At 71.8% G+C, this 108,463-nt stretch carries 115 protein-coding genes and 1 tRNA gene (2 of these 116 cut by a window edge); 59 read left to right on the forward strand and 57 right to left on the reverse strand.

What is annotated here, in order from left to right:
- Window positions 1–472 carry the final stretch of an SbcC/MukB-like Walker B domain-containing protein gene (locus BM419_RS03295; protein WP_091924944.1) on the forward strand. Its footprint begins 2,966 nt before the window's first position, so only the last 472 of its 3,438 coding nucleotides appear in the window; its start codon lies beyond the left edge, outside the window; its stop codon occupies window positions 470–472.
- Between the two features lie 70 nt (window positions 473–542).
- Here the strand turns inward: BM419_RS03295 and BM419_RS03300 are convergent, their stop codons facing one another.
- Complete coding sequence (locus BM419_RS03300; protein WP_042674010.1) at window positions 543–758, reverse strand: hypothetical protein; 216 nt, start codon at window positions 756–758, stop codon at window positions 543–545.
- A gap of 413 nt (window positions 759–1,171) precedes the next feature.
- On the opposite strand from BM419_RS03300, the gene BM419_RS03305 reads away from it, so the two are divergent.
- Genes BM419_RS03305 through BM419_RS03315 form a run of 3 tightly spaced genes read left to right on the forward strand, consistent with a single transcriptional unit; the run spans window position 1,172 to window position 3,312 of the window.
- Complete coding sequence (locus BM419_RS03305) at window positions 1,172–2,302, forward strand: S1C family serine protease (protein ID WP_026605342.1); 1,131 nt, start codon at window positions 1,172–1,174, stop codon at window positions 2,300–2,302.
- A complete protein-coding gene (locus tag BM419_RS03310; protein WP_020095812.1) occupies window positions 2,299–2,547 on the forward strand; it encodes a hypothetical protein in 249 nt (82 codons plus the stop codon). Before BM419_RS03305 ends, BM419_RS03310 begins: the two co-directional genes overlap by 4 nt.
- A gap of 3 nt (window positions 2,548–2,550) precedes the next feature.
- Window positions 2,551–3,312, forward strand: coding sequence for a J domain-containing protein (locus BM419_RS03315; protein WP_091924947.1), 762 nt, complete (start codon window positions 2,551–2,553; stop codon window positions 3,310–3,312).
- Window positions 3,313–3,450: 138 nt separating this feature from the next.
- Here the strand turns inward: BM419_RS03315 and BM419_RS03320 are convergent, their stop codons facing one another.
- A complete protein-coding gene (locus tag BM419_RS03320; protein WP_091924950.1) occupies window positions 3,451–4,920 on the reverse strand; it encodes a D-alanyl-D-alanine carboxypeptidase in 1,470 nt (489 codons plus the stop codon).
- Between the two features lie 338 nt (window positions 4,921–5,258).
- Here BM419_RS03320 and BM419_RS03325 point away from each other — a divergent pair, with 338 nt between their 5' ends.
- The 5 genes from BM419_RS03325 to BM419_RS03345 all read left to right on the forward strand — a co-directional run bounded on the left by BM419_RS03325 (window position 5,259) and on the right by BM419_RS03345 (window position 10,461).
- A complete protein-coding gene (locus BM419_RS03325) occupies window positions 5,259–5,603 on the forward strand; it encodes a phasin family protein (protein ID WP_091924953.1) in 345 nt (114 codons plus the stop codon).
- Window positions 5,604–5,808: 205 nt separating this feature from the next.
- A complete protein-coding gene (clpS, locus tag BM419_RS03330) occupies window positions 5,809–6,195 on the forward strand; it encodes an ATP-dependent Clp protease adapter ClpS (protein WP_026605344.1) in 387 nt (128 codons plus the stop codon).
- A gap of 38 nt (window positions 6,196–6,233) precedes the next feature.
- Window positions 6,234–8,720, forward strand: coding sequence for an ATP-dependent Clp protease ATP-binding subunit ClpA (gene clpA / locus BM419_RS03335; RefSeq protein ID WP_026605345.1), 2,487 nt, complete (start codon window positions 6,234–6,236; stop codon window positions 8,718–8,720).
- A gap of 92 nt (window positions 8,721–8,812) precedes the next feature.
- Window positions 8,813–9,097, forward strand: a complete 285-nt coding sequence (locus BM419_RS03340; RefSeq protein WP_020095819.1) for a hypothetical protein — start codon at window positions 8,813–8,815, stop codon at window positions 9,095–9,097.
- A 65-nt stretch (window positions 9,098–9,162) separates the two neighbouring features.
- On the forward strand, window positions 9,163–10,461 hold the full coding sequence (locus BM419_RS03345; protein WP_091924956.1) for a flavin monoamine oxidase family protein: 1,299 nt from the start codon (window positions 9,163–9,165) through the stop codon (window positions 10,459–10,461).
- Window positions 10,462–10,522: 61 nt separating this feature from the next.
- On the opposite strand, the gene BM419_RS03350 is transcribed toward BM419_RS03345, so the two are convergent.
- Genes BM419_RS03350 through egtB form a run of 3 tightly spaced genes read right to left on the reverse strand, consistent with a single transcriptional unit; the run spans window position 10,523 to window position 13,876 of the window.
- Window positions 10,523–11,587 (reverse strand): adenylate/guanylate cyclase domain-containing protein, encoded by a 1,065-nt coding sequence (locus tag BM419_RS03350; protein ID WP_056525392.1) that lies wholly within the window; start codon window positions 11,585–11,587, stop codon window positions 10,523–10,525.
- A gap of 27 nt (window positions 11,588–11,614) precedes the next feature.
- The gene (gene egtD / locus BM419_RS03355) at window positions 11,615–12,589 is read right to left on the reverse strand and encodes an L-histidine N(alpha)-methyltransferase (RefSeq protein ID WP_056525389.1); all 975 of its coding nucleotides are present in this window, start codon (window positions 12,587–12,589) and stop codon (window positions 11,615–11,617) included.
- Window positions 12,590–12,607: 18 nt separating this feature from the next.
- A complete protein-coding gene (gene egtB / locus BM419_RS03360; protein WP_056525387.1) occupies window positions 12,608–13,876 on the reverse strand; it encodes an ergothioneine biosynthesis protein EgtB in 1,269 nt (422 codons plus the stop codon).
- A gap of 294 nt (window positions 13,877–14,170) precedes the next feature.
- On the opposite strand from egtB, the gene murI reads away from it, so the two are divergent.
- A complete protein-coding gene (murI, locus tag BM419_RS03365) occupies window positions 14,171–15,046 on the forward strand; it encodes a glutamate racemase (RefSeq protein ID WP_042674021.1) in 876 nt (291 codons plus the stop codon).
- A 131-nt stretch (window positions 15,047–15,177) separates the two neighbouring features.
- Here murI and BM419_RS03370 read toward each other — a convergent pair whose 3' ends face one another.
- Together BM419_RS03370 and BM419_RS03375 are read right to left on the reverse strand one after the other, a co-directional pair.
- A complete protein-coding gene (locus BM419_RS03370; RefSeq protein WP_056525384.1) occupies window positions 15,178–15,375 on the reverse strand; it encodes a hypothetical protein in 198 nt (65 codons plus the stop codon).
- 425 nt (window positions 15,376–15,800) lie between these two features.
- Window positions 15,801–16,013 carry a hypothetical protein gene (locus BM419_RS03375; protein ID WP_020095827.1) on the reverse strand — a complete coding sequence of 71 codons (213 nt, stop codon included), beginning with the start codon at window positions 16,011–16,013 and terminating at the stop codon, window positions 15,801–15,803.
- A 243-nt stretch (window positions 16,014–16,256) separates the two neighbouring features.
- On the opposite strand from BM419_RS03375, the gene BM419_RS03380 reads away from it, so the two are divergent.
- The 4 genes from BM419_RS03380 (at window position 16,257) to BM419_RS03395 (ending at window position 18,613) form a co-directional block, all read left to right on the forward strand.
- Window positions 16,257–16,469 carry a hypothetical protein gene (locus BM419_RS03380; RefSeq protein WP_056525381.1) on the forward strand — a complete coding sequence of 71 codons (213 nt, stop codon included), beginning with the start codon at window positions 16,257–16,259 and terminating at the stop codon, window positions 16,467–16,469.
- 106 nt (window positions 16,470–16,575) lie between these two features.
- Window positions 16,576–16,833, forward strand: coding sequence for a hypothetical protein (locus BM419_RS03385; RefSeq protein ID WP_042673854.1), 258 nt, complete (start codon window positions 16,576–16,578; stop codon window positions 16,831–16,833).
- A 136-nt stretch (window positions 16,834–16,969) separates the two neighbouring features.
- Window positions 16,970–17,611 carry a DUF47 domain-containing protein gene (locus BM419_RS03390; RefSeq protein WP_042673855.1) on the forward strand — a complete coding sequence of 214 codons (642 nt, stop codon included), beginning with the start codon at window positions 16,970–16,972 and terminating at the stop codon, window positions 17,609–17,611.
- A 15-nt stretch (window positions 17,612–17,626) separates the two neighbouring features.
- Complete coding sequence (locus tag BM419_RS03395) at window positions 17,627–18,613, forward strand: inorganic phosphate transporter (protein WP_091924959.1); 987 nt, start codon at window positions 17,627–17,629, stop codon at window positions 18,611–18,613.
- A 30-nt stretch (window positions 18,614–18,643) separates the two neighbouring features.
- Here the strand turns inward: BM419_RS03395 and BM419_RS03400 are convergent, their stop codons facing one another.
- The 4 genes from BM419_RS03400 to BM419_RS03415 form a co-directional block, all read right to left on the reverse strand.
- The gene (locus BM419_RS03400; RefSeq protein WP_056525375.1) at window positions 18,644–18,997 is read right to left on the reverse strand and encodes a GCG_CRPN prefix-to-repeats domain-containing protein; all 354 of its coding nucleotides are present in this window, start codon (window positions 18,995–18,997) and stop codon (window positions 18,644–18,646) included.
- 84 nt (window positions 18,998–19,081) lie between these two features.
- A complete protein-coding gene (locus tag BM419_RS03405) occupies window positions 19,082–19,345 on the reverse strand; it encodes a GCG_CRPN prefix-to-repeats domain-containing protein (RefSeq protein ID WP_042673859.1) in 264 nt (87 codons plus the stop codon).
- Window positions 19,346–19,526: 181 nt separating this feature from the next.
- Window positions 19,527–20,900: a sensor histidine kinase gene (locus BM419_RS03410; protein WP_056525369.1), complete on the reverse strand. Its 1,374-nt coding sequence runs from the start codon at window positions 20,898–20,900 to the stop codon at window positions 19,527–19,529.
- Window positions 20,900–21,634 carry a response regulator gene (locus BM419_RS03415; RefSeq protein WP_056525365.1) on the reverse strand — a complete coding sequence of 245 codons (735 nt, stop codon included), beginning with the start codon at window positions 21,632–21,634 and terminating at the stop codon, window positions 20,900–20,902. Before BM419_RS03415 ends, BM419_RS03410 begins: the two co-directional genes overlap by 1 nt.
- A 151-nt stretch (window positions 21,635–21,785) precedes the next feature.
- Here BM419_RS03415 and BM419_RS03420 point away from each other — a divergent pair, with 151 nt between their 5' ends.
- Complete coding sequence (locus tag BM419_RS03420; protein WP_091924962.1) at window positions 21,786–22,865, forward strand: tartrate dehydrogenase; 1,080 nt, start codon at window positions 21,786–21,788, stop codon at window positions 22,863–22,865.
- 25 nt (window positions 22,866–22,890) lie between these two features.
- On the opposite strand, the gene BM419_RS03425 is transcribed toward BM419_RS03420, so the two are convergent.
- Window positions 22,891–23,946: a zinc ribbon domain-containing protein gene (locus tag BM419_RS03425; protein WP_056525360.1), complete on the reverse strand. Its 1,056-nt coding sequence runs from the start codon at window positions 23,944–23,946 to the stop codon at window positions 22,891–22,893.
- Window positions 23,947–24,157: 211 nt separating this feature from the next.
- Here BM419_RS03425 and BM419_RS03430 point away from each other — a divergent pair, with 211 nt between their 5' ends.
- The 4 genes from BM419_RS03430 (at window position 24,158) to BM419_RS33175 (ending at window position 25,556) form a co-directional block, all read left to right on the forward strand.
- Entirely contained in the window at window positions 24,158–24,619 is a 462-nt protein-coding gene (locus tag BM419_RS03430; RefSeq protein WP_020095838.1) for a cupredoxin domain-containing protein, read from the forward strand.
- A gap of 22 nt (window positions 24,620–24,641) precedes the next feature.
- Window positions 24,642–25,043: a thiol-disulfide oxidoreductase DCC family protein gene (locus tag BM419_RS03435; RefSeq protein WP_056525358.1), complete on the forward strand. Its 402-nt coding sequence runs from the start codon at window positions 24,642–24,644 to the stop codon at window positions 25,041–25,043.
- A gap of 4 nt (window positions 25,044–25,047) precedes the next feature.
- Window positions 25,048–25,263, forward strand: a complete 216-nt coding sequence (locus BM419_RS03440) for a hypothetical protein (RefSeq protein WP_012317770.1) — start codon at window positions 25,048–25,050, stop codon at window positions 25,261–25,263.
- 158 nt (window positions 25,264–25,421) lie between these two features.
- On the forward strand, window positions 25,422–25,556 hold the full coding sequence (locus tag BM419_RS33175; protein WP_280141570.1) for a hypothetical protein: 135 nt from the start codon (window positions 25,422–25,424) through the stop codon (window positions 25,554–25,556).
- Between the two features lie 491 nt (window positions 25,557–26,047).
- On the opposite strand, the gene BM419_RS03445 is transcribed toward BM419_RS33175, so the two are convergent.
- Together BM419_RS03445 and leuC are read right to left on the reverse strand one after the other, a co-directional pair.
- Window positions 26,048–26,132: transfer RNA gene (locus BM419_RS03445), tRNA-Leu, on the reverse strand.
- A 67-nt stretch (window positions 26,133–26,199) separates the two neighbouring features.
- A complete protein-coding gene (gene leuC, locus BM419_RS03450; RefSeq protein ID WP_042673866.1) occupies window positions 26,200–27,612 on the reverse strand; it encodes a 3-isopropylmalate dehydratase large subunit in 1,413 nt (470 codons plus the stop codon).
- A gap of 244 nt (window positions 27,613–27,856) precedes the next feature.
- On the opposite strand from leuC, the gene BM419_RS03455 reads away from it, so the two are divergent.
- On the forward strand, window positions 27,857–28,822 hold the full coding sequence (locus tag BM419_RS03455; protein WP_056525355.1) for a 2-hydroxyacid dehydrogenase: 966 nt from the start codon (window positions 27,857–27,859) through the stop codon (window positions 28,820–28,822).
- Window positions 28,819–29,730: an AprI/Inh family metalloprotease inhibitor gene (locus tag BM419_RS03460; protein ID WP_056525352.1), complete on the forward strand. Its 912-nt coding sequence runs from the start codon at window positions 28,819–28,821 to the stop codon at window positions 29,728–29,730. Before BM419_RS03455 ends, BM419_RS03460 begins: the two co-directional genes overlap by 4 nt.
- A gap of 42 nt (window positions 29,731–29,772) precedes the next feature.
- On the opposite strand, the gene BM419_RS03465 is transcribed toward BM419_RS03460, so the two are convergent.
- The 4 genes from BM419_RS03465 to BM419_RS03480 form a co-directional block, all read right to left on the reverse strand.
- Window positions 29,773–30,387 carry a cytochrome b gene (locus BM419_RS03465; protein WP_056525349.1) on the reverse strand — a complete coding sequence of 205 codons (615 nt, stop codon included), beginning with the start codon at window positions 30,385–30,387 and terminating at the stop codon, window positions 29,773–29,775.
- Window positions 30,388–30,454: 67 nt separating this feature from the next.
- Window positions 30,455–31,021 (reverse strand): NAD(P)H-dependent oxidoreductase, encoded by a 567-nt coding sequence (locus tag BM419_RS03470; protein ID WP_056525347.1) that lies wholly within the window; start codon window positions 31,019–31,021, stop codon window positions 30,455–30,457.
- A 184-nt stretch (window positions 31,022–31,205) separates the two neighbouring features.
- Complete coding sequence (locus BM419_RS03475) at window positions 31,206–31,865, reverse strand: class I SAM-dependent methyltransferase (RefSeq protein WP_056525344.1); 660 nt, start codon at window positions 31,863–31,865, stop codon at window positions 31,206–31,208.
- A gap of 2 nt (window positions 31,866–31,867) precedes the next feature.
- Window positions 31,868–33,031, reverse strand: coding sequence for a glycosyltransferase (locus BM419_RS03480; RefSeq protein WP_056525341.1), 1,164 nt, complete (start codon window positions 33,029–33,031; stop codon window positions 31,868–31,870).
- 137 nt (window positions 33,032–33,168) lie between these two features.
- On the opposite strand from BM419_RS03480, the gene BM419_RS03485 reads away from it, so the two are divergent.
- Complete coding sequence (locus BM419_RS03485; RefSeq protein ID WP_056525338.1) at window positions 33,169–34,380, forward strand: DNA topoisomerase IB; 1,212 nt, start codon at window positions 33,169–33,171, stop codon at window positions 34,378–34,380.
- A 35-nt stretch (window positions 34,381–34,415) separates the two neighbouring features.
- Here BM419_RS03485 and BM419_RS03490 read toward each other — a convergent pair whose 3' ends face one another.
- Window positions 34,416–35,102, reverse strand: a complete 687-nt coding sequence (locus BM419_RS03490) for a LuxR C-terminal-related transcriptional regulator (protein ID WP_020095849.1) — start codon at window positions 35,100–35,102, stop codon at window positions 34,416–34,418.
- Between the two features lie 212 nt (window positions 35,103–35,314).
- Complete coding sequence (locus tag BM419_RS03495; protein WP_056525335.1) at window positions 35,315–36,211, reverse strand: GGDEF domain-containing protein; 897 nt, start codon at window positions 36,209–36,211, stop codon at window positions 35,315–35,317.
- A gap of 74 nt (window positions 36,212–36,285) precedes the next feature.
- On the opposite strand from BM419_RS03495, the gene BM419_RS03500 reads away from it, so the two are divergent.
- A complete protein-coding gene (locus BM419_RS03500) occupies window positions 36,286–36,642 on the forward strand; it encodes a hypothetical protein (RefSeq protein WP_056525330.1) in 357 nt (118 codons plus the stop codon).
- Here BM419_RS03500 and BM419_RS03505 read toward each other — a convergent pair.
- Entirely contained in the window at window positions 36,614–37,003 is a 390-nt protein-coding gene (locus BM419_RS03505) for a hypothetical protein (RefSeq protein WP_056525327.1), read from the reverse strand. The two genes, BM419_RS03500 and BM419_RS03505, sit on opposite strands and share 29 nt — an antisense overlap.
- A 149-nt stretch (window positions 37,004–37,152) precedes the next feature.
- Window positions 37,153–37,383: a hypothetical protein gene (locus BM419_RS03510; protein WP_026605348.1), complete on the reverse strand. Its 231-nt coding sequence runs from the start codon at window positions 37,381–37,383 to the stop codon at window positions 37,153–37,155.
- Between the two features lie 306 nt (window positions 37,384–37,689).
- Here BM419_RS03510 and ruvB point away from each other — a divergent pair, with 306 nt between their 5' ends.
- The 3 genes from ruvB to ybgC all read left to right on the forward strand — a co-directional run bounded on the left by ruvB (window position 37,690) and on the right by ybgC (window position 40,381).
- The gene (gene ruvB, locus BM419_RS03515; RefSeq protein ID WP_091924965.1) at window positions 37,690–38,745 is read left to right on the forward strand and encodes a Holliday junction branch migration DNA helicase RuvB; all 1,056 of its coding nucleotides are present in this window, start codon (window positions 37,690–37,692) and stop codon (window positions 38,743–38,745) included.
- Between the two features lie 367 nt (window positions 38,746–39,112).
- The gene (locus tag BM419_RS03520; protein WP_042669273.1) at window positions 39,113–39,838 is read left to right on the forward strand and encodes a DUF4142 domain-containing protein; all 726 of its coding nucleotides are present in this window, start codon (window positions 39,113–39,115) and stop codon (window positions 39,836–39,838) included.
- 90 nt (window positions 39,839–39,928) lie between these two features.
- The gene (gene ybgC, locus BM419_RS03525) at window positions 39,929–40,381 is read left to right on the forward strand and encodes a tol-pal system-associated acyl-CoA thioesterase (protein WP_056525319.1); all 453 of its coding nucleotides are present in this window, start codon (window positions 39,929–39,931) and stop codon (window positions 40,379–40,381) included.
- A 3-nt stretch (window positions 40,382–40,384) separates the two neighbouring features.
- Here ybgC and BM419_RS03530 read toward each other — a convergent pair whose 3' ends face one another.
- Window positions 40,385–41,173: an HpcH/HpaI aldolase family protein gene (locus BM419_RS03530; protein WP_056525316.1), complete on the reverse strand. Its 789-nt coding sequence runs from the start codon at window positions 41,171–41,173 to the stop codon at window positions 40,385–40,387.
- A 308-nt stretch (window positions 41,174–41,481) separates the two neighbouring features.
- On the opposite strand from BM419_RS03530, the gene tolQ reads away from it, so the two are divergent.
- The 4 genes from tolQ to tolB all read left to right on the forward strand — a co-directional run bounded on the left by tolQ (window position 41,482) and on the right by tolB (window position 45,414).
- Window positions 41,482–42,198, forward strand: coding sequence for a protein TolQ (tolQ, locus tag BM419_RS03535; protein WP_012317751.1), 717 nt, complete (start codon window positions 41,482–41,484; stop codon window positions 42,196–42,198).
- Window positions 42,199–42,225: 27 nt separating this feature from the next.
- Window positions 42,226–42,672: an ExbD/TolR family protein gene (locus BM419_RS03540; protein ID WP_056525315.1), complete on the forward strand. Its 447-nt coding sequence runs from the start codon at window positions 42,226–42,228 to the stop codon at window positions 42,670–42,672.
- Between the two features lie 9 nt (window positions 42,673–42,681).
- Window positions 42,682–44,010, forward strand: coding sequence for a cell envelope integrity protein TolA (tolA, locus tag BM419_RS03545; RefSeq protein ID WP_056525312.1), 1,329 nt, complete (start codon window positions 42,682–42,684; stop codon window positions 44,008–44,010).
- Window positions 44,011–44,076: 66 nt separating this feature from the next.
- Window positions 44,077–45,414 (forward strand): Tol-Pal system beta propeller repeat protein TolB, encoded by a 1,338-nt coding sequence (tolB, locus tag BM419_RS03550; RefSeq protein ID WP_091924967.1) that lies wholly within the window; start codon window positions 44,077–44,079, stop codon window positions 45,412–45,414.
- 221 nt (window positions 45,415–45,635) lie between these two features.
- On the opposite strand, the gene BM419_RS03555 is transcribed toward tolB, so the two are convergent.
- The 7 genes from BM419_RS03555 to secA form a co-directional block, all read right to left on the reverse strand.
- The gene (locus tag BM419_RS03555; protein WP_091924970.1) at window positions 45,636–46,868 is read right to left on the reverse strand and encodes an MFS transporter; all 1,233 of its coding nucleotides are present in this window, start codon (window positions 46,866–46,868) and stop codon (window positions 45,636–45,638) included.
- Window positions 46,869–46,905: 37 nt separating this feature from the next.
- Complete coding sequence (locus BM419_RS03560; RefSeq protein ID WP_091924973.1) at window positions 46,906–49,509, reverse strand: sensor histidine kinase; 2,604 nt, start codon at window positions 49,507–49,509, stop codon at window positions 46,906–46,908.
- A gap of 371 nt (window positions 49,510–49,880) precedes the next feature.
- Window positions 49,881–51,281 carry an adenosylhomocysteinase gene (ahcY, locus tag BM419_RS03565; RefSeq protein WP_056525300.1) on the reverse strand — a complete coding sequence of 467 codons (1,401 nt, stop codon included), beginning with the start codon at window positions 51,279–51,281 and terminating at the stop codon, window positions 49,881–49,883.
- Between the two features lie 158 nt (window positions 51,282–51,439).
- The gene (locus BM419_RS03570; RefSeq protein WP_056525297.1) at window positions 51,440–51,844 is read right to left on the reverse strand and encodes a hypothetical protein; all 405 of its coding nucleotides are present in this window, start codon (window positions 51,842–51,844) and stop codon (window positions 51,440–51,442) included.
- Between the two features lie 307 nt (window positions 51,845–52,151).
- Complete coding sequence (locus tag BM419_RS03575) at window positions 52,152–54,095, reverse strand: potassium transporter Kup (protein ID WP_091924976.1); 1,944 nt, start codon at window positions 54,093–54,095, stop codon at window positions 52,152–52,154.
- Window positions 54,096–54,209: 114 nt separating this feature from the next.
- Window positions 54,210–54,881: a dethiobiotin synthase gene (gene bioD / locus BM419_RS03580; protein WP_042673817.1), complete on the reverse strand. Its 672-nt coding sequence runs from the start codon at window positions 54,879–54,881 to the stop codon at window positions 54,210–54,212.
- Between the two features lie 7 nt (window positions 54,882–54,888).
- Window positions 54,889–57,780 carry a preprotein translocase subunit SecA gene (gene secA, locus BM419_RS03585; RefSeq protein WP_091925011.1) on the reverse strand — a complete coding sequence of 964 codons (2,892 nt, stop codon included), beginning with the start codon at window positions 57,778–57,780 and terminating at the stop codon, window positions 54,889–54,891.
- A gap of 261 nt (window positions 57,781–58,041) precedes the next feature.
- On the opposite strand from secA, the gene BM419_RS03590 reads away from it, so the two are divergent.
- Entirely contained in the window at window positions 58,042–58,977 is a 936-nt protein-coding gene (locus tag BM419_RS03590) for a peptidylprolyl isomerase (protein ID WP_056525292.1), read from the forward strand.
- Window positions 58,978–59,023: 46 nt separating this feature from the next.
- Here the strand turns inward: BM419_RS03590 and BM419_RS32260 are convergent, their stop codons facing one another.
- Together BM419_RS32260 and hemH are read right to left on the reverse strand one after the other, a co-directional pair.
- Entirely contained in the window at window positions 59,024–59,182 is a 159-nt protein-coding gene (locus BM419_RS32260; protein WP_020093373.1) for a hypothetical protein, read from the reverse strand.
- A 93-nt stretch (window positions 59,183–59,275) separates the two neighbouring features.
- Window positions 59,276–60,358 carry a ferrochelatase gene (hemH, locus tag BM419_RS03595; protein WP_042673806.1) on the reverse strand — a complete coding sequence of 361 codons (1,083 nt, stop codon included), beginning with the start codon at window positions 60,356–60,358 and terminating at the stop codon, window positions 59,276–59,278.
- Window positions 60,359–60,650: 292 nt separating this feature from the next.
- Here hemH and BM419_RS03600 point away from each other — a divergent pair, with 292 nt between their 5' ends.
- Complete coding sequence (locus BM419_RS03600) at window positions 60,651–61,340, forward strand: uracil-DNA glycosylase (protein WP_056525289.1); 690 nt, start codon at window positions 60,651–60,653, stop codon at window positions 61,338–61,340.
- 25 nt (window positions 61,341–61,365) lie between these two features.
- On the opposite strand, the gene BM419_RS03605 is transcribed toward BM419_RS03600, so the two are convergent.
- Complete coding sequence (locus tag BM419_RS03605; RefSeq protein ID WP_020093376.1) at window positions 61,366–61,779, reverse strand: hypothetical protein; 414 nt, start codon at window positions 61,777–61,779, stop codon at window positions 61,366–61,368.
- Between the two features lie 285 nt (window positions 61,780–62,064).
- Between BM419_RS03605 and BM419_RS03610 the strand changes: the two genes are divergently transcribed.
- The 4 genes from BM419_RS03610 (at window position 62,065) to BM419_RS03625 (ending at window position 65,429) form a co-directional block, all read left to right on the forward strand.
- Window positions 62,065–62,535 carry a hypothetical protein gene (locus tag BM419_RS03610; protein WP_056525286.1) on the forward strand — a complete coding sequence of 157 codons (471 nt, stop codon included), beginning with the start codon at window positions 62,065–62,067 and terminating at the stop codon, window positions 62,533–62,535.
- A gap of 118 nt (window positions 62,536–62,653) precedes the next feature.
- A complete protein-coding gene (locus BM419_RS03615) occupies window positions 62,654–63,466 on the forward strand; it encodes an enoyl-CoA hydratase (protein ID WP_020093378.1) in 813 nt (270 codons plus the stop codon).
- A gap of 140 nt (window positions 63,467–63,606) precedes the next feature.
- Window positions 63,607–63,927 (forward strand): hypothetical protein, encoded by a 321-nt coding sequence (locus BM419_RS03620; protein WP_020093379.1) that lies wholly within the window; start codon window positions 63,607–63,609, stop codon window positions 63,925–63,927.
- A gap of 65 nt (window positions 63,928–63,992) precedes the next feature.
- On the forward strand, window positions 63,993–65,429 hold the full coding sequence (locus BM419_RS03625; RefSeq protein WP_056525280.1) for a phospholipase D-like domain-containing protein: 1,437 nt from the start codon (window positions 63,993–63,995) through the stop codon (window positions 65,427–65,429).
- On the opposite strand, the gene BM419_RS03630 is transcribed toward BM419_RS03625, so the two are convergent.
- Window positions 65,347–66,132, reverse strand: coding sequence for an endonuclease/exonuclease/phosphatase family protein (locus tag BM419_RS03630; protein WP_175556264.1), 786 nt, complete (start codon window positions 66,130–66,132; stop codon window positions 65,347–65,349). The genes BM419_RS03625 and BM419_RS03630 overlap by 83 nt on opposite strands.
- A 263-nt stretch (window positions 66,133–66,395) precedes the next feature.
- Between BM419_RS03630 and BM419_RS03635 the strand changes: the two genes are divergently transcribed.
- Together BM419_RS03635 and BM419_RS03640 are read left to right on the forward strand one after the other, a co-directional pair.
- Window positions 66,396–67,634, forward strand: coding sequence for a metallophosphoesterase family protein (locus BM419_RS03635; protein WP_056525277.1), 1,239 nt, complete (start codon window positions 66,396–66,398; stop codon window positions 67,632–67,634).
- A 22-nt stretch (window positions 67,635–67,656) separates the two neighbouring features.
- Window positions 67,657–71,133 (forward strand): ATP-binding protein, encoded by a 3,477-nt coding sequence (locus BM419_RS03640; protein ID WP_056525274.1) that lies wholly within the window; start codon window positions 67,657–67,659, stop codon window positions 71,131–71,133.
- 47 nt (window positions 71,134–71,180) lie between these two features.
- Here BM419_RS03640 and BM419_RS03645 read toward each other — a convergent pair whose 3' ends face one another.
- The 5 genes from BM419_RS03645 to BM419_RS03665 all read right to left on the reverse strand — a co-directional run bounded on the left by BM419_RS03645 (window position 71,181) and on the right by BM419_RS03665 (window position 75,700).
- A complete protein-coding gene (locus BM419_RS03645) occupies window positions 71,181–72,680 on the reverse strand; it encodes a carboxypeptidase M32 (RefSeq protein WP_056525271.1) in 1,500 nt (499 codons plus the stop codon).
- Between the two features lie 44 nt (window positions 72,681–72,724).
- On the reverse strand, window positions 72,725–74,527 hold the full coding sequence (locus BM419_RS03650; RefSeq protein ID WP_056525268.1) for an ATP-binding cassette domain-containing protein: 1,803 nt from the start codon (window positions 74,525–74,527) through the stop codon (window positions 72,725–72,727).
- A 66-nt stretch (window positions 74,528–74,593) separates the two neighbouring features.
- Window positions 74,594–74,830 carry a hypothetical protein gene (locus BM419_RS03655; RefSeq protein ID WP_026604965.1) on the reverse strand — a complete coding sequence of 79 codons (237 nt, stop codon included), beginning with the start codon at window positions 74,828–74,830 and terminating at the stop codon, window positions 74,594–74,596.
- Window positions 74,831–74,910: 80 nt separating this feature from the next.
- Complete coding sequence (locus BM419_RS03660; RefSeq protein ID WP_020093387.1) at window positions 74,911–75,225, reverse strand: polyhydroxyalkanoic acid system family protein; 315 nt, start codon at window positions 75,223–75,225, stop codon at window positions 74,911–74,913.
- Between the two features lie 124 nt (window positions 75,226–75,349).
- Window positions 75,350–75,700: a septal ring lytic transglycosylase RlpA family protein gene (locus BM419_RS03665; RefSeq protein ID WP_020093388.1), complete on the reverse strand. Its 351-nt coding sequence runs from the start codon at window positions 75,698–75,700 to the stop codon at window positions 75,350–75,352.
- A gap of 586 nt (window positions 75,701–76,286) precedes the next feature.
- On the opposite strand from BM419_RS03665, the gene BM419_RS03670 reads away from it, so the two are divergent.
- Window positions 76,287–77,477, forward strand: a complete 1,191-nt coding sequence (locus BM419_RS03670) for a site-specific DNA-methyltransferase (RefSeq protein ID WP_280141568.1) — start codon at window positions 76,287–76,289, stop codon at window positions 77,475–77,477.
- A 105-nt stretch (window positions 77,478–77,582) separates the two neighbouring features.
- Here BM419_RS03670 and mutY read toward each other — a convergent pair whose 3' ends face one another.
- Entirely contained in the window at window positions 77,583–78,926 is a 1,344-nt protein-coding gene (mutY, locus tag BM419_RS03675; RefSeq protein WP_091925013.1) for an A/G-specific adenine glycosylase, read from the reverse strand.
- Window positions 78,927–79,059: 133 nt separating this feature from the next.
- Between mutY and BM419_RS03680 the strand changes: the two genes are divergently transcribed.
- From BM419_RS03680 to BM419_RS03715, 8 genes are all read left to right on the forward strand, one after another.
- Window positions 79,060–79,542: a DUF721 domain-containing protein gene (locus BM419_RS03680; protein WP_056525262.1), complete on the forward strand. Its 483-nt coding sequence runs from the start codon at window positions 79,060–79,062 to the stop codon at window positions 79,540–79,542.
- 89 nt (window positions 79,543–79,631) lie between these two features.
- The gene (locus BM419_RS03685; protein ID WP_020093392.1) at window positions 79,632–80,276 is read left to right on the forward strand and encodes a DsbA family protein; all 645 of its coding nucleotides are present in this window, start codon (window positions 79,632–79,634) and stop codon (window positions 80,274–80,276) included.
- 191 nt (window positions 80,277–80,467) lie between these two features.
- The gene (locus tag BM419_RS03690; protein WP_056525259.1) at window positions 80,468–80,842 is read left to right on the forward strand and encodes an AtpZ/AtpI family protein; all 375 of its coding nucleotides are present in this window, start codon (window positions 80,468–80,470) and stop codon (window positions 80,840–80,842) included.
- Window positions 80,843–80,916: 74 nt separating this feature from the next.
- Window positions 80,917–81,672, forward strand: a complete 756-nt coding sequence (locus tag BM419_RS03695; protein WP_020093394.1) for a F0F1 ATP synthase subunit A — start codon at window positions 80,917–80,919, stop codon at window positions 81,670–81,672.
- A gap of 66 nt (window positions 81,673–81,738) precedes the next feature.
- Window positions 81,739–81,966, forward strand: a complete 228-nt coding sequence (locus tag BM419_RS03700; RefSeq protein ID WP_007566773.1) for a F0F1 ATP synthase subunit C — start codon at window positions 81,739–81,741, stop codon at window positions 81,964–81,966.
- Window positions 81,967–82,110: 144 nt separating this feature from the next.
- Window positions 82,111–82,689: a F0F1 ATP synthase subunit B family protein gene (locus BM419_RS03705; protein ID WP_020093395.1), complete on the forward strand. Its 579-nt coding sequence runs from the start codon at window positions 82,111–82,113 to the stop codon at window positions 82,687–82,689.
- Window positions 82,690–82,704: 15 nt separating this feature from the next.
- On the forward strand, window positions 82,705–83,190 hold the full coding sequence (locus tag BM419_RS03710) for a F0F1 ATP synthase subunit B family protein (protein WP_170855147.1): 486 nt from the start codon (window positions 82,705–82,707) through the stop codon (window positions 83,188–83,190).
- A gap of 171 nt (window positions 83,191–83,361) precedes the next feature.
- Window positions 83,362–84,642 carry an NAD(P)/FAD-dependent oxidoreductase gene (locus BM419_RS03715; protein ID WP_056525256.1) on the forward strand — a complete coding sequence of 427 codons (1,281 nt, stop codon included), beginning with the start codon at window positions 83,362–83,364 and terminating at the stop codon, window positions 84,640–84,642.
- Between the two features lie 79 nt (window positions 84,643–84,721).
- Here BM419_RS03715 and BM419_RS03720 read toward each other — a convergent pair whose 3' ends face one another.
- Both BM419_RS03720 and BM419_RS03725 read right to left on the reverse strand, forming a co-directional pair.
- Window positions 84,722–85,591, reverse strand: coding sequence for a formate/nitrite transporter family protein (locus tag BM419_RS03720; protein ID WP_056525253.1), 870 nt, complete (start codon window positions 85,589–85,591; stop codon window positions 84,722–84,724).
- A 43-nt stretch (window positions 85,592–85,634) separates the two neighbouring features.
- Window positions 85,635–86,375 carry a competence/damage-inducible protein A gene (locus BM419_RS03725; RefSeq protein WP_056525250.1) on the reverse strand — a complete coding sequence of 247 codons (741 nt, stop codon included), beginning with the start codon at window positions 86,373–86,375 and terminating at the stop codon, window positions 85,635–85,637.
- A gap of 77 nt (window positions 86,376–86,452) precedes the next feature.
- Here BM419_RS03725 and sfsA point away from each other — a divergent pair, with 77 nt between their 5' ends.
- Window positions 86,453–87,166: a DNA/RNA nuclease SfsA gene (gene sfsA, locus BM419_RS03730; RefSeq protein ID WP_091924979.1), complete on the forward strand. Its 714-nt coding sequence runs from the start codon at window positions 86,453–86,455 to the stop codon at window positions 87,164–87,166.
- Here sfsA and BM419_RS03735 read toward each other — a convergent pair.
- Window positions 87,153–87,995 (reverse strand): FkbM family methyltransferase, encoded by an 843-nt coding sequence (locus BM419_RS03735; RefSeq protein WP_020093401.1) that lies wholly within the window; start codon window positions 87,993–87,995, stop codon window positions 87,153–87,155. The two genes, sfsA and BM419_RS03735, sit on opposite strands and share 14 nt — an antisense overlap.
- A 116-nt stretch (window positions 87,996–88,111) precedes the next feature.
- Here BM419_RS03735 and BM419_RS03740 point away from each other — a divergent pair, with 116 nt between their 5' ends.
- Complete coding sequence (locus BM419_RS03740) at window positions 88,112–88,876, forward strand: alpha/beta fold hydrolase (protein ID WP_056525246.1); 765 nt, start codon at window positions 88,112–88,114, stop codon at window positions 88,874–88,876.
- Between the two features lie 4 nt (window positions 88,877–88,880).
- Here BM419_RS03740 and BM419_RS03745 read toward each other — a convergent pair whose 3' ends face one another.
- From BM419_RS03745 to BM419_RS03800, 12 genes are all read right to left on the reverse strand, one after another.
- A complete protein-coding gene (locus BM419_RS03745) occupies window positions 88,881–89,642 on the reverse strand; it encodes an ABC transporter permease (RefSeq protein WP_042673785.1) in 762 nt (253 codons plus the stop codon).
- A 14-nt stretch (window positions 89,643–89,656) separates the two neighbouring features.
- The gene (locus BM419_RS03750) at window positions 89,657–90,592 is read right to left on the reverse strand and encodes an ABC transporter ATP-binding protein (protein WP_042673784.1); all 936 of its coding nucleotides are present in this window, start codon (window positions 90,590–90,592) and stop codon (window positions 89,657–89,659) included.
- Window positions 90,593–90,763: 171 nt separating this feature from the next.
- Window positions 90,764–91,015, reverse strand: a complete 252-nt coding sequence (locus tag BM419_RS03755; RefSeq protein ID WP_020093405.1) for a hypothetical protein — start codon at window positions 91,013–91,015, stop codon at window positions 90,764–90,766.
- A 273-nt stretch (window positions 91,016–91,288) separates the two neighbouring features.
- Window positions 91,289–91,615 carry a hypothetical protein gene (locus tag BM419_RS03760; protein WP_091924981.1) on the reverse strand — a complete coding sequence of 109 codons (327 nt, stop codon included), beginning with the start codon at window positions 91,613–91,615 and terminating at the stop codon, window positions 91,289–91,291.
- A 300-nt stretch (window positions 91,616–91,915) separates the two neighbouring features.
- A complete protein-coding gene (locus tag BM419_RS03765) occupies window positions 91,916–92,233 on the reverse strand; it encodes a hypothetical protein (protein WP_234081021.1) in 318 nt (105 codons plus the stop codon).
- Between the two features lie 261 nt (window positions 92,234–92,494).
- The gene (locus BM419_RS03770; RefSeq protein ID WP_020093409.1) at window positions 92,495–92,878 is read right to left on the reverse strand and encodes an SUF system Fe-S cluster assembly protein; all 384 of its coding nucleotides are present in this window, start codon (window positions 92,876–92,878) and stop codon (window positions 92,495–92,497) included.
- A gap of 50 nt (window positions 92,879–92,928) precedes the next feature.
- Entirely contained in the window at window positions 92,929–94,173 is a 1,245-nt protein-coding gene (locus BM419_RS03775; RefSeq protein ID WP_020093410.1) for a cysteine desulfurase, read from the reverse strand.
- 203 nt (window positions 94,174–94,376) lie between these two features.
- Window positions 94,377–95,699, reverse strand: coding sequence for a SufB/SufD family protein (locus BM419_RS03780; protein ID WP_020093411.1), 1,323 nt, complete (start codon window positions 95,697–95,699; stop codon window positions 94,377–94,379).
- Between the two features lie 3 nt (window positions 95,700–95,702).
- The gene (sufC, locus tag BM419_RS03785) at window positions 95,703–96,455 is read right to left on the reverse strand and encodes a Fe-S cluster assembly ATPase SufC (protein ID WP_020093412.1); all 753 of its coding nucleotides are present in this window, start codon (window positions 96,453–96,455) and stop codon (window positions 95,703–95,705) included.
- Between the two features lie 15 nt (window positions 96,456–96,470).
- Complete coding sequence (locus tag BM419_RS03790) at window positions 96,471–96,710, reverse strand: hypothetical protein (RefSeq protein ID WP_020093413.1); 240 nt, start codon at window positions 96,708–96,710, stop codon at window positions 96,471–96,473.
- Window positions 96,711–96,735: 25 nt separating this feature from the next.
- Complete coding sequence (gene sufB / locus BM419_RS03795; RefSeq protein ID WP_026604969.1) at window positions 96,736–98,205, reverse strand: Fe-S cluster assembly protein SufB; 1,470 nt, start codon at window positions 98,203–98,205, stop codon at window positions 96,736–96,738.
- A 68-nt stretch (window positions 98,206–98,273) separates the two neighbouring features.
- Window positions 98,274–99,443 carry a cysteine desulfurase family protein gene (locus BM419_RS03800; protein ID WP_020093415.1) on the reverse strand — a complete coding sequence of 390 codons (1,170 nt, stop codon included), beginning with the start codon at window positions 99,441–99,443 and terminating at the stop codon, window positions 98,274–98,276.
- 273 nt (window positions 99,444–99,716) lie between these two features.
- Between BM419_RS03800 and BM419_RS03805 the strand changes: the two genes are divergently transcribed.
- The 3 genes from BM419_RS03805 (at window position 99,717) to BM419_RS03815 (ending at window position 102,193) form a co-directional block, all read left to right on the forward strand.
- Window positions 99,717–100,373, forward strand: a complete 657-nt coding sequence (locus BM419_RS03805) for an alpha/beta hydrolase (protein ID WP_010686946.1) — start codon at window positions 99,717–99,719, stop codon at window positions 100,371–100,373.
- 85 nt (window positions 100,374–100,458) lie between these two features.
- Entirely contained in the window at window positions 100,459–100,845 is a 387-nt protein-coding gene (locus BM419_RS03810; protein ID WP_026604970.1) for a response regulator, read from the forward strand.
- 58 nt (window positions 100,846–100,903) lie between these two features.
- Window positions 100,904–102,193 carry an O-acetylhomoserine aminocarboxypropyltransferase/cysteine synthase family protein gene (locus tag BM419_RS03815; protein ID WP_020093417.1) on the forward strand — a complete coding sequence of 430 codons (1,290 nt, stop codon included), beginning with the start codon at window positions 100,904–100,906 and terminating at the stop codon, window positions 102,191–102,193.
- A 129-nt stretch (window positions 102,194–102,322) separates the two neighbouring features.
- Here BM419_RS03815 and BM419_RS03820 read toward each other — a convergent pair whose 3' ends face one another.
- Window positions 102,323–103,492 (reverse strand): acetyl-CoA acetyltransferase, encoded by a 1,170-nt coding sequence (locus BM419_RS03820; RefSeq protein ID WP_020093418.1) that lies wholly within the window; start codon window positions 103,490–103,492, stop codon window positions 102,323–102,325.
- 198 nt (window positions 103,493–103,690) lie between these two features.
- Window positions 103,691–104,260 carry an NUDIX domain-containing protein gene (locus BM419_RS03825; RefSeq protein ID WP_020093419.1) on the reverse strand — a complete coding sequence of 190 codons (570 nt, stop codon included), beginning with the start codon at window positions 104,258–104,260 and terminating at the stop codon, window positions 103,691–103,693.
- A gap of 129 nt (window positions 104,261–104,389) precedes the next feature.
- Between BM419_RS03825 and BM419_RS03830 the strand changes: the two genes are divergently transcribed.
- The 7 genes in view from BM419_RS03830 to BM419_RS03860 are tightly spaced (each overlapping or abutting the next) and all read left to right on the forward strand, a layout consistent with a single transcriptional unit that may run on beyond the window.
- Window positions 104,390–104,893, forward strand: coding sequence for a hypothetical protein (locus tag BM419_RS03830; protein ID WP_020093420.1), 504 nt, complete (start codon window positions 104,390–104,392; stop codon window positions 104,891–104,893).
- Window positions 104,890–105,141, forward strand: coding sequence for a monovalent cation/H+ antiporter complex subunit F (locus BM419_RS03835; protein WP_020093421.1), 252 nt, complete (start codon window positions 104,890–104,892; stop codon window positions 105,139–105,141). Before BM419_RS03830 ends, BM419_RS03835 begins: the two co-directional genes overlap by 4 nt.
- Window positions 105,138–105,422: a monovalent cation/H(+) antiporter subunit G gene (locus BM419_RS03840; RefSeq protein ID WP_020093422.1), complete on the forward strand. Its 285-nt coding sequence runs from the start codon at window positions 105,138–105,140 to the stop codon at window positions 105,420–105,422. Before BM419_RS03835 ends, BM419_RS03840 begins: the two co-directional genes overlap by 4 nt.
- Window positions 105,419–105,670, forward strand: a complete 252-nt coding sequence (locus BM419_RS03845) for a Na(+)/H(+) antiporter subunit B (RefSeq protein WP_020093423.1) — start codon at window positions 105,419–105,421, stop codon at window positions 105,668–105,670. Before BM419_RS03840 ends, BM419_RS03845 begins: the two co-directional genes overlap by 4 nt.
- A complete protein-coding gene (locus BM419_RS03850) occupies window positions 105,667–106,443 on the forward strand; it encodes an MnhB domain-containing protein (RefSeq protein WP_020093424.1) in 777 nt (258 codons plus the stop codon). The genes BM419_RS03845 and BM419_RS03850 overlap by 4 nt, the downstream gene beginning before the upstream one ends.
- A complete protein-coding gene (locus tag BM419_RS03855; protein ID WP_020093425.1) occupies window positions 106,440–106,859 on the forward strand; it encodes a sodium:proton antiporter in 420 nt (139 codons plus the stop codon). Before BM419_RS03850 ends, BM419_RS03855 begins: the two co-directional genes overlap by 4 nt.
- Window positions 106,856–108,463, forward strand: the 5' portion of a protein-coding gene (locus BM419_RS03860) for a complex I subunit 5 family protein (protein ID WP_020093426.1). The gene runs 147 nt beyond the window's last position; the window shows 1,608 of its 1,755 coding nt (coding positions 1–1,608); its start codon is at window positions 106,856–106,858; its stop codon lies off the right edge, out of view. Before BM419_RS03855 ends, BM419_RS03860 begins: the two co-directional genes overlap by 4 nt.

Raw genomic sequence — 108,463 nt, forward strand, 5'->3', positions numbered from 1 at the left:
CTACTTCGTCTACGAGATCGGCATGCGCGACCGGGCGGGCAACCGCACCACGATGTCGGCCCGGGCGCTGCGCGGCTCCGGCGGCGAGGCGCAGGCGCCGTTCTACGTGGCGATCGCCGCGTCGCTCGCCAGCGCCTACTACCCGGGCGACCGGCCGGGCGACGAGAATCCGGGGCTCGGCCTGTGCCTGCTCGACGAGGCGTTCTCGAAGCTCGACGTGCGCAACAGCCAGGCGCTGGTCGATCTCTACCGCGCCTGGGGGCTGCAGCTGCTGATCGCCGCCCCCGAGGACAAGCGCACGACGCTGACCGAGGTGATGGACACGATCGTGACGGTCTACAAGAGCCCGGATCTGACCTCGGTCCGGATCGAGGCCGAGCACCCGCTCGAGGCGGCCCGCCGGGCGCTGCACGCGATCAACCCCGACCAGGTCGGGATCGAGGGCTTCCGCCAGTCGGACGCCGCGGAGTGAGCCGGCGGGGTACCGGGGCGGGGCTGCGCGCCGCCGTCCCCGGTATCCCCGTTCTCCGGGTGATCGATCGTCAGTTCAGGTAGGTGCGGATCCAGTTCGGCGAGAGGATCTCGCCCTCTTCGGTGATGATCCAGGGTTGCTTGGCCGGGTCGGCCAGGGCGCCGGCCGCGGCGGCGATCGCCTCCCGCAGGGTCCGGTAGCGCTCGGGCTGCGCGAGCGGGGCGCTCGCCGGGGCCGTGCGCCAGATCGTCAGATCCGCGGGCCGTTCCAGAGCTTCGGTTTCCATGGGTACTCGTCCTTCCGAACCGTTTTGGACCGTTCAGATCGCCGCCGCCGGGCTCTGCCGAGGGGCTGCGGCGATCGATGGTCTGAGCGTCAATGCAAGCATCTCTGCGGCAGCTTTGCGATCAATTCGGGCGGTTCTCGAAACCAGCATCCGGTGCCGAGGCACGAGTTCGGGCGCGGTTCGGTGTTCCATGTCCGTATTGAGCGCGACTGAGCTGCCCTGGACTTGCGAGAATTGTGGCTCCTGAATGATGACCATTCCGTTAGCCAGTCTGCGCCGGTCGCCGACGTGCGCCAGAACACGTCAGGGGCCTGTCGGCGGCGGCGCCTCTCTGTGTTGACGCCCCGATCCTGAACGCGCACTTAAGGCTCGGCCCGTCGGGGCCCGCCTACGCGCTTCTCTCGGAGTCACCCGTGCCGGATCGTACCGTGCGCATCGTCCTCGCCGCGGTCCTGGTCCTGCTGGCGCTCTACGTCGCCCAGCCCTACTTGCAGCCGCTGCTCTACGCGGCCGATACGCCCCGGGCGATCACGGCCCGCGGCGATCTGGCGCCGGCCGAGTCCTCGACGGTCGCGCTGTTCGAGCGCGCGAGCCCGTCCGTCGTTCACGTTTTCGCGCAGGGCGCCGCGCAGAACCGCGACCTGCTCGACCTCGACGACCAGGGCGGTGAGCAGGGCGGGACGCAGACCGGCACCGGCTTCGTGTGGGACGGCGCCGGCCACATCGTCACCAACACCCACGTCGTGCAGAACGCCGCGCGGAGCGGCGGCTCGGTCTCGGTCCGGATGAGCGACGGCGAGGTCGTGCCCGCCACCCTCGTCGGGATGGCGCCGTCCTACGACCTCGCGGTCCTGCAATTGGGGCGGGTGCGGACCATGCCGCCGCCGCTGGCGATCGGCACCTCGGCCGATCTCAAGGTCGGGCAGTCGGCCTTCGCCATCGGCAACCCGTTCGGCCTCGACCACACGCTGACCACCGGCGTCATCAGCGCCGTGCGCCGCCGTATGCCGACGAGTGAGGGCCGCGAAGTGTCCGGCGTCATCCAGACGGACGCGGCGATCAACCCGGGCAATTCCGGCGGCCCGCTCCTCGATTCCGCGGGCCGGCTGATCGGCGTCAACACCGCCATCGTGTCACCGTCCGGCGCCAGCGCCGGCATCGGCTTCGCGATCCCCGTCGACGTGGTGAACCGGATCGTGCCGGAGCTGATCAAGGCCGGCCGCGTGCGCAATCCCGGCATCGGCATCATCGCCGCCCAGGAGGCGGCCACCGCGCGGCTCGGCATCGACGGCGTGGTCATCGTGCGGGTGCTGCCCGGCTCCCCGGCCGCGCAGGCCGGTCTGCGCGGCGTCGACCCGCAGACCGGCGACCTCGGCGACGTGATCGTCGAGGCCAACGATCGCCCGGTCCACCGCCTCGCGGACCTGACCGCGGCCATCGAGGAGGCCGGTCTCGGCGCCGGCGTGACCCTCAAGGTGGAGCGCGACGGCCGGATCCGGCAGGTCCGCGTCACCACCGCCGAGGTCGCGGAGAACCGGCGATGACGCGCGCGGCCCTCCTCCTGACCCTGATCCTCCTCGCCGCCGCCGCGCGGGCCGGTGAGGCGCCGACGCGCGCGCGCCTCTGCCCGGAGAACCTGCCCGAGGGCGTGCGCCTCCCGCCGCAGCCCGGCTGCGACGCGAGCGTGCGCCCGCCGACGCCGCGCCGGCCGGGCCACTTCGATCTCGGGGACGGGACGAGCATCCAGATCGGCGGGAGCGCGTCCGCCCTCTACGGCGTGCGGCGCTGAGCGATGGTGCTGTTCGCCGGCCTGCTCGCCTGCCTGACCCTGTGGTGGCTGTCGAAGAACTCGGGCGGCCTCGGCCGGAGGCTCCGCGGCGGTCTCCGGGCTGGCCTCGGCGCCGCCCTCGGGCGGGCGCGTCTGCCGACCTTCGGCGCCTTCGCGCTGCTCGCGGCCGGGTTCCTGCTCCTGCGCGGGAACTTCGTCCTCGCGGCACTGCTCGGGCTGAGCGGCGTCTGGATGATCGAGGGCCAGGCCGCCATGACCGCGCGGCTGCGCCGGCTGATCCGGCCGGGATCCGGCGAGCGCCCGCGCGACCCGGAGGACCGCCGCTTCCGCACGGTCCTGATCGACGCCCTCGTGCGCCCGGACGGCAGCCTGCGCACGGGCCGCGTCATCGCGGGGCCGGGCGCCGGCGCGTGGCTCGACAGCATGCCCACCGGGGCCGTGGTCGAGCTGCTGCGGCTCTGCCGGATCCGCGACGCCGCCGGCGCCGCCCTGCTAGAGCCGTATCTCGACCGCCGGGCGCCCGGATGGCGTGTAGACGCTGAGGGCGATCGCGACCCGCGGCCGCGCCGTCCGCCGCATCCAGGGGCGATGACGCAGGAGCAGGCGTACGAGATCCTGGGGCTTCAGCGCGGGGCGACCGCTGAGGAGATCCGGTCGGCCCACCGGTCTCTCATGAAGCGCGCCCACCCCGACCAGGGGGGCAGCGCCGAGGGCGCGGCGCGCGTCAACGCGGCCCGGGACAGGCTTCTGAACCGACATCGCTGAACTCCACGCGCGTTGTCAGAGAGTTACCGATCGTCGGCCGCGGACGAACTCGGTCGCGGCCGTTCCGTAACCGGCGCGCGGGCGCGCCGGTGGCTCGCGAAACGCGGCGCGGGGGCGCGCCGGCGGGTCTCGCGGGTCTCAGCTCCGCGTGGCGAAGCAGCTGAAGCCGCTGCGCTTCAGGGCCGAGCAGGCCTCCTGGGCGGAATCCTGCTCGGCGAAGCCCGAGAAGCGGGCGCGGAACAGCGTGGTGCCGCCGTGCTCGACCTTGACCGTGTAGGGCGCGGCCTTCGACAGGCTGCCGCCGACCTTGGCGCGCGCCTCCGAGAGCATCGTCCGGGCCTTGGACTCGTCATCCATGGCGCCGAGCTGGATCACCCAGGCGGTCGGGACGACGCGGGCGCCGGAGACCGCCTTCGGCGGCTCGTCGCGCTCGAGGGAGGCCACTCGGGCCGTGGACTTGGACGCGCCCGGGAAGGGCGGCTGGGCGTTGCCGCCGCCGGCATAGGCCTGGGCCGCCTTCGGGATGCCCTGCGGGCCGGGCTTCCAAGTGCCGCCCGGCGTCGTCGTCTTGGCGGGGGACAGGTCGAGGGGCTCGCCGGTGGTGCCGGTCGTCTCGACGTCCTCGTCGTCCGCCGAGGCGACCTGCGTGCGGGTCCGCGAGACCGCGTCGGCGACGACCGCCGGGCGGGCGCGCTCGGCGACCTCGGTGACCGGCGCCGAGATCCGGGCGCCGGCATAGGCGCGCGGCAGGCTGGCGCGGACGAGGTCGGCCATGATCCGGTCGCGGCTCGCGCCGGACTTGCCGCCCAGCACGATCGCCACGATCTGGCGCCCCTCGGACTTCGCCGCGGTCATCAGGTTGAAGCCGGAATCCCGGGTGTAGCCGGTCTTGATCCCGTCGACGCCCTGGACGTTGCCCAGCAGGCGGTTGTGGTTGCCGATCACCCGGCCGCGGAACGCGAAGGACCGGGTCTGGAAGTAGCGGTAGTAGTGCGGGAACCGGTCCTGGATCGCCCGCGCCAGCACGGTGAGGTCGCGCGCGGTGGTCAGCTGGTCCGGATCGGGCAGGCCCGAGGCGTTGGCGTAGTGCGTGCGGCTCATGCCGAGGGCGTGGGCCTTCGCGGTCATCATCTGGGCGAAGCGCTCCTCGGAGCCGGCGATGTTCTCGCCGATGGCGCAGGCCACGTCGTTCGCCGACTTCGTCACGATCGCCTTGATGGCGTCCTCGACCGAGATGGTCTGGCCGGGGCGCAGGCCGAGCTTGGACGGCGCCTGGGCGGCGGCGTGGGCCGAGATGGTCAGGTCGGAATCGAGGGCGAACTTGCCCCGCTCCATCTGCTCGAACAGCATGTAGAGCGTCATCACCTTGGTGATCGAGGCCGGGTGCCGCAGGGCGTCCTCGTTCACCGCGTGCAAGGTCTTGCCGCTCTTCACGTCCACGACCATCGCCGCGTAGGGCGGGTTGTAGCCGCCGCCGGCGCGGGCATGGTGGTGGTGCCGACCGCGCCGGGCGTCGGCCGGTGAGGCCATGGCCGTCAGGACGGCGGCGGCCAGGATCGCGGCCGGGAGCGCTGGAATCGTCCGGGAGCGGCCTACTACGCTACGCATCACGCCTGATTGCCTCGCGAGACCGGATCTGGCCGGTCGTATCCCCTGCAGAGCCTTCCGCCGATCACGTGGCCCCGCTGCATCAGTGGAGAGTTAGGCAAGTGCAGTTACAGGCCCGTTAATGCGATCGCGGCGAGTGCCGGATCGTGCCGGTCCGGCATCCGCTTACCGGCCGTTCCCGACCCGCTGTTGCCGGTCGGCCATGCCGTGCCGGTCGCGGCCGGCCGCTCTTACAGGCCCGAGCTTGACGCTGGCTGTCGTGCCGCACACTCTCGCGGCGATCCGAAAGTGTCGGTCGCGGATGGCGGGCCGGCTCGGCGGCGGACCGGAGATCGGCGATGCAGAGACCCCCTGCCCTCCCCCTGAGCCCGGTCGCCTCCGGCTTCGGGACGCCCCTGCGGCGGTTCGGGATCGCGAGCCGGGCGGCCCAGACCCTCGGCATCGAGTATCTCGACTCGGTCAAGAAGGCCCTCGACGATCTCGGGGCGACCTGGGGGGCGCTGGCGACGGCCCGCAGCCCGACCGAGATCCTGGCGGTGCAGGCCGCGTACCTGCAGCGGGCCGGGGAGCGCGCCGCGGCCCGCTCGGCCGCCGCCGGCGACGCGTTGCTGGGCCTGACCGGCGCGTTTGTGCGGCCGAAGGCGGTGGCACCGGCCGCGGCCCGTCCCGGCCCGGCGCGCTAGCGGGTCGGCCATCATGCGCCGGGGACGCGCGGTGCAGGGCGGACAAGTGCGCACAGGCGTCTGGCGAAGTCGGCTCACCGTCTGTAGATTAAACGGCGTGGAGCTGAGCGCTGCTCCCGGCAGGCCAGGATCAGGATCGGCCGTGAGGGCCGGCGGCGCCCGCTCCGAGCAAGGGATCGGTTCGACGCACATGAGACAGGTCCCCATGCAGGGCACCGCGAGTTCGACCAGGGAGCACCGGCCGGCGCGTATCGCGGTCACGGCATCCGGTTCGCGCACGCCCGGGGGCGACGACCGGTCCAACACCGCGATCATCACGCGCACGAAGCCGCGGACCAAGCGGCCGAGTCTGTACCGGGTACTCCTTCTGAACGACGACTATACGCCGATGGAGTTCGTGGTCCTGGTGGTCGAGCGGTTCTTCAACAAGAGCCACGAGGACGCCTACCAGATCATGATGCACGTGCATCAGAACGGGGTCGGCGAGTGCGGGGTCTTCACCTACGAGGTGGCGGAGACCAAGGTGACGCAGGTCATGGACTTCGCACGCAAACACCAACATCCTCTCCAGTGCGTTATGGAAAAGAAATAGGCGCCGCTCGCGGTAGGCACGAAGGACAGAGGCCAGCTTTGCCAAGCTTCTCACGCAGCCTAGAACAAGCCCTCCACCGCGCCCTGGCGCTCGCCGGGGAGCGCCGGCACGAATACGCGACGCTGGAGCATCTCCTGCTCGCCCTGGTGGATGACCAAGATGCGGCCGCGGTCATGCGCGCCTGCAACGTCGAGATCGACACGCTCAAGCGCAGCTTGGTCGACTACGTCGACACCGAGCTCTCCAACCTCACCGGCGATGGCCGGCAGGACGCCAAGCCCACGGCCGGGTTCCAGCGCGTGATCCAGCGCGCCGTGATCCACGTCCAGTCGTCGGGCCGCGAGGAGGTGACCGGCGCCAACGTGCTGGTGGCGATCTTCGCCGAGCGCGAGAGCCACGCCGCCTACTTCCTGCAGGAGCAGGACATGACCCGCTACGACGCGGTCAACTACATCAGCCACGGCATCGCCAAGCGGCCCGGCGCCTCCGAGGCGAAGCCCGTGCGCGGTGCCGACGAGGAGGGCGCGTCCGAGCGTCCGAGCGACGAGGGCGATCCCCGCGGTGCCAAGAAGAAGGGCGACGCGCTCGACGCCTACTGCGTCAACCTCAACAAGAAGGCCCGCGACGGCAAGATCGACCCGCTGATCGGCCGCGAGAGCGAGGTCCAGCGGACGATCCAGGTCCTCTGCCGCCGGCAGAAGAACAACCCGCTGCTGGTCGGCGATCCCGGCGTCGGCAAGACCGCGATCGCCGAAGGTCTGGCGCGCAAGATCATCCAGCACGAGGTGCCGGAGGTTCTCGCCGACGCGACCGTCTTCTCCCTCGACATGGGCACGCTGCTCGCCGGCACCCGCTACCGGGGCGACTTCGAGGAGCGCCTCAAGCAGGTGATGAAGGAGATCGAGGCGCACCCGAACGCGATCATGTTCATCGACGAGATCCACACGGTGATCGGCGCCGGCGCGACCTCGGGCGGGGCCATGGACGCGTCGAACCTGCTCAAGCCGGCGCTCGCCTCCGGCACGCTGCGCTGCATCGGCTCGACCACCTACAAGGAGTACCGCCAGTACTTCGAGAAGGACCGTGCCCTGGTGCGGCGGTTCCAGAAGATCGACGTCAACGAGCCGTCGATCCCCGACACGATCGAGATCGTGAAGGGCCTGCGGCCGTACTTCGAGGAGTTCCACAAGCTCAAGTACACGACCGAGGCCGTGAAGGCCGCGGTGGAGCTGTCGGCCCGCTACATCAACGACCGCAAGCTGCCCGACAAGGCGATCGACGTGATCGACGAGACCGGCGCCTCGCAGATGCTGGTGCCGGAGGCGCGCCGCAAGCGCACCATCGGCATCAAGGAGATCGAGGCGACCATCGCCACGATGGCCCGGATCCCGCCGAAGACGGTCTCCAAGGACGACGCGGTGGTGCTCCAGCACCTGACCGAGAACCTGAAGCGCGTGGTCTACGGACAGCCGAACGCCATCGAGGCCCTCACCTCGGCGATCAAGCTGGCCCGGGCCGGCCTGCGCGACCCGGACAAGCCGATCGGCTCGTACCTGTTCGCGGGCCCGACCGGCGTCGGCAAGACCGAGGCCGCCAAGCAGCTCGCCGCCTCGCTCGGCGTCGAGATGCTGCGCTTCGACATGTCGGAGTACATGGAGCGCCACACGGTGAGCCGCCTGATCGGCGCGCCCCCCGGCTACGTGGGCTTCGACCAGGGCGGCCTGCTCACCGACGGGATCGACCAGCACCCGCACTGCGTGCTCCTGCTCGACGAGATCGAGAAGGCGCATCCGGACCTGTTCAATATCCTGCTGCAGGTGATGGACCACGGGAAGCTGACCGACCACAACGGCAAGCAGGTCGATTTCCGCAACGTCATCATCATCATGACGTCGAACGCGGGTGCCTCGGACCTGGCCAAGGCGGCCTACGGCTTCACCCAGTCGAAGCGCTCCGGTGACGACGTCGAGGCGATCAACCGGCTGTTCGCGCCGGAATTCCGCAACCGGCTCGACGCAATCATCTCGTTCGGCCACCTGCCGAAGGACGTGGTGGCGAAGGTGGTGGACAAGTTCGTCCTCCAGCTCGAGGCGCAGCTCGCCGACCGCAACGTCACGATCGAGCTCTCCGACGAGGCCCGGGACTGGCTGGTGGAGCACGGCTACGACGACGCGATGGGCGCGCGCCCGATGGCCCGGCTGATCCAGTCGACCATCAAGACGCCGCTCGCCGACGAGGTCCTGTTCGGCAAGCTGAAGGACGGCGGCGCGGTCCGCGTGGTCGTCCGCAAGCCGGAGGACGGCGAGGCCAAGGCCGGCGCCAAGGACAGCCTGGGCTTCGACTTCCCGGCGGGTCCCGTGACGCCCAAGCCCGAGAAGGACGTGACCAACGCCGCCAAGCGCCACAAGCGCGCCAAGCCCCGCACCGCGGCCCGGAAGAAGACGCCGAAGGACAACAAGGGCGGCGGCGGCAGCTCGGGCGGCGGCGTCCGGACCGTGCCGAAGGTGCCACTCGTGCGCGCCTAATGGTGTGCAGGCCGGCCGGCGGCCTTCCGGACTCGGGGGCCGCCGGTCTATGACCGCCGCGACGCGCATGCGCCGCGGCGAGGAGGCGCCCGATGACTGACAACCTGCACGAGGGACCTCTGTCCCCCGTCGCGCAGCCGGCGCCCCCCAAGAAGCTCACCCGGCGCGAGGAGCGGCGCCGGCGTCGCCAGCGGCGCCGCCGCGGCGAGGAGGTGCTGGCCTGGGTGCTCGTGCCGTTCATCTGCTTCGGCATCTACTGGGGCATCGCCGCCGGCTTCGACTTCTTCGGCACCTCGCCGGGCCAGGTCTGGGACCAGCTGATGCAGGTCAAGGCCATGATGGAGAAGCGTTCGGGCCCGCAGGGCGCGCGCGGCTAGCGCGCCGCCGCGGGTCCCGGCGCGGGGGAGGCGACGCCTCCGGACGGTTCCGAGCGGGCGCGCCCATGACACCGACCCGTCGATCGCTGCTCGCCGCCCCCCTCCTGGCGATGCCGGCCCTCCGGGCCCGCGCCGGCGGCGGATCCGTGGTCGTCGTCGGCGCCGGGGCCGCGGGGCTCGCGGCCGCCGCCCTCCTGCGGGCGGCCGGGCAGAGTTTCACCCTCGTCGAGGCCCGGGACCGGATCGGCGGCCGCGCCTTCACCGACCGGGCGCTCGGCGCCGCGTGCCGGTTCGACGCCGGCGCCGAGTACATCCACTGGGCCGAGCGCAATCCCTGGGCGCCCATCGCCCGGGCCGCCGGGGCGCACGTCGCCCGCGAGGACGGCTGGGCGCGGCGGCTCGTCGTCGACGGCCGTCCCGCCACCGCCGCCGAGGCGGCGCAGCGGCGTGCCGGCTTCTCCGGCCTCGACGCGCTGCTCGCCCCGAAGGGCGGCGACCCGTCCCTGGCGGAGGCGGCCCGGGCCGGCGGCCCCGACGCCGCCCTGGCGGCGGCCGGCCTGAGCCGGCTCTCCCTCGGCGAGGATCCCGAGCGGGTCTCGGCCGTGGACTACGACCGGCTCTGGTCCGGCTCCGACCTCTGGATCGACGGCTACGGCGACCTCGTGGCGCGGCACTTCGCCGACCTGCCGGTCAGCCTCAACTGCCCCGTACGGGCGATCGACTGGTCGGGCCGCGGGGTCCGAGTCGAGACGGCGCGGGGCACGATCGCGGCCGCCGCCGCCATCGTCACGGTGCCGGTCGGCGTGCTGAAGGCCGGAGCCGTGGCGTTCGCGCCGGACCTGCCGGACGCCGCCCGGACGGCGCTCGACGGCCTGTCGATGGGCGCCTACACCAAGATCGGCCTGCGCCTCGACCCCGCGCGCCTCGACGGCGCCGACCTCGGCGACGCGGTCTCGGTGGCGACGGGCGGCCCGACGATCTACTTCGAGATGCAGCCCTTCGGCCGGTCCCTGGCGGTGGCCAATCTCGGCGGCGACCTCGCGCGCGACCTGTGCCGGGCCGGCGAGGCGGAGGCGGTGGCGCTCGCCACCGAGCGCCTGGTCGCGGTCCTCGGCGGCGGCGCCCGCAGCGCCGTCCAGGCCGGGCGCCTCGCCGGCTGGTGGACGGACCCGCACGCCCGGGGCTCCTACTCGATCGCCGCCCCCGGCCACGCGGAGGCCCGCGACCGCCTGCGCGCGCCGGTCGGCGGGCGCGTGTTCTTCGCCGGGGAGGCGCTGGCGGGCGGCGGCGCCATGACGGTGGGCGGGGCGACCCTCGACGGCGAGCGCGCCGCCCGGGCGGTGCTGAAGGCGCTGGGCGCCTGAGCGGCCCGTCTCGGCCATCCGTCTCGGCTATCCGTGTTGGCCATCCGTCTTGGCGGCCCGCTCAGGCGGTCGCGGCGCGGCTCGGCAGCGGCCGCGCGGGTGCCGCGACGGCGGCCCGGCGCCGGATCGCCGCCACTGCCAGGGGCTCGGCGCGGCCGCGCAGGGCGTGCGCCCCGAGATCCTCCGCCACGAGGTCGTCCGGCAGCGGGCCGAGCCGGGCGAGGAGGTCGGCCGAGACGAGGACGTCGACCCCCAAGGTCTTCGACAGGGCCTCCAGCCGGGCCGTCGTGTTCACGACGTCGCCGAAATACGCGATCTTGTGCCGCTCCAGCCCGATCTCCGCGGTCACGACCGGACCGCAATGCAGCGCGGCGCGGAACTGCGGCACCTGCCCGAAGCGATCCCGCCAGCTCTCCGCCTCGGCGGCGAGGCGCTCCTGGAACGCGAAGACGCAGCGCAGGCAGGCGGCGTCGCGCAGGCCTCGCTCCATCGTCCAGGTCACCAGCGCGAGGTCGCCGACGTAGTCGTCGATGGAGCCGCGGGCGCGGGCCACCGGCAGCGCCAGGGCGTTGAACACCTGCCCGAGATAGGCCTGCGCCGCCCGGTCGCCGTGGCGGTCGGCGAAGCGCGTCGATCCGGTCACGTCGAGGAAGAGGAAGATCCGCTCCTCGCTGATCGGCCGGTGGTAGCGCCCGATCAGCAGGTTGGCGAAGACGCCGGGGCCGATCAGGTCGCGGACCCGGAACACGAACACCACCAGGGCCGAGATGCCGAGCGCGTAGAGCAGGCCGGACTGCGACATCAGCATCGCGTTCCGCTCGCTGTACATGAAGCGGAACAGCTGGTTCAGCACCGTGCTGGCGACCGCGTTCCCGACCACGATCAGCGCGATGTAGAGCGCCACGGTGGCGAGCAGGAACAGCGGCGTCGCGAGGCCGCGGATGCGGTCGCGCAGGCGCGGCGCCAGCAGCTGCCGCTCGTAGAGCAGGATCGGCGTGCCGATGATCGCGCCGCGGATCGCCGTCCCGGTCAGCGGGGCGATCCCGAAGATCACCCCGTAGAGGAGCCCCGCCAGGGCTCCCAGGGCGGGCGCCACCAGCAGGAACCAGCGCGGGCCGAAGCGCATGGGTTCGCGTGCCCCGCCCGGCCCCGCTCAGTCCAGCCGGAGCGCGTGGACCGAGAACAGCTGGTCCGGGTCGGTCCAGACCGTCAGCCACGTCCAGCCCGCCCGCTCGGTCAGCGCGCGGAACGTGGCCGGCGTGTACTTGTAGCTGCTCTCGGTGTGGATCGTCTCGCCCGCCGCGAACGCGAAGGTGTCGGCGCCGACCCGCACCGCCTGGGCGTCGCGGGCGACGAGATGCATCTCGATCCGCGAGGCGTCGGTGTTGAACACCGCCCGGTGGCTGAACGCGCCGGGCTCGAAGCGGCCGGCGAGTTCCCGGTTGATCCGGGTCAGGAGGTTGAGGTTGAAGGCCGCCGTCACGCCCTGCGCGTCGTCGTAGGCGGTCTCCAGCACCGCCGGGTCCTTCACGAGGTCGACGCCGACGATCATGTGGGCGCCCGGCCCCAGGATCCGCCCGAACCGGCGCAGCAGCGCCTCGGCCTCGTGCGGGTCGAAGTTGCCGATGGTCGAGCCCGGGAAGAACCCGGCGCGCGGCAGGCCGTTCAGGCTGTCCGGCAGGTCGAAGTCGCGGGTGAAGTCGGCCACGACCGGCTCGACCCGCAGGTCCGGGAAGTCGCCCCGCAGGACCTCCGCCTGCCCGCGCAGGAACTCGCCGGAGACGTCCACCGGCACGTAGGCCGCGAGGGTGTCGAGGTGGCGCAGGAGACGGCGCAGCTTCACGGTCGAGCCGCTGCCGAACTCCACCAGCGCCGCGTGGGCCGGCAGCAGCGCGGCGATCTCGGGCCCGCAGGCGTCGATGATGCCGATCTCGGTCCGGGTCGGGTAGTATTCCGGGAGCCGCGTGATCGCCTCGAACAGCGCGGACCCGGCCTCGTCGTAGAAGTATTTCGGCGACAGGGCCTTCTGGGGCTTGGACAGGCCCGCGCGGACGTCGTCGAGGAAGCTCAGCGGCGGCGCGTCCAGCGTGACCGGCGTCGCGTCGGCGAAGGTGGGCTTGATGGTCAAGGGCGGCTCCGGGGCGCGTCAGGCGGCGTCGGCGAGGCGCAGGCCGGTGAACTGCCAGCGCTGGTGCGGATAGAAGAAGTTGCGGTACGGCAGCCGGGCATGGCCCTCTGGGGTCGCCACCGACGAGCCCCGCAGCACGAACTGGTTGGCCATGAACTTGCCGTTGTACTCGCCGAGCGCCCCCGGGAGCGGCCGGTACCCCGGGTAGGGGACGTAGGCGCTGCGGGTCCATTGCCAGACGAGGCCGAAGGCGTCCGGCAGACTGCCGTCGCGGGCCGCGACCTCCCACTCGAACTCGGTCGGCAGGAAGCGGCCGGCCCAGCGGGCGTAGGCGTCGGCCTCGTAGTAGCTGACGTGGGTGACAGGGGCGTCGAGATCCACCGGGCGCTCGCCGCCCAGCGTCATGGTCGCCCACCCCTCCCCGTCCCGGCGCCAGTAGCCGGGGGCCTCCCAGCCCTCCGCCGGCCCGGCATACCAGCCGTCGGAGAGCCACAGCTCCGGCTTGGCGTAGCCGCCATCCTCCATGAAGGCGAGCCACTGGCGGTTCGTCACCAGCGCCCGGTCGAGGCGGCCGGCCGGGATCAGCGTCTCGTGCCGGGGCGACTCGTTGTCGAACGAGAACCCCTCGCCCGCATGCCCGATCCACGCGATCGCGCGGTCGAGGGTGACCTGGCCGGCCTGCGCCGCCGCCTTCGGGAAGCGCCAGTCCGGGTCGTAGGCCGGGTTCAGCGGGTTCTGCGCGAAGGCGTGCAGGATGTCGGTGAGGAGGAGCTCCTGGTGCTGCTGCTCGTGGTAGAGGCCGATCTCCAGGATCGGCAGCACCGCCTCGAGCGCGCGCTCGGAGGCCTGGCCCAGCAGGGCCTCGACCGCCCGGTCGATATGGGCGCGGTAGGCCGCGACCTCCGCCATGGTCGGGCGGGTGATCATGCCGCGCTGGATGCGCGGCTGACGGGGACCGGCCGCCACGTAGTACGAGTTGAACAGGTAGTGCAGCCGCGCGTCGTAGATCGCGTAGCCCGGCAGGTGCTCCCGCAGCAGGAACTGCTCGAAGAACCACGTGACGTGCGCCCGGTGCCACTTGGTCGGGCTGGCATCGGCCATCGACTGGACCTGCTGGTCTTCCGGCGAGAGCGGCGCGGCGCGGCGCTCGGTCTCGCTCCGGACCTGCCGGTAGGCGGCGATCCAGGCGGCCCGGTCGATCGGCCGGGCCGTGACGTGCGGCGGCGGGAAGGCCGGTGCCGCGGGGTCGCGTCTCTCGTCCGGGCGCAGTGCGGCTGTCGCTGCCATGACGATGATCCCTTTTTTCGGGCCTGACCGAGAACCGTCTTCTCGACCCCGGCCGGCGCGCAGAAGATATGTTCCGGCCGTGTTCCGACAACCTCTGCAAGAGCGGACGCGGCGGCTTCGCGTGCGCCTGGTCGACGCGCGGTCGCCGCTCGGCCCACCGGGCCTCTTCGCCGCGTCGGCGCGCCGGTTAACGGAACGGGTTGGGGATCACGGGTCTTTCTCTCGCCGCAGTGACACCGCCTTAACCCTCGCTGCCGAGATTTTGGGACGCTCTTCGAGGAGTCCGGGGTTCTCATGCGGATCGATCTGATGGCCGGGGCCAGCCTGTCCGCCGCCGCTCTGCGCTGCGCCGCAGAGCCGACCATCCTGGTGTTCGATTCCGGCCTCGGCGGCCTGACCGTCCTCGACGCGGTGCGGCGCGCCCGCCCGGATGCCCGCTACGTCTATGTCGGCGACGACGCCGCCTTCCCGTACGGCCGGCTCTCGGAGGCGACCCTCGTCGCCCGCGTCCTCGCCGTGATGGAGCGGCTGGTCGCGACCCACCGGCCCGACCTCGTGGTCATCGCCTGCAACACAGCCTCGACGCTGGTGCTCCCGGCGCTGCGCCAGCGCTTCACGACGCCCTTCGTGGGGGTGGTCCCACCGATCAAGCCCGCCGCCGAGGCGACGCGCTCGCGGCTCGTGACCCTGCTGGCGACGCCCGGCACGGTGGCGCGCTCCTACACCCACGACCTGATCGCGACCTACGCGGGCTCCTGCGCGGTGACGCTGGTCGGCTCGCAGAACCTCGCCGGCTTCGCGGAGACCGAGCTCGCGGGCGCGCCGGTGGACGACGCCACCCTCGCCGCCGAGATCGCCCCCTGCTTCGTCACCGAGGCGGACGGGCGGCGCACCGACGTGGTCTGCCTCGCCTGTACCCACTATCCGCTGCTGCTGCCGCGCCTCCAGGCGGTCGCGCCCTGGCCGGTGACCTGGATCGACCCGGCGCCCGCCATCGCCCGGCGCGTCGTGCAGCTGATCGGCCCCCTCCCCCGCGAGGCGGACCGGCACGGCTCGGCGCTCGGCGCCTTCACGGCCGGCACCTGCCTGACCGACGCCCTGCGCGCGGCCCTCGCCGCCCGGGGCATCGGCGACGTCGCCGTGGAGGCGGTGCCGCTGCCGATGCAGTGACGCGGCGCCTCGCGCGCCGCCGAGGCTTCGTCGGGTGATGCCCGGTCCGGGCTGACCGGTCGTCCGCTGTGCCGTTTCAGCGGACCGCGTCGCTCAGGCGCCGCGTCGGTCGCCCTCCGGGGCCGCGCGCCTCACCGCGGGGTGTGGCTGGCCGCTTTATGGACCGTCGCGAGCGGTGCCGACGACGCGTCGGCCTCGGCGGGAACGACCAGATGGACGAACAGCATGCCGGCCGCGACGATGAGCGCCAGGGCGAGGATGCGCCACAGTTCCAGGATCGGCTCCTGCGCCGGGGCATCCTGAATCGCTCGGTTCGTCTCGCTCGGCATCGCTTCCGCTTTCCCGCCTGTGACCCTCCGGATCGGACACCCGGAGGATGAACGCTTGGTAAAATCCGCCCCGATCGGCCCGGCCCGCCGAGGCGGGCTCGGCGGGGAGCGGGGGTCCGGCGTCGGGATCGTCGCCGCCACCGCGAGGCAGAGGGAGCGGGCGCTGGCGATCGCCTCGCCGACCGGGGCCGTGTCGCAGCGGAATGGGGCCGCAGCGGGACGGGCCCGGTCCCGCGGCGTGCGGTGCCGCACCCGCTGACGTTGCGGCCGGGGCGCGGTCCCGGTCACGAGGCCGAGCGCGGAGGCCGCACCCCGTCGTCTCGGATCCACCCGCACGTCCCGGAAGCGAGAGGGACGGGCTCGGGTGAGAGGTCGATGGCCGGTGCGGATCCGGGCCGGTCCCGGTGCCCGCAGGTCCGGTCGACCTACGCGGCGGCCGGCAGGGCGGCGACCTCGCAGCTGTCGGCGCGCAGGCGCCAGTCGACCACCCGGGCCCCCGCGCAGAGCAGCGCCTTGGCCTGCCAGACGGCCGACACCTCCGACGGCGCCCGGACCAGGATCGCGCGCTGCCGCACCCGGTGCTCGTGGCCGGTATCGTCCGCGACGGTCTTGTAGAAGGTGACGCGATAGAGGCGCATGGTCCGGGCTCCGGTTGGGCGCGGGGATCGTGGGAGACCGGGGCGGCGCGCGCATTGATCCCGCGCAAGGACGGGACGCCCGCCACGAGCGCGGGTGTCTCGGGTTGGGCGCAATCAGTTGTCGACAGTTGAATACCGGGCGATACAGGGCGTTGATTACATTCGCGGCAATGGTCTAGCTTCATCAGCAATCGTCCGCAGTCCGGAACGGTCCGCGGCGGGGCTCCAGACCGGGAGTGCCTGATGTTCGAGAGCGTGTTCTGGGGTGCGGTACTCGTCGCGCTGATCGGTTCGGCCGCGCTGGTGGCGATCGGCGCCAGCGTCCAGCCGCGGTTGGGTCGCAAGATGGAGATGGACGCGCGCCTCTCCGATCCGCGCCGCACCTTCGGGCGCAAGCGGCGCTGGGCGCGTCCGCCGCGGACGATGCGGCGACCCGGCCTGCTCCCCATGCGGTGACTAGCGCTGCACCAAAGACGTACATCTCCCGCCGCCGGCTCGCGTGATAGCTATCTGTTCACTGCGGAAATGCAGTGTTCACGCCGGGCTGGAGGGATCGGTACTGATGAGCGTGCGTCAGATTTGTGATCAGGTTCGGATCGCCGAGCAGGCCTTCACCGCCGCGCTCGGCAACATGAAGGCCGCAGGCCTCCGCGAGTCGCTGACCCGCGAGCTCCAGGAGATGGAGAGCGCCGAGATCGACGCCGGGCAGGACGCGGCCGCGGCGCGGTCGGCCTCCTGGAAGCGGGTCAAGATGCTGCACGGGCTCGGCTACCCGGTGGATTTCGGCTGGCTCCACGCCGCCGCCAGCCCGGTCCGCTGAGCGGCGCCGGCCGGCGCCACCCCGCCGGCAGATTGTTTGCCGGCTCCCGGATCGGGTCGGCGCTCTCGCCCGTTGTGCCTGCTGCCGGGTGCCGTCGCACCCGGCCGCCGCGCCGACCTCTCGATCCGGACACGCCATGCTGGCTTGGTTTCGCGCCCTGATGCCGCGGGAGGACCGGTTCTTCGATCTCTTCGAGCGTCACGCGCGGACGCTCGAGGACGGCGCGGCCGCCCTGCGAGGACTTCTCGACGGGACTCAGGCCGTCCCGGCGGCCTACGCGGCGATCGCGGCCCACGAGGACGCGGCCGACGGGATCACCCGCGAGGCGCTGCTGGCGGTCCGCCGGACCTTCATCACGCCGTTCGACCGCGGCGACATCCAGGCCCTGGTCGGCTCCCTCGACGACGCCATCGACCAGATGCTCAAGACCGCCAAGGCGGTCCAGCTCTTCGAGGTGACCACCTTCGAGCCGGCGATGCGCGAGATGGGCGCGGTCATCCAGGAGGCCGCGCAGGTCACCGCCGAGGCGCTGCCGAAGCTGCGGGCCCTCGGCGAGAACGCCGCCGCGCTGAACAGCCTGACCGAGCGCGTCATCGAGCTGGAGGGGCGGGCCGACGACCTGCACAATGACGGGCTGAAGGCCCTGTTCAAGGCCTCGGGGCGGGACCCCATGGCCTTCCTCGTCGGGTCCGAGCTGTACGGCCACTTGGAGAAGGTCATGGACCGGTTCGAGGACGTGGCGAACCAGATCAGCAGCATCGTCGTCGAACATGTCTGAGCCGCAGGTCGCCGCGTGACGCTCCTCGTCGTCCTCATCGTCCTCGCCCTGGTCTTCGACTTCCTGAACGGGCTGCACGACGCCGCGAACTCCATCGCCACGATCGTGTCGACGCGGGTGCTGGCGCCCCGCTACGCCGTGTTCTGGGCGGCGTTCTTCAACTTCGTGGCCTTCCTGGTCTTCGGCCTGCACGTCGCCGGCACGGTCGGCTCGGGCATCATCGACGTCGCGACGGTGGACGACCGGGTCATCATGGGCGCGCTCGGCGGCGCCATCACGTGGAACCTGGTCACGTGGTACGCCGGCATCCCGTCCTCCAGCTCCCACGCCCTGATCGGGGGCCTGCTCGGCGCCGGCATCGCCAAGGCGGGGGTCGGCGTGATCGTCTGGCCCGGCGTCATCGCCACCAGCGCCGCCATCGTCCTCTCGCCGGCCCTGGGCTTCGCCCTCGGGCTGCTGCTGATGCTGGCGGTCTCGTGGATCTTCGTCCACTCGACGCCGCACGCCGTGGACCGCGTGTTCCGGGGCCTGCAGTTCGTCTCGGCCTCGCTCTACTCCCTCGGCCACGGCGGCAACGACGCCCAGAAGACCATGGGCATCATCGCGGCCCTGCTCTACGCCCACGGCGAGAGCGGGGCTTTCCACGTGCCCCTCTGGGTGGTGCTGTCCTGCCAGACCGCCATGGCCCTCGGCACCCTGATGGGCGGCTGGCGCATCGTCCACACGATGGGGTCGAAGATCACGCGGCTGTCGCCCATGCAGGGATTCTGCGCAGAGACCGGCGGCGCCGCGACGCTGTTCGCCGCGACGGCCTTCGGCGTCCCGGTCTCGACCACCCACACGATCACGGGCGCCATCGTCGGCGTCGGCGCCGCGCGCCGGGTCTCGGCGGTCCGCTGGAACGTCGCGCAGGGCATCGTGATCGCCTGGGTGATCACGATGCCGGCCGCGGCCCTTGTCGCGGCCCTGACCTACGCGGCCTCCGGCCTGGTCCTGCCGTAGCGGACGAGCGCGGCCGGATCCGCCCCGGGCTCACCAGCGATGGTGCCAGCCGCCGTGGTGCCAGCCACCGTGCCAGCCCCGATGCCAGCCGCCGCGCCATCCCCCATGCCATCCCCCATGCCAGCCGGCATGGCGGAAGCCGCCCCAGCGATAGCCGCCGCCCCACGCGAAGCGTCGGTGCCAGCGGTAGCCGTAGTGCCACCGGTAGCCGACGCGCGGATAGACCGGGACGTAGACGAACGGCCTGTAGCCCAGATTCGGCCGGCACCAGCCGTAGACGTTGCGGTGGAAGCCGGGCCCGCAGCCGTCGCGCGCCTCGGCGCTCGAGCCGGCCAACAGGACCCCCGCGGCGAGCGCCACGGGCATGACGAGAGTGCGGATCATGACTCAACTCCGGGAGTGTCTCCACGGGAGTCCGGCCGCGGGGCCGGACGCGGAACGGGGGACGCGATCGAGCGTCCCGGCGTCTCAGTTCGGCCAGCAGCGGCGGCCGTAGGGGCCGATGTGGAAGCCCGCCGGGCACGAGCGGCCGCGGATGTAGCCGCCCCACTGGCCTCCGGTGCGGCAGCCGCCGTACGGGCCGCGATGGCCGTAGGGGCCGCAGCCGCCGTAGACCTGGATGATCCGGGCGCCGTCGGCGCCGTCGGAGACGGCGTCCTGCACCAGCGGCAGCGCCGAGGCGGGCACCGCGAGGCTCACGAGGAGGGCGGCGGGAGCGAGAACCTTCAACATCGGTGATCTCCGTCTGCTCGATCGGTCAGCGCGGCCCGGGGCCGGCTGCCGCCGCCGGGACGGAGGATCCGCCGCGGCGTGTGAGCGAAGGTTCGTCCGCGCGCGCTGCCCGGATGTGACCGGGGAGCGCCGTCCTGTAACGATGTGTAACGGCCGGTTGCGGGCCCGTTGCGGCCCGCCGTCAGGACAGGCTTGGCAGGGTCACGACGAGCCGCGCGCCGCCGTCCGCGCCGGCCTCCGCCACCACCGTGCCGCCGTGGGCCTCGGCGATCTGCCGGCTGATGGCGAGGCCCAGGCCGGTCCCGCCGGTCTGCCGGCTGCGCGAGCGCTCGACCCGGTAGTACGGGCTGAACACCGCCGTCCGCTCCGCCTCGGGAATGCCCGGACCGTCATCCTCGACGACGATGCGGCAGACCGTCCCGGCCCGGCTCACCGCCACCGCCACCGAGGAGCGTCCGAACTTGACGGCGTTCCCGATCAGGTTGGCCACGACCCGGCGCAGGGCGACCGCGTCGCCGGCCACCGTGGCGTCCCGCACCTCCTCGCCGGTCAGGCTGATCGTGGCGCCCTGGGCGGCGTGCTCGGCTACCTCGACGGCGACGAGATCGGCGAGATCCACCGGCGCCCGGGTCGCCTCGACGGCGGTGCCGCGGGCGAACCCCAGGGACGCCTCGATCAGCTCGGTCATGGCGTCGAGATCCGCCACGAGCTTGTCCCGGAGCATCGGCTCCGCCACCACTTCGGCGCGGAGGCGCAGCCGCGTCAGGTAGGTCTTGAGGTCGTGCGAGATGGCGCCGATCAGCAGCGAGCGCTCGGCCATGAGGCCGGCGATCCGCTCCTGCATGCCCTGCACTGCCTGGGCGAGACGCCGGATCTCGGGCGCCCCCCGGGGCGCGCTCACCCGCTCCGGGGCGCGGCCGTCGAACCGGGAGACCGCGTCGGTGAGGCGGCGCAGCGGCGCGAGTTCGTGGCGCGTGCCGACCAGGACGAGACCGGCCGCCGCGGCGCCGAGCACCGCGACCCAGAGGCTCAGCGGCTGGCCGAACAGCCACGGCATGAGCGAGCGATGATGCTCGGCCGCGCTGATCACGGCGTACCGGCCGTCGGGCAGCCGGTAGGTCGCCAGCGCGAGGCGTCCGATCGGCCCGGCGCGCTCGGCCTGCGCGATGTTGGCCGGATCGACGCCGCGGCGCAGCAGGGCGGCGTCGGTGTAGGCCTGGACGCGGTCGGCCGGCTCGGCCGTCATCCGCCGGATCCGGGTTTCCAGGCGGGGCTCGCGGATCAGGTCGACGGTGTCGGGCGGCGCGTCGACGATCTCGGCCCGCAGCACCTCGCCGCTGACCGCCTTCAGGATGGCCGGCCTCTGGGCGGGATCCGCGTCGCGCAGCAGCGTCATGATGCCGGCGGCCTGGTCGACCCGCGGGAAGCGCGAGCCCGCGGGCAGCCGCTCCTCCCGGCGCTGCCAGTGATCCAGGGCCACGGTGGCGAGGACGAGCAGGGAGAGGGCGCCGAGCAGGAGCAGCATGATGCGCCCGAGAAGCCCGACGCGGCCCATCACGGCGTTCCGGAGCGGACCGGGGCGGCCAGGATGTAGCCGGCATTGCGCACGGTCCTGAGCAGGGACGCGGCCTGACTGCCCGAGGCGTCGAGCTTGTGCCGCAGGCGGCTGACCTGGACGTCGATGGTGCGGTCGAAGGCGTCGGCGGTCCGGCCCCGGGTCCAGTCGAGGAGCTGGTCGCGCGAGAGCACCCGCTGTGGCCGGGTGACGAAGCAGTGGAGCAGGTCGTACTCGGCGCTGGTCAGCGGGATCTCGGCGGCGGGATCGCCGGTGATCACGGTGCGGGCCGCGAGATCGACGACGAGGTCGGCGACACTGAGACGCTCGGGGGCGGCCGCGGCGGGCTGGCCGCCGGCGCCGTGGGCCCGTCGCAGGACCGCGCGGATCCGGGCCAGCAGGACCCGCGGGTTGAACGGCTTCGAGACGTAGTCGTCGGCGCCCATCTCCAGGCCGAGGACCCGGTCGATGTCCTCGTCCTTGGCGGTCAGCATGACGACGGGCGGCCCACCGGCGTCGCGGAGGCGGCGGCAGATGGAGAGGCCGTCCTCGCCGGGCAGCATCCAGTCGAGGACGACGAGGTCGGGCGCGGGGCCCGCCGCGATCAGGCGGTCGAGGGCCGAGCCGCCGTCGAGGGCGACGGCGCGGAACCCCTCGCCCTCCAGGTAGCCGGCGAGCAGGGCGCGGATGTCGGGATCGTCCTCGACGATGGCGATGGTGGTGCCCTCGTGCATGGGGCGAGCATAGGGGCGGCCGGCGGCACGGCAACGCGAAACTGCACAGTGTCACAAAACGTTACACGTCCCGATCCGGACACCGAGCCCGCGCCCACCGTCACGCGCTCGCTTTCTCGTCTCGCCCCCGAAGACACACGAGAAGACACCCATGACGAAGACCTACACCATCGCGGCCATCCCCGCGGACGGCATCGGCGTCGAGGTCATCGCCGCCGGCATCGAGGTGCTCGACGCGCTGGCCGAGAAGACCGGCTCCTTCGCCTTCCAGTTCGACCATTTCGATTGGGGATCGGACTACTACAAGAGGCACGGCGCGATGATGCCGGCCGACGGCCGCGACCAGATCCGGAACCACGACGCGATCTTCTTCGGCGCGGTTGGGGCGCCGGACGTGCCCGACCACATCACCCTCTGGGGCCTGCGGCTCGCGATCTGCCAGCCCTTCGACCAGTACGCCAACGTCCGCCCGACCCGGATCCTGCCGGGCATCAACAGCCCGCTGCGCAACGTCTCGGGTCCGGAGCTCGACTGGGTGATCGTGCGGGAGAACTCGGAGGGCGAGTATGCCGGCGTCGGCGGACGGGTCCACCAGGGCCATCCCAACGAGGTCGCCACCGACGTCTCGATGATGACCCGCTCGGGGGTCGACCGGATCATCCGCTACGCGTTCGAGCTCGCCCGCTCCCGTCCGCGCAAGCTGCTCACCGTGGTCACCAAGTCCAACGCCCAGCGCCACGCCATGGTGATGTGGGACGAGATCGCCGCCGCGGTCGCGAAGGACTTCCCGGACGTGACCTGGGACAAGATGCTGGTCGACGCCATGACGATGCGCATGGTGACGAAGCCCGAGACCCTCGACACGATCGTGGCGACGAACCTGCACGCGGACATCCTTTCGGACCTCGCGGCGGCGCTCGCCGGGTCGCTCGGCATCGCGCCGACCGCCAACATCAACCCGGAGCGGACCTACCCGTCGATGTTCGAGCCGATCCACGGCTCGGCCTTCGACATCGCCGGCAAGGGTATCGCCAACCCGGTCGCGACCTTCTGGACGGCGTGCCAGATGCTGGAGCACCTCGGCGAGAAGCCGGCGGCCGACCGGCTGATGCGCGCGGTCGAGCGGGTCACCGCGGATCCGAACCTGCACACGCCGGACCTCGGCGGCACAGCGACGACCCGTCAGGTCACCGACGCGGTCATCGCGGCGATCCGGGGCGACAACGCCTGAGGCGTGCCCGGGTGCCTGGGCGGCCTCAGGGCGCCTCGCTCGCGAGATCCGGGCTCCGGGTGCCGCAGGCCCGGCAGAAGCGCTCGAAGGTGCTCTTGCGCTGCGCGCAGGACGGGCAGTGCGCGAAGATGCCGAGCCCGCAATGGGGGCAGAAATTCGTGCTCGCGTCGTCGAGGGCGATCGGCCGCTCGCAGCCCGGGCACGCCTTCTTGGCGAGGCGCGCCAGGGCCTGGTCGGTGGCGATCTCGGTCCGCCGCTCGGCGTCCGGGCGCGCCTCCACTACGGCCTGCCGGGCGCGGTAGGCGTGCAGCGCGTTGATCGCCGCCCGGCCCGCGACCAGGGTGACGATCACGCCGACGCCGTACTGCACGTAGCCGCCGTAGCTCGGCATGTAGGGCACGAGCTCGACGAAGAACGCGAAGGCCGCCGCGAAGGCGAAGCCCCACACGAAGGGCCAGTTGCGGGTGCGGCGGCGCTTGAGCAGGAGCCATCCGGCGAGGGCCAGCAGCGGCAGGGTCAGGGCGAGGCGATAGCCGAAGACGCGCAGCTCCTGGCCGCGCTCGGCCGCGTCGAGGCGCGTCTGCGCGGCGGCCCGCAGATCGGTGTCCACGCGCAGCTGCGCCGCCTCGCGCTCCGACAGGTCGAGCCCCGTCCGCGCCAGGGCAGCGAGCCGCTCCTCGATGGTGCGCTCGGCGGCCTTCAGCGCGTCGAGCTGCTGCGTGCGCGCGATGAGCCCGGGATCCTGGTCGACCCGCTGCGTGGCGTCGCGGGTCTTCAGCCAGTTGGCGAAGGTCTCGCGCGCGCCCTCGGAGGCGGCCTGCGCAGCCTCGAGGGCGAGCTGGTCCTGCTCGACCGTCCGGCGGTTGTCGTCCTGCTCCCGGCGGATCTGCTTGAGGGCCTCGGCCGACGCCGTGCCCTGGTCGGTGTCGAGGAACTGGTCGAGAGTGTAGCGGTGCTCAACCTGCGGCAGATCGCCGACGACCAGCGAGCCGAGCCCGATCAGGAACCACGCGAAGACCAGCGCGACGAGCCAGAGCGCCAGCGTGAACCAGCGCTCGGAGAGCCTTGAACCGGACCGCACGCGAATCGACCTCACTCAAAACCGAAGCGGGTCCTTATACCGCGTGACGCCCCCGGGATATGCCGGCTGATCCGGCGGCGGGACCCGCGGGCGCGATCGCTGGCATCCGCCCGGGTGCGGCGTTGTGCCCGGGAACGTCGCTGACCGCGCCGCCTTTCCCGGCGGTGTGCTCGGCGGAGCGCGCTGCCCCTCCAATCGGGACTGAACCCACATGCTGACACTCGCGCGCGGATCGGCGACGCTCCTGGCTCTCTCTGCTGTCCTGGCCGCAGGGCCGGCCCTGGCTCAGGGCAAGCCCCTGCCGCCGCCCGCCACAGACGCGATGCCGCCCGTGGAGCTGACGATTAGCCTGAAGGACGGCAAGCCGGTCTGCGACCCGGCCGAGCTCAAGCTTCCAGCCGACACCAACGTCGCGCTGAAGATCGTGAGCAGCGCCGACGCGCCGGTGACGATCACCGCGCCCGGGCAGTTTGAGAACGGCCTCGTGCTGCACGCCGACGGAGACCTCGTGCATGTCGCCAGCGAGAAGGGCTACACGGTCAAGCAGAACGGCAAGGGCACGCTGCGCCTGCGGACGATGAAGGCCGGGCAGGAGGAGTACGCCTGCACCAGCACGCGCAACGCCGACGCGCCCTTCAAGGGCAAGCTCGTCCTGAGCCCGCCCGCGAACTGAGCCCCTGAGTACCGGCGCGGCCATGGCCGAGGATCGCTCCGACGGGCGGCTCAGCGTCTACTACGACGGCGGCTGCCCACTGTGCCGGGCCGAGATCGACCAGTATCGCCGGTGCGCCGGCGCGGACCGGCTCGCCTTCGTCGATGTCGGCTCCGGGGCGCCCGAGCCGGCGCTCGGCGCGGATCTCGACCGAGCCCGGGCCCTGCGCCGCTTCCATGTCCGGACCGCGGACGGGCAGCTGATCTCCGGCGCCGCCGCGTTCGCGCGCCTCTGGCGGACTCTGCCCGGCTGGCGCTGGCTCGGTCGCCTGGTCGACCTGCGCGTCCTCGGTGTCCGGCCGATTCTGCCGGTCGCCGAGCTGGCCTACCGGCTGTCGCTGCCGGTGCGGCCGCGCCTGGCCCGGCTGATGGCCCGCCGCCGGTGAGCCGATGGCGACCCGCTGCGTCCACTATGTCGGCTTCCGGGACGACCGGTACTGGAACGCCTACCGGATCTTCGGCGGCCCGCGCGTGATCCACCGGCGCTGGGATTTCTACGCGACCCGCGACGTCGGACCGGACGACGTGGTGGTGTTCGCCGAGGGTGACGAGACGCAGCCCGTCGCGGACCGGAACGCCACGGACCTCGACGAGCGCTGGCTGTAGCGGTCACGCGGGGCGTGCCCGGGTCGGGAAACGCGCTCCCATGGACGCCGCCGCGCCTTCGTGCCGGAGGAAACCCCAGCACCTTAAGAGGTATTGCGCCCTCACAAGAATTCGCGAGAGTAGCGGTGAGCTTCCACTCGCAATCGAGGAGGTCCGCGGTGGTCGAGATCCGTATGTCGGAGGACAACGACGGCCGCTGGACGGTCTACGCGCCGGGGCTGGTGGTCACCGATCTGACGCACGAGGAAGCCCAGGCATTCGCGGCGAGCTACCGGCGCGTCACCGCAGCGTGATCGGGAAAAGCCCGCGCGGCCGTGCCGGCGGGTTTGCCTGGATCCCGGAGGAACGTCACGCCGCTGCGAGTAGGGCGCGATCGAAGCGCGGGGCACGAAAAAACCGCCGCGGCCGGAGCCGGGCGGTTCGAGGTGATCTCGCTGGGGGAATGTCGAGACCTCGTCTACGCGCGGGATGGCAGCGCGGTTCCGGTCTCCAGGTCGAACGGTGCCCCCTGAGGCCCGGACAACCACTCCTACAGCCGTGCCTCCCCGCCGCCCCGTCATCTGCGACGCGATCGCATGGCTCGCCACGGCCGCGTCGTTCGGCCAAGGAAACGGTGGCGCAGCACCGGGGCCGGTCGGTCGAACGGGGCGACTGATACGCGGACAGTGGGTCGGGCTTTGAAAGCCCGAGAGGCGCTGCGGGCGCCCGCATCCTCGGTCCGCGGATCCCGGACCCTAGAAACAACAAAGCCCGCCAATGCGTTGGCGGGCTGCTGTCAGGCATTTGGTGCCCAGGAAAGGACTCGAACCTTCACCTCTCGCGAGACTGGTACCTGAAACCAGCGCGTCTACCAATTCCGCCACCTGGGCTCGCCGTCGGCCATCGGCCGGCGACGGCTCCGTTTAGGCAACGGAGCCGCCGGCGTCAATCGCGATTTCAGCCCTGCGGCCACTCCCGGATGTCGACGAAGTGCCCGGTGACCGCCGCGGCCGCCGCCATGGCCGGGGACACGAGGTGCGTGCGTCCGCGGGGACCCTGGCGGCCCTCGAAGTTGCGGTTCGACGTCGAGGCGCAGCGCTCGCCCGGACGCAGCTTGTCCGGGTTCATGCCGAGACACATCGAGCAGCCCGGCTCGCGCCAGTCGAAGCCCGCCGCCTTCAGGATCTTGTCGAGACCCTCGGCCTCGGCCTGGGCCTTCACGAGGCCAGAGCCCGGCACGATCATCGCCGAGACGCCCTCGTGCACCTTCCGGTCGCCGACGACCCGCGCGACCTCGCGCAGATCCTCGATGCGGCCGTTGGTGCAGGAGCCGATGAAGATCCGGTCCAGGGTGATGTCGGTGATCCGGGTGCCCGGCGTCAGGCCCATGTAGGCGAGCGCCTTCTCCTTCGACTGCCGCTTGTTCTCGTCGGCGATCTCGGACGGGTCCGGCACGCGGCCCTGGATCGAGATCACGTCCTCGGGGCTCGTGCCCCAGCTGACGATCGGCGGCAGGTTGGCCGCGTCGAGACGCACCTCGCGGTCGAAATGCGCGCCCGCGTCGGTGACGAGGCTCTCCCAGTAGCGGCGGGCCGCGTCGAAGGCGGCGCCCTTCGGCGCCTTCGGGCGGTCCTTCACGTAGGCGAAGGTCGTCGCGTCGGGGGCGACCATGCCGGCGCGGGCGCCACCCTCGATCGACATGTTGCAGATCGTCATCCGGCCCTCCATCGAGAGCGCGCGGATCGCCTCGCCGGCATACTCGATGACGTGGCCGGTGCCGCCGGCGGTCCCGATCTCGCCGATGATCGCCAGGATGATGTCCTTCGCGGTCACGCCGGGCGGCAGCGTGCCATCGACGGAGACGCGCATGTTCCTGGCCTTGCGCTGCACCAGGGTCTGGGTGGCGAGCACGTGCTCGACCTCCGAGGTGCCGATGCCGTGGGCCAGCGCCCCGAAGGCGCCGTGCGTCGAGGTGTGCGAATCGCCGCACACGATCGTCTGGCCGGGCAACGTGAAGCCCTGCTCGGGGCCGATGATGTGGACGATGCCCTGGCGTCGGTCGAGGGCGTCGTAGAACTCGATGCCGAAGTCGCGCACGTTCTCGGCGAGCGCTTCGAGCTGCGTGCGGCTCTCGGGATCCTCGATGCCCTGCGAGCGGTCCGAGGTCTGGACGTTGTGGTCCACGACGGCCAGCGTCTTCTCCGGATGGCGCACCTTGCGGCCGGCCACGCGAAGACCCTCGAAGGCCTGCGGGCTCGTCACTTCGTGGACGAGGTGCCGGTCGATGTAGAGGAGGCTGGAGCCGTCCGGTTGGACATCGACGACGTGGTCGTCCCAGATCTTGTCGTAGAGGGTGCGCGGGCTGGTCATCGGTCTTCGTCTTCGGCGATTGGGGTCGGTGCAGAACTCTCGCGATGATGCGTGGTCCTTAGTAGGCATCGCGCGCGGTTTTCGAAAGAGGCGAGCCCTGTGCCGGCCGAACGGCCGCCCGGCTGATCCGCGCGGTTGTCACCGCCGGCCACTCCTGCGCGCTGGCGCCCCACCCCGCACAGGCTCTATGCCGGGACGGGGGAGGCGGCCGACACCGACGCGCGGCCGAACGTGGGAGTGAACGATGGCTGAGGCCCCGGTCGAGATCCTGTTGCTCCGGAAGATGCACCCGCTCGTGGAGAAGGCCTTCGCGGGGCGGTACGGGGTCCACCGGCTGGCTGAGGCCGCGGACCCGGAGGCCCTGCTCGCCGAGATCGGCCCGCGGATCCGGGCGCTCTGCGTCGGCGGCGGGGTGGACGGGGCGCTGATGGACCGGCTGCCGAACCTCGAGCTGATCGCGAATTTCGGCGTGGGCTACGACGCCGTCGACGCCGCTGGGGCGCAGCGGCGCGGGATCGTCGTCACCAACACGCCGGACGTCCTCACCGACGAGGTCGCCGACCTCGCCCTCGGCCTCACCCTCGCTACCCTGCGGCGGATCCCCCAGGCCGACCGCTACCTGCGGGACGGCCACTGGCCCAAGGCGCCCTTCCCGCTCACGGCATCGCTGCGCGGGCGGCGGGTCGGCATCCTCGGTCTCGGCCGGATCGGGCGGGCGATCGCCCACCGCCTGGAGAGCTTCGGCGTCGCGATCGACTATCACGGCCGCAGCCGGCAGGCCGACATACCCTACACGTATCACGATACGTTGATCGGCCTCGCCCGCGCGGTCCACATCCTCATCGTGGTGGCGCCCGGCGGCGCCGACACGCGCAACCTCGTGGACGCGGCCGTGCTGGAGGCGCTCGGTCCCGAGGGCATCCTGATCAACGTCGCCCGGGGCACCCTGGTCGACGAGGCGGCGCTGACCGCGGCGCTGAAGGCGGGCACGATCCTCGGCGCCGGCCTCGACGTCTTCGAGAACGAGCCGCACGTGCCCGCGGACCTCGCCGCCCTCGACAACACGGTGCTGCTGCCGCATGTCGGGTCGGCCTCCGAGCACACCCGCGCGGCGATGGCCCAGCTCGTCGTCGACAACGTCGTCTCGTGGTTCGAGGGACGGGGTCCGCTGACGCCCGTCGCCGAGACACCCTGGAGACCGACCGCGTGAGACAGGCTCGGGCCGCCCTGCTGGCCGCATCGGCGCTGATCGCGACCGCCGCGATCGTCCGGCCGGCCGCCGCCCAGGACGTGCCCGCCGCCACCGAGGAGGCCGCACCGCCGTCCCCTCCTCCGGCCGCGGAGACGCTCGCGGCGCCCCCGGCTCCGACCGCGCCGCCGAGCCTCCCCGAGAAGCTCGGGCAGGTGCCTGGAACCTGGGACCTGTCGCGGGACGGCACCAACCGCCGCTGCGTCATGACGCTGGTGCTCGACAGCGGCGAGGCGGGGCAGCGGCTGCGCTTCCCGGCCGGATGCCGACGGGCCTTGCCGGTCCTGAACAGCGTCGCCGGCTGGCTCTTCGTCGACGGGGCCGTCCGCCTCGTCGACCGCAACGTCCGCCCGGTCCTCGATTTCGCCAAGCGGCCGGACCAGCGCAGCCTCGTCGCCCAGGCCGAGGGCGGCGAGCGCTACAGTCTCGTTCCCCTCGACATCGTCGCGATGCGGCCGGCCGACGCGGCCGCCGCGCCCGAGACCGCGCCGACGGATCCGGCGAGCCCGGCCCCCTCCCCGCTCCAGACCGCGGCCCCGGTGCCGGCCGAGCTGCAGCCGCCGGCGACCGCCTCGGCCGCGACCGCCTCGGCGGCGCCGGCGCCGGGGCTCTACGCCCTCGACCGCTTCCAGCAGCGCGACACCTGCCGGATCAACCTCGACGGCACCGGCGGCGGCGTGCGCATCGTCCCCGGCTGCCACGACAGCGGCCTGGAGGTGTTCGATCCGGTGCGCTGGCGCTACGCGAAGGGCCGGATGACGCTGACCGCCAAGCGGGGCCACAGCATCGACCTCGTGCCGAGCGGCGACGGCCGGTGGCGGCGCGATCCCGAGGTCGGCACCACCTTCGTCCTGCGCCGCGTCGATTGAGCGCACCGCGCGGCGGCGACCGCGCGCTCGATGACGGGCGCGTCAGCGCGACGAGCCGCGCCCGTCCTGGACCGGCAGCATCCGCTCCAGCAGACCGTCGCGGCGGATGACCAAGTGCCACGCCGTGCCGGCGACGTGCAGCAGGACCAGGGCGTAGACGAGCCACTGGCCGAACACGTGGATCGACTCGAAGATCTTCTGCGTCGCGTCGTCCTTCGGCAGTCCCGGGATCGTGAACAGCCAGAAATACGGCGTGTCGCGCCCGGACAGCGCGCTGAGCAGGTAGCCGCTGATCGGCATGATCAGGAAGATCGCGTAGAGCAGGAAATGGTTGATGCGCCCGATCAGCGTCAGCAGCCGGGGCGCCTGCGGGTCCGGCGGCGCGGGCCGGATCATCCGCCAGAGGATCCGCACGACCACGATCGCCAGGATCGTCAGGCCGACCGACTTGTGCAGCACGAACATGCTGCCCTTGGCGGGCGTCGGCGGCAGGCTGATCGCGACCCAGGCCAGCGGCAGCACCGCCAGGACGAGGGCGGCGTTCAGCCAGTGCAGCGCCTGCGAGACCGGGTGGTAGCGCGGCAGTCCGGATGCCGTGACGTAGGTGGCGGGCAGCGCGGTCGGCGCCTTGCCGGCCGTGAGCGGAGAGCCTGACATGATCCCTCGCGGAAGAGCGTGGTCCCTCTGCGATCTAGGGCCCGCCTCCGGCCGGAATAGTCTCCCGTCAGACGGATACGCCGGTCGCGGTCGCCCGCGACACGTCGAGCAAGGCGGCGAGTTCCGTGGCCGCGGCGCGCAGCCGGATCGCCACGGTCTCGTCGACGATGCGGCCGTCCACCAAGTCGTCCGACCCGGCATAGACCGAGGTCGGCGCGACGTGGGCCGCGAAGAAGCCGAACAGGGGTCGGAGCCCGTGCTCGACCACCAGGGCGTGGCGCAGGCCCCCGCCCGTGGCGGTCAGCGCCACCGGCATGCCGATCATCCGGGCCGGGTCGACGAAGTCGAAGACGTGTTTGAACAGCCCGGCATAGCCGCCCTGGTAGACAGGCGTCCCGACGATCAGCGCGTCCGCCGCCTCGATCGCCTCGACGAGGCGCGCGGCGGGCGCCGAGAGGTCGTCCCGCTGCGTCGCGCCGAGGCCCGGGCCGGCATCCATCAGGTCGTACACGGCGAGGTCGATCCCGCGCAGGCGACCGAGTTCGGCGCCGAGGGCCTCGACCAGGATGCGGGTGCGCGAGGGTCGCTTGGCGCTGCCCGAGAAGGCGACGACGCGGGCACGGCTGGGCTTCACACTCGACTCGACACTCACCACGAAACCTTCCGCCGCAGCACGCCCTGATCCGGGACTCCGAACACCCTGGCGCATGCGCGGCACGCGACGCGGGTCGATTCGACGGTAACGCATTCCCGCGCCGGATAAAGCCTCGGCGCGGCCGCGCGGGCGGCGGTTCGGCGGGACCGTCTCGGCGGATCCGTCATCCGCGGAGCCGCCAGACGTGGCTGCGCTTGATCTCGGAATCCTCCAGCGCGCGCGAGACCGGAACCTCGTAGGTCGCGAGGCAGTCGAGGCGGTCCCGCGGAAGGTAGGTGCGGCCCGGATCGCCGATCAGCACGGTGACGCCGCGCGCTTGCAGGCGAACGAGCCAGGCGGTCACGGCCTCGGCGAGGTCGCGCTCGTAGAACACGTCGGCCGCCAGGACGAGGTCGGCCCGGGGATCCGTGGCGAGGAGATCGTCGGCGATCGCGGCGACGCGGTCGCCGACGCCGTTGGCCGCGGCGTTCAGCCCGATCGCCGCGACGGCGAAGGGGTCGAGGTCGCTGGCGACGACGTGGCGCGCCCCGGCGCGGGCCGCCGCGATCGCGACGAGGCCGGACCCCGAGGCGAAATCCACCGCGCGCGCGCCGTCCGCGACGTCCGGGTTGTCGAGGACGTAGCGGGCGAGCGCCTGGCCGCCCGCCCAGGCGAACGCCCAGAACGGCGGCGGCAGCCCGATCGCCTGCAACTCCTCCTCGGTCCGCTGCCAGAGATCGGTCGCCTCGTCGGCGACGTGCAGGCGGATCTCGGGCGCGTGGGGGACGGGCAGCAGGCGGGTGTTGTCGCGGATGAAGCCGGCGGGATCGTCCGGTGCGCGCACGGTCAGGCCTCCAGCAGGTCGCGCCACACGGCGCGGACCTGGTCGGTCACCGCGGTCTCGGTGAAGCCCCCGGTCTCGATCCGCGCCCGCGCGGCCGCGCCCAGGCCGGCGACGAGACCGGCATCGCCGCTCAGGCGCGCCAGCGCGGCGGCCAGAGCCGGCGCGTCGTCCGGGGGAACGAGCAGGCCCTCGACGCCGTCGCGCACGAGGCTGCGGCAGCCCGGGACGTCGGACGCGACCAGCGCCCGGCCGCAGGCGGCGGCCTCCAGCAGCGTCCGCGGCAGGCCCTCCCCGCCGCGCGAGGGCAGGCAGGCGACGTGGTGGCCGGCCCAGACCCCCGCGACGTCGGTCGTCGGCCCGTGCCAGACGATGCCGTCGCGGCTCCAGGCGCGCAGGGTGTCGGCGCCGATCGCCCGCCGGTTCGACGGGTCCGGCGCGCCGTACAGCGCCAGCTCCACCGGCGCGCCCTGGCTCCGGGCGAGGCGGACGGCCTCGACGGCGACGTCGATCCCCTTCGACCACAGCATCCGGGCGACGACGGCCACCCGCAGCGGCGGCATCGGCGGCAGCGGCTGCGGGACGAGGATCGCGGGATCGACGCCGGCGCCGCCCACCACGGTCACCGACCGGTCGAGCGGGTCCAGGCCCAGGGCCAGGGCGTCGTCGGGGTTCTCGAAGAGGAAGCGCGTCCGCGACGAGGCCAGCGGCCCCCGGATCAGCGCCCGCAGGGCGAGGCGTGCCGCCCGGCCGAGGCGGTCGCTCCGGGCGCCGACGAGGCCGAGGCCGGTCAGGGCGAAGACGCGAGACGGGATGCCCGCCATGGCGGCGGCCGTGCCGCCGACCAGGATGCCGCGCAGGGCGATGCAGTGGACGATGTCGGCCTTCAGCGCCTTGAGGATCGCCGCGAGCTGCCCGGCCGCGTAGCCCGCGGCCATCGGGTTGAGGCTCGCCCGCTCGGCCTCCAGGTTGACGACCTGCGCGCCGGTCGCCTCGATGGCGGCCCGGTGGAGGCGGACCCGCGTCACCACGGCGACCGAGAGACCCATGCCGACGGCGGCGCGGGCCATCGGCAGGAAATGCGAGGCGAAGAACCAGTCCTCGGTCACCACGAAGACCAGGCGGCGCATCGGAACGGGCAGGTTCCCGGGTTCGGCATCGGACTGCATCCGTTCCCTCTAGCACGGCGGCGGGGCCCGTCCTGCGACGGATGTGCAGGCCCGGAACGGCGATCCCGTGCCGCCGGTTGTCCAAGGCCTTCTCGCCGGGCGAGGCAGCCCGGCGGCGTCGATGGGAGGGGCTGTTCATGGCGTGCGTCGAGACGGCGGAGAGCGGCGGAGACCTCCGCGCCGCGGCCGAGGAGGCCGGGCTCGTCTACGTCGATGACGGCCGGCCCGGGCTGACCCGCCGCCGCAGCGGCACCGGCTTCCGCTACTGCGACGCGAAGGGCGCGCCGGTGCGCGACAGGGCCGTGCTGGCCCGCATCCGCGGCCTCGCGATCCCGCCGGCCTACACGGATGTCTGGATCTGCCCGCGCCGCAACGGCCACATCCAGGCGACGGGCCGCGACGCTAAGGGGCGCAAGCAGTACCGCTACCACCCGGATTTCCGGCAGGCGCGGGAGGCGAACAAGTTCTCGCGGATCATGGCCTTCGCGGACGCGCTGCCGGGCATTCGCCGGCGCGTCGACGCCGACATGAGGCGGCCGGGCCTGCCCCGCGACAAGGTGCTGGCCACCGTGGTCCACCTGCTCGAGACCACGCTGATCCGCGTCGGCAACGACGATTACGCGCGGACCAACAAGAGCTACGGCCTGACGACCCTGCGCGATCCCCACGTCCGGGTCGAGGGTTCGGCCCTGTCGTTCCGCTTCAAGGGCAAGAGCGGCAAGACCTGGGACGTGTCGCTGAAGGACCGGCGGGTCGCCCGGATCGTCAAGGCCTGCCAGGACCTGCCGGGCCAGGAGCTGTTCCAGTATCTCGACCCGGACGGCACCCAGCGCGACGTCACCTCCTCGGACGTGAACGCGTACCTGCGTGAGATCACCGGCGAGGACTTCACCGCCAAGGATTTTCGGACCTGGGCCGGCACGGTGCTGGCGGCGCTGGCGCTGCGGGAGTTCGAGAGCTTCGACAGCGAGGCCGGAGCCAAGCGCAACATCCGCGCGGCCATCGAGAACGTCGCGGGCCGCCTCGGCAACACGCCGACGATCTGCCGCAAGTGCTACATCCACCCGCAGATCCTCGACTGCTACCTGGAGGGCGGCCTGCTCCTGCAGGTGAAGGACGCGGTCGAATCGGAGCTGAGCGAGGACCTGTCGAGCCTGCGGCCCGAGGAGGCGGCGGTGCTGGGACTCCTGCAGGCGCGCCTCTCCGCCGCCGAGGACGCCGTCAAGGCCGGAGGTCGGGTCAAGCCGGCGGCCGCTCGGAAACGCGGGGCGAAGACGCCAGAGCGGTCCAAGAGCGGGACGGCAGCCAAGCGCGCGTCCGGTGCCCGGAAGGCGGCCGCGGCCGCTTAGGGGGGCGGTCTCGCCGAGACCGCCCGATCCCCCTCTCAGTGCCGGGACTGGTTGTCGTTGCCCGAGGACCGGTTGTCGGTGCCGCGCCGAACCTGATCGCTGGAATCGACCACGGGGGCCAGGCCGAGCTGGCGGGCCAGAGAGACCAGGTCCTTGAGCCGGCCGGTCTGGGTCTTGCGCCGCAGGTTGAGCCGGTGGGTCTCCACCGTGCGCACGCTGAGCGCCAGCCGCCGCGCGACCTCCTTGTTGCTGAACCCGGAACTCAGGAAGCGCAGCACCTCGGCCTCGCGGGGCGTCAGCCCGAGGCTCTCGCCCGCCTCCGGCGGCATCGCCACAGGCTGCTCCGGCGGGACCAGCACGTCCGAGCCTTCCGCCAGGGCGAGCAGCGCCGCGCCGAGGTCCCGCGGCGACTTGGAGCGCGCCACGAAGGCGTCGGCGCCGGCGGCCAGCAGGGCGCGGAGGTCGTCCGCCGTCAGCGCGCCGAAGGCGACCAGCGTGCGGAGCGCCGGCTGGCGCTCCTTCAAGGCGACGATGCGGGCGATCCCGTCGGCCAGCCGGATCTCGTCGAGGAAGACCAAGGCGACGCTGCTGCCGGCGTCGGCGCGGTCGAGATCTGCCTCGCCGATGGTGTGGAATTCGGGCATGTGCTCGAGGGTGGCGCGAACCGTCGCGCTCAGGTCCTCCGGCTCATCCAGGATCAGGACGCCAACGGCCGTACTCATGACCTCGCACCTCTCTCTCCCGGCTTGATACAGGCGGCCGGGATCGAAGGCGAAGTTCCAAGATCCGTTCCAGCAACAACTCGCGAATATTAAGCTTTATATTGGCCGAATCGCTCCCCAGAAACGGATACTCGGCGAATCAATGCGCCGATCTGGGACGACGGTGGGACACCGCTCGACGGACTGTGCCGATCCGGGACGGGCGGTCCGGTTCAGCCCGCGACGGCGCGGATAGCCTCGCTCTGATCCGGCACCACCCGGTTCCGGCCGCCGCCCTTCGCCGCGTAGAGCGCGACATCGGCCCGCTTGACCAGGGCCTCGACGCTGTCGCCGTCGCACCACGTGCTGACGCCGAAGCTGCAGCTCAGCGCGATCGGACCCCGCGCCCCGCTGATCCGCAGGGCCTGGACGTCGGCGCGCAGGCGCTCGGCCTGCGCCACGGCCTCCGCGAGCCCGTGGCCGGGCAGGATGACGGCGAATTCCTCGCCGCCGAGGCGTCCCGCGATCCCGGCACCGGCGATCAACTCGGCCACGGCCTTGATCGCCACGTCGCCGACATCGTGCCCGTGCTCGTCGTTGATGCGCTTGAAGTGATCGATGTCGAGGAGGATCGCCGAGACGGCGCCCGGTCTCGGGTCTCGCGCCGCGGCGGCCCGCGCGCGCTTGAAGAAGGCACGCCGGTTGTAGGAGCCGGTCAGCGGGTCCGTCTCGGCGAGGCGGATCAGCTCCTCCTGCATGGTGGTCAGGCGCTCGGCCGCGCGCAGGCGCGCGTTCAGCTCCTCGGCGCTCGGCGGCTTCTCGATGAAGTCGTCGGCGCCGCTGTCGAGAGCCTCGGCCAGGCTGCGGACGTTGCGGGCCGACGACATGGTGATGACGTGCAGCGGCCCGCGGGATTCGGCGAGGAGCCGGGCCGACCAGCAGAGCTCGAGCCCGCAGAGCGGCCGCACCTCCAGGCTGGTGATGAGGACCCGGACCGCGGGCGTCGCCGCCAGGAACTCCAGCGCCCGCTCCGAATCCGTGAACGGGTGCACCGCGTGGCCGCGCGGCTCGATCAGGGACGCGATGATCTGCAGCACGACGCGGCTCGAGTCGACGATGACGATCTGCATGGCGTGACCCGCACCCGATATCCGCGGTGTAAGCTGGAAGGCTTAACCGCCCCCCAACGGAGCTGAACCCCGGTATGAGCGTGGCCATTACCACTCCGGATCGGCGCTATATCGTTGTCCGGGCGCGTCTGTGGCGCCGCGCGAATCCCGACCTGTCGGAAACCTGTCGGGCCGCGCTGGTGCAGCGCCTGATGGCGGCGCGCCGGGGCGTGAAGGAGGCCAAGCGGGCCGAGCGCGCGGACGAGCCGGGCGCCGCGGAGGCGCTCGCCGCCGCCAGGGCCGAGGTCGATGCGGCGAAGGTCGGACTCGGCGAGCGCGGCCCGGTCTGGTGGACGGACGGCGCGCCCGACCTCAACCGGCACCTCGTCCGCAACACGCCCTACGCGGCGTGGTTCGCGGCGCTCAGCGCCGGGGAACCTGAACCGCGATGACCCGGGCCCCCGCGACCGGGTCGGCCCCGACGGCGCGCGCGCCGCGGCGGCCGTAGGGGGCGGCGTTGATCACCGTCAGGGTCGGCTCGGCCGCCGGAGCGGCCGGGATGCCGGTCACCGTCGGGACGCCGTAGGTGCCGTAGCTCCAGGGCGTGGGCACGATCTGGGTCGGGCGCGGCACGCGGGTCAGCGGGGCGCCGATATAGGTGCCCCGCACGAACTCGCCGGCAAAGCCCGGATCGGCGGCGTAACCGGGCGCGTAGGCGACCGGAGCGTAGGGATCAGCGCTCCGGAAGGTCTGCGCCGACGCGGGCGCCGCCGCCGCCAGAGCGAGCAGGGTCACGATCGTCCGGTTGGCCATGGGTCCGGCTCCGAGGGGTGTCGGCGGGCGCGGTGCGCTCCGGGTGCTGGGCCAACAGACCGGATCATTGGCCGTTCCGCGTCTCCAGTCGCGCAGAGTGCGTAACGGTCCCGTCATGCCCAGCCGATCGGCCCCCGGGTGCGCACCGGTCAGCGGCAGGTGGTGATCCGCCGGACCACCCAGCCCTCGCCCTCGATCCACAGACGGCGGCGGGCCCGGCTGCAGGTGACGTCGTCCTCCCGCTCCGCCGATACAGGATGGACCTGCGGGTTGGCCTCGGCGACCTTGGTCTCGGCCGGACCGTTGGCGGCCTGAGCCGCGAGCGGAACGGCGAGCATGACGGTGCCGGCTGCGGCGGCAGCGATCGTACGGAGTTTCATCGGGGAGAAGCGCCCTGCGGCCATGCTTGGAGGTTTGGTCCAGGAATGCGCGGGCCGGCGGTTCGGTTGCATCCCGGTTGCGTCGATCGCGACGGCCCGTGCGCTCGCTCACATCGCCGGTGGCGCCACACGGGCTGACGCCCGGCCACGACACCTGGCCACGACACTTGGCCACCTTGCCCGGCCGCGGCGCTTAGACTTCCCGGCTTTCACGGGTAAGGAAGAACAAAACCGGACGCGCCGGTGCCCAGCCGTCCTGCGAGACCGCCCATCGCGGGCCGCGGCACGGTCCACGAAGCAGGGTTCATGAGCAAGTCGAAGCCTCCGACCAACGCGCTCCTGACACCGGAGAAGCGCACCGAGGACGTCGATCAGACGATCCGCCCCCTGAGCCTTGCCGAGTTCATCGGTCAGCGCGCGGCGCGGGCGAACATGCAGGTGTTCATCGAGGCGGCGAGGAAGACTGGGCAGGCGCTCGACCACGTGCTGTTCGTCGGGCCGCCCGGGCTCGGCAAGACCACGCTCGCCCAGATCGTGGCGCGCGAACTCGGCGTGAACTTCCGCTCGACCTCCGGGCCGGTGATCGCCAAGGCCGGGGATCTGGCCGCCCAGCTCACCAACCTGGAGGAGCGCGACGTCCTGTTCATCGACGAGATCCACCGGCTCAACCCGGCGGTCGAGGAGATCCTCTACCCGGCCATGGAGGATTACCAGCTCGACCTGATCATCGGCGAGGGCCCGGCGGCGCGCTCGGTCAAGATCGAGCTGCCGAAGTTCACGCTCGTTGGGGCCACGACGCGAGCGGGGCTGCTGACGACGCCGCTGCGCGACCGGTTCGGCATCCCGATCCGGCTGGAGTTCTACGAGATCGACGAGCTGGAGCAGATCGTGGCGCGCGGCGCGCGGGTGCTGGGTCTGGGCATGTCGGCGGAGGGGGCCAACGAGATCGCCCGTCGGGCGCGGGGCACGCCGCGGATCGCGGGGCGGCTCTTGCGGCGGGTGCGGGACTTCGCGGTGGTGGCGGAGGCCGAGACGGTGACGCGGGCGATCGCCGACCGGGCGCTGCAGCTCTTGGACGTGGACGGGGCAGGTCTCGACGTGATGGACCGCAAGTACCTGAGCCTGATCGCGCGTTCGTTCGGGGGCGGGCCGGTGGGCATCGAGACGATCGGGGCGGCGCTGTCGGAGCCGCGGGACGCGATCGAGGACATCATCGAGCCCTACCTGATCCAGCGCGGCTTCGTGCAGCGCACACCCCGCGGACGCGTCCTCACCCGGCACGCCTACCGGCACATGCAGATGCCGGAACCGAAGCGCGAGACGCCCGGGCAGTTCGGCTTCTTCGGTGACGGAGAGCCCTGAGGACCGGTCAACGCGTCTCCATGCATTGAATTCGGACCAGCATTTCACCGGGGACATGCTCCGGACGGGCGGTGCTGCGCGCAGCGCCATGGTGGGTTCCGCGTCGCGACCTCGGCAAGTCGCTGCCGGAACAGCCGTTTTTTCGACGGTCTCGAAACAATATTGCCAAGCTTAGGCGGGCGTCTCGCCGATCACGTACGTGTAAAAACTGCCGGAGTGCGTGGAACAGCGCCGAAACGCGACAGTTGGGGAGGCGACCGCGCCGGGTTCGCTCGGCGCCGGCAAGGCTGTCCCGATCAGGGTCCTGCCCTCCGATCGCGGCAGATCTTCGCGATCTCAAGAACAACGTCAGGGATAAACTTCCGCCATGAAGAAACTCACGCTCGCCGTGCTCGGCCTGTCCGTCGCCGCCATCTCGGCGCCCGCCTTCGCGCAGGACGCCCTGCCGATCCGCGTGCTGCCCTTCGCCAATCAGGACGGCGTCGGCGCCGCCGCGACCGAGACGCCCGCCTTCCGGGCCGAGGCGCTGCGTTCGGACGCCGCCAGCATCGAGGCGAGCCGGATCGCCCTCCAGCGGTCGCGCAACCCCCGGGTCCGCAACTACGCCAACCGCGTCCTCGTCGAGCGCAAGGCGACCACCGACGCGCTGCTGCCGCCGAACACCTCCCTCACCCGCAACGGCTCGGTGGTCTCCGACAACCAGGGCATCCGCACCGACCTGAGCAACCCGGTCGGCCTGGTGCTCGCGCCGGTGACGGTGGCCGCCAACATCGGCACCGGCATCGTCGGCGGCGCCCTCGGCGCGGTCGGCATCGTCGACAACAGCCCGGCCGAACCGGGCCGCCGCGTGGCCCTCGGCGAGCGCGGACAAGCGCGTCTGGCGCAGCTCCAGGCGGCCCCGAACGGCCGGGCCTTCGACCGGACCTACATCGACCAGCAGGCCCGCTCGGACGCCCGCACCCTGGCGCTCTACGACGCCTACGCCAAGCAGGGCGACAACGCCCAGGGCCGCAAGTTCGCCACCGAGGCCCTGCCCTACATCGCCGACGAGCACGCCCACTCGGCGAGCCTCGCGGCCCGCATCGGCGGCTGAGCGCCGCGCATGGCGTGATCTGCGCGAGGGCCGCCCCAGGGCGGCCCTCGTCGTGTTGCGCCGTCGCACCGCCCGTCGCTAAAGGGGCGCATGAGCGCGATCGAGCCCGCCAGTGACGGACCCGCGGAGGACGGTGCCCCGCACCACCGGATGGGCGTGCGCGTCTACTACGAAGACACAGACTTCTCCGGCTTCGTCTACCACGCCAGCTACCTGCGCTTCCTCGAGCGCGGCCGCACCGAATTGCTGCGGGAACTCGCCGGCGACCAGTCGGACCTGCACCGCGACGCACGCGGCCTCGTCTTCGTGGTGCGGCGCATGAGCCTCGATTTCCTCCGGCCGGCCCGGATGGACGACCTGCTGACCGTCGTGACCCGCACGCGCGCCCTGCGCGGCGCCTCGATGCAGCTCGCCCAGGACGTCCGACGGGGCGACGAAGTGCTGGTCTCCGCGGAGGTCACGGTCGCCTGCGTGCGGGACAGCCGCGCCGTCCGCCTCCCGGACGCGCTGCGGCGGCGGCTCGCGCCCGGCGAGGCCGCCTAGACCTCAGCCGGCCCGCGCCGGGTCGGCCTCGCAGAGCACCCGCGCGAAGGCGTTGACGATGGTCAGCACGTCGTACTCGACCGAGACCAGCTGGTAGCCCATCCCGACCATCTCCCGGGCGCGCGCCGGCGACGGCGCGAAGGCGCAGGGAATCTTGCCCGCCGCCCGGGTCTTGCGCGCGATCTCCCCGAGGGCCGCCGTGACTGCCGATCCCAGCGGGTCGATGGCCGCCCCCTTCGACAGGGCGATCGACAGGTCGGCGGGGCCGACCAGGACGCCGTCGATGCCCGGCACGGCGAGGATCGCCTCCAGGTCGGCGATCCCCGCCTCGGTCTCGCACATGGCGATCGTGAGCGCCCGATCGTTGGCGCCCGCGAGGTAGTCCGCGCCGTTCCGGAGCCCCGAGAGCCACATGGCCCGGTCCGGTCCCCAGCTCCGCTGCCCGACCGGCGGGAATTTCGCGGCCGCGGCCAGGGCCTCGGCATCCGCGACGGTGTTGATCATCGGCGCCACGACGCCGGCCGCGCCCGCGTCGAGCATCCGCGAGACCATGGCGAAGTCGCCCACCGGCACGCGCACCAGGGTCGATTTGCCGGCGAGGGCGACCTCGGTGATCGCCGCACACGACGTCTTGTAGTCGTAAGTGCCGTGCTGCTGATCCAGCAGGACGGCGTCGAAGCCGGCGCGCGCCAGGAAGCCGGCCAGCATCGGATCGGCGATCATGGACCAGCCCAGGAACCGGGCCGGGCCGGTGGGCAGCAGATCGGGCAGGCTGGGAACGGGGAGGGTCATGCGCGTCCTGCGTATCTCAGGGCTGTCGACTCGGCGCCGTGGGCCGCGACCATACGGGAGGCGCTTTCGGCAGGTCCAGCCCGGACGGCCCGTCGGACGGCGGCACATGCCTCAGGATCGCCCGGATCGAAACCGATCCTTAACCCTGCCGCGCCCTTAACGGAGGCGATGCCACGGCGGGGCGCGGGGGCCGTCGACGGCCCTTACTTTCGACAGATTCGCGGGCGACAGCGTTGATATCGCTCACGGATCCGGCGGACGCGGGCCTCGCCCGGCGCATCGCGATCCGGAGCAGGAGACCTCGACGGATGAACCCAGCCGACGCGATGCAGGCCGCGCCTGTCGCCGACATGACGCTGCTCGGCCTGTTCCTGCAGGCCCACTTCGTCGTGAAGATCGTGATGATCGGGCTGCTCAGCGCCTCGATCTGGTGCTGGTCGATCATCGTCGACAAGACGCTGCTGTTCCGCCGGACTAAGGCCGAGATGGACGCGTTCGAGGACGCCTTCTGGTCCGGCCGCTCCCTGGAGGAGCTGTTCCGCTCGTTCAACGACCGGCCGGCCACGGGCCTCGCCGCTGTCTTCGTCGCCGCCATGCGCGAGTGGAAGCGCAGCTTCGAGGGCTCCGGTCGGCAGATCCAGTCGCTGTCGCAGCGCATCGAAAAGCAGCTCGACGTCACCATCCACCGCGAGGTCGAGCGGCTCGAGTCGCGCCTGCTGTTCCTCGCCTCGATCGGCTCGGCCGGCCCGTATATCGGCCTGTTCGGCACCGTCTGGGGCATCATGACCGCGTTCACCTCGATCGCGGCCTCGAAGAACACCTCGCTCGCGGTCGTCGCCCCCGGCATCGCCGAGGCGCTGTTCGCCACCGCCATCGGCCTGTTCGCCGCGATCCCGGCGGTGCTCGCCTACAACAAGCTCCAGGCCGAGGTTTCCAAGGCGCAGTCGCGGCTGGAGAGCTTCGCCGACGAGTTCTCCGCCATCCTCTCCCGCCAGATCGACGAGCGCCTGCCGCTCGCCGCCTGAACCGGCTGATCCAGAGGAGACCGATCCATGGGCATGGCAGCGGGCGCATCGCAGGGCGGCAAGCGCCGCCGGCGCCGGGGCCGCCGCGGCGGACCCATCAACGAGATCAACATGACGCCGTTCATCGACGTCGTGCTCGTGCTCCTGATCATCTTCATGGTCGCGGCGCCGATGATGACCGTGGGCGTGCCCCTCGACCTGCCGCAATCCAAGGCCTCGCCGCTCAATTCCGACGTGAAGCCGATCACCCTGTCGATCCGCCAGACCGGCCAGGTCTTCCTCGGCGAGGACGAGCTCACCGACGACTCGATCGTGCCGAAGCTCATGGAGACTGCCAAGTCCGGGACCGAGGAGCGCGTCTTCGTGCGCGGCGACAAGCGGGTCGATTACGGCCGCGTGGCGCAGGTGATGGCGATCGTGACCGGCGGCGGCTTCAAGAAGGTCGCCCTCGTCACCGAGCCTGAGCATCAGTAGGGCCGTCCCGTGGAGTTCCGCTTCGACCGCAAGGAACCGGGTGTCTGGATCTCCGCCGGCACCCACGTCGCGCTCCTCGCGCTGGCGCTGGTCAGCGTCGCGGCCCCGGCCCTGCCGGAGGCCCAGGAGGGCGTGCCCGTCGAGGTGATCACCGAGAACCAGTTCTCCGAGATCACAAAGGGCGAGCGTCAGGCCGACAAGCCGATGCCGAACGCCACCTCGCGGGCCGACCGCAAGGCCGAGAAGTTCGAGGACCGCGAGCCCGAGAATTCCAAGCAGGACGCGCCGACCGCCCCGACCCGCACGGCCGAGATGAAGCTCGCCAACGCGGACGAGATGCCGCTGCGCGCTGAGCCCGATCCGCAGGAGGCGGCCCAGGCCGCCAAGGCGGCGGAGAAGGCGGCGCAGGAGAAGCGCGACGCCGAGAAGGCTGCCGCCAAGGCGGCCGAGAAAGCGGCCGAGAAGGCCGCCGCGGAGAAGGCTGCCGCCGCCAAGGCCGAGGCGAAGGCCAAGGCCGAGGCGGTCGCGAAGGCCGAGGCCGAGAAGCGCGAGCAGCTCGAGAAGCTGATCGAGAAGCAGGAGGCCGAGGCCGCGGCGGCCGCCCAGAAGGCCGCCGCCGCGAAGAAGGCCGAAGCCGCCAAGGAAGCGGCCAAGAAGGCCGCCGACGCGAAGGCCAAGGCCGAGGCCGAAGCCGAGCGTCAGAAGGAGATCGCGGAGGCCAAGGCCGAAGCCGAGCGCGAGAAGGCGGAGGCCGCCGCCAAGGCGAAAGCTGAGGCCGCGAAGGCCGAGGCGGCCGCCAAAGCCGAGGCCGCCGCCAAGGCGAAGGCGAAGGCCATGGCGGACGCGAAGGCCAAGGCCGATGCCGAGGCCAAGGCGCGCAAGCAGGCCGAACTCGCCGACAAGTTCAACGCCGGCGACATCCGCTCGATGCTCGCCTCGAAGGCGCCGTCGCAGTCGACCGGCGCCACCGGCCACGCGGTGCAGAAGGTGGCGGCGCTCGGCGCCGCGACCGGCAACGCGCAGCGCCTCTCGCCGTCGCTGCGCGACGCCCTGGTCGGCCTGCTCCAGCAGCAGATCGAGCGGTGCTACTCGGCGCCCCCCGGCGCGGCCCAGGGCGTGGTCCTGCCGGTGCTCGACATCCGCCTGAACCCGAACGGCTCGCTCAGCACGGAGCCGCGGATCATGCGCGGCGGGGCGAGCGCGGTCGACCAGTCGATCGCGCAGGCCGCACTCCGGGCGGTCCGCCGCTGCGCGCCGTACAACATTCCGGCCACCTACGCGCCGTACTACAACGACTGGAAGGCCATCAACGCGGAGTTCGAGTTCACGGCGACCTGAGGTCTTCCAGCCAGTGTCCCGCCGTCCCCGCGTTCCCGTCTGATCGTCACTCGGATCCGACCCACCATGCTGCACCTCCCCTCCGTCGGGCGCCTCCCGACGTCCTATGCCACGCGCCTGCTCGCGCTCCTCGTGATGCTGACGGGCCTCCTGGCGGGGCCGGCCCAGGCGCAGCTGCAGCTGCGCATCGGCGGCGGCAACTTCCAGCCGATGCCCATCGCCATCGCGGATTTCGGCGGCGACCCGAGCCTCGCGGGCCTCGTCTCCGGCGTGGTCACCAACGACCTGCGCCGCTCCGGCTACTTCACGCCGCTCGACCACGCCCGCTTCCCCGAGCAGCCGAACTTCGACGCCGCGCCGAACTTCGAGAAGTGGCGCGCCACCGGCGTGCAGGGCCTCGTCACCGGCCGGGTCGTCCGCGAGGGCGGCCGGGTCAAGGTCGAGTTCCGGCTCTGGGACGTGACCAACGGCCAGCAGATGACCGGCCAGCAATACGGCACCGACGCCGCCAACGTCCGGCGCACCGGCCACCTGATCGCCGACGGGGTCTACACCAAGATCACCGGCCTCGGACCCTGGTTCGACAGCCGCATCGCCTTCGTGGACGAGACCGGTCCCAAGGAGAACCGCCGCAAGCGCCTGATGGTCATGGACCAGGACGGCGCCAATGTCCGGGCGATCACCACCGGCGAGATGTCGATCGTGGCCCCGCGCTACTCGCCAGCCACGCAGGACATCGCCTTCATGGCCCAGGCCACCGGCCACCAGCCGCGGGTGCAGATGATCAACCTGGAGACCGGCTCCCGCCAGGCGCTCGGCAACGTCGATTCGATGAGCGCGAGCCCGCGCTTCTCGCCGGACGGCCGCAAGATCGTGATGAGCGTCCAGCAGGGCGGCAACGCCGACATCGTCACGATGGACCTCGCCTCGAAGGCCCAGCGCTCGATCACCAACGGCATGGCGATCGACACCTCGCCGACCTACTCGCCGGACGGGTCGCAGATCGCCTTCGAGTCCGACCGCGGCGGCTCCCAGCAGGTCTACGTGATGGGGGCGGACGGCTCGAACCCGCACCGGATCACCTTCGGGCCCGGCTCGGCCTCGCAGCCGGCCTTCTCGCCCCGGGGCGACCTGATCGCCTACACCCGCCAGCGCAACGGCGGCTTCGCCATCTGCGTCTCGAAGCCCGACGGCTCCGGCGAGCGCGTGCTCACCGAGGGCTTCCACAACGAGGGCCCGACCTTCGCGCCGAACGGCCAGTACGTGCTGTTCTTCCGCGATCCGGGCGGCCAGGGCGGCGGCAAGCTGTTCATGGTCGACATTACCGGCAAGGTGGAGCAGCCGGTCCCGACGCCCGCCTACGCGTCCGACCCGACCTGGTCGCCGCTGCTGTCGGGCCGCTGAGCGCGTCGCGGAGCCCGGCTCACGAGGCGGGCTCCGGGACCGTTCCCGATCCTGGTGCAACGGTTCGGCAGGACGGCAGCTCCGGTCGAGAGAGCTGCGCCTTACCCCTCTCCCCTACACGGGAGAGGGGACCCGCGTTTCGTGCGGCGCCGGCTCGCGGGGCCACGATCGCCACGGCCGTCATCCGGGACGCGTCGCGTCCCGAGCCGCGCGATGGCGCGCTAGCCCTGCATCATCAGCCGGTCGCGGGCCCTCAGCGCCGGGAAGAGCCTGCCCCAGAGCAGCGCGACCCCGACCGTCGCGGCGCCGCCGACCACCACCGCCAGGACCGCGCCGATCGCGGCGGCGAGCAGCCCCGATTCGAACTCGCCGAGCTCGTTCGAGGCGCCGATGAATACCGTGTTCACCGCCGAGACGCGGCCGCGCATCGCGTCCGGCGTCTCGCCCTGCACGAAGGTCTGGCGCACGTAGACCGAGATCATGTCGGCGGCGCCCGTGACGAACAGGCAGGCCATCGACAGCGGCAGCGACGTCGACAGCCCGAACGCGACCGTGGCGGCCCCGAATACCGCGGCGGCGCGGAGCATGCGCACGCCCGCGTGGCGCCGCAGGGGGTAGTTCGCCAGCAGCACCGCCATGGCGACAGCCCCGAAGGCCGGCATGCTCCGGAGCGCGCCGAGGCCGAGCGGGCCGACGTGCAAGACCTCCGCGGCGTAGATCGGCAGCAGCGCCGTGGCGCCGCCGAGCAGCACCGTGAACAGGTCGAGGCTGATCGCCCCGAGCACCACCGGCTGGGAGCGGATGTAGTCGATCCCGGCCGAGAGCGCCGCCCAGGTGATCGGCGGCCGCTCGCTCACCGCCGCCGGCCGGTAGCGGATCAGCAGGGTCAAGGCGCTGGCCAGGGCGAAGCTGCCCCCTGCCCCACCGAACACGACGGCGGGTCCGAGGGCGTAGAGGAAGCCGCCGAGCGCCGGCCCCATCACCGACGCGCTCTGCCAGAGGGACGCGTTCCACGCGATCGCCGAGCCGAAAAGCGGCCCGGGCACCAGGGTCGGGAGCAGCGCCTGCAGGGCCGGGTTGGCGAAGGCCCGGGCCGTGCCGACGACGATGACCAGGGCGTAGATCGGCCAGACGGAGTGCACGCCCGCGAGGGCGCAGGCGAGGAGGCCGAGGCTCGCGGCGCTCTGGAGCGCGAAGGCGGCGGCGCCGACGAGGCGCCGGTCGTAGGCGTCGGCGACGTGGCCGGTGATCAGCGCGCACAGCATCGCCGGCAGGAAGCCCGCGAGGCCCACGAGGCCCAGCGCCAGGGCGGAATGGGTCAGGTCGTAGACGTACCAGCCGATCGCCACCGCCTGCATCTGGTAGGCGAGGCCCGTGAGGAACCGGGCCGAGCCGAACAGGCGGAAGTCGCCGATGCCGAAGACGGCCCAGCCGGAACGATCATGCGCGGACATGCCTCCTGCTGCGCGGGACCGGCCGCGGAATCAAGCGCTACGGTGACGTTCGCCGGTCGGATGTCGGCGGCTCCGGTCTGCTCGACTGCAGCGTCAGGGTCGGCTTGCGCGGCGGCGGCGGCGGCGGCGGCGACAGGACGGGCGGCTCGGGTTCGAGCGGCGGCGCGCGCCGGCCCTCGCCCGCGAGGTCGGTGGGGAACGTGCAGGTGACGCGGGTGCCGCTGCCCGGCGCGGTCTCCAGCTGCACCCGTCCCCCGTGCAACTCGACGAAGGAGCGCACGATCGACAGGCCGAGGCCGACGCCCCGGTGGCGGGTTCCGAGGGTGTGGCTCTCGAAGCGGTTGAACACCGAATCGGCGATCTCGGGCGGCATGCCCCGGCCGTGGTCGCGCACGCTGAGGAGAAGCTCCTGCGCGGTCCGGCGGGCATGGACCTCCACGCGCTGGCCGGCATCCGAGAAGCCGACGGCGTTCGAGAGCAGGTTGAACAGGATCTGGCGCACCCGCTTCCCGTCGGCGTGGACGCTGCCGATATCCTCCGGCACGTCGAGGGCGAGGGTGATGTGCGATTCGGCGAGCCGGTCCTCGATGCCGCGGACGGCGGCCTCGACGGTGGCCTGGACGTCGACCTCCTCCCGCTGCAGCTCCAGCGAGCCGGCGTCGATCGAGGCGAGGTCGAGGATGTCGTTGATGATGACGAGCAGCGCCGCCGAGGAGCGCATGATGTGGTCGGAATACTCGCGCTGGCGCTCGTTGAGCGCGCCGACGGTCTCGTCGCCGAGAAGCTGGGTGAAGCCGATGATGTTGGTGAGCGGGGAGCGCAGCTCGTAGGAGACGTGGTGCACGAAGGTGTCGCGCAGCTGCGCGGCCTTCTCCAGGGCATCGTTCTTCTCGGTGAGCGCCCGCTCGACGTTCACACTCGCCGTGACGTCGATCAGGGTCAGGAGCGTCGCGCCCTCCGGGAGCGGCTGCGCGGCGCAGTCGAGCACGGTGCCGTCGACCACCTCGAGGCGGCACGTCCGGACCGTGCGCGATTCGAGGCCGACCACCGCGTCGCGGATGTCGAGCCACGGCTCCTCGACGGGGGCGAGCGCCCGGCAGGCGGCGATCACCGCGTCCACGTGCGGGCGCTCCTCGATCATCTCCGGGTCGAGCCGCCACACGGTGAAGAAGGCGCGGTTGGCGAGGGACAGGCGCCCGTCCGCGCCGAACACGGCCACCGGCTCGGCCAGCGTGTCCAGGGTCTCGGCCTGCAGGCGGCGCAGGGCGTTGTAGCGGGACTCGGCGTTCAGGCGGTCGGAGACGTCGTCGAACAGGTAGGTCAGGCCGCCCTGCGGGTTCGGGTCCGCGACCACGCGCAGGGTCCGGCCGTCGGGCAGGTACCACCAGGTCTGGTTCGCCTCCGCGGCCCGGTAGGCGGACAGAACGCCCTGCTTCCAGCCGCGGAAATCCGCGTGCTCCTCGAGCTTCCGCTCCGCCCGCAGGTGGTCGAGGATCTCGCCGTCAGAGGGACGCCCGTCGAGGAAGGCCTGGTCGAGGTCCCAGAGCTGCCGGTAGGCGGCGTTGTGGAAGATCAGCCGCTGCGAGACGTCGAACATCGCGACCGCGGTCGGCAGCTGGTCCAGGGTCCGCACGTTGGCGTTCATCTGCCGCTGCAGGTCGGCGCGCACGCTCTCGAGTTCCGACACGTCGATGGCGATGCCGACGCGGCCGGTCTCCAGCCCGGTCTCGAATACGTCGAGCATCCGCCGGTTCCCGGCCACGATGGCCGAGAGGCGCGGGACGCTCCGGGTCAGGCCGGCGAACCGGGCTGCCTCCTCGCGAGCGATCGTCTCGCGGGCCGGCCGGTCGAACAGCTCCAGGCCGGCATCGAGGGCGGCCTCGCGGCTCTCCGCCTCGACCGCCGCCACGTAGGCGGCGTTGACCCAGCTCAGGCCACCGTCGCGGTTGCGCCGCCAGACCGGCTGGGGAATCGCGTCGAGGAGCCCCGACAGGGCCGACAGTCCCCGGCGGGTCTCGTCCAGGGTCGCGCGCAGGTCGGCGATCTCGCAGCGCTCCTGGCTGGTCTCGCGTAAGCGCAGGAGCGCCCGCCCCGCCACGGCCTGCCCGTGGGCCTCGATGTTGCGGCCGGTCTGGGTCCGCAGGCTCAGCGCGAAGCTGGTGCCGCGCGCCCGCAGGGTCTCCACGGCGGCCTCGACGGCGGCCGCGTCCGCGGCGACGAGCCACGTGCCGAAGGCCAGGACGCGGCGGGCGTAACCGGAGGTCGGTCGCTCGCCGTGGATCGCGAGGCTGATGTCGCCCTCGACCACCGGCTCGCTGCGATGATCCCAGGTGACGATGATCTGCCGCTCGGCGTTGAGGAGCATCTCGGCCCGGTCATGGGCGCCGCGCAGGACGTCGAGCGTCGCGGCGAGCTCGCGCTCGCGGCGGGTCCACCGGCCGCGCTCGTAGAGGTGCAGAAGCGACAGGATCACCGCGAAGGCCACGAGGCCGCCGAAGATCGCCAGGGCGGCCACGCTGTGGATCTCCCGCGCGGGATGCGCGGCGGCGGCCTCCGGCAGCTCGGCGAAGGCCGCGCTCGCCGTCGTCAGCGCGAGCGCGCCCACGCCGATCCGAACGTGTGTCGCACGACCGACACCCATGGTTTGCCCCGCCCCCGTACCCGATGGCTGTCCGACCGGCGCGCGTCGCCGCGCGGCGCAGAAGGCACCGTTCCCGCGGCGATTCTCCCCAACCGCCGCAGCCCCATCGATCTAAGATTCGCCCGCACTCTAGGTGCGGCGGAATCGCCCCGGAAGGGGAACGAAGCGTGGCTTTGGGCAAAGTCGGCATAATCAGCCGTTAACGACACACAGAAGACACAGTTCGATTCGGCCGTCTGCGCTTGACAAACGAGAAGGCCCGGCGCAGCGCGCCGGGTCTCCAAATCTCTCCACCGGGCCGCGCCGCCGGATCGCGGTGGCACGGTGCCGGCCCCGGAAACGAGGCCGTCCGCGCCACCGGCGATGCGGGCTCAGTAGCGGTAGTGCTCGGGCTTGAACGGGCCGCTCTCGGAGACGCCGATATAGGCGGCCTGATCGGGGCGGAGCTTCGAGAGCTTCACGCCGATCTTCTCCAGATGCAGGGCGGCGACCTTCTCGTCGAGGGTCTTCGGCAGGGTGTAGACCTGCTTCTGGTACTTGCCCGGGTTGGACCAGAGCTCGATCTGGGCCAGCGTCTGGTTGGTGAACGAGGCCGACATCACGAAGGACGGGTGACCGGTGGCGTTGCCGAGGTTCACCAGGCGACCCTCCGAAAGGAGGATGATGCGGTGGCCGTCCGCGAAGGTGATCTCGTCCACCTGCGGCTTGATGTTCGACCACTTGAGGTTCTTCAGGCCGGCGACCTGAATCTCGTTGTCGAAGTGGCCGATGTTGCAGACGATCGCCCGGTCCTTCATCGCCCGCATGTGGTCGATGGTGATGATGTCCTTGTTGCCGGTGGCGGTGACGAAGATGTCGGCGCGCGGGGCCGCATCCTCCATGGTCACGACCTCGTAGCCCTCCATCGCGGCCTGGAGCGCGCAGATCGGGTCGATCTCCGACACGAGCACGCGGCAGCCGGCGTTGCGCAGGGACGCGGCCGAACCCTTGCCCACGTCGCCGAAGCCCGCGACCATCGCGACCTTGCCGGCCATCATAACGTCGGTGCCGCGGCGGATGCCGTCGACCAGCGACTCCTTGCAGCCGTACAGGTTGTCGAACTTCGACTTGGTGACCGAGTCGTTCACGTTGATCGCCGGGAAGAGCAGCTTGCCCTCCTTGGCCAGCACGTAGAGGCGGTGGACGCCCGTGGTGGTCTCCTCGGAGACGCCCTTGATGCTGTCGGCGAGGCCGGCGAACCAGCCCTTCGGCTTCTCGGCGAGCTTGCGCTTGAGGAGCGCGAAGAAGACCTCCTCCTCCTCGCTGGCCGGCTTGTCGAGGAACGCGGTGTCGCCGTTCTCGGCGCGCAGGCCGAGATGGACGAACATGGTCGCGTCGCCGCCGTCGTCGAGGATCATGTTCGGCATGCCGCCGTCGTGCCAGTCGAACAGGCGCGAGGTGTAGTCCCAGTACTCCTCCAGGGTCTCGCCCTTCACGGCGAAGACCGGGATGCCGGCGGCCGCGATGGCGGCGGCGGCGTGGTCCTGGGTCGAGTAGATGTTGCACGAGACCCAGCGGATGTCGGCGCCGAGCGCCTTCAGGGTCTCGATCAGCACGGCGGTCTGGATCGTCATGTGGAGCGAGCCGGCGATCTTCGCGCCCTTCAGGGGCTGCGCGGCGCCGTACTCCTCGCGGACCGCCATCAGGCCCGGCATCTCCGTCTCGGCGATCGAGATCTCCTTCCGGCCGTAATCGGCCAGCCCGATATCCTTGACGATAAAATCCTTGGCCATGAGTCGATGGCTCCGTGTTCGCGTTGCGGGTCGGGGCAACCCCCTACCACCGCGCGGCCTACGAAGCAATCAAGACATAAAGATGTCTTTATGCGTTCTGATCGGCGGGGCGGCCGCGCGAACGCCCGCCCCGCCCCGGATCAGGTCCCGCCCGCCGCTCAGCGGGTCGGCCGCGCCAGCCACCCGAGGCCGAACGCGACGGCGGCCACAAGGGCGAGGGTCGTGCCGCGGTTCTCGTCCGCGCGCGCCGCGAGGGTGCGCCCGTGGCGCACGGCGCGGTCGCGGTAGTGCTGGCCGCGCTCGAGCGCCTCGTCCGCCAGGGCGTGCCCGCGCTCGCTGGCGTCGCGGAACCGGGCGCGCCCCTCCTCGACGAGGTGCTCGCCGCCGTCGCGCAGGTCGCGGACCGTATCCCGGGCCTCGCCGTAGGCGTACTGGGCAGCGCCGGCGGCCTGATCGTAGGCGCCGTCGAGCTGGTCGACGGCCCGGCCGCGCACCGCGCCCGCCGCCGTCTTGATCCGGCCGCGCAGATGGCGAACGCCGCCCTCGAGATGATCCCTGTTCATGCTGTCTCTCCATTCCGGCGCGCGCCCCGGGGACGCGACGCCTGCGTCGGGGCGGAACGACGGCGGAAGGCTACGGTTCCCTGAGGAGCGGCGGAACGGCCTCAAGTTTCCGTGCATCGGCGAGCCGGCGCTGGAAACAGGTCCGGACCGGCGAAGCGTCCAGGAGGGGCGCGGCGTCAATCGCCGGGATCAGATCGAGGCACATCGCGGCCGGGCGGGTGCTCCGATCTCTGCGCACGACTCGGCCTGTTCTGGATCGCGCCGCCGCGGTGACTTGCCAGGCGGCGGGAACGTCTCGGGCCGAGGCCTAGATCTCGATCTCGGTGCCGACCTCGACGACCTGCCGGGTCGGCACGCCGAAGAAGGCGCCGGTGCGCTCGGCGTTGCGCTGCATGAAGGCGAACAGGTTCTCCCGCCAGGGCGCCATGCCCCGCTTGTCCCGTCGCGGGATGATCGTCTCGTGCCCGACGAAGACGGTCATGTCGTCGAGGACGTGCGGCGGCAGGTGGCGCGATTCCACCGCGCAGGCCAGCCCCTCGGGGATCGAGGCCTCCTCCATGAAGCCGTAGCGGAGGATCACCCGGTAGAAATCCGGCGCCAGGATCGTCACGTGGGCGCGCCGGTCCCGCGGGACGGTGGGCGTCTCCTCGTAGAGCGCCGTGATGATCAGGATGCGCTCCATCAGGGCGTGGTTGCGCTCGACGAAGCGCGAGAGATGCAGCGGGATGCCGTGCTCGGCCGCCGAGAGGAACGCGGCCGTGCCCGGCAGCCGCAGCAGGTCACGGTGCTGGAGACCGCCGAGGAAGACGTCCTCCGGCAGGCGCAGGGCGGCCCTCGCTTCCTCGACCAGCTCGTTTCCCTTCTTCCAGGTCAGCATCATCGCGGCGACGAGCCCGGCGAGCACCAGGGGAAACCAGCCGCCCTCGAGGATCTTCACGCTGTTGGCGGCGAAGAACACGAGGTCGATGCCGAGGAAGAAGCCGTTGACCACGAAGACCAGGATCGGGTTGTAGCCCCAGCGGAGCGCGATCAGCGCGGCGAGCAGCGTGGTGATGCCCATCAGCATCGAGACCGCGATGCCGTAGGCGCCGGCCAGGGCGTCGGAGGAGCCGAAGACCACCACGGCCGTCAGGGTCGCCACGGCGAGCAGCCAGTTCACCGCCGGCACGTAGATCTGGCCGCGCTCCTCGTGCGCCGTCTGGACGATGCGCATGGCCGGCAGGAAGCCGAGCTGGACCGATTGCTGGGTCAGGGAGAACACGCCCGAGATGATCGCCTGCGAGGCGATGATGGTCGCCATCGTGGCGAGCGCGACCAGGGGCAGATGGCCCCAGTCGGGGCTGAGGCGGAAGAACGGGTTCTCCAGGGCGTCGGGCGCGGCGATCAGCAGGGCGCCCTGGCCGAAATAGTTGAGCACCAGCGCCGGCAGGACCAGCGCGAACCACGCGATGCGGATCGGCAGGGCGCCGAAATGGCCGAGATCGGCGTACATCGCCTCGCCGCCGGTCACCGCCAGGAAGGCCGCGCCGAGCATCGCGAAGCTGACGTGCCAGCCGGCATGGAGCATGAAATCGACGGCCCGGAACGGGTTCGCCGCCGCCAGGATCTCGGGCTTGGCGACGATCCCGGCGATCCCGAGGAGCCCGAGGACAACGAACCAGACGAGCATGACCGGTCCGAACACCCGGCCGATGGCGGCGACGCCCTTGTGCTGGACCAGGAACAGCCCGACCAGGATCACCAGCGTGATCGGCACGACGTACGGCCCGAGTGACGGCGCGTCGACCTTCAGGCCCTCGATCGCCGAGAGCACCGAGATCGCCGGCGTGATCGCGCCGTCGCCGTAGAGCAGCGCCGCGCCCACCAGCCCGACCACCAGGAGCAGCGCCTTCCACGTGCCAGGCCGGGCCTGACGGGCGCCGAGCAGCGCCAACATGGCGACGATGCCGCCCTCGCCGCGGTTGTCGGCGCGCAGGATCAGCACCGCGTATTTCAGCGACACGATCAGGATCAGCGACCACAGGATCAGCGACACCGCGCCGGTGGCGGCGGCTGCGACCGAGGCGCCGCCGGCGGTCGCGGCCTTTACCGCCTCCTTGAACGCGTAGAGCGGGCTCGTGCCGATATCGCCGTACACGACGCCCAGCGCGCCGAACACGAGGGCGGGCCGGAGCCTGTCACGCGCCGCTTCCGCGTCGACCGCGCCGGTCTCGGATCGGGGACTCGCCGCCGGGGCAAGGGTCTGGCTCACCGCAGGATTCCCCCACGGCGCCACCCGGCCTCGACCATCCGGGCGCCGGGCGCGACGCCGTGGCGGTAAAGCTAGGGGCCACGGCCGCGCTGTCCAGCGACGCTCTCGCGGCGCTCAGATCGAGCCGGTCAGCTCCTCCGGGCAGGCGTCGCCACGGCGCAGACAGAATACGGGCGCGCCGGCATGACGGGCGATGGCCGCGGCCACGGTCGCGGCGGGCGCCGGCGCGCCCAGGCTCTCGCTGACCACCACCGCGCGCAGCGGCACATCGTGGAGCCGCAGGGTCTCGCAGGCCGTGAGCGCGTGGCTGATCGCCCCGAGATAGCTCCCCGAGACGAGGAGCGCCGGGACGCCGAGCGCGCGGAGCCAGTCCAGGCCGGTGGCGGCCTCCGTGACCGGGCTCATGAGCCCGCCGACACCCTCGATCAGCAGCGTGTCCTGGGTGCGGGCGATCTCAGCCCGGCACCAGCCGACGAGGTCGGCGAGGTCCAGGGTGCGCCCCTCCAGCACGGCGGCCTGATCCGGCGAGAGCGGTGCCGCGAATCGCCAGGGCGAGCAGGCCTCCACGGCCTCCTCGTCCAGGGCGAGCCCCTGCGCGTCCAGCAGCCGGGCGGTGTCGCTCTCGACGAAGCCGGGATCGCTGAGCGGCGGGACACCGCTCGCGAGCGGCTTCACCGTCCGGACCGCCCGGCCCTGCGCCCGCAGGCGGCGGGTCAGGGCGGCGGTGACGTAGGTCTTGCCGATCTCGGTCCCGGCCCCGGCGATGAACAGCGCCCGCGCGGGCATCCCCGCCTCAGGCCTGGAGGCTGCCGTGGCAGTGCTTGTACTTCTTGCCCGAGCCGCACGGGCACGGCTCGTTGCGGCCGACGCGGCCCCAGGTGGCGGCGTCGGTCGGGTCGCGCTCCAGCACGGCGCCATCCGCCGCGAGGCCCTGCGCCGCGAAGCCGTAGGCCGGTCCCCCGCCGCCGTCGCTGCCCGAGCCGAGGCCGGCGTAGTCCATCTCGTTCTCGCCGGTGACCGGGTCGAGATGCTGGGCGAACATCGGCGGCAGCGCCGGACCGCCGGGCGGGTACTCCTCCTGCGGCTCCTGCATCATGATCTCGACCCGCGAGAGCTGCGCGGTCACCTGCTCGCGCAGGGCGGTCACGAGACCGTTGAACAGGTCGAAGGCCTCGGACTTGTACTCGTTCAGCGGGTCCCGCTGGGCGAAGCCGCGCCAGCCGATCACCTGCCGGAGGTGGTCCAGCGTCACGAGGTGCTCGCGCCAGAGATGGTCGAGCGTCTGCAGGAGGACCTGCTTCTCGATATAGGCCGTGACCTCGGCGCCGTTCTTCTCGGTCCGCTCGGCGTAGGCGGTCTCGGCCGCCTTGAGCAGGCGCTCGCGCATCTCCTCGTCGGCGATGCCCTCTTCCTTGGCCCAGTCCTCGACCGGCACGTCGAGGTTGAGGATCTCCTTCACCTGCTCGCGCAGGCCGGCGACGTCCCACTGCTCGGCGTAGGCGTTCTCCGGGATGTGGCGGGCGACGAGGTCGTCGATCACGCCCTCGCGCATCTCGTCCACGGTCTCGCGGACGCTGTCCTGGCCCATGAAGTCGCGGCGCTGCTCGAACACGACCTTGCGCTGGTCGTTCATGACGTTGTCGTACTTGAGCACGTTCTTGCGCATGTCGAAGTTGCGCGCCTCGACCTTCTGCTGCGCCTTCTCGATCGCCTTGTTGATCCAGGGGTGGATGATCGCCTCGCCCTGCTCCAGGCCGAGCTTCTGCAGCATCCCGTCCATGCGGTCGGAGCCGAAGATGCGCATCAGGTCGTCCTGAAGCGACAGGTAGAACTTCGAGCGGCCGGGATCGCCCTGGCGCCCGGATCGGCCGCGGAGCTGGTTGTCGATGCGCCGCGATTCGTGACGCTCGGTGCCGATGATGTAGAGGCCGCCGGGCAGCGCCTTCTTGCGGCCCGCCTCCGGATCGGCCGGCTCGCCCGAGGCCAGCACCTTGGTGCGGTTCTCGGCGATCTCCGCCTTGATCGCCGCGATGGCGGCGTCGCGCTCCGGACCGTCGGCGAGGTGGCCCAGCTCCTTCTCGATCCGCATCTCGAGGTTGCCGCCGAGTTTGATGTCGGTGCCGCGGCCGGCCATGTTGGTGGCGATGGTGATCGCGCCCGGCACGCCCGCCTCGGCCACGATGTAGGCCTCCTGCTCGTGGAATCGGGCGTTGAGCACGGCGAAGCGCTTGGTCACCCGGCCCTCGCGGGCGGCGGCGTAGACGTCGGTCAGCGCGTTCGGGTCGGAGTAGTCGAGCAGGCTGTAGCCGGCCTTCTTGAGCATCTCGGCGAGGTGCTCCGACTTCTCGATCGAGCCGGTGCCGACCAGGATCGGTTGATGGCGGCTATGCGCCTTGTCGATCTCCGCGATGATGCCGTCGTACTTCTCGCCGACGGTGCGGTAGACCTCGTCGTCCTCGTCGACGCGCTCGACCTCCTTGTTGGTCGGGATGTCGACCACGTCGAGCTTGTAGATCTCGGCGAACTCGTCGGCCTCGGTCGAGGCGGTTCCGGTCATGCCGGCGAGCTTCTTGTAGAGGCGGAAGTAGTTCTGGAAGGTGATCGAGGCCAGCGTCTGGTTCTCGGGCTGGATGGTGACCCGCTCCTTGGCCTCCAGCGCCTGATGGAGCCCCTCGGAGTAGCGCCGGCCCTGCATCATGCGGCCGGTGAACTCGTCGATGATCACCACCTCGTCGTTCTTGACGATGTAGTCCTTGTCGCGGGTGAACAGCGTGTGGGCGCGCAGGGCCTGGTTCACGTGGTGGACCAGCGTGACGTTTTGGGCGTCGTAGAGGTCGCCCTCCTTCAGGAGGCCGGCCTCGCGCATCGCCTCCTCGATGAACTCGTTGCCCTCCTCGGTCAGCGAGACCGTGCGCTGCTTCTCGTCGAGGTCGTAGAACTCCTTGCGCAGGCGCGGCATCAGCGCGTCGACCGCCACGTAGAGTTCCGACCGGTCATCCACCGGCCCTGAGATGATCAGCGGCGTGCGCGCCTCGTCGATCAGGATCGAATCGACCTCGTCGACGATCGCGAAGTTGTGCCCGCGCTGTGCCAGCTGGGACAGCTCGTACTTCATGTTGTCGCGCAGGTAGTCGAAGCCGTACTCGTTGTTGGTGCCGTAGGTGATGTCGCAGGCGTAGGCCTCCTTGCGCTGCGCATCGTCGAGCCCGTGCACGATCGTGCCGACGGAGAGGCCCAGGAACTGGTAGACCTGACCCATCCACTCGGCGTCGCGCGAGGCGAGGTAGTCGTTCACGGTGACGACGTGGACACCCTTGCCCTCCAGAGCGTTGAGGTAGACCGGCAGCGTCGCCACCAGGGTCTTGCCCTCGCCGGTCTTCATCTCGGCGATGCCGCCCTCGTGGAGCACCATGCCGCCGATGAGCTGCACGTCGAAGTGGCGCTGGCCGAAGACGCGCTTGGCCGCCTCGCGCACCGTGGCGAAGGCCGGCACGAGGATGTCGTCGAGACTCTTGCCGTTAGCGAGTTCGGCCTTCAGCATGTCGGTGCGGGCGCGCAGGGCCTCGTCCGAGAGGGCCTGGATCTCCGGTTCCAGCGCGTTGATCTGCGCGACGCGCGGGCGGTAGCCCTTGACGCGGCGGTCATTCGAGGAGCCGAAAATCTTCTTGGCGATGGAGCCGAGCATCATAGACCTGCGGACGCGCGAGCCCGCCCACGGGTGAGCGTGGCGGGCCGGCCTGGACGGAGTTGGCCGGGCTTATAGAGGTAAACATCGCCCGGCGCACCTGGAAGGGGCAGCCCTCAACGCATGCCGGTACGGTCACGGTTCCGGCACCGGTGAAATGGCCGCGCTTGCCTTCTCGCCCGACGCGGGCCACCTGTGCCGCGGCGCGACGCCCGGCCGATCCGGCGCGGCGCCGAGACGTGAGCCGAGGACTTCGCCCGTATGCCGAACACCGCCCTTCTCCGGCGCGTCAGCGCGCTCGCCGTCATGGTCGCGATGCCGGGACTGGCGCTGGCCCAGGCACCCCAGAGGGCCCCGACGCCGGCCGCCAACACGCCGGCCGCCGCTTCCCCCGCCGCCCAGAGCGCCGCCCCAGCCGCCGTGCCGGGCGCCGATGCGGTCGTGGCGAGCGTGAACGGCAAGCCGATCACGCAGGGCGACCTCGCCATCGCGGCCGATGACCCGGCCCTGTCACTGCCCGGCGTCGACGAGGCCCAGAAGAAGAGCCTGCTCGTCGACTACATGGTCGACCTCCGCGTCGGCGCGCAGGCCGCCGAGGCCGCCAAGATCGGCGACTCGCCCGAGTTCAAGCGCAAGCTCGCCTACTTCCGCGACAAGCTCCTGCTCGATGACTACCTGGAGCAGGAGGCCAAGCGCGCGGTCACGCCCGAGGCGGAGCACGCGATCTACGACCAGACCGTCAAGCTGATGAAGCCCGAGGAGGAGGTGCACGCCCGCCATATCCTCGTGGACAACGAGGCCGAGGCGAAGAAGATCGCCGCGCGCATCAAGGGCGGCGAGGACTTCGCCAAGGTCGCCGCCGAGGCGTCCAAGGACCCGGGCTCGAAGGCCGAGGGCGGCGATCTCGGCTGGTTCACCAAGGAGCGGATGGTGCCCGACTTCGCCAACGCCGCCTTCGCGATGAAGCCCGGCCAGGTCTCCGACCCGATCAAGACCCAGTTCGGCTGGCACGTGATCAAGGTCGAGGAGAAGCGGACCAAGCCGCAGCCGACCTTCGACGAGCTCAAGGAGCAGATCGACCAGCACCTGATCCGCAAGGCGCAGCAGGACATGATCCTGAAGCTCCGCTCGGAGGCCAAGATCGACCGCGCCGACACGCCGCCGGCGGCTCAGACCGCGCCCGAACCGAAGAAGTGACGGTTCAAGGCTGACAGGCGCGGCCCCGCGGGGCCGCGCCCCGTCGTCAGTACGGCCGATCCGGGACGAGGTAGCTGGATCGCGCCGGGGCCGGCTGGGGCGTGATGCCGAGGGCCGAGAGCTCGGCGCCGCGGCGCCCCTCGGCGATTCTGTCGAGCACCGCGATCAGCAGCCACGGACACGCGATGCCGATGAAGAACGCCATGTGATCCTCCCGCGCCGAACCGATGGGCCCGTTCGGCTTAGGAAAATAATAGGCGGGCCGGGCCGCGCCGCAAGCGGCATCCCGGCCGGGATCTCAGATCCAGCCCTGGAGCTCGCGGCGCACGACGTGCTCGATCACGCGCATGCCGAGGTCGCTGTCGTTCAGGCAGGGGATGTAGGCGAAGCGCTCGCCGCCGTTCTCCTCGAAATAGTGCCGGTTCTCGCCGTCGAGCTCCTCGAGGGTTTCCAGGCAGTCCGCCGTGAAGCCCGGGGCGACGATCGCCATCCGCTTCACGCCCGACTTCGCGAGTTCCATCACCGTCTCGTCGGTGTAGGGCTTCAGCCACTCCTCGTTGCCGAAGCGCGACTGGAAGGTGACCCGCATCTTCTCCGGAGACAGGCCGAGCGCCTCGCGGATCAGGCGCCCGGTCTTGTGGCACTGACAATGGTACGGGTCGCCCTTGAGCAGGTAGCTCCGCGGCACGCCGTGGAACGAGGTGAGGATCACCTCCGGCTCGAAGTCGAGCTTGGCCAGGCCCTCGCGGATCGAATCGGCCATGGCAGCGATGTAGACCGGGTCGTCGTGATAGGGCGGCGAGACCCGCACCGTGGGCTGCCAGCGCATGTCCATCAGCGCCCGGAAGGCCTGATCGCAGGCCGTGGCCGAGGTCGCGGCGGCGTATTGTGGGTAGAGCGGCACCAGCAGGATCCGGTCGCAGCCCTGGTCGAGCAGCGCCTGGATCCGGCCGGCGACCTCGGGCTTGCCGTAGCGCATCGCCCAGTCGACGACCACGGACTCGCCCATGGCCGCCTGGAGGCGCTCGCTCTGGCCGCGCGTGATCGTCTTCAGCGGCCCCTCGTTGAGCGCGTTGTTCCAGACGCTGGCGTAGTCGCGGCCCTTCGGCCCGGGGCGCTTCGTCAGGATGATCAGGTTGAGGAGCGGCCACCAGATCAGCCGCGGCACCTCGATCACCCGGCGGTCCGACAGGAACTCCTTGAGATACCGGCGCATCGGCCAGTAGGACGTGCCCTCGGGTGTCCCGAGATTCATCAGGAGCACGCCGACGCGGCCCCAGGCCACTTTCGGGTGGTCGGCCGGAAGGGTGCTCGCCGCGGGCTGCAGCGGTGCGAGGGGCCGGCCATTCGCCAGCGCGGCGGGTTCGACGCGTTCGTTCATGGCAGCGTTCCGGCGCCGCGCGCCGAGATCCTTCCTCTGGCTTCCGATATCCGGCGGCCGGCGCGTACGCCCTGGTACGCCTCGGCTTGGCCGGCGCTTAAACCCCGTCGGGTGCGCTTCCATGTAGGGTGCGAAGCCGCCCGGCGAAGGGCGGACGCGACATGCCGCACCGCGACAGGCCGCGCGCTCGACCCCCGTCCCTAAACACGGGCGGCTCCCGGCCGCAACCGCCGCGCCGATGACGGTGCGCGTCCGCCTCCTATCTCGGCGTGGAAACCGATCGCGAGAGACCATGGCCGCCACACCCGTCGCCGACGCCCTCACGGCCTTCCGCGCCTCCGGTTCGCCCTGGCTGAGCCTGCCGTTCTTCGCCGGCGGGGAGGCCGACGCCGTGGCGGCGCGGGTCGATGCCCGAATCGCCGCGGGCGCCCGCGTCCTGCCGGCACCGGACCGGATCTTCCGCGCCTTGGCCGAGACCCCGCAGCCGGACGTGCGGGCCGTGATCCTCGGGCAGGACCCCTACCCGACACCGGGCGACGCCAACGGCCTCGCCTTCTCGTTCGTGGGCTCCGGTCGCCTGCCCGCCTCGCTGAAGGTGATCCTGGCGGAGGCGGGATCCGACCGCGCCGCCGGCGGCGACCTGACGCCCTGGGCGCGGCAGGGCGTGCTCCTGCTCAATAGCGCGCTCACCGTCGAGGCCGGCAAGGCCGGGGCGCACCTGCGCTACGGCTGGGCCGCGCTGACCGATCAGGCCGTGAGCGCCGTCTCGGCCCGCGCGGAGCCCGCCGTGTTCCTGCTCTGGGGCGCCCAGGCGCGGGCCAGGGCCGCGCTCATCGACGCGACCCGCCACGGCGTGTTCGAGAGCGGACACCCGTCGCCGCTCAACCGGGCGCGGGATTTCCCCGGCTCCGACCCGTTCGGCCGGGCCAACCGGTGGCTCGCCGCGCACGGGCGCCCGCCGATCGACTGGCGCCTCGGCTGAGGCCGGCGGCGATCCCGCGAATGGGCTATTGCGGCTTGGCAGGCTCGGCGGGCTTCGCCGGCGCGGCGGGGTCCTGGCCGGCGGGCAGGAGCACGTTCTTGGCCACCGTGCCCTCGGGCCCGTACTCGCCGGCCACCGCGAGGCAGGCCTGGTCGCGGTTCTGCGCCATCTGGTTCGACATCAGCGTGAACATGGTCTGCACCCGGTTGCCGAACGGTCCGCGCGGCTGGACGTCGCCGATCTGCACGTTCTGCTTCGCCAGCAGGGCCTCGAACTGGTCGCTGCCGATCCGGTAGCCGCAGACGTTCGAGGCCGCGAAGATGTAGGCGGCGAATTCCAGGGCCCGCGGCGACGGGGCGTTCCGGATCTGCGCCTGCGCCGGCAGGGCCGCGAGCGTGACGGCGGCGAGGAGTGTGATCCGGGTCGTTGTGGGGCGCATGCGCGGCGGTTCCTCGATCGGGGGCGGCCTCTCGCGGGCCGCCTCTGGCGGGCGGGACATAGGCCGGACCCGCGCGCGCGCCAATGCGACCGAAGATGCGACCCGAGATGTCGGCAATTCACCCGTCCCGGTTCACGGCCCGTTCGCCATAGGTCCAGTCGCCGGCCCGCGCGTCGACGAAAAGACGGTCGTTTTTCGACGGAACGCCCGGGTGAGAGAGAGTGTTAACCTGCTCGCGTCACGCCAGGACCTGCAGTGTGTCCAGATTCAGGCGGTCCGCATCGCATGTACGGCGTCCATCACCCGGCGGCCTCCATCCCACTCCCGGCTCGCGACGCCGACCGGCGCGCCCGGCCGGGTGCGCAAGGAGCCGCCAGCGCGGAGCGGCGCGGCGCGGCGGCGTTGCCGGTCGCGGCGGTCTGTCCGCACCGCGTCTCGCGCTGGGCCTGGGGCGAGGGCCTGCGGGCCGGGCAGGCCGTGGCGCTCATGGTGCAGGATCTCGGGCAGCTCGAGGCCATGCGCCTCGGCCTCACCCGCCTCGGGCTGCGCGTGGTCTGCCTCGACTGCGCCGGCCGCGACGCGGCGCTGGCGGAAAGCCTCGCGCAGTCGGGCGCCGGGCTGGTCGTGGTCGATGCCGCGCTCGCCGACGCCTATGCCGGCGTGATGGGCCGGCTCACCGCCTATCCGGCGGTGTGGTGGAACGGTCCGGGCGCCGACTACGCGAGCCTCGACCTCGCCCTCGCCGAGCACGCCTGACAACCGCCGCATCGCGGATCGCGGGCCGCGGCACCGTCGCGGACCTGAACCCTGCGTGCTACCGTCCGGCGACGCGACCGGCCCCGTGCCAGGGAGGCCGGCGCCGGGAGACGCCGCCATGACCGCAGCCCTTGCCACGGCCCACGCCGCCAGCCCGGAGGCGCCGGTGCTGTTGCGCAGCGACGCCGACGGGGTCGCGACGCTGACGCTGAACCGGCCGCAGGCCCGCAACGCCCTGTCGATGGCCCTGATGGGCGCGCTCCAGGAGCAGCTCGACGCGATCCGCGCGGATCCGTCCGTGCGGGTGGTGATCCTGGAGGGGGCCGGCCCCGCCTTCTGCGCCGGGCACGACCTCAAGGAGATGCGCGCCGATCCGTCCCGCGAGGCGACCGAGGCGGTGTTCCGCACCTGCGCCCGGCTGATGCTGAGCCTCACGCGCCTGCCGCAGCCGGTGATCGCCCGGGTGCACGGGATCGCCACCGCCGCCGGCTGCCAGCTCGTGGCCACCTGCGATCTCGCCGTGTGCGCCGAGACCGCCCGCTTCGCCACGCCGGGGGTGCAGATCGGCCTGTTCTGCTCGACCCCGATGGTAGCCCTGTCGCGCGCCGTATCGCGCAAGGCCGCCCTGGAGATGCTGCTGGTCGGTGAGCCGATCGACGCCGCGGAGGCCCTGCGGATCGGGCTGGTCAACCGCGTGGTGCCGGAGGCGGAGCTCGACGCGGCGGCGGGCGCCCTGGCGGCCCGGATCGCCGGGAAGGCCCGGCGCGTCCTGGCGATCGGCAAGGAGGCGTTCGGCCGGCAGATCGAGATGGGCCTGGAGGACGCCTACGGCTACACAGCCGAGGTCATGACCCGGAACATGATGATGGCCGACGCGCAGGAGGGGATCGACGCGTTCCTGGGCAAGCGGCCGCCCCGCTGGGAGCCGTGAGCCGGCGTCCCGGTCCGCGCACTGGCGCGATACGACGCAGGCCCTCCGGCGCGACGCGCATAGGTGATGGCGCCGCCCTGCCCTAGGATGAGGGGCCTGTCCGACCCTGCCGGGCTCGGCGCCGCCACGCGGAACGGCTGATGAGCACCCTCGACCTGCTCGGTCTGACGCTGTCCTTCTACGGCACGATGCCGCCGCCGCGGCCCCCGCGGCCCAATCGCAACGGCGCGACCTGGGCGGCCGCCGTGATTTTCGGCGGCGTCTGCCTCGCGACGATCGGGCCGATGATCACCATCTGGAGCTTCCACCGGCCCTATGCCGAGGCCAAGGCGCGCTGCATCGCCTCCGGCGGCCGGGTCCTGTACGGGGCCCTCGACGGCAGCGGACCCTATCGCTGCGAGCGGCCCGCGGCCGCCGCGGCCGCCGCGCCCATTGCGCATCCGGCCAAGCCGGCGGATTAATCCGCCCGCCGCATGCGCTTCAGGTCGATCCGGCGCCTCCCGACGCGAACCCGGATAGCCTCACCTTGGAAAACGCGATCACCCGCTGGGTCCAGTCGACCGCCCTGATGCGGTCGGATGTCGAGGCTCTGATCGGCTTCGCGCTGGCGATCGGCGTCACCCTGCACGCCCTGCTGCGCAAGCGCCGGGTCAGCGTGGCGGTGGGCTGGATCGGGCTCGCGTGGCTGTCGCCGATCTTCGGGACCGCCCTGTACCTGACCTTCGGCATCAACCGGGTCTCGCGCCGCGCGCGGCGGCTGCGGACCAAGCCGTCCGACGCGACGCAGCTGCCCGACACCGACGACGCCGTGGTGCCGGAGGCGCTCTGGCCCCTCGACCGGGCCATCCGGCGGATCACGAGCCTGCCGGCCTTCGCGGGCAACACCGTGCAGATGTTCCGCAACGGCGACGCCGGCTATCCGGTGATGCTGGCGGCGATCCGCGAGGCGCGGTCCAGCATCGGCCTGTCGAGCTACATCTTCCGGGACGACGCCACCGGCCGCGAGTTCTGCGACGCCCTCGTTGAGGCGAAGGCCCGGGGCGTGCAGGTCCGCGTCATCATCGACGGGATCGGCGGCGGCTATTTCCGCGCGCCGGTCTACCACCGCCTGACGGCCGCCGGGGTGCCGGCCGCCCTGTTCATGCACTCCGCCCTCCCCTGGCGGATGCCGTTCCTGAATCTGCGCTCGCACAAGAAGCTGCTGATCGTCGACGGGCGGATCGCCTTCACCGGCGGCCTCAACATCTCGCACCCGAACCGCGTCGCCCTGAAGCCCGAGCACCCGATCCGCGACACCCATTTCCGGATGACCGGCCCCGTGGTCGAGCAGCTCGCCGCCGCGTTCGCGGCCGACTGGGCCTTCGTGGACGGCGAGATCCTCGACGGCCCCCGGTGGTTCGTCGACCTCGAGCCCTGCGGACCGAGCGTCGCCCGGGCGGTGACCTCCGGCCCGGACGCGGACGTCGAGAAGATCGAGCAGGTCATCCTCCAGGCGCTCGCCTGCGCGCGCCGGTCGGTGCGCTTCGTGACGCCCTACTTCCTGCCCGACGAGCTGGTGACCGGCGCCCTGGCCCAGGCCGCGACCCGGGGCATCACCGTCGACGTGATCATCCCGCGGGTCAGCGACCATCCCTACATCGACTGGGCGACCCGGGCGCATCTCGACCCGCTGCTGCGGGCCGGCGTGAACGTCTGGCTCGACGAGCCGCCTTTCGACCATTCCAAGGCGATGGTGGTCGACGACATCTGGTGCTTCGTCGGCAGCGCCAACTGGGACATGCGCAGCTTCCGGCTCAATTTCGAGCTGAACGTCGAGATCATCGACGCCGACCTCGCCGCCGACCTCGACCGGTTCATGCGCGGCAAGATGGAGGCGCGGCTCAGCCGGGAGGATCTCGCCGCGCGCGGCCTGCCGATCCGTCTGCGCGACGCAGGCGTGCGACTGCTGCTGCCATACCTTTGAACCGGGCGGGGGCGTGCGCCTCCGGCGCTGGGCCGAGATGGACGACGATCGGCCGGTGATCGGAGCGTCCCCGCGGCAGCACCGCGTGCGCGTGGCAGACGAGCCCGCGGGCGAGGCAGCGGTCGAGCCGCAGCGGCAGCACCTCGACCATCGCGTGGGTCGATTGCCGCGGTCCGACGTCGCGGAAGCCCGGGATCAGCGCCGGGCCGACGATATTGTAGTCGCCGAGCACGGCCGCTCGCGGCGGCAGCTCGCTGACGATGCGCCGCAGCTGGCGCCGGTTCAGCATCTGTCCGTGCGACAGGTGGACGTTGGCCACGCCGAACTCGCCGAGATCGAGGATCTGGCAGACCCGGTGCACGAGGGCGCCGGAGGGGAGCGCGATGACCCGGGGCGGCGCCGCCCAGGGCTTCGGGCTCCACATGGCGAGCCCGTGGATCCGGCCCGGCAGGGGCGCCCAGGCGTAGTGGCCGCCGATCCGGTCCAGCAGGAAGCCGATGGCGCGGGTCGCCTCCTGCATCAGCAGCAGGTCGGGCTTCTCCTGCGCCACGAGGGCGGCGACGTCGTCCACCGCCGCGCCGGTGCGCCGCAGCAGGTTCCAGCTCACGATCTTGAAGGGCTGGTGCGGCCGCTCGGCGGGGCGGATCGGCGTGACGGGTGACGGTGCGGTGTTGGAGCGGGCCGGGCGTGCAGCAGGATTCATCGGGCCGGTCTCGTACCTCAACGCGCGGCGCTCCCGCCACCGCCACGCTCTAACGCGCCCGGAGCCGGGACGTTCGACCGCATGCGCGCCGGGCGCGGGCGCGCCGCGGTCGGCGCCGGCGCGGTCCGACCTGGGCGCCCCACAGCCCATCGCCGGGCGCCGCTTGAGGCGGACCCGGTCGGCGGCCTAAGAGCCGGCAGGGCGACGCCGGCCGCTCCGCGGAGTGCCGCGCGCCGCCATCCCACCGATCCCGTCCGGAGGCCATGACGGCGTTCAGCTTCATCCATGCCGCCGACCTGCATCTCGGCAGCCCGCTGTCGGGCCTCGCCGCGCGCGACGCGGAACTGGCCCGGCGCCTCGCCGCGGCGAGCCGGCAGGCCTTCGAGGATCTGGTGACCCAGGCGATCGAGCGGTCGGTCGCCTTCGTGGTTGTCGCGGGTGACGTCTACGACGGCGACTGGGCCGACACCACGATCGGCCTGTTCTTCGCCCGGCAGGTCGCCCGCCTCGACCGCGCCGGTATCCGGACGATCCTCGTGCGCGGCAACCACGACGCCGAGAGCGTCATCACGCGCTCGATCACGCTGCCGGAATCCGTCCACGTCTTCCCGACCGCCCGCGCCGGCACCCTGCGCCTCGACGCGCTCCGCGTCGCGGTCCACGGCCGCAGCTTCCAGGGCCGGGCGGTGGAGGAGAACCTCTCGCTCACCTACCCGGCCGCCGTGCCGGGCTGGTTCAACCTCGGGGTCCTGCACACCTCCTGCACCGGCCACGCCGCCCACGAGACCTACGCCCCCTGCTCGGTCGCCGACCTCGCGGCCCGGGGCTACGAGTACTGGGCGCTGGGCCACATCCACGAGTACGCGGAGCTGTCCCGGGATCCCTGGATCGTGTTCCCCGGCAATCTCCAGGGCCGGAGCGTGCGCGAGTGCGGCGAGAAGGGCGCCGTCGTGGTCGACGTCGCCGACGGTCGGGTGACCGGCGTCAGCCGCCTGCCCCTCGACCGGGCGCGATTCGAGCAGATCACGGTCGACCTCGCGGCGGTGGCCGACGCGCGCGGCGCCGTCGAGGCCGTCGAGGCAGCACTGAGGCCCCTGGCCGGGATCGCGGCGCGCCGGCTGCTCCTGGTCCGCGTCCACCTCGCCGGGACGACCCGGGCCCACGACGCCCTCGCGGCCGATCGCGAGTCCCTGACGGCCGAGATCCAGGCGGCCGCGCACCGGCTGCACGAGGACATCTGGCTGGAGCGCCTGAAGATCGAGACCCGCCGCCCGCGCGCCGCGGCGGAGCCGACCGGCGCCGCCATCGACCCCGCGGCCCTGCTCGCCGACCTCGACCGCGACCCCGAGTTCCGCGCCCGGGCGAAGGCGGCGCTGGCCGAGATCGGCGGCCGGATGCCCGGGACGGCCGCCGCCGAGGCCGACCTCGACGCGGAGTTCGACGCGCTCTGCGCCGAGGCCGAGGCCCTCGTCCTCGGGCGCCTCGGCGGCCGGCACTGCTGAGGCGCGCGCCCATGGACCCCCGATGCGCCTGATCCGCCTCGCCCTGGAGCGCTACGGCGCCTTCACGGACCGCACCGTCGCGTTCCGGCCAGACGCGCGCCTGCACGTCGTGCTGGGCGCCAACGAGGCCGGCAAGAGCACCGCGCTGGCGGCGGTCACCGACCTGCTGTTCGGCTTCGGGAAGACGACGCCCTACGCCTTCCTGCACGACATGCCGCAGCTGCGCCTCGGCGCGGAGATCGCCGCCGCCGACGGCCGCCGGCTGTCCTTCCGCCGCCGGAAGGGCAACAGCCGTACCCTCATCGACGCCGACGACGCGCCGCTCGCCGACGACGCGCTGGCGCCGTTCCTCGGCGGCCTGTCCCGGACGGTGTTCTGCCGGGCCTTCGGACTCGACGCGGCGAGCCTCCGGGCCGGGGGCCGCGAGATGGTCGACGTGGAGGGCGAGGTCGGCGCGAGCCTGTTCGCGGCGGGCTCGGGCCTGCGCGGCCTCACGGAGCTGCAGACGACGCTCGACGCGGAGGCCGACGCCATCTTCGCCCCGCGCCAGGCCAAGCACCGGACCTTCTACCAGGCGCTGGAGCGCCACGAGACGGCCCGGCGGGCGATCCGCGAGCGGGGCCTGCGCGCCGGCGACTGGCGCGCCCTGAACGACGAGATCGCCGCGGCGGCCGCGCAGCTCGAGGCGCTCCGGTCCGAGCAGAAGGCCGGCGCGGTCGCGCGCGCGCGGCTTGAACGGTTCAAGCGCGTCCGCCCGATCATCGCCGAGATCGACGCGCTCGAGCGGCGCATCGCCGCCGAGACCGACCTCGTCGACGCGGATCCCGCCTGGATCGCCCGCCTGGGGGCGGCCCTGGACGCGTGCCGCGCCGCGGACGCCGAGGCGGAGCGGGCCGAGACCGCGCGCGACCGGGCCCGCGGCGAGGCCGAATCGGTGCCGGTCGAGCCGGGGCTGACCCATCGGGCGGACGAGATCCTGGCGGCGTTCAGCGGCACAAGGGAGTTCGAGAAGGGCGGCACCGACCTGCCCCGCATCGAGGGCGACGCCCACAAGGTCGGGCTGGATCTGGAGCGGCTGCGCGCCCGGATCGGCGTGCCCGACCTCGCCGCGCTCGAGGCCCGCCAGCCCCCGGACGCCGCGCGGGCGCGGACCGAGCGGCTGATCCGCGACGGCCGGACCCTGGCGGCCGCCGAGGAGCAGATCGCCCGCGATCTCGCCGCCGCCCGCGCCGAGCAGGAACGCCTCGCCCGCGAGGTGGAGGCGGCCGACGCGGCCCGGGATCCGACCCCGCTCCGGGAGGCGCTGAAGCCCCTCGCCCGACTGCACGAGTGGATCGCCGCCCGCGACACCCTCGACGGCGCGATCCGCCGGGAGGCGGCGCTGCTGCGCAACCAGGCCGAGCGGCTGTCGCCGCCGGTGCCCGACCTCGCCGCCCTCGTGCGGACGCCCCTGCCCGCCCCCGACACGGTCGCGCGCTACCGTCAGGGCCTCGAGGCGAAGACCCGCGAGCACGAACGGGCCGCCGACCGGTGCGACGCGGCCCGCCGGCAGGTCGCGGTCACCCGGGCACGGCTGCGCGAGCGCGAGGCCGGCCGGCCCGTCGCCACCCGGGAGCGGCTCGACGCCCTGCGGTCAACCCGCGACGCGGCGTTCGCGCCGCTGCGCGACGCCCTCGCGGCCGGCCGGGCGGCCGCCGTCGCCGAGGTCGCGGCCTTCGAGCGCGCGCTCCTCGAGGCCGACCGCGTCGCGGACGAGCGCGCCTCCGACGCCGCCCGGGTCGCCGCCCACGCGGCCGACCTGGAACGGCTCGCCGCCGAGGAGGCGGAGGCCGCGCGAGCCGACGACGTCCTCGCCGGTCTCGCCGCGGAGATCGCGGCGGGCGAGGCGGCGTGGCGCGAGGCGTGGCGGCCCGCCGGGCTCGTGCCCGGTCCCCCGGCCGAGATGGCGGCCTGGCTCGCCGAGGTGGAGAGCCTGATCGAGGCCGAGCAGCGCCTCGCCGCGCAGCGGATCGAGGCGGACCGCCTCCTGGCGCGGATCGAGGCCGCGCGGGCGCCGTTGTCCGACCTGCGCAGCCGCGCCGGCCTCGACGCCGCGCCGGACCTCGAGATCGCCGCCGCGCTGGACGGTCTCGAAGCGCGGATCGCCGCCCTGGCGAGCCGCTGGGAGGCCAACCTGCAGACCGCCGGCCTGCTGCGCGCGGCCGGACTGTCCGTCGCGCGGCTGGAGGCGAGCCTCGCGGAGACCGCCGCCCGCCGCGCCGCCTGGCGGGCCGACTGGGAGGCGGCGCTGCTGCCCCTCGGCCTCGACGGCACGGCCGGTCCGGAGGAGGCCGAGGGCGCGCTGGAGGCGTGGCGCAGCGTGCCCGACCGGCTGGCGGAGCGGGCCGCCCTGCAGCGCCGCTCGGCGGGGATCCGCCGGGACATGGAGGCGTTCCGAGCCAACGCCGCCGCCCTGGTCGAGGCCCTGGCGCCCGACCTCGCGGAGGTGTCGCCCGCCGGCGCGGTCCGATCGCTCCACGGCCGCCTCGTCGCCGCGCAGGCCCGCGAGGCGCGCCGCGCCGAGCTCGACCGCCGCCGCGACGAGGCCGAGGCCGCCCATCGCGGCGCCTGCGACTCGCGCGACGCGGCGCGGGCGACGCTCGCCCGGCAGGTGGCCGAGGTGATGCCGGACCTCGCTGCGGCACCGACGCCGGAGATCGACCGGCTGTTCGGCCGCCTCAGCGCGCGGGAAGCGCTGCGCGCCGAGCGCCTGCGGCTCCGCGGCACGCTCGCGGGCGCGGCGGACGGGCTTCCGGAGGCCGAGTTGCGCGCCGGCCTGGAGACCGTGTCGCCGGAGGCGATCGAGGCGGAGCTGGCGCGGCTGTCGCTCGAGGCCGACGAGCAGGCCGAGCGCGGGCAGGTCATCTTCGCGGACCGCGACCGGGCGGAGCGGCGGCGGGCGGAGCTCGAGGGCGGCACCGGCGCCGAGCTGGCCCTCGCGGAGCGCAAGGCCGCGGAGGCGGATCTCCAGGCGGCTTCCCGCTCCTGGGCCGTCTTGCGGCTCGCCGGGCTGATGCTCGGGCAGGCGGTCGCCCGCCACCGCGCGGGACAGCAGGACCCGCTCGTCACCCGGGCGGGCGCGCTGTTCCAGGCTCTCACCGGCGGCGCGTTCTCCGGTCTGGCGCAGATCTACGACGAGGCCGACACGCCGAAGCTCGCCGGGCAGCGCGCCGGCGGCGGCACGGTCGGGATCGAGGGCATGAGCGAGGGCACCCGCGACCAGCTCTACCTCGCCCTGCGGCTGGCCTATCTGGAGGATTACGCCGGCCGCGCCGAGCCGGCCCCCTTCATCGGCGACGACCTGTTCTCGACCTTCGACGAGACCCGGACCGGCTACGGCCTCGATGCGCTCGCGGCGATCGGCGCCCGGGTCCAGCCGATCCTGTTCACGCACCACCGCCACGTCGCGGACATCGCTCGCGACCGGCTCGGCGACGCCGTCGACGTGGTGACGCTCTAGGCGTCGCCGGCGGAGGGGTCGTTCGTCCCCTCCCCGGCCACCGCGTCTCAGGCGCCCGCACCCCCGAGGTAACGCGCCTCCAGATGGGCCCGGAACGCCGCCGTGCCGAGCCTCGTCCCGGTGGCGCGGGTGAGGAGGTCGTCGGTGTCGAGCAGGCTCCCCACCGCGTGGACATGCGTGCGGAGCCAGTCCCGCAGGGGGCCGAAATCGCCCTGCGCGAGGCAGCCCGGCAGCGCCGGCTCGGCCGCGCGGGCCGCCCGGAACAGCTGCGCGGCCGCCAGGGCGCCGAGGGTGTAGGTCGGGAAATAGCCGAACGCCCCGCTCGGCCAGTGGATGTCTTGGAGGCAGCCGACCCGGTCGTCGGGCACCGTGAGCCCGAGGAGGTCGCGCAGGCCGTCGTTGAACGCCCCCGGCAGGTCGCGCACCGCGAGGTCGCCCGCGATCATCGCGGTCTCCAGCCGGTAGCGCAGCAGGATATGGGCCGGGTAGGTCGCCTCGTCGGCATCCACCCGGATGAAGCCGGGCGCGACCCGGGTGTTGAGCGCGTGCAGGTTCTCCGGCGACCATTCGGGCTCGGACCGCCCGAACGCCGCCTGCAGGAGCGGCGCCAGGAAGGTGAAGAACTCCCGGCTCCGGCAGGCCTGCATCTCCACGATGAGCGACTGGCTCTCGTGCAGGCTCATCCCCCGCGCCGCGCCGACCGGCTGGTTGCGCCACGCCGCCGGCCGGCCCTGCTCGTAGAGGGCGTGCCCGGTCTCGTGGAGAACGCCCATCAGCGCCCGGCCGAAATCGGCCGCGTCGTAGCGCGTCGTGATCCGCACGTCGTCGGTGGCGCCGCCGCAGAACGGGTGCAGGCTGATGTCGAGCCGGCCGCGGGTGAAGTCGAAGCCGACCGCCTCCATCAGCTTCAGGCCGAGGTCGCGCTGCACCGCCACGTCGAACGGCCCGGCGAGCGGGAGCGGCGCCGGCCGGGACGCCTGGATCTCCCGGGCGCGGGCGATCAGGGCCGGCAGCCAGTCGGTCAGGTCCGCGAAGAGCGGGTCGATCGTCGCCCGGCGCATGCCGGGATCGTAGCTGTCGAGCAGCGCGTCGTAGGGGGCGAGGCCGAGGGCCGCGCCCTTCGCCTCGCCGATCTCGCGCTGGAGCCGCAGCACCTCGGCGAGGTGGGGTTCGAGCTTGGCAAAGTCGGCGTCGCGCCGCGCCTCGCGCCAGACCATCTCCGAGCGGGACACGGCGCGGGAGCTGGCCTCGACGAGGTCGCGGGGGACCGCTGTGGCGTGGGCCTGGGCGCGGCGCATCTCCCGCAGGTTGGCGGCGGGCCAGGGCTCGAGGCCCCCGCCCTGCTCGGCCGCCGCCAGCTCCTCGGCGGCCTCGGGGGCCGTGAGCATCCCGTGGGCGAGCCCGCGCAGGATCGCGAGCTGGTCCCCGCGGGCCTCGGCGGCGCCGTCCGGCATCAGCGTCTGCGCGTCCCATCCGAGGATCCCGGCCGCGCCCTCCAGGGCGGCGAGCCGGGCGAAGCGCTGTTCGAGGGTCTGATAGGCGGTCATGCGATCTCCGGTCGGGTACGTCTCGCGGCGCGATGCGGCGGGTCTCATCCCGCCTGAAGCATCTCCAGTTCCAGCCAGCGGTCCTCCGCCTGCGACAGCTCGGTCTCGGCCTGGGCCAGCATGGTCGAGGCCTTGTCGAACCGGGCCGGGTCGCGGGCGTAGAGCTCGGGGTCGGCGAGGATCGTGCGGAGCTGGGCGATCGCCGCCTCCAGCTTCTCGATGCGGGCCGGCAGGGTCTTCAATTCGTGCTGGTCCTTGAAGCCGAGCTTGGGCTTGCCCGACGGCTGGGCGGCCGGCGCGGCGGCGCGCTCGCGCGACTCCTTCGCCTTCGGCGCGACGGTCCGCGCCTCGACGCCCTGGCCGCGCTGGACCAGCATGTCGCTGTAGCCGCCGGCATACTCGACCCAGCGACCGGCGCCCTCCGAGACCAGCACGCTGCCGGCCACGCGGTCCAGGAAGTCGCGGTCGTGGCTCACCAGGATCAGCGTGCCCTGGTAGTCGCCCAGCATCTCCTGGAGCAGGTCGAGGGTCTCGAGGTCGAGGTCGTTGGTGGGCTCGTCGAGGACGAGGAGGTTGGCCGGCTGGGCCAGGGCGCGGGCGATCAGCAGCCGGTTGCGCTCGCCGCCGGACAGAACCGAGACCGGCGTGCGCGCCTGCTCGGGCGTGAACAGGAAGTCCTTGAGGTAGCCGATCACGTGGCGGCTCTGGCCGTTCACCGTGACGCTGTCGCCGCGGCCGCCGGTCAGCACGTCGGTGACGGTCATCCCGGGCTCCAGCACGGCGCGGGCCTGATCGAGCACCACCGGCAGCAGGTTGGTGCCGAGCACCACCTGCCCGGCATCCGGCGCGAGCCGGCCCATCAGCAGGTTGATCAGGGTACTCTTGCCCGCACCGTTCGCCCCGACGATGCCGAGCCGGTCGCCCCGCATCACCCGCAGGGACAGCCCGTCGACGATCCTGCGCTCGCCGTAGCTCTTCGCGATGTCCCGGGCCTCGACGACGAGGCTCCCGGAAGATTCGGCGTCCGAGGCCTGCATGCTGACGCTGCCCACGGGGCGGCGCACCTCGCGGCGGTTCTGCCGGAGTTCGTGCAGGTTGCCGAGGCGACGGACGTTGCGCTTGCGCCGCGCGGTGACGCCGTAGCGCAGCCAGTGCTCCTCGGCGGCGATCTTGCGGTCGAGCTTGTGCTGGTCCCGCTCCTCTTCCTCGAAGAAGGCGTCGCGCCACGCCTCGAAGCTGGAGAAGCCCTGGTCGATCCGGCGGGTCTCGCCGCGGTCGAGCCAGATCGTGGCCCGCGACAGCGCCGAGAGGAAGCGCCGGTCGTGGCTGATGAGCACGAGGGCCGCGCGGGTGCCCTTCAGCTCCGTCTCGAGCCACTCGATCGCCGGCAGGTCGAGGTGGTTGGTGGGCTCGTCGAGGAGCAGCACGTCGGGCTCGGGGGCGAGCGCCTGCGCCAGCGCGGTGCGGCGCCCCTCGCCGCCGGAGAGCTTGCTCGGATCCTCCGCGCCGGTCAGGCCGAGGCTCTCCAGCAGGTAGCGGGCGCGGTGGGTCGATTCGCCCGGCGGCAGGCCGGCCTCGACGAAATCCAGGGTGGTGGCGAAGCCCGTGAAATCGGGCTCCTGCGCGAGGTAGCGGATCGTCGTGCCGGGCTGGACGAAGCGCCGGCCCCGGTCGGGCTCCGTGAGGCCCGCGGCGATCTTCATGAGCGTCGACTTCCCCGACCCGTTCCGGCCGACGAGGCAGGTGCGCTCGCCCGGCGCGATGGCGAGGCTCGCGCCCGTGATCAGCGGCGTGCCGCCGAAGGTGAGCGCGACGTCCTGGAGGGTGAGGAGCGGGGGAGCGGCCATGGGCCGGCTTATGGCAGCGCGGGGCGGCCTGTTCAAACAGAGCCGCCCCCGTCGGTCGGCGCCCGGTCAGGCGATCGGGTTGGCCGGTCCCGTCGGCGGGCTGATCTCGGGCACGCCCGGATCGTTGACGGGGATCTCGGGCGGCTGGATGCCCGGCGCCTCCGCCGGGGTGTTCCCGGGGATCTCCGGCCCGGGCGGCTGGGTCGGCGCCTGCGGCGGATCGTAGGGGCGGTCCGGCACCGGCGTCGGCTGCGGCGGCACCTCGGGGACCTGCCCCGGGTCGGCGAGCGTGAAATCGGGCACCGTCATCCTCCGCGAGACCGGTGGTGCACAGCGGCACCGGTCCCGCGGAAACAGAGTGCGGCGGATCCGGTTCCGGAGGGCTACTTCTTCGTCAGCAGGAGGTTGCCCTCCTTGCTCGCCACCTTCTGGATCTTCTCGGCGAACAGGGCGAGGAGGAACGGCAGCTTCACCTCGAGGCGCACGCTCTCCGCGCCCACGTCGATCGTGCCGGCGATCTTCTGCGCCACCGCGGACACGCCGAAATCGAGCCGGTCGCCCGTCCAGGCGAGCTGGTCCACCGTGATTCCGCTCTTGGCCAGGAGGGCCCGCGCCTGATCCGTGCCGTGCTCCAGGCGCCGCTTGGCCTCGTCGCGGCCGAGGTCGTGCGGGATGTCGACGATGAGGGGCTTGGGCATGGGCGGGTGATCCGAGCTGAACCCGGCAGCAGATGGTGCGTCCGGGTCCGGCAGACAACGCCCCGGAGGCTGCCCCGCCCGCGCGGGGCGGAGGCGCGCCGGGGCGCTCGATGCCCGTGAAGGGTCAGTGCACGACCTGCAGCGACACGTAGCTGACGCCGCCCATGCCGAGGGCGCGGGCGGAGCCGCGCGACAGGTCGATGATGCGGCCGCGCACGAACGGACCGCGATCGTTGATGCGCACGACGATCGAGCGGCCGGTCCGCTTGTTCTCGACGCGGACCCGGGTGCCGAACGGCAGGCTGCGATGGGCGGCGGTTAGTCCGTTGGGGTTGAAACGCTCGCCGTTGGCGGTGCGATGGCCGCTCCCGTACCAGGAGGCCGCTCCGCTCTGGGCGGCGGCCGGGAGGCTTGTTCCGACGACGGTGGACAGCATTCCAAGCGAGACAACGAGCTTACCGAAACCGAAAGACATTCTCGACGCATTCCCATTGTTTTTGTCGGGGCGGCGCCAGTCGTGCCCGAAACGGGCCGGAATATGGCAGGCTTTTTCGGGCTGTCGGGGTCACATTTTGGCCGATTTCGCGCTGGTCATCCCCATTACATGGCGGCTTATTTCAGTTTATTTCCGCTCTTGTTGCGGGTGATGCATTGGCGTGTGGTTCTGCGTATTCAGCAAGAACTGCTCGCCTCCGTCGGGGAGGATGCAAAATAGGACATTATTCTTAAGACTTGCGCGGAGCGTGACCCTGCGTCCCGCTGAGGTGGAAGCGCGACCCGCCCGGCGCCCCTGGCACGACGATGATTGTCGTGCGCGACTGTTTCCCAAGCACAGGCTGCCGCGGCCGCGCGCGACCCGCAGGGATAGAGTGTTGTCGCCTGATCCCGGCGGCGCGGCGCAGCCGAGTAACGGTTGCTTAATCTGTCGGAGGATTGTCCGGGCGCCCGGTCGGCAAAATCTGCAGCCCCAGAACGGGACGCGCCGGACGCGAAATCGACAACGTGACCTTTACCGTACCCGGCGCATGGTCTGCCGGTCAGTCGCGTAACCGGTGTTTGCCATGGCTTCCCCGCGTACCGTGGCTGCCGACGCCGTCGCCCGGAAACAGGTCTCGCGTGCCGGGCGGCCCGCGTCGGCGCCACGGATGGGTCTCGTACCCGCCCAGCGTTCTCTGCCCCTCGACCAGGTACTCGTCGGGGACTGCATCGCGGCCATGAACGCCTTGCCGGCGTCGAGCGTCGACTGCGTGTTCGCCGACCCGCCCTACAACCTTCAGCTCGGCGACGCCGGCCTCCTGCGCCCGGACCAAAGCCGCGTCGACGCGGTCGACGACGACTGGGACAAGTTCGCGACCTTCGAGGCCTACGACACCTTCACCCGGGACTGGCTCGCCGCCTGCCGCCGCGTGATGAAGCCGAACGCGACCCTCTGGGTGATCGGGTCGTACCACAACATCTTCCGGGTCGGGAGCGCGTTGCAGGATCTCGGTTACTGGATCCTCAACGACATCGTCTGGCGCAAGGCCAACCCGATGCCGAACTTCCGCGGCAAGCGCTTCACCAACGCCCACGAGACCCTGATCTGGGCCTCGCGCTCGGCCGACTCGAAGGGCTACACCTTCCATTACGAGGCGCTGAAAGGGGGCAACGAGGACCTCCAGATGCGCTCGGACTGGTTCATCCCCCTCTGCACCGGCGAGGAGCGGCTGAAGGATGCGGAGGGCCGCAAGGTCCACCCGACCCAGAAGCCCGAGGCTCTGCTCGCCCGGACGCTGCTCGCGGCGACCAATCCCGGCGACGTGGTGCTCGACCCGTTCTTCGGCACCGGCACGACCGGCGCCGTCGCCAAGCGCCTCGGCCGCCGCTTCATCGGCATCGAGCGCGAGGCGACCTACGCCGAGGCGGCCCGAGAGCGGATCGCCGCCGTGGAGACCCTGTCGAGGGCCGCCCTCATGGTGGCGCCGACCAAGCGCGCCGAGCCGCGGGTGCCGTTCCTGTCGGTGATCGAGGCGGGCCACATCCGCCCCGGCGAGACCGTGACCGACGAGCGCCGCCGGTTCCGCGCCACGGTGCGCCCGGACGGCCAGCTCGACAACGGCCTCGTCATCGGCTCGATCCACAAGATCGGCGCGCTCGTGCAGGGCCTGCCGGCCTGCAACGGCTGGACGTTCTGGCACGTGGAGCGCGGCGGCAAGCCGGTGGTGATCGACAGCTACCGGGCCGGTCTCCGGCAGGCGATGGCCAACGGCTGAGCCAGCACACCGTCTCTGCGAGCGGAGCGAAGCAGACCAGCAGGGGCACGCAGACAGATGTCGCGCTGCCCTGGGTCGCTTCGCTGCGCTCGCGATGACGGTCGGCTACCGCTTCCGGGCCGGACCCGGCCGCCGCGGCGATGACCGGGCCCGCGCCGGTGCGGGCGATGGCTCGACCTCGCCTTCGAACAGTTCGTCCGTCTCCTGCGGCGGCACCGGCGCCGCCTTCGGCTGCGGCTTCGGGACGGCGCGCACGCGCGGGCGCGGGTCCGGATCCGGCATCGAGACCGGTGGCTCCATCGCCGCCAGCAGCGGCATCGGCGGCGGTTCCTTCCGCGGGCGCCCGCGCGGCTTCTTCTCGGGCTCCGGCTTCGGGTCGAAGGCGTGCGCCAGGACCTTGCGCATGAGGCCGGGCAGCGGTTCGTCCGCGAGGGCGCCGCGCGGCGTGAAGCGCATGCCGGCCGGAGCCGGCGTCGCCAGCGCGACGCGGGCCACGAACACCGTCAGCTCCAGGGGAAAATGCGTGAAGCCGTGGCGGACGAGGCCCGGGAGCCGCTTCCAACGCGCGTCGAGGGGCGCGTCCAGCAGGGCGGCGGCCACGTCGTAATCCGGCTCCCAGGCGCTGCCCGGCGGCTCGGCCATGTTGCCGAGCAGCCCCTCGGGGGCGCGGGTCCGCAGCAGCACCGCCTCGTCGCCGCTGCGGATCGCCACGAAGGCGGCGCCGCGGCGGAGCGCCCCCTTGGCGACCCTGATCTTGCGCGGGAAGGTCTCCTGCGTGCCCAGCGACCGCGCCCGGCAGGGCCGCATCCACGGGCAGAGCGCGCAGGCGGGGCGCTTGGGCGTGCAGATCGTCGCGCCGAGATCCATGAGCGCCTGGGCGAAGTCGCCCGGCCGCTGCTGCGGGACGAGCGCCTGCGTCAGGCGGCGGATCTCCGGCCGGCTGCCCGGGAGCGGCGCCTCCACCGCGTAGGCCCGGCTCAGGACCCGCTCGACATTGCCGTCGACGGCGGCCTCCGGCCGGTCGAACGCGATCGCGGCGATCGCGCCGGCCGTGTAGGCGCCGATTCCCGGGAGCTTGCGCAGGCCCTCGGCGGTGTCGGGGAAGCGGCCGCCGGCCGCCGCGACCGCCTTCGCGCAGGCGTGCAGATTACGCGCGCGGGAGTAGTAGCCGAGGCCGGCCCAGGCCGACATCACCGCCTCCTCGGGGGCCTCGGCCAGGGCGAAGATGTCGGGGAAGCGCGTCAGGAAGCGCTCGAAATACGGCCGCACCGCCGCGATGGTGGTCTGCTGCAGCATCACTTCGGACAGCCAGACCCGGTAGGGATCGGGGACTGCGCCGGCGAGCGCCCGCCAGGGCAGCACCCGCCGATGCCGGTCGTACCAGGCGAGCAGGTCGTCGGCGCGCGGTCCGGGACCGGCTTCAGGATCCGTGGCTGTGCGAGGCGGCATGGGCGGGTCGACAGGGGTCGCGCTGCATAGCCGGAGCGCCGCGGCGATCATAGGGCGGCGAAAGCGCCGGCGCGTGCTCCCTTCGTCAACCATCCTGCGCTAACCTCCGCGGATCCAAGGGGCCGGAACCACTATGGCGCGCGTCAAACCGCTGGCCGAACTGATCGAGAGTTGCATCGGGCCGGCCTTCGCGGCGCAGGGTTTCGCCTCGACCGACATCCTGGCCGCGTGGCCGGAGATCGTCGGCGAGCGGCTGGCCCGCTACTGCCGCCCGTCCAAGCTGGAATGGCCGAAGCGCCGCCGGAGCGAGTCCGCCGCGCCCGAATCCGGCACGCTGGTCGTGCGCGTCGAGGGCGTCTTCGCGCTCGAGTTGCAGCATCTCGCACCGGTGGTGATCCAGCGGATCAACGCCCATTACGGCTGGGCCTGCGTCTCCCGGATCGTGCTGCAGCAGGACCGGGTCGGGCGCGCCGGCCGGGCGCCCGCCCGCGCGCGGGTCGATCCGGCCGCCGCCGTCGAGGTCAAGCGCGCCGTGGCGGGAATCGCCGATGACGGCCTGCGCGCGGCCCTCGACCGCCTCGGTACCGCCGCCGTGGCGACGCGCCCGGAGCGGTGAACGGTCGATTCGGTCACCTTGCCAGGACGGTCGCGCCCGAGTACCGGCATCCGGACGCCACGACTGATCAATCCGGCGGAGCCTGCCCGATGACGACGCGACGCGACGCTCTCAAGTTCTCCGGCCTCGCCCTCGGCGCCGGCCTCGCCCTGCCGTATCTCGGGCGGCCCGCCCGGGCGCAGAATTCCGAGATGGCGGCCCTGCTGCAGCCGGGCCCGCTCGGCGATGTCTGGCTCGGCCCGGCGGACGCCAAGTGCACGATCATCGAGTACGCCTCGATGACCTGCTCGCACTGCGCGGCCTTCCACCGGACCACGTGGCCGACCCTGAAGGAGCGCTACATCGACACCGGCAAGGTGCGGTTCACGCTGCGCGAATTCCCTCTCGACCCGCTGGCCACGGCGGCCTTCATGCTGGCGCGCTGCCAGGGCGATGCCAAGTACTACCCGATCACCGACCTGCTGTTCGATCAGCAGGCGGCCTGGGCCTTCACGCCGAAGCCCGTGGACGCGCTGGAGCAGATGCTCCGGCAGGCGGGCTACAACAAGCAGACCTTCGAGGCCTGCCTGAAGGACCAGAAGATCTACAGCGCGGTCAACGCCGTGAAGCAGCGCGGCCTCGACGTCTTCAAGGTGGATTCGACCCCGACCTTCTTCATCAACGGCGAGCGCTACACCGGCGAGATGACCGTCGAGGGGATGGAGAAGGTGATCAAGCCGATCATCGGCGCCTGATCGACCCGCCGGGGCCTCGCGCGCGGCGCGGCTCCGGCGCATCGCACAAAGTTGGAATACCAAACTAAAATCAATTACTTACGGTGTATGGGGTTCGCCTTGACACTCAAGATAGGCGAAACTATGGTGCGCCCCGCTTGCTGGGGGTGTCCAGCCGGTTCCACAGCCTCCCGCCCGATGAGTTTTGAGCCGTGAACGGCGACGATCCGAGGGATGGGAGAGGGACCGAGCAGACGCCGACGGACAGCGAACTCTCCGCGAGGCTCAGACGTCTCGAGACGCAGATCGAACGGAAGCGGCCGCAGGCTGCTCCCGGTCATTCCACGCGCCCTCGGGACGGCGGGCCATCCTCGCTGGGCCAGGCCATGACGCTCTCCACGGAGTTCGTCGCGGGCGTGATCGCGGGGGGCATACTCGGCTGGATCGTCGATCATGTCTTCGGGACGAAGCCCTGGGGCCTGATCGTCCTCCTGATGCTGGGGTTCGTCGCGGGGGTCTACAACGTGATGCGGGCGTCGGGTTTCGCCGGCGCGCGTCCGGGACGGCGCGATCGGCAGGAGCCATAAGGCGCGCCGGTCAGTGGGGAATGTGGGGCGGCCGACACCCGTCGGCGCGCCGGACAAGAAGGGCGGAAGCGGGAATGGCGGTCACGATCGACCCGATCCATCAGTTCGAGCTGAAGCCGCTCGTGTCGCTGGGCCATATCGGCCACCAGCAGCTCGCGTTCACGCAGTCGGCCCTCTACATGTTCGCCGCCGTCGGCGTGATCGCGCTCATCACCATCGTGGCGACCGCGTCCCGCTCGGTCGTTCCGGGCCGCATGCAGTCGCTGGCCGAGATCTTCTACGAATTCATCGCCGACACCGTGCACCAGGCGACGGGCGACGGCGGCAAGCGGTTCATGCCGCTCGTGTTCTCGCTGTTCATGTTCGTGCTCGTCCTGAACCTGTTCGGGATGATCCCCTACGCCTTCGCGGTGACCAGCCACCTGATCATCACCTTCGGCCTCGCCGCGCTGGTGATCTCCACCGTGGTGATCTTCGGCGTGATGAAGCACGGCACCCACTTCTTCGGCCTGTTCGTGCCGTCGGGCGTGCCGAAGCCGCTCCTCGCGATCCTGGTCCCGATCGAGGTGATCTCGTTCATCTCGCGCCCGATCAGCCTGTCGGTCCGTCTGTTCGCCAACATGCTGGCCGGCCACATCGCGATGAAGATCTTCGCGTTCTTCGTGGTCCAGCTCCTTCTCGCGGGCGCCTGGAGCGTGCTATCGCCGCTCCCGCTGTTCCTGACGATCGCGCTGACCGCTCTCGAGTTCCTCGTTGCGGCGCTTCAGGCCTACGTCTTCGCGACGCTGACGGCGATCTACCTCAACGACGCCCTTCACCCCGGCCACTGATCGGCCGGCTCCACCCGCCGCAAACGTCACCGCACGTTTCGATCTGAAGAGACCTCAGGAGTTACCATGGATCCCGTCGCTGCGAAGTACATCGGCGCCGGCCTCGCCTGCCTCGGCATGGCGGGTGCGGGCATCGGCCTCGGCAACCTGTTCGGTCAGTTCCTCGCCGGCGCCCTTCGCAACCCGTCCGCGGCCGACGGCCAGCGCGCCACCCTGCTCCTGGGCTTCGCCCTCACCGAGGCGCTCGGCATCTTCTCGCTGCTGATCGCGCTGCTGCTGCTCTTCGCCGTCTGATCGGCGCCGGAGGCCGCGGTCCCCGCGGTCTCCTCCCGGGCCCCGGCCCGATGAACGGGTGGACGCTCCCGCGACGGGGCGTCCGCCTTCGTCCGTCACCGCGCCGGCGGTGGCCTCAGCGAACGGTGTCAGTGTAGCGGTCTCATGGCGCAGCCCAATCCCCTCACCACGCCGCCCCCGGGCGCCGACACGCAGGTCGTGCCGGGCCATGTCGAGCATACGGAAGCGCATTCCGGCGCCTTCCCGCCCTTCGAGACCTCGGGCTTCCTGGCGCAGCTGATCTGGCTCGCCCTGGCCTTCGGCCTCCTCTACTACCTGATGGACAAGATCGCGCTGCCGCGGATCCAGTCGATCCTGCACGCCCGCGCCGAGCGCCTGCGTGCCGACCTGGACCAGGCGCAGGCGATGAAGGCCGAGGCGGATGCCGCCGGCGTGGCCTTCGAGACCGCCCTCCGAGACGCCCAGGGCAAGGCGCGCGACATCGCGCAGACCACCCGGAACGAACTGGCCGCGGAGGCCGAGACCAAGCGCAAGGCGCTGGAGGACGAGCTGAACGCCAAGCTCTCCGCCTCCGAGGCGACGATCCGCACGCGGACCGAGGCCGCCATGGGCAACGTCCGCTCGATCGCGGGTGAGGCCGCGTCGGCCATCGTCGAGCGTCTGACCGGGCAGGCCCCGGACCGGACGAGCCTCGACCGCGCCCTCGACGCCACCGCACACTGACGGGATCCCACGATGCTGCTCGAAGCCGAATTCTGGGTCGCCGTCGCGTTCGTCATCTTCATGGGCATCGCCTGGAAGGCCGGCGCCTTCTCGACGATGCTCAAGGGCCTGGACGGGCGCGCCAACCGCGTCCGCCACGAGCTCGACGAGGCCAAGCGCCTGCGCGAGGAGGCCGCCGCCGTGCTGGCCGACTACAAGCGCCGCCGCGCCGAGGCCGAGAAGGAGGCCGAGTCGATCGTCGCCGGTGCCCGCGAGGAGGCCCAGCGCGCCGCCGAGGAAGGCCACCGCAAGCTGGACGATTTCCTGGCCCGCCGCACCAAGGCCGCCGAGACGAAGATCGCCCAAGCGGAAGCCCAGGCCGAGGCTCAGGTCCGCGCCGCCGCCGCGGAGGCCGCCGTGAAGGTCTCGGAGACGATCCTGCGCGAGCGGATGCAGGGCGACGCCGCCCAGAACCTGATCCGCGCGAGCCTCGGCGAGGTGCGGACCCGCATGCGCTCCTGATCCGGACGCAGCAAGCAGCGCGACGTTCACGAAAGCCGCCTCCGGGCGGCTTTTTTCATGGTCGACGGGCCGCGCAGGAAGCGCTTCCGACGCCGGGCGGAATCGGCGCGCGCCGCGGCGAACATCGAGGCCGTGACCGGCGTTCCCGACCCGTGAGGATGCGGAGACGTCATGGCGGAGAGACCACGGATCGTGATCGTCGGCGGCGGCGTCGCCGGGATCGAGGTGGCGACCAGCCTCGGACGCGGCGGCCGGGCCGACGTCACCCTCGCCGATCGCAGCCTCTCGCACGTCTGGAAGCCGATGCTGCACACCTTCGCGGCGGGTACGGCCCGAGCCGACCGGCAGAAGGTGGATCTCTTCGCCCAGGCGCGCCGCAACGGCTTCCGATTCCAGCCCGGCGCCCTCGTGGGCATCGACCGGGCGGCCAGGCGCGTCCGGCTCGCGGTCGAGGCCGCGGAGGGGGTTCCGGAGGTGGAGCGCGCCTACGACCTGCTGGTGCTCGCCATCGGCAGCCGCGCCAACGATTTCGGCACGCCGGGCGTGGCCGAGCATTGCCTGACCATCGACGACCTGACCGAGGCCGAGCACTTCCACGAACAGCTGCGGTGCCATCTCCTGGCCCGGCTCGACGGCGGCGGCCTGCTGGAGATCGCCATCGTGGGCGGCGGTGCGACCGGCGTCGAGCTGGCCGCCGAGCTCAAGCACGCCATCAACCTCTTCGCGGCCTACGGCTCGCCCGACCTGCCAGGGCGCCTGCGCCTGACGCTGATCGAGAGCGGGCCGCGCCTGTTGCCGGCCTTCCCCGAGAAGGTGTCGCGCGCCGCCGCCCGCACCCTGTCGGATCTCGACGTGGAGGTCCGGACCGGCGCGACGGTGACGGCCGCGGACGCGGACGGGTTCATCCTGAAGGACGGCCGCCGCATCCCGGCCGGGCTGAAGGTCTGGGCCGCCGGCGTCAAGGCGCCGGACGTGCTTGCCGGCCTCGACGGCCTGGAGCGCTCGCGGGCCGGGCAACTCGTCGTCCGCCCGGACCTGCGCACGACCCGGGATCCGGCCATCGTCGCCCTCGGCGACTGCGCCAGCCTCACCGACTCCCGGACCGGCCACCCCGTTCCGGCAACGGCGCAGGCCGCACGCCAGCAGGCGCAGCATCTCGCGCGCCATCTCGGCCGCGCGCTGGCCCGCGGGGATGCGCCCGACGCGGACCTGCCTCCGTTCCGCTATGCCGAGAAGGGCGCGATCGTCTCGCTCGCGGATTTCAACGGCTGGGGCACGCTCGGCCGCTACACGTTCGGCGGCGGGCGCCTGAACGGGCTCTCGGCGCGGCTGACGCACGACCTCCTCTACCGGCAGCACCAGATCGGGCTCTACGGCCCGCTGCGCGGGACGATGACCTGGGTCCTCGACGATCTCGACCACCTGATCAGCCCGCCGGTGCGGCTCGACTGAGGCGGCCGGCGCGGATCCGTCGTCGCGGGCGGCGGGCGGTGCCGCCCGGCTGCCCGGTCCTCGGCCCGAGTCCTCGGCCTCAGTCCGGACGCTCGCCCTCGACCGCCTTGGTCTCCTCGACCTCGGGGGCGACCTGCCCGTAGTTCAGCACCGCCACCAGCGCCACGCCGCCGAACGTGTTGCCGAGCAGCGTCGGCAGGAAGAACTTCACCGCGTAATCGTGCAGCGACGCGGCGCCCGTGACCACGAGGTAGAAGGCCTCGACGGAGCCGGCCACGATGTGGGCGAGGCTGCAGAGCGCCACCAGCCACGTCATCAGGAGGATCACGAACGGCGCCGCGCTGGCGGTGGCCGGCAGGAACCAGACCATCAGGGCGATCATCCATCCGGCGAAGACGGCCTTGACGAAGGTCGCCCAGAACCCGTGCGCGATGGCGTCGTGGCTGATCTCCGCGAAGGCCCTGAGGACCGGCGGCTCGAAGGCGCCCGAATAGGCCAGCACCGTCGCGATCGCGAGTGTGCCCAGGATGTTGCCCGACAGCACGATCATCCAGAGCCTGACGACGCGGAGCGCCGTCTTCACGGAGCGGTCGTGCAGGAGCGGCAGGATCGGCGTGATGGTGTTCTCGGTGAAGAGCTGCTGGCGCCCCAGGACGACGACCAGGAACCCGACCGCGTAACCCATCGAGCCGACGATCTTGGCCCAGTCGGTTTCCGGCAGGTGGGTCCGCAGGACGCCCGGCACGATCAGCGACAGGGCGATGCTGAGCCCGGCCGCGAAGGCCGAGAGGAACAGCGCGAGGCCGTGGCGCCGCAGCTCCTCGTCGCCCTCGAGCCGGATGACCTCGTGCAGGACGTAGGCGTCGGGCCGGCCGATCTCGGAGACTTCCTTCAGCAGCTCGTCCCGGCGCGTCTCGGGGTCGGCCCGCTTGTCCCTATCCCGCACCATCCGACAGCTCCGCTACGCAACACGATCGATCGGACGGGACAGGTCAGGCCGTGAGCCGCGCCAGCAGGGCCTCGACGGCGCCGCGCGCCTCGGCGAGGGCCTCCGGGTCCCGGCTGCGCACGACGATCCGGTTGCGGAAGCCCTCCGGCGTGATCGCCGGGTACGAGCCGATGGAGACGGCTTGCCGCGCCCTCGCGATCTCGCCGAGGCCGCCCGCGTAGCTGCCCTCCGGGAGGCCGGCCGCCTCGATCGTCTCGGACAGCATCGCGGCGCCGCCCGTCAGCGTCGGGGCGATCGAGTCCAGCATGGCCTGCATGATGCTGGGCACGCCGGCCATCACGTGGACGTTGCCGATGCGGAAGCCCGGTGCCTTCGAGACAGGATTGGCGATCAGGTCGGCCCCGAACGGGATCCGCGCCATGCGCAGGCGGGCCTCGTTGAGATCCTCGGGTTTGTGCCGCTCCAGCAGCATCGCCCGGGCGCGCTCGTCGACGTCGATGCCGACCCCGAAGGCCTCGGCCACGCAGTCGGCGGTGATGTCGTCGTGGGTCGGGCCGATCCCGCCGGTGGTGAACAGGTAGGTGTAGCGGGCGCGCAGGGCGTTGACCGCCTCGACGATCATGGCCGCCTCGTCGGGCACGATCCGCACCTCGCGCAGGTCGATCCCGGCGGCGGTGAGGAAGTCGGCGATGGTGCCGATGTTCTTGTCCTTGGTGCGACCCGAGAGGATCTCGTCGCCGATGACGAGGATCGCGGCGGTGACGGATTCGGAAGGCTGGTTCATGGAACTCTGGCGTCGGGCGGGTCCTGCAGGCAGATAGCGCGACCGCGGCCCGCGACTACGTGAACCCCGAGGATCCCATGCAGTTCGCCGCGTCGCTGGTGCCGGGACGGCTCGTGCAGCGCTACAAGCGCTTCCTCGCCGATATCGACACCGATGACGGCCGCGTCACCGTTCACTGCCCCAATCCCGGAGCCATGCTCGGGCTCAATACGCCGGGCGCGCGCGTGCTGCTGTCGCGCTCGAGCAACCCCGCGCGCAAGCTGCCGCTCACCTGGGAGCTGGTGGAGGCCGACCTCCCCGGCGGGGCGCAGTGGGTCGGCATCAACACGATGCGGCCGAACGCGCTCGTGGCCGAGGCCTTCCGGGCCGGCGCGATCGCGGCGCTCGACGGCCACGACGCGCTGAGGCCCGAGGTGCGCTACGCCGCGGCCAGCCGGGTCGACTTCCTCGCGAGCGGCGCGGCTACGGGGCCATGCCACGTCGAGGTCAAGAACTGCCACCTGATGCGGCGGGCGGGCCTGGCCGAGTTCCCGGACTGCAAGGCGGCCCGCAGCGCCCGGCACATGCGCGACCTGGCCCAGGTCGTGGCCGAGGGCGGTCGCGCGCTGGTGGTCATCGTCGTGCAGATGCGGGCCGAGGCCTTCGACGTCGCCCGGGACATCGATCCCGCCTTCGACCGGGCGTTCCGCGAGGCGCGCGCGGCGGGCGTGGCGGTCCGTGCCTATCGCTGCGCCGTCGCGCCGGAGGGCGTCGCCATCGCCGAGGAGATCCCGGTGATCACGCCGGCCTGACGGCGCCGCGCTCGAACATCAGGTTGAGACGCGAGCGCGCGATCTCGCGGTAGCCGTAGCGCCCCAGATGCCGCAGCAGGTCGAGCTGCCACTGGCCGGTGCCGTTCTCGACCAGCAGGATCCGCGGCAGGAGCGCGTCCGGCGCCTCGCGGAGGAACGGTTCCAGGATCAGGTCCTCGGCGCCCTCGACGTCGAGCTTGATGGCGTCGACGCGGTCGAGGCCCTCGCTGCGCAGCAGGTCGAGGAGCGTCACCGCCGGCACGGTGATCCGCGCGCCCTCGTTGGTGCCGACGATGCGCAGGCTCGACTCGCCGCGGTTGCGCGGATCGATGAACAGGGTCAGCTCGCCGGCCTTGTCGGCCACCGCGCAGGCGACCGCCTTGACGGTGTGGAACGGGTTCTGGGCGATGTTGTAGGTCAGGCGGTCGAACACGTCCGGCTGCGGCTCGACCGCGACGATCCGCGCGCCCGGCCCCGAGAAGGCGGCCACGCACAGCGCGTAGGCGCCGACATTGGCGCCGATGTCGAGGAACACACAGTCCCGCGGCAGGCGCTCCTGCAGCAGCGCCCGCTCCTCCGGGTCGAAGAACTGCGGGGTGAAGAGCACCTTCTTCTCGCAGTTGTTGTTGTACGGGTGCAGCCGCATCCGCGCGCCGTAGCGGGTCACGTCGAGGGGCTTGCCCCCGAGGCGCGCGATCGCGATCCGGCGCAGGAACAGCGCGAGGCGCCGCCCGTACCAGGACTCGGCCGGGATCCGGTTCGTGCGGCGGGTGATCGCCGCCACGAGGCCGGACGGTTCGTAGGTGCCGTAGGGCTGCGTGTCCGTCATGACCGGGGCGGTTTGCCAGCCGGCGCTCCGACCCGCAAGCGGATCGATCCGCGTTGCTCCCGCGCGCCCGGGTGGTCTAAGCCGTGGCCGAGCTTGATGAACACAGGTTGCGCGGCATGGAGTCCTTCAATTCCGACGGCGTGCGGATCGCCTATATCGACGTCCCGCCGGCGGACGGTCCGGGCAAGCCGATCCTGCTGATCCACGGATTCGCGTCGAACCACGCGGTCAACTGGGTCAACACCCAGTGGGTGAAGGCCCTGACTCAGGCCGGCTACCGCGCGATCGCGCTGGACAACCGCGGCCACGGCGAGAGCGAGAAGCTCTACGATCCGGCCGCCTACAGCTCCGAGGCGATGGCCGGCGACGCGGTCCGGCTCCTCGACCATCTCGGGATCGGCCGCGCCCACGTCATGGGGTACTCGATGGGCGGGCGGATCACCGCGCATCTCGCGCTCGACCACGCGGACCGGGTGCGCTCGGCCCTGATCGGCGGCCTCGGGATGCACCTGATCGAGGGCAAGGGCCTGCCCTCCGGCATCGCCGAGGCCCTGGAGGCGCCCGCCGGGACGCCCGCGCCCAACCCCACGGCGGCGGCCTTCCGGATGTTCGCCGAGCAGACCCGGAGCGACCTGCGGGCGCTCGCCGCCTGCATGCGCGGCTCGCGCCAGACGCTCAGCCGGGGCGAGCTCGCGCAGATCGAGGTGCCGGTCCTGGTCTCGGTCGGGACCCTCGACACGGTCGCGGGCTCTGGGCCGGCCCTCGCCGCCCTGATCCCGGACGCCCGGGCCCTCGAGATCGAGGGCAAGGACCACTCCACGGCGGTCGGCGCCAAGCCGCACCGGGACGGGGTGCTGGCCTTCCTGGCCGCGCAGCCCTGAGGCCTCAGCTCTTCAGCCGGTAGCCCGTGCGGAAGATGTAGGTCACGAGGCCGAGGCAGATCACCAGGAACAGCGCGGTCATGCCGAGGCTGACCGCGATGTTCACGTCGGCCTTGCCGAAGAACGCCCAGCGGAACCCGCTGATCAGGTACACGACCGGGTTCAGCAGGCTCACCGCGTGCCAGAACGGCGGCAGCATGCTGATCGCGTAGAAGCTGCCGCCCAGGAAGGTGAGCGGGGTCACCACGAGGAGCGGGACCAGCTGCAGCTTCTCGAACCCGTCCGCCCACAGGCCGATGACGAAGCCGAACAGGCTGAACGTCACCGCGGTGAGCAGCAGGAACCCGATCATCCAGAGCGGGTGGTCGATCCGCAGCGGCACGAACAGGGCCGAGGTGGCCAGGATGATCAGCCCGATCAGGATCGACTTCGAGGCCGCGGCGCCGACGAAGCCCAGCACCACCTCCAGCGGCGAGATCGGTGCCGACAGGATCTCGTAGATCGTGCCGGCGAAGCGCGGGAAGTAGATGCCGAACGAGGCGTTGGAGATGCTCTGCGTCAGCAGCGAGAGCATGATCAGGCCGGGCACGATGAACAGCCCGTAGGGCACGTCGTCGACCGCCGAGACCCGGGAGCCGATCGCCGCGCCGAACACCACGAAGTACAGGGTCGTCGAGATGACCGGGGCCAGGATGCTCTGCCCGGCGGTGCGCCAGAAGCGGCCCATCTCGAACAGGTAGATGGCCCGGATCGCCGGCCAGTTCATGCTGAACGCCGCGCTCATGGCTGTGCCCTCTCCTCGCGCACGAGGCCGACGAAGATGTCCTCCAGCGAGCTCTGCTCGGTGTGGAGGTCGTTGAAGCGGATGCCCGCCGCCGCGAGGCCGGTCAGGAGCCCGGTGATGCCGGTGCGCTCGGCGCGGGTGTCGTAGGTGTAGACCAGCTCGGTCCCCTCCCCGCCGAGCGCCAGGCCGTAATCGGCGAGTTCCGGCGGTACCGCGGCGATCGGCTGCTGGAGGTGGAGCGTCAGCTGCTTGCGCCCGAGCTTGCGCATCAGCGCGGCCTTCTCCTCCACGAGGATGATCTCGCCCCGGCGGATCACGCCGATGCGGTCGGCCATCTCCTCGGCCTCCTCGATATAGTGGGTGGTGAGGATGACGGTGACACCCTGCTGGCGCAGGTCGCGCACGAGGCGCCACATGTCCTGGCGCAGCTCCACGTCGACGCCCGCCGTGGGCTCGTCGAGGAACAGCACCCGGGGCTCGTGCGACAGCGCCTTGGCGATAAGCACCCGCCGCTTCATGCCGCCCGACAGGGTCATCAGCCGGCTGTCGCGCTTGTCCCAGAGGGACAGCGCCCGGAGGATCCGCTCGATATGCCCGGGATCCGGCCGCAGCCCGAACAGGCCGCGGGAGAAGCTCACGGTGTTCAGCACCGTCTCGAAGGCGTCGGTGGTGAGTTCCTGCGGGACGAGCCCGATGGCCCGGCGCGCGGCGCGGTAATCCGCCGCGATATCGTGGCCGTCGACCAGGACGGTCCCCGCACTCGCGGTGACGATCCCGCAGACGATGTTGATGAGCGTGGATTTGCCCGCTCCGTTCGGACCGAGCAGCGCGAAGATCTCACCGCGCTCGATGGCGAGGTCGATGTCACGCAGGGCTGTGAAGCCGGACGTGTAGGTCTTCGACAGCTTCGAGATGGAGATAATCGGCATCAGAGCCTGGTGCGAGCGGGAGCGTGCACGGGTCCGGCAGCCATGCTCAGGCACCGGACACGCGAGGGGCCGGCCGAGCGGGACGCCTCCGGCGGCGGGCGCCCCTATAGCATGGTGAATGACCGGCGCTGACCGAGCCCGTGTGCGCCACCGCACCGCGAGGGCGCCCGCGGCTCACCGGCGGCCGAGGCGCTCCGCCAGCGCGAGGCACTCCTTGCGGAGATCCGGATCCTCGATGCGCGAGAACGCGGTCAGCAGGGCGGCGCATTCCGCGGCGCTCGGGCCGCCGGCTGCCGGGGACCCCGGCGGCCCGCGGAAGATCGAGACCGGGACGTTCAGCGCGTGGGCGATCTGGCGAAGCAGCACTTCCCGCTCGTGAGCGGAGTTCGCCGTGCCGTCGAGATCGAATCCGCCCGCGTCCGTCATGATCTCTTCGAAACCAGTCCTTCGGCCGAGCTCGGATGCACGGGATGCCCACAGACGCTGCTCACGCGGCGCGCGGCACGACCATCCACACTTTCTCGGCGGGTGCAACCTACCGTTATGGTATCAGCTTGGCAGGGCCGCACTGTCCAGAACGCGCGGACAGCCACCCCGGACCGAGATCTTGTGCCGCTCATCTGTAATCGGCGAAGTCGGTTCAGCCTCCGTTCCGAATCAACATCCAGAAATACAATTGCCGGTAGCATGGTTCCGGCATTAGGCCGCTCGCCGAAGCGTGATCAGCGCGGCCAGGCCGATCAGGGTCGCTGCACCGAGGATCCGGCGCCAGGGATTCACGCCGCGCAAGAGCTCGTCGATCGCCCACCATGTCAGCGCGATATCGGCCCCGAAGGACAGAGAGGAGGCCGGCAGCCAGGGGGCCAGCTCTCCCCTGTCCCGGGCCAGCCAGGCCGCGAGGCTCAGGCCCGCGAAGAGCCAGAGCGGCAGGTTCGGCCACTGCGCCACGGTGATCGCGCCGTCGGTCCTGTCGCGAAACATCCAGTCGACGGCCCGCCCGAAGGTTGTGCGCGGACGTGGAGACATGGCTCGAACCTTCGTGAGTTCCGGCCGGCGCAGATCGTGCCGCCCCGCCGGACCAGAATGAGCCGACGGCTCCGGAAGAGGCGTTAACACATCGGTAACGTTAGCGAACGGAAACCGTCGGTAAATCCCTAACGGATCCTGAAAGGACTCGCGAAAAATTCGTTAATCTGGCGATCATCGGTCATCGGAACGGCGGCCAACCAGCCGAACATCGAGAATCGATCATGAGCGCCCGTCTCGAAGACCTGAAGTTCATGCTGACGCTCAGCGCCGTGGTCCTGCTCGGCAGCGGCCTCGACGTCATCCTGCGCTGATTGCGCCGGTCAACCCGGCGCGCGGCACCGCGCCCCCGGACGTGAAGGCGCGTCCGAGCGCCGCGCGGGCGGCCGACGGCCGAGCCTCCGGAGCACCGCCCCGGCCGGTCGTGTACGGGACGGCGATCAGCCGCGCGGCAGCGTCCGCGGGACGGCGCATTCCCCCGGTCTCGACAATCGGGATCTGTCCGGAGCGAAGGAAGCTCCGCAAGTCCGCGGCCCGCGCCCGCCGCTCCGTCCGCATCTTGAGCACGGCGATCACGAGGCCGGCCAGCCCGGCCGCCTCCAAGAACGCCGCGACCACGTAGCCCGCAGCCATCCGCTTCCACCAACTGTATCGAGGAGAGGCCGCCCTCGCGGCGGTCGCCACCGATCTGCGGGGTCATGGTTAGCGGGGCCTTAACGGCTGCGTAGAAGTCCGCAGATCGCGCCGGCGTCGACACTCGCCGCCCGCGACCGGGGCGCGGTGCGAGCCTTTCCCGTGCCACGACGATCGGGCGCCGCGCAGGGTCCGCGCGTCGCGCCCGGGAGTCCCTTCGGGAAGCCGTGACGCTCCGCGGGGGCGCTACCACATGTCGAGGGCGACGCGGGCCTCGTCGGACATGCGGCTCTGGTCCCACGGCGGGTCGAAGACCATGGTCACCGCGCAGGACTGGACCCCCGGCACGGCGGACACCGCGTTCTCAACCCAGCCGGGCATCTCGCCCGCGACCGGGCAGCCGGGCGCCGTGAGGGTCATGTCGATCGCGACGACGCGATCGTCGCCGATATCGACCTTGTAGATCAGCCCGAGCTCGTAGATGTCGGCCGGGATCTCGGGATCGTAGACCGTCTTCAGCGCCGCGACGATGTCGTCGGTCAGGCGGTCCAGTTCCGCCTGCGGGATCGTCGAGTCGCCGGCGACGTCGGGGGCGTTCTTGCCGCCCGTGATGGTGGCGTCGGTGCTCATCGCTTCACTCTCCCCGGGCCCGCGCGGGCGGGACCAGCCTCATCCCAGTATCAGGTGAACAGCATTTCTGCTCTGCCGAGCGCCTCGGCAAGGGCATCGATCTCGGCGGTCGTGTTGTAAAGCCCGAACGAGGCGCGGCAGGTCGAGGTGACGCCGAAGCGGTTGAGCAGCGGCATCGCGCAGTGGGTCCCGGCCCGCACCGCCACGCCCTGCCGGTCGATCACCGTGGCGATGTCGTGGGCGTGCGCACCCTTCATCTCGAAGGCGATCACGCCGCCCTTGCCCGGTGCGGTGCCGATGAGGCGCAGGGAATTCATCGCGCCGAGGCGCTCCTGCGCGTAGGCCGTGAGCTTCGCCTCGTGGGCGGCGATCGCGTCGCGCCCGAGATTCATCATGTACTCGAGCGCGGCGCCGAGACCGACCGCCTCGATGATTGCCGGGGTGCCGGCCTCGAACCGGTGGGGCGGATCGTTGTAGGTGATCGCGTCCTCGCTGACCGTCCGGATCATCTCGCCGCCGCCCTGGTAGGGCGGCAGGCGCTCCAGCCATTCCTTCTTGCCGTAGAGCACGCCGATTCCGGTCGGGCCGTAGACCTTGTGGCCGGTGAAGACGAAGAAGTCGCAATCGACCGCCCGCACGTCGACCGGCTGGTGCACCGCGCTCTGGGCCCCGTCGAGCAGGACCGGCACGCCGTGGGCGTGGGCGATGCGCACGATCTCGGCGGCCGGCGTCACCGTGCCGAGCACGTTCGACATGTGGGTGATCGCCACCATCTTGGTGCGCGGCGAGAACAGCTTCTCGTACTCCTCGATAAGGAAATTGCCCTGGTCGTCGACCGGGGCCCACTTGATCACGGCGCCCCGGCGCTCGCGCAGGAAGTGCCAGGGCACGATGTTGGAGTGGTGCTCCATGATCGAGAGGATGATCTCGTCCCCCTCCCCGATCAGGCCGGCCCAGCCCATCGACGAGGCCACGAGGTTGTAGGCCTCGGTGGCGTTGCGGGTGAAGATGATCTCGTCCGTCGAGGCGGCGTTGAGGAACTGGCGCGTGGTCTCGCGCGCGCCCTCGAAGCCCTCGGTGGCGGCGTTCGCCATGTAGTGCAGGCCGCGATGGACGTTGGCGTAGCCGGTCTCCATGCAGGAGACCATCGCGTCGATCACCTGCCGGGGCTTCTGCGCCGAGGCGGCGTTGTCGAGGTAGACGAGCGGCTTGCCGTAGACCTGCTGCGACAGGATCGGGAAATCCTTCCGGATCGCCTCGACGTCGTAGGCGGGGGTGAGGACGGGTGCGTTCATGGTCGCGACCTTCCGAAGACTTCGCCGATCCCGGGAACAGCCCTCATCCTGAGGTGCCGGAGCGAAGCGGAGGCCTCGAAGGAGGCCTCCAGCTAGCGTTGCGATCCCCGGATCCCGCCTGTAGGGCCCGCTGCCGCGGTGACCTCAGGACGGGATCAGGTCTCGAGAAGGGCCGGTCCGCGGAGCGGAACCGGCCGGGACGATCAGCCGCGCGCCTTCAGCCAGGCCTCGATCTCGCCGATCAGCGCCGTGCGGGCGCCCTCGTGCGTGACCGCCTCCACGGCCTCGCCCACGAAGGCCTGCACGAGCAGGCTCTCGGCGGTCGCGCGCGGAAGGCCGCGGGCCATCAGGTAGAACAGCAGATCCTCGTCCGGGGCGCCGCAGGTGGCCCCGTGGCCGCAGGCCACGTCGTCGGCGAAGATCTCCAGCTCCGGCTTGTTCATCATCTGCCCCTCGTCGGTGAGGAGGAGGCAGTCGGACTTCATCTTGCCGTCGGTCTGCTGGGCGGCCTGACGGACGATGATCTTGCCCTGGAACACGCCGGTGGCGTCGCCGTCGATGATCCACTTGAACTGCTCGCGGCCGACGCCGCCGACCGCGGCATGGTCGGCGAGCAGCGTCGAGTCGGCGAGCTGGCCCTTGCGCAGCATGGCGGCGCCGTTGACCACGACGTTGGTGTCGTCGCCCGCGACGTGGACGAAGATCTGGTGGCGCGACAGGACCGCTCCGGTCACGAGGTTCACGGTCTCGACCTGACCCTCGGCCTCGACCTTGAGCGACAGGGTCGAGAGCGCGATGGCGGCGTCGCCCTGCTTGTTCAGGCGGGTGTGCCGGAAGGCGGCCTTGGGGCCGACCACCACGTCGAGGGCGTCGTTCGGCTGGCAGGTGAGCCCGTCCGGGCCCTCGTGGCTCTCCAGGAGACCGAACTCCGCGCCCTCGCCGATCTGGACGAGCACGCGGGTCGCCGTCGAGAACGGCGTGTTCCCGGCGCCCACGAAGCGCAGGTGCAGCGGCCGCGCCGGCTTCGCCCCGGGCGAGACCTTGATCAGCGCGCCGTCCGCCAGGAAGGCGGTGTTGAGCTGGTAGACCGGGTTCTCCCGGGCCTGCGCCACCGGGGCGAGCTGCTTCAGGTCGACATGCGCCTCGGTCAGCGCCTCGGACATCGGGACGACCGTGACCCCCTCGGGGATCCGGTCGAGATCCGACAGCTCGCGGACGAGATGGCCGTTCACGAAGGTCAGGCGCGCGGCCTCGATGCCGGCGAAGCCCTTCGCCCCGGCGACGGCCGCCTGGGCGACGTCGAGGCTCGGCGCCTCGGCCGGGGGCGCGGCCTCCGTGATGGCGGCGCGCAGGTCCGTGTACTTGAAGGCCTCGACCCGCCGGCTCGGCAGGCCGGTCGCCTCGAAGAAGCGGAACGCCTCCTCGCGGGCGATCGCCTTCTCGCTGGCGAAGCTCTGGCGGGCCGACTCGAACAGCTTCGACAGGCCGGCCTCGGCGGGGGAGCGGAGGTTCGTGACGTCGGCCATGGCTCAGGCCGCCTCCCCGGTGCGGTACTCGGCGTAGCCGGAGGCCTCGAGCTCGAGGGCGAGCTCCTTGCCGCCGGTCTTCACGATCTGACCCTTCGACATGACGTGCACGGTGTCGGGCACGATGTGGTTGAGCAGGCGCTGGTAGTGGGTGATCACCAGGAACGAGCGGCCCTGGTCGCGGAGCGCGTTCACGCCCTCGGAGACGATCCGCAGGGCGTCGATGTCGAGGCCGGAATCGGTCTCATCGAGCACGCAGAACTTCGGCTGCAGCAGCGCCATCTGGAGGATCTCCATGCGCTTCTTCTCGCCGCCGGAGAAGCCGACGTTGAGGGCGCGCTTGAGCATCTCCTTGTTGATCTCGAGCTTGTCGGCCGCGCCGTTCACCGCCCGGATGAAGTCGGGGGTCGACAGCTCGGCCTCGCCGCGCGCCTTGCGCTGCGCGTTCAGGCAGGCCTTGAGGAAGGTCATGGTGCCGACGCCGGGGATCTCCAGCGGGTACTGGAAGGCCAGGAAGATGCCGGCCGCGGCGCGCTCGTCGGCGGCCATCTCCAGAACGTTCTGCCCGTCGAGCAGGATCTCGCCGTCGAGAACCTCGTAATCCTCCTTGCCGGCGATGACGTAGGAGAGGGTCGACTTGCCCGAGCCGTTCGGGCCCATGATCGCCGCGACCTCGCCGTCGTTCACGGTCAGGTTGAGGCCGTTCAGGATGCGGTTGTCCTCGATCTGCACGACGAGGTTCTTGATTTCCAGCATGTCAGTCCAAGTCCTTCAAAACCATTCGTCCCGCATCGCCCGCAGGAACGCGGCGCTCCCGGCCGGGTAGCCGGAGAGGTCGCCGATCACCGCGTCGATGCCGCACCGGGGACAGAGGGCGGTGCCCTCATCGGCGATCCAGCCCGCGATCTCGTCCGGCGCGAAAACCTCGAGGCAGAAGAAGCATCCGCACAGGACGCTGCTCCTGACCTCGTCGGCGTGCCGCGCGCTGTGCCGATGGGCCGCGCGCAGCACGTCGTCGTCGTATCCGCCCAGGCGGTCAGCCCACCGAGCCTTCCAGGCTGATCGAGATCAGCTTTTGGGCCTCGACGGCGAACTCCATCGGCAGCTGCTGCAGCACGTCCCGCACGAAGCCGTTGACGATGAGCGCGGTCGCCTCCTCCTCGGAGAGGCCGCGCTGCTGGCAGTAGAACTTCTGCTCCTCGGAGATCTTCGAGGTCGTCGCCTCGTGCTCGAAGACGGCCGAGGCGTTCTTCGACTCGATGTAGGGCACGGTGTGCGCGCCGCACTGATCGCCGATCAGCAGGGAGTCGCAGTTCGTGAAGTTGCGCGCGCCCTTGGCCTTCCGGTGCGCCGAGACGAGGCCCCGGTAGGTGTTCTGCGACCGGCCGGCCGAGATGCCCTTCGAGATGATCCGGCTCGTCGTGTTCTTGCCGAGATGGATCATCTTGGTGCCGGAATCGACCTGCTGCATGCCGTTCGACACCGCGATCGAGTAGAACTCGCCGCGGGAATCGTCGCCGCGCAGGATGCAGGACGGGTACTTCCAGGTGATCGCCGAGCCGGTCTCGACCTGGGTCCACGAGATCTTCGAGCGGGCGCCGCGGCAGTCGCCGCGCTTCGTCACGAAGTTGTAGATGCCGCCCTTGCCCTCGTTGTCGCCCGGGTACCAGTTCTGAACGGTCGAGTACTTGATCTCGGCATCATCCAGGGCGACGAGCTCGACCACCGCGGCGTGGAGCTGGTTGTCGTCGCGCTTCGGGGCGGTGCAGCCCTCGAGATACGAGACGTAGGAGCCCTTGTCGGCGATGATCAGCGTGCGCTCGAACTGGCCGGTGTCGCGCTCGTTGATGCGGAAGTAGGTCGACAGCTCCATCGGGCAGCGCACGCCCGGCGGGATGTAGACGAACGACCCGTCGGAGAAGACGGCCGAGTTCAGCGTCGCGAAGAAGTTGTCGGTCACCGGCACGACCGAGCCGAGGTACTTCTGCACGAGCTCGGGATGCTCGCGCACCGCCTCGGAGATCGGCATGAAGATCACGCCGGCCTTCTCCAGCTCCTTCTTGAAGGTGGTGGCGACCGAGACCGAGTCGAACACGGCGTCGACCGCGACGCGGCGCTCCGGCGCGATGCCTTCCAGCACCTCGACCTCGCGCAGCGGGATGCCGAGCTTCTCGTAGGTCTTCAGGATCTCGGGATCGATCTCATCGAGCGATTCCGGGCCCTGCCGCTTCGGGGCGGCGTAGTAGTAGATGTCGTTATAGTCGACCTTGTCGTAGGAGACGCGGGCCCACTCCGGCTCCTTCATGGTCAGCCAGCGCCGGTAGGCGTCGAGGCGCCACTCCAGCAGCCACGCGGGCTCGTTCTTCTTGGCCGAGATGAAGCGGACGACGTCCTCGGAGATGCCCTTCTCGGACTTCTCCATCTCGATCGTGGTCTCGAACCCGTACTTGTACTGGTCGAGGTCGATCGAGCGGACCCGATCAATGGTTTCCTGCACAGCAGGCATCAGCGTCTCCTAGGCATCTCCGGCGTCAAGGACCGGGAAGCGTCTGTCGGAAAGCGGGGGGGCGGCGCTCAGGCCGCCTGGCCTCGCCGTCTATATAGGGTCTCCAAGACCCGTTCGAAGGCGTCGAGGAAGCATGCCACCTCCTCGTCCACCGTGTTCCAGCCGAGGCTGACGCGCAGCGCCCCCCCGGCGAGGTCGGAACCGACGCCCATCGCGGCGAGCGTCGCCGAGCGCGCGACCTTGCCCGACGAGCAGGCCGAGCCCGACGACACCGCCACGCCGGCGAGGTCGAGGGCGATCAGGGCCGAGGGCGCGTCGAGCCCCGGGACCGAGAAACTCAGGGTGTTGGGCAGGCGCGGCGCCCCGGCGGCGAACACCACCGCGTCCGGCGCCATGGTGCGCACGCCGGCCTCGACCCGGTCCCGGAGCGCGGAGAGGCGCGCGGCCTCCGCGTCGAGCGCCGCGCGGGCGATCCGGGCAGCCTCACCCATGCCGACGATGGCCGGCAGGCACTCGGTGCCGCAGCGCAGCCGCCGCTCCTGGCCGCCCCCGCGCAGGAAGGCGCTCTCCAGGCTGACGCCCTCGGCCAGGACCAGCGCGCCGACCCCCTTGGGCGCCGCGAACTTGTGGCCCGAGAGGGTCAGCGCGTCGAGGCCGAGCGCCGCCATGTCGAGGGGGATCTTGCCGACGGCCTGCACGGCGTCGCTGTGAACCAGGGTCCGGCCGTGCGCCCGCGCCAGGCCGACGATCTCGGCCAGCGGCTGCACCGCGCCGGTCTCGTTGTTGGCGGCGTGGACCGAGAGGAGCAGGGTCTCGTCGGCGAGAGCACCCAGGCGCGCCTCCAGGGCGGCGAGATCGACCACGCCCTCGGCGGTGACCGGGACTTCCTCGACGGCCGCGTCCGGGAACCGGTGACCGGCCGCGACGCAGGGATGCTCCGTGGCGGAGTGGAGCAGCCGCCTCGGGGCCGCCGCGCCGCCGCGACGGAGGGCGCCCGACAGGACCGCGTTTGCCGCCTCGGTTCCGCCGCTGGTGAAGACGACCTGCTCGGGCTGGGCGTTCACGAGCGCCGCCACCTGGGTGCGGGCCGCTTCGAGGGCGGCCCGGGCCGCCCGCCCCTCCGCGTGGATCGAGGACGGGTTCCCGGGGAGCGTGAGCGCGCGCGCGACCGCCTCCGCGACGTCCGGGCGGACCGGCGCGGTGGCGTTGTAGTCGAGATAGGCGCGTGCCCGGCTCATCCGCGTTCCGTTAAGCCCTCTGCTGCGGCGCGTCACAATTCCTTGCCCGCGCGCCGGCTCGCCGTGCTAAGGCGCGCCGAGACAATGAGATCCCGCCGACCCGGCACGGTCGGCGTGGCAGCCAACGCGGTGCTTCGGACGGGTTGTTTAGAACAGTTCTAATCGCCTAGAACTGTTCTAAGACTGCTTTTATGGTGCGCGCGCGACGAGTCAAGGCTGCTGCGCCGCCGGGCTGATAGCCCGGCGGGCGATCTCCGGAGCGAGAGACGAGCGATGCCCGAAGTGATCTTCACCGGCCCGGCCGGCCGCCTGGAAGGCCGTTACCAAGCCCCCAAGAAGCGCGGCGCGCCGATCGCCATCATCCTGCACCCGCACCCCCAGTTCGGGGGCACGATGAACAATCAGATCGTGTACAACCTGTTTTACACGTTCGCCAATCGCGGTTTCGCGGCCCTGCGCTTCAATTTCCGCGGAGTCGGGCGCAGCCAGGGCTCGTTCGACCACGGCTCGGGCGAGCTGTCGGACGCCGCGGCCGCCCTCGACTGGGTGCAGTCGGTCAACCCGGAGGCGAAGTCCTGCTGGATCGCGGGCGTGTCCTTCGGCTCGTGGATCGGGATGCAGCTCCTGATGCGCCGCCCCGAGATCGAAGGCTTCATCTCCATCGCCGCCATGGCGAACCGCTACGACTTCACCTTCCTGGCCCCCTGCCCCTCCTCCGGCCTGTTCGTGCACGGCTCCGAGGATCGCGTGGCGCCCGCCCGCGAGGTCATGCCGGTGATCGAGAAGGTGAAGACCCAGAAGGGCGTCATCATCGAGCACCAGATGGTCGAGGGGGCCAACCATTTCTTCGACGGCAAGGTCGAGGAACTGACCCAGACGGTCGACACCTACCTCGACAAGCGCCTCGGCAAGCGCGAGGAGGCGGCCTGACGGATCCGGCCCCGCGCCTTGACGGGGGGAGCCCCGGAGGAATAGGGCGCGGGTTTCGGAATTGAGACGCACCTTCGCAGGTCTGATGTCAGATAGCCCGTCCGACCACCCCGTCGTTCTCCTCGTGGAAGATGACGGCCTCCTTCTGATGGAGGCCTCGGACACCCTCGCGGATGCGGGCTTCACCGTCGTCGAGGCGACGCATGCCGACAAGGCGCTGAAGGTTCTGGAGAACCGCGACGACGTCGGGGTCCTGATGACCGACGTCGACATGCCGCAGGGGTCGATGGACGGCTTCGCCCTGGCGCGCCTCGTCGCGCATCGCTGGCCGTCGATTCCCGTGCTGGTGGTGTCGGGCATGGGCACGCCCGGTCCCAACGACATGCCGGAGGGCGCGCGGTTCATCCCGAAGCCCTACGAGCCGACCACCCTGGTCCGGACCCTGCAGGCCTTCATCCGCCGCGCGGCTTGACGCACGGATCCGCTCGGGCTGACACCCGGTCCGGGCCCTGAACACCCGACCGAGAGCCATGACGGACCAGAACCGACCGCACCGCTTCGCGACCCGGGCCATCCACGCCGGCGCGGCGCCCGATCCCGCAACGGGCGCCCGGGTCCAGCCGATCTACTTCACCAACGGCTTCGTCTTCGACTCGACTGAGCAGGCCGCCGACATCTTCGCGGGCCGCCGGACCGGCTTCTCCTACTCGCGCGGATCCAATCCGACCGTCGCCGCGCTGGAGCGCCGGATCGCCGACCTCGAGGGCGCGAAGGCGGGCGTGGCGGTGTCCTCCGGACAGTCGGCCATGCAGTTGATTCTCATGACGCTGCTGAAGAGCGGCGACGCCTACGTCGCGTCCCCGCGCCTGTTCGGCGGGTCGCTGGGCCTGATGCGCCGGCTCGACGGGCGCTACGACCTGAAGCCGCGCTTCGCGCGCGGTATGGCCCCGGAGGATTTCGAGGCCGCGATCACCCCGGACTGCCGGGCCATCTTCTGCGAATCGATCGTGAACCCCTGCGCTTCGGTGGTAGACCTCGACGGCATCGCCGCGGTGGCCCGCCGCCACAACCTGCCGCTCGTCGTCGACAACACCCTCGCCTCGCCGGCCCTGATCCGGCCGATCGAGCACGGCGCCGACATCGTCTGGCACTCCACCTCGAAGTTCCTGAGCGGCTCCGGCCAGACCATCGGCGGCGTGATCTGCGACGCCGGCCGCTTCGACTGGGCGAAGGCCGGCGGCTACAACCTGATCACCGAGCCCTGGCCGGACTATGACGGGCTGGTGCTCACCGAGGCCTTCCCGGCGACCCCCTTCGCGGCGGCGTGCCGGTTCTTCGGCCTGCGGGACCTCGGGCCCGGCCTGTCGCCGATGAACGCGTTCCTGACGCTCATGGGGATCGAGACCCTGCCGCTGCGTATGGAGCGGCATTGCGCCAACGCGCGGGCGGTGGCGGCCTTCCTGAAGGATCACCCGGCCGTGGCCTGGGTGAGCTACCCGATGTTGCCGGGCCAGACCGGCGAGGACCTCGCCTGCCGCTACACCCCGGACGGGCCGGGCTCGATCTTCACTTTCGCGCTGAAGGGCGGCGAGCCGGCGGCGCTGCGGTTCATCGCCGGCCTGGAGCTGATCTCCCACTTGGTGAACATCGGCGAGATCAAGTCGCTGGCGATCCACCCGTCCTCGACCACGCACCGGCAGCTGCCGGAGCACGAGAAGGCCGCCGCGCAGGTCGGGCCCGAGACCGTGCGGTTGTCGATCGGGCTGGAGAACGAGGCCGACCTGATCGCCGATCTCCAGCAGGCGCTGGATCGCCTCTAGTCGTCATCGCGAGCACGGCGAAGCGACCCAGAGCCGCGCGATCTCGACGATCCTGACACCGCTGGATTGCGTCGCGCCGCCCGCGAGGACGGCCACGGCGGGCAGGGATTGGCCGCAACCGGGATGGCCTCAGCGCCGCCGCTCCAGGATCGACACGTAGTTGGCCACCGCCGCGCCGCCCATGTTGAAGATCCCGGCGAGCTCCGCCCCGGGCACCTGCATCTCCCCGGCCTCGCCCATGAGCTGGAGGCACGCCATGACGTGCATCGACACGCCGGTCGCCCCCACGGGGTGACCCTTGGCCTTCAACCCGCCGGACGGGTTGATCGGCAGCCGGCCCCCCTTCTCGGCGAGCCCCTCGCGCACCACGCGGTAGCCCTCGCCCGGCGCGGCGAGGCCCATCGCCTCGTACTCGATCAGCTCGGCGATCGTGAAGCAGTCGTGGGTCTCCACGAAGGAGAGGTCCTCGTTGGCGATCCCGGCCTGGGCCCGCGCCCTCTCCCAGGCCATTCGCGCGCCCTTGAACTCCACCGGGTCGCGGCGGGACAGGGGCAGGATGTCATTGACGTGCGCCCGGGCGCGGAAGCCGATCGCCCGCTCCAGGCCCTCGACGGTCTCGGCATCGGCCACCACAAGCGCCGCCGCCCCGTCCGAGATCAGCGAGCAGTCCGTGCGCCGCAGGGGGGCGGCCACGTAGGGGTTCTTCTCCGAGACCCGGTTGCAGAAGTCGAAGCCGAGGTCCTTGCGCAACTGCGCGTAGGGGTTGCCGACGCCGTTGCTGTGGTTCTTGGCGGCGATGCGGGCCAGCTCCTCGCTGCGGTCGCCGTAGCGCTGGAAGTAGCCCGCCGCGATCCGCCCGAACACGCCCGCGAAGCCGCCCTCGATGTCGGCCTCCTCCTTACGGTAGGAGGCGCCCAGCAGGATGTCGCCGGTCTCAGCGACGGTCTTGGCGGTCATCTTCTCGGCGCCGATCACCAGGGCCACGCGGCCGCGGCCGCTGTCGACGAAGTCGAGGGCCGCGTAGAGCGCCGCCGACCCGGTGGCGCAGGCGTTCTCCAGGTGGGTCGCCGGCGCGTGGGCGAGGCCCGGCCGGTTCACCGCCACCAGCGAGCCCTCGAAGCCCTGCTTCGAGAAGCCGGTGTTCATCGAGCCCACGTAGATGCCGTCGACCTGCGACTCCTCGACGCCGGCATGGGCCAGCGCCTCGCCCGAGACCCGGGCGATCAGCCCCTCGACATCGGGCTCCTCGAGCTTGCCGAAGGGGGTGTGGGCCCAGCCCACGATGCAGGCGCGCGTCATCCGGTGACCTCCCGTGTGTGGACAGGACGATGGGCCCGCCGCGGCCGGCGATCAAGACAGGGCGCGGGTTCTTCGACGCGCCGGACCCGTCCGGAGGAGGGCCGCTCGGGCCCGCTCAGCGCAGGTGGAAGGCGACCCACGCGACGCCGACCAGCACCAGCGCGGTCAGCAGCGCGCGGCCGAGCGCGCGGCGGCCTCTCACGGGGCGAACACCTCGGGATGGCGTGCGCGGAGCGCCAGGATCAGGGCCAGCGTCTTCAGGTCGGTGATCGCGGCGCGGTCGGCGCGTGCGGCGAGCTCGGCCAGCGGCATCTCGACCACCCGGATGTTCTCGTGCTCGCCCTCGGCTCCGCCACCCGCCTCCGCGCGATCCGCCCGGCCGTAGGGCGCGAGGTAGAGATGGATCTTCTCGGTGGTCAGGCTGGCGCAGGAATAGGTGGCGCCGACGAACTCGAGCGCCCGCAGGCGAAGGCCCACCTCCTCCAGCGCCTCCCGGCGGGCGTTCTCCTCCGGGCTGCCGCCGTCGATCAGGCCCGCCGGTGCCTCCAGCTGGACCTGCTCGCCGGCCGCGAAAAGCGGCGGCACCCGCAGCTCGCGCACGAGCGTCGCGACCTTCCGCTCCGGGTCGTAGGGCAGGATCCCGACCGAGTCGCCGTGGTCCTCGATCTCGCGCTCGACGACGGCCCCATCGGCGAGGCGCACCCGCGCGATCCCGAAGCGGCTCCAGCCCTCGTGGACGAAGCGGATAGTGAGGATCTCGGCTTTCATGTGCACGCCCACTCCTCATCGCCCTACACGGAACCGTGTCCCCGGGTTCCGGGAACGCCGACGACCGCGGCCACGTTTGGTCGGACACGCACATGGTCACGCTTCCGCGGGGCGCGCCGGTCAGGATCGATGCGGGCAGGATCGACGCAGGCAGGACCGATCGGCGGGATCCGGAAGCGTTCGCGGCGCGACGGCGCAGCGATCTGGGTCGTCCTCGCCCTCACCTACATGGTCTTCGCCGGCTCGGTGAGCCTGAACGAGGGGATGGCCGCCGTCGGATGCGCCAGTCTCGGCACGCTCTGGTGGTGGGGCGTCGGACGGCGCGGCGGGCTGCGCTTCCGCTTCGACCGGGCGTCGCTCCACCCGCTCGGCCCGGCCGTCCGCGACATGCCGCGCCAGACCGCCCGCGTCGGGCTGCACCTCCTGCGCGCGATCCTCGGTCGCGCCGGCGGCGGCGCGACCCGCGAGCGGAGCGCCGCCGAGATCGCCTGGGCCACGCCGGAGGGCGACGCGGCGCCGGCCGCTCGGGCGGTCGGGCTTCTGGCCGCGTCGCTCGCCCCCGACAGCTACGTGCTCACCCTCGACCGCGCGCACGGAACCGTGGTGACGCACGGCCTGGAGGAGGCGCGATGAGCGTCTGGACGGTCGCCATCCTGGCGCTGCTGCCGCCGCTCGCGGTGGCCGCGGTGCTCGCGTGGCGGGGCAGACCCGGTCAGCGTTTCGCCGCCTACCAGCTCGCCGGCAGCGTCACGGTCCTGATCCTGACGCTCATGGCTTTCGCCACCGATCAGGCGTCGATCACCGATCTCGCCCTCACCCTGGTCCTGCTCAACCTGCCCGGCACGATGCTGCTCGCGGTCTTCCTGGAGCGCTGGATATGAGCGTCGCGATCGGCTCGGTCCTGGCTCTCGCTGTGGCGTCCGCGTGGCTCGCGGCCCTCGCCCTCTGGCGCCTGCCCCGGGCGCTCGACCGGATTCACGCCCTCGCGTTCCTGAACGTGGCGGCCTCGATCCTCGTGACGGTGGCGGCCTTCCTCGCGGACGGCGTCTCCGGGCGCTCGCTCAAGATCCTGGTGATGATGGTGGTGTTCCTCGCCTGGGCGGCGGTCCTGTCGCACGTCTCGGGCCGGGCCGTGCTGATGCGCGAGGGCCGCTCGGCATGACGGTCATCCTGCCGCTGCTCTTCCTGCTCACCGCGGTCTCCGGCACCGCCGTGGTCCTCGTGCGCGACCCCGCGCGGCAGGTCTTCGCCATCGCGGTCAACGGGCTCGTCCTGGCGATCCTGTTCGACGCCCTCCAGGCCCCCGACGTCGCGCTCTCGGAGCTGGCGGTCGGTTCGGCGGCGGTGCCGCTCCTCTTCCTCGTGGCCCTGATGGCCGTGCGGACGCAGCCGCCCGAGGAGGAATCGTGAGCCCGCGCGCCCGCGTCGCGCTCCTGGCCGTCGCGGGCCTCGTCCTCCTCCCGGGCGCGGCCGCGGTGATCGCCGGCCTGCCGCCCTTCGGATCGACGATCGCCCAGTACGGCGCGCGCATCAACGCGATTGTCCCGGAGGCCCGGCACGTCGCCAACATGGTGAGTGCCATCAACTTCGACCTGCGCGGCCTCGACACCCTCGGCGAGGAATTCATGCTGCTCGCCGCCATCACCGGGACGGTGGTGCTGCTGCGCGGGCGGCGCGGCGAAGGCAGCTCCGAGCGCGCCATGCGCCGGCCCGGCCGGGCCGTGATCCCGCGCTCCGAGGCGGTGGTGCTGGCGTGCCGCGTCGCCGGCCCGCTCACCGCGCTGTTCGGCCTCTACGTCGTGCTGCACGCGACCGTCACGCCCGGCGGCGGCTTCCAGGGCGGCGTCATCCTCGCCTCCGGAACCCTGCTGATCTACCTCGGCGAGGGCTATGCCGGCTGGCGCGACGCCATCCGCAGCCACTGGCTCGACGCGCTGGAGGGGGGCGGCGCGCTGCTCTTCGCGCTGTGCGGGCTGGTGCCGATGCTCACCGGCGCCGCCTTCATGCAGAACATCCTGCCGCTCGGCACCTTCCGCGACCTGTTCTCGGGCGGCCTGATGCTGGTCGAGAATCTCGGCGTCGCCCTCGCGGTGACGGGCGGCTTCACGCAGCTCTTCCTGGAATTCATGGAGGAGACCCGCGCGGCCGACGCGCCCGAGGAGCCGGGGGAGGAATCCGCGTGAGTGCGGTCACCAGTGTCCTGCCCTACGGTGTCGCCGCGTGGCTGTTCGGGATCGGCCTCTACGGCATCGCCACGAGCCGCAACTTCATCCACCTCGTGGGCTGCCTCGGCGTGTGCCAATCGGCGACCTACGTGCTGCTGCTCGGCCTCGGCTATCGCTGGGGCAGCATCGCGCCGATCTTCTACGACCATCCGCCGGGGACGCCCGCCGTGGACCCGGTGATGCAGGCGCTGGTGCTCACCGACATCGTGGTCGGCGCGACGCTCACCGCCCTCCTCCTCGTCCTGACCATCCAGGCCTACAAGCGCGGCGGCAGCCTGGACCCGGAGAAGCTCCGGCCGATGCGCGCGGGCGGCAAGTCCGGGCGCGATGCGGGATCCGGCCGCGTGCGCGACGCGGAGCGGAACGCCCCGTGACCGCCTTCCCGGCCGCCCTCCTGCCCCTGCCCGTCGCCGTCCCGCTCGTGGTCTGCGCCGCGATGCTGGCGACCGCGCACGTCCTGCCCGGCCGCCTGCCCGACATCCTGGCGACGCTGGCGGCGCTCACCGTCGCGGTGCTCTGCGGCGTCATCGCCACACACGCCGCCGACGGGCCGCTGGTCTACTGGTTCGGCGGCTGGGAGCCGCGCGACGGCGTCCATCTCGGGATCGGCTTCTCGGTGGACGAGGCCAGCGGCTGGGTCGCGGCCTTCATCGGGCTGCTCTACGCGCTGACCTTCGTGTTCGCCTGGGGCTTCTTCGACCGCACCCACGGCCACTTCCACATCCTGATGCTGCTGTTCCTGGCCGCCATGGTCGGGTTCTGCTTCACCCGCGACATGTTCAACCTGTTCGTGTGGTTCGAGGTGATGAGCGTCGCGGCCTTCGCGCTCACGGCCTACCACCTGGCGGAGTCGTCGCTGGCGGGCGCCATCAACTTCACGGTGGTGAACAGCCTCGCGGGCTTCCTGATGCTCGGCGGCATCGGGCTGATCTACGCCCAGACCGGCACGCTCGACTTCGAGGGCATCGCGGCGGCGGTGGCGCGGGGCGGCCGGGATCCGGTGGTGGCCGGGGCGTTCTGCCTCGTCGCGGCCGCCCTGATGATCAAAGGCGCGATCGTGCCGTTCCAGTTCTGGCTCGCCGACGCGCACGCGGTCGCGCCGAGCCCGGTCTCGGTGATCTTCTCCGGATCGATGGTCTCGCTCGGCCTGTTCGGCCTCGCGAAGGTGAGCGCCGTCGCGTTCGGCGGCTCCGATCAGGTCCAGCACGCCCTGCCGGGGCTCCTCATCGGCCTGGGCAGCTTCACCGCCCTCCTGGGCGGCTGGATGGCGCTGCTGCAGCGGCACCTCAAGCGGCTGCTCGCCTTCTCGACCATCTCGCATGCCGGCATCATGCTCACCGGCCTCGGCGCCCTCTCGGTCGACGGGACCGGCGGGATGCTCGTCTATGTGGTCGGGCACGGGCTGGTGAAGGGCGCCCTGTTCATGATCGCCGGCATCCTGCTCGCCACCCAGGCCAGCATCGACGAGATCGCCCTGCGCGGCCTCGGACGGGGGATCTGGCCCGCCGGCATCGCCATGGCCCTGGCCGGGCTGCTGCTCTGCGGCCTGCCCCTCGGCGTGCTCGACCAGGGCACGCGCCTCGTCCAGGGCGCGCTCTGGCAGCAGGGGTACGGGGTGGCGCTGGCGGCCGGTGCCATCGGCGCGGCGCTGACCGGGGCCGCGGTGCTGCGGGCCGCGGGCCGGATCTTCCTCGGGCTCGGGTCCGATCCCGGCGACGAAGCCGGCGCCCCGAGCGCGGACGAGCGCGAGAAGGCCCACCGGCCGCTCTGGCTGATGCTGGCGCCGTGCTGCCTTCTCCTCGCGCTCGATATCGGTCTGCCGGCGGCTCTCATCGAGCACGCCCTCCCGCGGGCGGCGTCGGCCTTCATGCACCGGCCGACCGTGCACGCGCTGGCGGAGGGGCCCGGCTGGCTCCCCTGGGCCTCGGTCGCCGCCGCCCTGGCCGGCGCGGGCTACGGGCTGTTCCGCAGACACCTG

The organism is Methylobacterium sp. yr668 (assembly GCF_900116245.1).
Lineage (GTDB): Bacteria > Pseudomonadota > Alphaproteobacteria > Rhizobiales > Beijerinckiaceae > Methylobacterium.

Coding starts and splice junctions, on each gene's coding strand:
- BM419_RS03485 (WP_056525338.1), top strand. CDS start 33,169: ATGGCGTGCGTCGAGACGGCGGAGAGCGGCGGAGACCTCCGCGCCGCG.
- BM419_RS03630 (WP_175556264.1), bottom strand. CDS start 66,132: ATGAATCCTGCTGCACGCCCGGCCCGCTCCAACACCGCACCGTCACCC.
- BM419_RS03310 (WP_020095812.1), top strand. CDS start 2,299: ATGACGCGCGCGGCCCTCCTCCTGACCCTGATCCTCCTCGCCGCCGCC.
- BM419_RS03495 (WP_056525335.1), bottom strand. CDS start 36,211: ATGCAGATCGTCATCGTCGACTCGAGCCGCGTCGTGCTGCAGATCATC.
- BM419_RS03405 (WP_042673859.1), bottom strand. CDS start 19,345: ATGTTGAAGGTTCTCGCTCCCGCCGCCCTCCTCGTGAGCCTCGCGGTG.
- BM419_RS03755 (WP_020093405.1), bottom strand. CDS start 91,015: ATGACGGACGCGGGCGGATTCGATCTCGACGGCACGGCGAACTCCGCT.
- BM419_RS03530 (WP_056525316.1), bottom strand. CDS start 41,173: ATGACCCTCCCCGTTCCCAGCCTGCCCGATCTGCTGCCCACCGGCCCG.
- leuC (WP_042673866.1), bottom strand. CDS start 27,612: ATGACCAGCCCGCGCACCCTCTACGACAAGATCTGGGACGACCACGTC.
- BM419_RS03705 (WP_020093395.1), top strand. CDS start 82,111: ATGGCGCAGCCCAATCCCCTCACCACGCCGCCCCCGGGCGCCGACACG.
- BM419_RS03505 (WP_056525327.1), bottom strand. CDS start 37,003: ATGGCCAACCGGACGATCGTGACCCTGCTCGCTCTGGCGGCGGCGGCG.
- BM419_RS03385 (WP_042673854.1), top strand. CDS start 16,576: ATGAGCGTGCGTCAGATTTGTGATCAGGTTCGGATCGCCGAGCAGGCC.
- BM419_RS03680 (WP_056525262.1), top strand. CDS start 79,060: ATGGCGCGCGTCAAACCGCTGGCCGAACTGATCGAGAGTTGCATCGGG.
- BM419_RS03645 (WP_056525271.1), bottom strand. CDS start 72,680: ATGACCGCCTATCAGACCCTCGAACAGCGCTTCGCCCGGCTCGCCGCC.
- bioD (WP_042673817.1), bottom strand. CDS start 54,881: ATGCCCGCGCGGGCGCTGTTCATCGCCGGGGCCGGGACCGAGATCGGC.
- sfsA (WP_091924979.1), top strand. CDS start 86,453: ATGCAGTTCGCCGCGTCGCTGGTGCCGGGACGGCTCGTGCAGCGCTAC.
- BM419_RS03350 (WP_056525392.1), bottom strand. CDS start 11,587: ATGCGCTTCGGCCCGCGCTGGTTCCTGCTGGTGGCGCCCGCCCTGGGA.
- BM419_RS03510 (WP_026605348.1), bottom strand. CDS start 37,383: ATGAAACTCCGTACGATCGCTGCCGCCGCAGCCGGCACCGTCATGCTC.
- BM419_RS03370 (WP_056525384.1), bottom strand. CDS start 15,375: ATGCCGAGCGAGACGAACCGAGCGATTCAGGATGCCCCGGCGCAGGAG.
- BM419_RS03780 (WP_020093411.1), bottom strand. CDS start 95,699: ATGGCCGACGTCACGAACCTCCGCTCCCCCGCCGAGGCCGGCCTGTCG.
- egtB (WP_056525387.1), bottom strand. CDS start 13,876: ATGGCAGCGACAGCCGCACTGCGCCCGGACGAGAGACGCGACCCCGCG.
- BM419_RS03640 (WP_056525274.1), top strand. CDS start 67,657: ATGCGCCTGATCCGCCTCGCCCTGGAGCGCTACGGCGCCTTCACGGAC.
- BM419_RS03725 (WP_056525250.1), bottom strand. CDS start 86,375: ATGAACCAGCCTTCCGAATCCGTCACCGCCGCGATCCTCGTCATCGGC.
- BM419_RS03775 (WP_020093410.1), bottom strand. CDS start 94,173: ATGAACGCACCCGTCCTCACCCCCGCCTACGACGTCGAGGCGATCCGG.
- BM419_RS03620 (WP_020093379.1), top strand. CDS start 63,607: ATGAGCACCCTCGACCTGCTCGGTCTGACGCTGTCCTTCTACGGCACG.
- BM419_RS03380 (WP_056525381.1), top strand. CDS start 16,257: ATGTTCGAGAGCGTGTTCTGGGGTGCGGTACTCGTCGCGCTGATCGGT.
- BM419_RS03770 (WP_020093409.1), bottom strand. CDS start 92,878: ATGAGCACCGACGCCACCATCACGGGCGGCAAGAACGCCCCCGACGTC.
- sufC (WP_020093412.1), bottom strand. CDS start 96,455: ATGCTGGAAATCAAGAACCTCGTCGTGCAGATCGAGGACAACCGCATC.
- BM419_RS03660 (WP_020093387.1), bottom strand. CDS start 75,225: ATGCCCAAGCCCCTCATCGTCGACATCCCGCACGACCTCGGCCGCGAC.
- BM419_RS03465 (WP_056525349.1), bottom strand. CDS start 30,387: ATGTCAGGCTCTCCGCTCACGGCCGGCAAGGCGCCGACCGCGCTGCCC.
- murI (WP_042674021.1), top strand. CDS start 14,171: ATGCGGATCGATCTGATGGCCGGGGCCAGCCTGTCCGCCGCCGCTCTG.
- tolB (WP_091924967.1), top strand. CDS start 44,077: ATGCTGCACCTCCCCTCCGTCGGGCGCCTCCCGACGTCCTATGCCACG.
- BM419_RS03700 (WP_007566773.1), top strand. CDS start 81,739: ATGGATCCCGTCGCTGCGAAGTACATCGGCGCCGGCCTCGCCTGCCTC.
- BM419_RS03345 (WP_091924956.1), top strand. CDS start 9,163: ATGACACCGACCCGTCGATCGCTGCTCGCCGCCCCCCTCCTGGCGATG.
- BM419_RS03815 (WP_020093417.1), top strand. CDS start 100,904: ATGACGGACCAGAACCGACCGCACCGCTTCGCGACCCGGGCCATCCAC.
- BM419_RS03810 (WP_026604970.1), top strand. CDS start 100,459: ATGTCAGATAGCCCGTCCGACCACCCCGTCGTTCTCCTCGTGGAAGAT.
- BM419_RS03300 (WP_042674010.1), bottom strand. CDS start 758: ATGGAAACCGAAGCTCTGGAACGGCCCGCGGATCTGACGATCTGGCGC.
- BM419_RS03435 (WP_056525358.1), top strand. CDS start 24,642: ATGGCCGAGGATCGCTCCGACGGGCGGCTCAGCGTCTACTACGACGGC.
- mutY (WP_091925013.1), bottom strand. CDS start 78,926: ATGCCGCCTCGCACAGCCACGGATCCTGAAGCCGGTCCCGGACCGCGC.
- BM419_RS03325 (WP_091924953.1), top strand. CDS start 5,259: ATGCAGAGACCCCCTGCCCTCCCCCTGAGCCCGGTCGCCTCCGGCTTC.
- ahcY (WP_056525300.1), bottom strand. CDS start 51,281: ATGGCCAAGGATTTTATCGTCAAGGATATCGGGCTGGCCGATTACGGC.
- BM419_RS03835 (WP_020093421.1), top strand. CDS start 104,890: ATGAGCGTCTGGACGGTCGCCATCCTGGCGCTGCTGCCGCCGCTCGCG.
- sufB (WP_026604969.1), bottom strand. CDS start 98,205: ATGCCTGCTGTGCAGGAAACCATTGATCGGGTCCGCTCGATCGACCTC.
- BM419_RS03760 (WP_091924981.1), bottom strand. CDS start 91,615: ATGTCTCCACGTCCGCGCACAACCTTCGGGCGGGCCGTCGACTGGATG.
- secA (WP_091925011.1), bottom strand. CDS start 57,780: ATGCTCGGCTCCATCGCCAAGAAGATTTTCGGCTCCTCGAATGACCGC.
- BM419_RS03400 (WP_056525375.1), bottom strand. CDS start 18,997: ATGATCCGCACTCTCGTCATGCCCGTGGCGCTCGCCGCGGGGGTCCTG.
- BM419_RS03650 (WP_056525268.1), bottom strand. CDS start 74,527: ATGGCCGCTCCCCCGCTCCTCACCCTCCAGGACGTCGCGCTCACCTTC.
- BM419_RS03375 (WP_020095827.1), bottom strand. CDS start 16,013: ATGCGCCTCTATCGCGTCACCTTCTACAAGACCGTCGCGGACGATACC.
- BM419_RS03845 (WP_020093423.1), top strand. CDS start 105,419: ATGACGGTCATCCTGCCGCTGCTCTTCCTGCTCACCGCGGTCTCCGGC.
- BM419_RS03410 (WP_056525369.1), bottom strand. CDS start 20,900: ATGGGCCGCGTCGGGCTTCTCGGGCGCATCATGCTGCTCCTGCTCGGC.
- BM419_RS32260 (WP_020093373.1), bottom strand. CDS start 59,182: ATGGCGTTCTTCATCGGCATCGCGTGTCCGTGGCTGCTGATCGCGGTG.
- BM419_RS03340 (WP_020095819.1), top strand. CDS start 8,813: ATGACTGACAACCTGCACGAGGGACCTCTGTCCCCCGTCGCGCAGCCG.
- BM419_RS03600 (WP_056525289.1), top strand. CDS start 60,651: ATGGCCGCCACACCCGTCGCCGACGCCCTCACGGCCTTCCGCGCCTCC.
- BM419_RS03805 (WP_010686946.1), top strand. CDS start 99,717: ATGCCCGAAGTGATCTTCACCGGCCCGGCCGGCCGCCTGGAAGGCCGT.
- BM419_RS03500 (WP_056525330.1), top strand. CDS start 36,286: ATGAGCGTGGCCATTACCACTCCGGATCGGCGCTATATCGTTGTCCGG.
- BM419_RS03390 (WP_042673855.1), top strand. CDS start 16,970: ATGCTGGCTTGGTTTCGCGCCCTGATGCCGCGGGAGGACCGGTTCTTC.
- tolQ (WP_012317751.1), top strand. CDS start 41,482: ATGAACCCAGCCGACGCGATGCAGGCCGCGCCTGTCGCCGACATGACG.
- BM419_RS03840 (WP_020093422.1), top strand. CDS start 105,138: ATGAGCGTCGCGATCGGCTCGGTCCTGGCTCTCGCTGTGGCGTCCGCG.
- BM419_RS03570 (WP_056525297.1), bottom strand. CDS start 51,844: ATGAACAGGGATCATCTCGAGGGCGGCGTTCGCCATCTGCGCGGCCGG.
- BM419_RS03745 (WP_042673785.1), bottom strand. CDS start 89,642: ATGAACTGGCCGGCGATCCGGGCCATCTACCTGTTCGAGATGGGCCGC.
- ybgC (WP_056525319.1), top strand. CDS start 39,929: ATGAGCGCGATCGAGCCCGCCAGTGACGGACCCGCGGAGGACGGTGCC.
- BM419_RS03800 (WP_020093415.1), bottom strand. CDS start 99,443: ATGAGCCGGGCACGCGCCTATCTCGACTACAACGCCACCGCGCCGGTC.
- BM419_RS03520 (WP_042669273.1), top strand. CDS start 39,113: ATGAAGAAACTCACGCTCGCCGTGCTCGGCCTGTCCGTCGCCGCCATC.
- BM419_RS03590 (WP_056525292.1), top strand. CDS start 58,042: ATGCCGAACACCGCCCTTCTCCGGCGCGTCAGCGCGCTCGCCGTCATG.
- BM419_RS03665 (WP_020093388.1), bottom strand. CDS start 75,700: ATGTCTTTCGGTTTCGGTAAGCTCGTTGTCTCGCTTGGAATGCTGTCC.
- BM419_RS03715 (WP_056525256.1), top strand. CDS start 83,362: ATGGCGGAGAGACCACGGATCGTGATCGTCGGCGGCGGCGTCGCCGGG.
- BM419_RS03540 (WP_056525315.1), top strand. CDS start 42,226: ATGGGCATGGCAGCGGGCGCATCGCAGGGCGGCAAGCGCCGCCGGCGC.
- BM419_RS03615 (WP_020093378.1), top strand. CDS start 62,654: ATGACCGCAGCCCTTGCCACGGCCCACGCCGCCAGCCCGGAGGCGCCG.
- BM419_RS03490 (WP_020095849.1), bottom strand. CDS start 35,102: ATGAGTACGGCCGTTGGCGTCCTGATCCTGGATGAGCCGGAGGACCTG.
- BM419_RS03555 (WP_091924970.1), bottom strand. CDS start 46,868: ATGTCCGCGCATGATCGTTCCGGCTGGGCCGTCTTCGGCATCGGCGAC.
- BM419_RS03740 (WP_056525246.1), top strand. CDS start 88,112: ATGGAGTCCTTCAATTCCGACGGCGTGCGGATCGCCTATATCGACGTC.
- BM419_RS03320 (WP_091924950.1), bottom strand. CDS start 4,920: ATGCGTAGCGTAGTAGGCCGCTCCCGGACGATTCCAGCGCTCCCGGCC.
- BM419_RS03670 (WP_280141568.1), top strand. CDS start 76,287: ATGGCTTCCCCGCGTACCGTGGCTGCCGACGCCGTCGCCCGGAAACAG.
- BM419_RS03560 (WP_091924973.1), bottom strand. CDS start 49,509: ATGGGTGTCGGTCGTGCGACACACGTTCGGATCGGCGTGGGCGCGCTC.
- BM419_RS03480 (WP_056525341.1), bottom strand. CDS start 33,031: ATGCAGTCCGATGCCGAACCCGGGAACCTGCCCGTTCCGATGCGCCGC.
- BM419_RS03420 (WP_091924962.1), top strand. CDS start 21,786: ATGACGAAGACCTACACCATCGCGGCCATCCCCGCGGACGGCATCGGC.
- ruvB (WP_091924965.1), top strand. CDS start 37,690: ATGAGCAAGTCGAAGCCTCCGACCAACGCGCTCCTGACACCGGAGAAG.
- BM419_RS03455 (WP_056525355.1), top strand. CDS start 27,857: ATGGCTGAGGCCCCGGTCGAGATCCTGTTGCTCCGGAAGATGCACCCG.
- clpS (WP_026605344.1), top strand. CDS start 5,809: ATGCAGGGCACCGCGAGTTCGACCAGGGAGCACCGGCCGGCGCGTATC.
- BM419_RS03720 (WP_056525253.1), bottom strand. CDS start 85,591: ATGGTGCGGGATAGGGACAAGCGGGCCGACCCCGAGACGCGCCGGGAC.
- BM419_RS03820 (WP_020093418.1), bottom strand. CDS start 103,492: ATGACGCGCGCCTGCATCGTGGGCTGGGCCCACACCCCCTTCGGCAAG.
- BM419_RS03825 (WP_020093419.1), bottom strand. CDS start 104,260: ATGAAAGCCGAGATCCTCACTATCCGCTTCGTCCACGAGGGCTGGAGC.
- BM419_RS03635 (WP_056525277.1), top strand. CDS start 66,396: ATGACGGCGTTCAGCTTCATCCATGCCGCCGACCTGCATCTCGGCAGC.
- BM419_RS03605 (WP_020093376.1), bottom strand. CDS start 61,779: ATGCGCCCCACAACGACCCGGATCACACTCCTCGCCGCCGTCACGCTC.
- BM419_RS03735 (WP_020093401.1), bottom strand. CDS start 87,995: ATGACGGACACGCAGCCCTACGGCACCTACGAACCGTCCGGCCTCGTG.
- BM419_RS03695 (WP_020093394.1), top strand. CDS start 80,917: ATGGCGGTCACGATCGACCCGATCCATCAGTTCGAGCTGAAGCCGCTC.
- hemH (WP_042673806.1), bottom strand. CDS start 60,358: ATGAACGAACGCGTCGAACCCGCCGCGCTGGCGAATGGCCGGCCCCTC.
- BM419_RS03315 (WP_091924947.1), top strand. CDS start 2,551: ATGGTGCTGTTCGCCGGCCTGCTCGCCTGCCTGACCCTGTGGTGGCTG.
- BM419_RS03610 (WP_056525286.1), top strand. CDS start 62,065: ATGTACGGCGTCCATCACCCGGCGGCCTCCATCCCACTCCCGGCTCGC.
- BM419_RS03830 (WP_020093420.1), top strand. CDS start 104,390: ATGCGGGCAGGATCGACGCAGGCAGGACCGATCGGCGGGATCCGGAAG.
- BM419_RS03440 (WP_012317770.1), top strand. CDS start 25,048: ATGGCGACCCGCTGCGTCCACTATGTCGGCTTCCGGGACGACCGGTAC.
- BM419_RS03685 (WP_020093392.1), top strand. CDS start 79,632: ATGACGACGCGACGCGACGCTCTCAAGTTCTCCGGCCTCGCCCTCGGC.
- BM419_RS03415 (WP_056525365.1), bottom strand. CDS start 21,634: ATGCACGAGGGCACCACCATCGCCATCGTCGAGGACGATCCCGACATC.
- BM419_RS03430 (WP_020095838.1), top strand. CDS start 24,158: ATGCTGACACTCGCGCGCGGATCGGCGACGCTCCTGGCTCTCTCTGCT.